We start from the raw sequence: 113,267 nt of genomic DNA, 5'->3' as shown, positions 1-113,267 counted from the left end.
CCGCGGCGGCACCTACCAGCCGACCGCCACACTCAAGTCCACGGCGAACGGCACGAGTTCGGTCCGCATCACGCTGCAGGCGTACGGCAGCGAGAAGGTGAGGATCGACGGCTCGAAGCTGCCCGACGGTTCCTGGCTGACCGGGATCTACGGTGACTACTGGACCGTGCAGAACCTCACCTTCGTCAACTCCCCGGCCCAGGGATTCGTCGTCACGTCGTCGGTGGGCGGTGTCTTCAGGAACCTCGTCACCGCGAACAACGGCGACTCCGGGTTCACGCTGCGCGGCGACGGCACCACGAACAATCTCGTGCAGAACCTCGACAGTTACGGCAACTACGACCCGTCCGGGCACGGTCAGAACGCCGACGGGATCGCCGTCAAGTTCGGCTCCGGAACCGGTAACAAGATCACCGGAGCACGCCTGTACAACAACTCCGACGACGGGCTCGACCTCTGGCAGTTCTCCTCGCCGGTCACCATCGAGCACACCTGGGCCTTCGGCAACGGCAAGAACCGCTGGAGCGACCCCGCCTTCGAGGGCAACGGCAACGGCTTCAAGCTGGGCGGCGGAGGGGCCTCCGTCGCGCACGTCGTCAACAACAACGCGGCCTGGGACAACACCCTGCACGGCTTCACGGAGAACTCCAACACCGGGGCCATCGTCCTCAACCGCAACACCGCCTACGCCAACACCGAGTCCGGCTTCTACTTCGCCACCGGCAAGGCACGCCTTGCCCGCAATCTCGCCGCGAGCAACAAGGGTGGACTGGCCAAGCTGGGGTCGCAGGCCGTCAGCGCGGCGAACAACTGGGACAGCGGTGTCGCGACCCCGTCCTTCAAGTCGAAGGACGCGACTACGGCGTACGGCGCCCGTGGCTCGAACGGCGCGCTGCCCGCGACGACCTACCTCACGACGGGCTCCACGACCATCGGCTCGACCATGAACTAGCCCTCGGCACAAGGGAGAACGCCCCGCCGGTCGTCACCGGCGGGGCGTTCTGTTCTGCTGACCGAGGGGGGCTCAGGTCAGCAGGTACTGGGGCGTGTCCGTCTTCCACTCCGTCTTCCACGCACTACTAGGGACGTTGAACGTGAACGTGTGGTTGTTCCCCCGGCAGGAACCCGTGGTGAGGGAAAGCGTCGAGGGTTGTGTGGGAGCTGTGGGGACGGCCGAGACCCAGTCGTTCACGGTGATGCGCGGCCGGCCGTTCGACGTTCACTCACTGGTATGCGATGTCGGAGGACGAGAACTTGCAGGAGGTCCCGTCCGGTCCGGTGCCGAGCTCCTTCGGCTCCTTGCCGCTGCTGTTGCCCTCGAAGCGGGTGCAGGTCTTGATCTTCTTGCCGCTGTCGCCGTGGATGCGGACCTTGCGCAGGGCGGCCGTGTCGCCGTAGTTGGAGTTGATGCCGACGACGGAGTTCATGGGCGCGGTGACGTCGACGTCGTTGATGATGATCGTGCGCTTGTACTGTGTGGAGCAGTTTCCGCAACTGCGCACCAGCTTGCCCGAGTTGGCGACCTGGAACTTGCTGACGACCAGCTTGCCCGCGCCGTTGAACTGGAGGACCTTGTCCGACCCGTTCTTCGCGCCGCCGCCGTAGACCGTGTACACGGCCGAGGAGGACTTGCCCTTGAAGGTCGCCGCGTCCTCCCCGACGTCGTTCCACCACACGTTCTGCAGCGTGCAGCTGCCCAGGCAGTGCACGCCGTCGGCGGCCGGGGTGCCGATGATCACGTTCTTGAGGACGGCGCCGTCCGCCAGCTGGAAGACCGGGTCCTGCCCCTCTTCCTGGCTGTCGCCCCCCAGGGCGCCGCTGCCGTATAACTCCTTGTAGCCACCGTCATAGGTACCGGAGACCTTGATCGTGCTGCTCACGGCCTGCTTGCCCTTGGCCGTCGGCCAGGGCGCGGCGGCGCCCGCGGTGGACAGCATGGTCGTCGTGACGAGCGCCGCACCCGTGATGCCCAGGGCGCAGGCTCCGGCGATCACCGCCCGTCGCTTGGTGACCTTGCGGCGGTGACTGACGTGCTGTTCGGCTCGTACTGTCATGACCCGATTCCTTGCGTGGGGGATCTTTGCGCCTGTTGGTCGCCCCCGGGTGAAGGAAGGGTTGCCGCGTGCTCGGGATTTTTTTACGAATCCCCTTCATCTGTAGGGGAGTTGGCATCGTGGCCTGCGAAGTCGCCCGCCACGGACAGTTGTTCGCCGCCCGCCGTGGCCGTCATCGCATAGCTGTCGTCCTTGGCGTCCCGGCCGCCGCGCTCATGGTCGTACTGTCCCGCGAACACCCACTCGCCCTCGCGGACCGTATGGCCCTCCTTGAGCACCCAGGTGTAGACGAGGAAGCCGTCCTTCTCCTCGACCGTCAGCGTGAAGTCGTCCTCGGGCAGCGAGCGCCAGGCGCCGGTCGAGGTGACCCCGCCGGTCTGCGCGACCTCCAACTGGACGGTGAGCGCGGTGAGTTGCTCGCTGGTCTTGAGCGTCAGATTGCTCTGCGCCCAGAAGTCGTTGCTGTGCGGGTCCACCGAGCCGTCCGACCACAGCGGGCCGTCCTCCGCGCCCTTGGCGGCCGGCGGCCGGGCGGTCGCGGGCGGCTGCTGCGAGAGGGACCCGCTCGGCTCGCGCGTCTGATCCGGCTTCTGCGGCGTGGGGTTCACGGGCGGCACCGGCGCGCGGCTCGTCGCGTCCGGCGACGGGGTGGGCGTCGGCGACGTGGCCACCGTCTGCTGCGGGGTGTCCTCCTTCACGGCGGACGCCACCGCGTAACCGCCGACCGCGAGCACACCGGCCACCGCGGCCGTCGCGCTCACCACCCGGAACCAGCCGTACACCGGAGGACGGGTCGCACGGTGGACGGCGCGGGTCTGCCCGGCGGGATCCGCCATGCCGCGCTCGATCCGGGCCAGGATCCGCGCGCGGTCGGGCTGGTGCGTCTCGGCCGCCTCGTGCAGCCGGGCGCGCAGTTCGTCGTGCACGTCCCGCCGCATCATCGGTTCCTTCCTCCGGCGTTCCCGGTGCGCGCCATCGCCGCGGCGTGCACCTTGAGTGGAGCGCCCTGCGTCCCGAGCAGCCGTTGCAGCTCCGCCATCCCCTTCGAGGTCTGGCTCTTCACCGTACCGACCGAGATGCCCAGGGTGAGTGCGGTGTCCTTCTCGGAGAGGTCGAAGGCGTGCCGCAGCACCACACAGGCGCGTTTGCGGAACGGAAGTCTACGCAACGCCCCCTGGACGTCGACGACGCCCGCGATGTCCGGGTTCTCCGTCTTCTCCTCGCGCTGCGACCAGAACAGGGCGATCCGCCGCCGCTCCCGGACCGCGCTGCGGATTTTGGTGCGGGCCAGGTTGGCCACGACCCCGCGCGCGTACGCCACCGGATGGTCGGCCGCCCGTACCCGGTCCCAGCGGTGCCACAGCGCCAGCAACGCGTCCGCCGCCAGATCGTCGGCGGCGTCCGCCTCACCCGTCAACAGATGAGCCAGGCGCGAGAGTTCGGCATAGTGGCGCTCGAAGAAGGCATGGAACTCCACGGAGGCGGCGTCGTCGACGACTGTGCCCACGGGCGACCTCTCCCCCAGTGAGTGGCATGTGGATGACATGTGGTCGTCCGGCGATCATTTAGCGATCATCCGGCCGAGGTCCGGAAGCGTAGCAGTGATCGAATACTCAGTTCGTACGAGGCTTCGAACGCCGTGTGGTACGTCGCACGTGAGCGGCCCTGATTCCGTAACACGGAGAAAACCTGAAACGCGTTCAACGCGGGAACAATCCAGCCAGCATCCGCACACCGATCAGTCAGGCAGCAAGGAGCGAGAGTCATGTCCGAATCCCAGAAGGTGACCGACCGGCCAAGTGCCACGCCACCAGGCGTGAACAGCGTCGACCGGTTCTTCAAGATCTCCGAACGGGGATCCACCTTCGCCCGTGAGATACGCGGCGGCTTCGCCACGTTCTTCACGATGGCCTACATCCTTGTCCTGAATCCCATCATCCTCGGCAGCGCGAAGGACAAGTTCGGCCACCAGTTGGATGCGGTCCAACTCACCACCGCCACCGCCCTGGTGGCCGCCGTCATGACGATCATCATGGGCGTCGGCGGCAACCTCCCGCTCGCGCTCGCCGCGGGCCTCGGCCTCAACGCCGTCGTCGCCTTCCAGATCGCCCCGTTGATGGCCTGGGACGACGCGATGGGCCTGGTCGTCCTCGAAGGCCTGCTGATCTGCGTGCTCGTGCTCACCGGTCTGCGCGAGGCCGTCATGCACGCCATCCCGCAACCGCTCAAGCAGGCGATCAGCGTCGGCATCGGCCTGTTCATCGCCTTCATCGGCTTCGTCGACGCCGGGTTCGTCAGCCGCATCCCGGACGCCGCGAACACCACCGTCCCGGTTCAGCTGGGCGGCACCGGCACGCTCACCGGGTGGCCGATCCTCGTCTTCTGTCTCGGGGTTCTGCTGACGATCGCCCTGCTCGCCCGCAAGGTGAAGGGCGCCATCCTGATCAGCATCGTCACCATGACGGTCGTCGCGATGATCATCAACTCGATCGCCGACATCAAGGCCTGGGGCCTGACCACGCCGGCCTGGCCCGACAAGGTCGTCGACACCCCCGACTTCGGACTCATCGGCGACTTCAGCCTGTTCGGCGCGTTCGGCGAGACCACGGCCATCACCGTCGTGCTGCTGATCTTCACGCTGATCCTGTCGGACTTCTTCGACACCATGGGCACGGTCGTCGGCATCAGCGCGGAGGCGGGTCTGCTGGACGAGCAGGGCAAGGTGCCGGGCCTCGGCCGGGTGCTGCTGATCGACGGTGCGGCGGCGGCCGCCGGTGGTGCGGCCTCGTCGTCCTCCGCGACCTCCTACATCGAGTCGGCCGCGGGCGTCGGCGAGGGCGCGCGCACGGGCTTCTCCAACCTGATCACCGGCGGCATGTTCGCCCTGGCCCTCTTCCTGACCCCGCTGCTCACCATCGTCCCGCTCCAGGCGGCGGCCCCCGCCCTGGTCGCCGTCGGCTTCCTGATGATGACCCAGGTCAAGCACATCGACTGGGACAAGTACGAGATCGCCATCCCGGCGTTCCTGACCATCGCCGTGATGCCGTTCACGTACTCGATCACCAACGGGATCGGGGCGGGGTTCCTCGCCTACGTCGTGATCAAGGTGGTGCTCGGGAAGGCGAAGGAGATCCACTGGTTGCTGTGGGGGACCTCGGTGCTGTTCCTGGTGTACTTCGCCATCAACCCGATCGAGCAGATCCTGGGCGTCAAGTAGCCCCGAGCGGCTCTAGCCCTTGAGCGCCGCCTCCATCACCTTCCGGGCGACGGGGGCGGCCAGCCCGTTGCCGCTGACCTCCGAGCGTGCCGCGTTCGACTGCTCGACGACCACTGCCACGGCGACCTCCTTGCCGTCGGCCTTCCCGTAGGACGTGAACCAGGCGTACGGCGTCTTGCTGTTGTTCTCGCCGTGCTGGGCCGTGCCCGTCTTACCGCCCACCGTCGCGCCGGAGATCTGCGCGTTGGTGCCCGTGCCCTTCTCGACGACCGTCTGCATGGCCGACTGGAGTTGCTCGGCGGTGTCGGAGCTGACGATCTCCTTGGTGTCCGCGTTGTCGTCGTAGTTCTCCAGGACGTCGCCGCCGCCGTCGGTGATCTGCGACACCATGTGCGGCGAGACCAGCTTGCCGCCGTTGGCAATGGCAGCGGACACCATGGCCATCTGGAGCGGGGTCGCGGTGACGTCGAACTGGCCGATGCCGGACAGGGCCGTCTGCGCCCCGTCCATGTCGGAGGGGTACACGCTCTCGTACGCCCGCACCGGCACGTCCTGCTCCTCGTCGTTGAAGCCGAACTTCTCGGCCATCGCCCTGACCTTGTCCTGGCCCAGGTCGACGGCCAGGCTCCCGAAGACGTTGTTGCACGAGTACTGAAGAGCCACCCGGATCGAGGCGTTCTCGCACGGGGCGGAAGGGTTCTCGTTGGTCAGCTCGTCGCTCGACTGAGGCAGCGGATACGGGTCCGGGCTGTCCGTCTTCTCGTCCACCGACGAGTACAGCCCGTCCTCCAGCGCGGCCGCCGCCACCACCAGCTTGAACGTCGAACCCGGCGGCAGCGGCTGGCGCAGCGCGCGGTTCGTCATCGGTTTGTCGGCGCTCTTGGTCAGCTGCTCCCAGACTTCCTTGTCGCCCGTGGTGATCCGCCCCGGGTCGTACGACGGTGTGGAGACCACCGCGAGGATCTTCCCCGTGGTGGGGTCGATCGCGACGGCGGCGCCCTTGTTGTCGCCGAGCGCGTCGTACGCCGCCTTCTGCACATCCGGGTCGATCGTCGTGATCACATTGCCCGGATCGGCCCGCTTGTCGGTGACCGTGTCCATCACGCTCTTCAGGCGGTTGTCGCTGCCGTCGAGCAGGTCCTGGTAGATGCCCTCCAGCTGGGTGGCTCCGTACGCCTGCGAGCTGTAGCCGGTCACCGCCGAGTACAGCGCGCCGTCGGTGTACGTCCGCTTGTACGCGAGGTCACCGCTCTTCGTCCGCGCCGAGCCGGTGACGGCTTCGCCGCCCACGACGATGTTGCCGAGCGGCTCGCTGTACAGCGCGATGGTGTTCCGCCGGTTGTCCTTGTCGTCCGCGAGTGCCTGGCCTTCGTAGTACTGCACCCAGGTCGCCCTGACCAGCAGAGCGAACACCAGCAGCAGCACGAAGACGGACGCCCGCCTGATCGTTTTGTTCATCCCGCTCAAGAAGACGATCAGGATGGGGCGGAACGTTCCCTTCCGCCCTGTTTTCTCATCGAGCGTTCATGAAGCCCGCCTCGTACGCGGCGATCACGGCCTGCGTGCGGTCCCGGGTGCCGGTCTTCGCCAGCACCGCCGCGACGTGCGACTTCACGGTGGCCGGACCGACCTCCATGCGCCGCGCGATCTCCGCGTTGGTCAGGCCCTGTGCCATCAGCCGCAGCACCTCGCTCTCCCGGCCCGTGAGCTTCGCCACCCACGGCGGCGGGGCCGGGTACGCGCGCGCGTGCTCGGCGGCGAGGCTGCGTACGGCCGACGGGAACAGCAGGGTGTCGGTGTGCGCGACCAGCCGTACGGCCTGGATCAGCGCGTCCGCCTCCGCCCGCTTCAGCAGGAACCCGGCGGCTCCGGCGCGCAGGGCGTCGTACACGTAGGAGTCGTTCTCGAAGGTGGTGACGACGACAATGCGGGGCGGTTCGTCGAGCGTGGCCAGGATCTGCTCGGTGGCCCGGATGCCGTCGATCTCCGGCATACGGACGTCCATGAGGACCACGTCGGGCCGCCGCTCCCGCACGACGGACACGGCCTCGGCCCCGGTCGCCGCCTCACCGACCACCTCCAGGTCCGGCTCGGCGGAGAGGATGGCGCGCAGGGCGGTGCGGACCATGCGCTCGTCGTCGGCGAGGACGATGCGGATCGCTGCGCGGGGCGTCATGCGTGTTCCCTCAGGGTCGGCGGGCGGGTCATGCGGATCGTCTCGGGGTCGGTGGTCGTGGTGTTGTGCGGGCCGTCGCGGGTGCGGTGGCGGGGTCCTATGGGCGGCGTCTCCCGGTCGGCGGCCGTGATGTCATGCCGGGCCCTTCATCGGCAGCCGCACGCGCAGGCGCCAGATGCCCGCCACCGCGCCGGTCTTTACCGGCCCCGCCCCTGCTTCCGCCGTCCCCGCCTCCATGGTTCCGCCCAGCAGTCGTGCCCGGTCGGCTATGCCGCGCAGGCCGTGGCCGCCGCCGGGTCGGCACTCGGGGGCGCAGGCGACGGGATTCTCGACGGTGATCTCCAGGTGCCCGTCGGCCACTTCGATCCGCAGCCGCACGCTCACCCGGTCACCGGCGTGCTTGAGGGCGTTGCTCAACCCCTCCTGCACGATGCGGTAGGCCTCGCGGGACAGGACGGGCGGCAGGGCCTCGGGGTCGGCGGCGAGCGTGGCGGTCACCCGCAGCCCGCCCGCGCGGGTGCGGCGCACCAGGCCGTCGAGGTCGGCGGCGAGGGTGGGTGCAGGGGCCGTGCCGGGTGTGTCGCCGTCCCTCAACACGCCGAGCACGGCGTCGAGTTCGCCGACCGTACGCCGGGTCGTGTCCTCGATCGCGGCGAGGGCCTCGCGGACGAACTCCGGGTCGGTGCCGAGGAGCCGGCGGGCCGCGCTCGCCTGGAGGGTGACGGCGCTGAGGGCGTGGCCCACGGAGTCGTGCAGCTCGCGCGCGAGCCGGTTGCGCACGGCGAGGTCGGCCGCGCGTGCCTCGGCCGCCGCGAGCCGGTCCTCGGGCGTGGGCCCGAGCAGCGCGGGCGCCCAGCGCGCGAGGAGCGCGCCGCAGCCGGCCGCGCAGCCGGCGAGCGCGAGCAGTGTCGCCATGCCCGCGACCGGGGCGAGCGCCAACACCCAGGGCCGGCCGAGGGATTCGGGCAGCGCGACGGCCTCGGCGCCGCCCAGCCAGACGATCAGCGGCAGTGCGGCGAGGAAGCCGGCGAACGGCGGCACCGCCAGCGACATCCCCGAGATGATCCCCCCGAACCCGAGATGCAGCGTGAACCAGGCCGCCGCACGCCCCTTCGCGGCCCGCGTCCGGGCGGGCCCGTAGGCGAGCAGACCCGCGTCGACACCGCACAGCGACCGCACGGCACCCGCCTCCAGGGACCGGGTCAGCGGGAACAGCGCGGCGGTGAGGGCGGCGAGAGGCAGCCCGACGGCGAAGGAGAGCAGTTGCAGGAGCAGGTCGTTGAAGACGTACCTGGAGTCGGTGGCGGGACCGACGACGAGCTGGCCCACGAAGACGTACGGCATGGCGAGCGCGCCGCCGAGGATCAGATGGATCCAGCGCCGGCGCGCCCGCCGCCCGAACAGGAACCGGGTGAACTGGCTCACGCCGTACGACGTTTCCGGCTCGCGGAGCGCTCCGCGAGGAAGTGGACGCCGAGGCAGGCGACGAGGATGCCGACGATCATCTCGCCAGCGTAGGCGAGGTTCATCAGCGCTGTCGGACCGTCGGTGATGTCGGTGAGAGGGGCCAGCGACAACCAGCCCGCCCAGCAGACAAGGGCGGCGGAACCGACCCAGACGAGGGCGAGCGGAACCTTGACGGACAGGGCTCGGCCGCGCCGGAAAGCGAGGAGGGAAGCGCCGGTGACGGCCATGGCGAGGAAGACGGTGTACAGGACCTCCATGACGTAGAAGTCACTGGTCCGGTCGGCGATGCGGGTCCCGCCCAGTCCGGCGGTGCTGCCGCACGCCCACAGGACGTGGGCGGTCAGGGGCAGCAGGGCGAGTACGGCGGCCGCGACGGCGACCATCCGCTGGGCCGCTCCGATGACACCCACGGGGAGTTCCCAGATCCGCCCCTGCCACAGGTGGCCCCAGCGGTCCCGGGCGTAGAGCACGAACAGCGCGCCGAGGGTGAGTCCCTGCACGATGAACCCGGTGTAGACGACCCCGAAGACCCAGGTGTCGAGGAACGGCTTCCCGGCGCCGTCCGTGGTGTCCACCGTTCCGCCGAGCGCGCTGACGAGGAGCTGGATCGGGAACCCGGCCATGAGCGGCGCGAGCAGCCCGGTGGCCACCCACGCGGGGAGGGCCAGCAGCCAGGCGGGCACGCGCAGCCCCCACGGCCGGGTCAGCACCAGCGCGAGCACGATCACGGCCGCGTCCATGAGGACGGTGATGCCGTTGGCGACGGCGATACTCGCCCGGTGCTCCAGCAGCGGGCTGCCGTCCGGGATCCCGATGCGACTGCCGGCGAGCCAGGCCACCTTGAGGGCGAGATACGGCCCGCAGGAGACGATGGCGACGGCGCGCAGGAGCCGACGGGACCGGCCGAGACCCGTGGAGGGCTGCACCGGAGTGGGAGCGAGTGTCTGCGTCATGCGTCCACGCTCCCGTGCGCCGGGTGCCGGGCACGTCCTGCGCGCCGACGATCCGACTCCGCCGGACGGGGGAGGGGCCCTCACCCCTCACGTCACCCCTCCAGATGCAGCACGAACTCGTCGATCTCCTCGCCCCGCGCGTTCGCGAACCCCCTCGCCTGCGCGGTCACCCGGAACCCGCACTTGCGCAGCACCCGCAGCGAGCCCTCGTTGTCCGCCGCCGCACGCGCGTACAGCGGGCGTTCGGGGACCTCGGTGAGCAGCCCGCGCAGCGCGGCGGTGGCGATGCCCCGTCCCCAGTACGCCCGGTCCACCCAGTACGTCACCTCGCGCTCGCCCGGCTCCCCGTACACCGCCGTGCTGCCCACCACGTCACCGTCGGCCAGGATCGTGCGCAGGACGTCGCCCGAGGACCGGATCCGCTTCCAGTGCTCGTCGAAGGCGTCCCGGTCGGCCGGGTCCTTGGGGGTGAAGGCCGCCATGCGCAGGGCCTCCGGGTCGTTCATCTGCCGGTAGAAGACGGGCAGATCGCTGTCGTGTACCTCGCGGAGTTCCACATCCATGGAGTCACAGCCTACGAACCCATGGAGTCAGAGCCTACGAGTGGCCAGCGTCAGCCTGTCCCGCGCGTCGAACAGCGCGTCCTTCACCATCTGCTCGTGCGCGGGCGTCAGCCGGGCCACCGGCACCGAGCAGCTGATCGCGTCGCGGGCCGGGGTGCGGTACGGGATCGCCACGCCGAAGCAGCGCAGGCCGAGGGTGTTCTCCTCGCGGTCCACGGCGAAGCCCTGCTCGCGGACCTGCTGGAGCTCCTCGATGAGCTTCTCGCGGTCGGTGATCGTGTTCTCGGTCAGCGCGGGGAGCGTCTCCGGGAGCATCTTGCGGACCTGTTCGTCCGTGTAGGTGCTCAGCAGCGCCTTGCCGAGGGAGGTGGAGTGGGCCGGGAGGCGGCGGCCGACCCGGGTGAAGGGGCGCAGATAGTGCTGGGACTGGCGGGTGGCCAGATAGACGACGTTCGTGCCGTCCAGACGGGCCAGGTGGATCGTCTCGGTCGTGTCGTCCGACAGGCGGTCCAGCGTCGGGCGGGCCGCCGCGACCACCTCGTCGCCGTCGATGTAGGAGGTGCCGACCAGCAGCGCCCGTACGCCGATGCCGTACCGCGTGCCCGTCGCGTCCGTCTCCACCCAGCCCAGCTCGACGAGCGTGCGCAGCAACATGTAGAGACTGGACTTGGGGTATCCGACGGCCTCCTGGACCGACGCGAGGGAGTGCATGCCGGGGCGTCCGGCGAAGTATTCCAGCAGTTCAACCGTCCGTACCGCGGACTTGACCTGCGCCCCGCCGCCCGTCTCGCCAGCCGACATCGCCCTTGACCCCTTCGTTGGACGGGAAATAGTCTCCGACAGCATATTCATCATCAGAGACAGCGTTCAGTATATCGAACGAGCCTGGTGGATGACCCCGTACTGCGGCATTACATGTGTGGAGGGACCCGCGGTGGCAGCAGCACCAGTCTGGAGTGTCGACCCCCGAACCGGGAAGCAGCGTGAACAGGTTGCGGTGGAGGCCACAGCCCAGGAGGTGGACGCCGCCGTCCGCGCCGCGCACGACGCGCGCGGCGCCCTGGCGGACCGCACGGTCCGCGCGGCCTTCCTGCGTACCGCCGCCGACAAGCTCCAGGCAGCCAAGGACCAGCTCGTCGAGGCCGCCGACGCCGAGACCGCGCTCGGCCCGGTCCGCCTCACCGGCGAACTCGCCCGCACCTGCTACCAGCTGCGGGCCTTCGCGGACATCGTCGACGAGGGCGCGTTCCTCGACGTCGTGATCAACCACCCCGACGACACCGCGACGCCGCCGATCCCGGACCTGCGCCGCTACAAGGTGTCCCTCGGCGTCGTCGCCGTCTACTCGGCGTCCAACTTCCCCTTCGCCTTCTCCGTCGCCGGCGGCGACACCGCGAGCGCGCTCGGCGCGGGCTGCCCGGTCGTCGTCAAGGCCCACCCCGACCACCCGGCCCTGTCCGAGCTGGTCGCGGCCGTCCTGCGGCGGGCCGCCGCCGAGCACGGCATCCCCGAGGGCGTCATCGGCCTCGTGCACGGCTTCGAGGCCGGCATCGAGCTGATCAAGCACCCGCTGGTCACCGCGGCCGGCTTCACCGGTTCGATCCGGGGCGGCCGAGCCCTCTTCGACGCGGCGGCCGCGCGGCCGGTGCCGATTCCGTTCCACGGTGAGCTGGGCTCCCTGAACCCGGTCGTGATCACGGAGGCCGCGGCCGCCGAGCGCGCGGAGGCCATCGGTACGGGTCTTGCCGGGTCCATGACGCTGGGCGTCGGGCAGTTCTGTGTGAAGCCGGGCCTGGTGCTGGTGCCGTCCGGCGCCGCGGGTGACGGCCTGGTCAAGTCGCTCACGGACGCCGTCAGCGACACCGACGCCGGTGTCCTGCTCGACCACCGCATGCGGGACAACTTCCTCGCCGGGGTCGCCGAGCGCGCCGAACTCCCCGACGTGGAGACCCCGGTGACGCCGGGCGCCGGGGGCGAGCACACCGTGAGCGCCGGCTTCCTGACGGTCGCGGCCGAGAAGCTGACCAGCGAGGGGGCCTACGACCTGCTCCTGGAGGAGTGCTTCGGCCCGGTGACCGTCGTGGCCCGCTACGACGACGACACGCAGGCCCAGGCCGTGCTCTCCCGGCTGCCCGGCAACCTCACCGCGACGGTCCACCTCTCCGCCGAGGAAGCGGCGGGCGAGGGCCGGGGCGCGAAGATCCTCGCGGAGCTGACGCCGCTGGCCGGCCGTGTGCTGGTGAACGGGTGGCCGACCGGTGTCGCCGTCGCGGCGGCTCAGCACCACGGCGGTCCGTACCCGGCGACGACCTCGACGTCGACCTCCGTCGGCGGTACGGCGATCGAGCGCTGGATGAGGCCGGTCGCCTACCAGAGCGCCCCCGAGGCGCTGCTGCCGCCGGAGCTGCGGGACGACAACCCGCTCGGCCTGCCGCGCCGCTTCAACGGTCGCCTCGAACGCTGAACGATTAACGGCCACATGGCGGAGGGGAAACTGAAAGACTCTGGGGATGGACGTGGAACTTCCTGAACTGCCTTTTCCCCTCCGCACCTATGGCCCCGACGGCCACTGGTCCTACGAGGACGGCATGCTCTCCGGATGGGCCGGACCCCGCCAGGACCGGTTCGTGCCGCCCACCGGGGAGGCCCTCGACCCCGCCTCCGACGCGCCGCGGCTCCTCGGCGCACCCGAGGGCGACTTCCAGCTGATCGCCCGCGTCACCGTCGGGTTCGCCGCCGCCTTCGACGCCGGGGTGCTCTACGTCCACGTCGGGGAGCGGGCCTGGGCCAAGCTCTGCCTGGAATACTCCCCGGACGTGCCCACCGTCTGCACGGTGGTCACCCGGGGTCACTCCGACGACGCCAACTCCTTCACCGTGGAGGGGAGTTCGGTCTGGCTGCGAGTGAGCAGGACCGAGCGGGCCTTCGCCTTCCACGCCTCCCGCGACGGTGAGCGCTGGACCTTCATCCGGCTCTTCACCCTGGGGGACGAGAAGGAGACGGACGCCGCCCTGGTCGGCTTCATGACGCAGTCGCCGATGGGGGAGGGGTGTGTCGTGACGTACGACCACCTCGAATTCAGGCCGAACTGGCCGAAGGACCTGCGAGACGGAAGCTGAGCAGGCCCGTCACCGCCAGCAGGGCCGCGCTGATCACCAGGCTCAGCCGCATCCCCGCCACGAAGCCGTCGGAGATCAACGCCCCGAAGGCGGCGATGCCCAGCGCCCCGGCCATCTGCCGCGCCGAGTTGAGGACGCCGGCCGCCAGACCCGCCCGTTCGGCGGGTACGGCGTCCAGCATCGCCGCCGTCAGCGGCGGCACCGTCAGCGCGCAGCCCAACGCCATGGGGACGAGGAGCAGGGCCACCAGGACCGGAGACGTCCCGGAGTCGACGTACAGCATCACGAGCAGTCCTGCGACGGCCAGGCCCTGTCCCACCACCATGGGCAGCCGGGCGCCGTAGCGGCCCGCGAGCTTGCCCGCCGCCACGTTCGTCACCGCGATCAGGCCCGTCATCGGCAGGAACATCAGCCCGGCCTGGAGTGCGGAACGGCCCTGCACCTGCTGGAAGAAGAGCGAGAAGACGAACACCATGCTGTAGAAGGCCACGCTGACCGCCGCTCCCGCGGCGACCGTCACCGCCACGGTCCGGTTGCGGAAGAGGGCGAGGGGGACGACCGGGTGCGGTTGGCGCGCCTCGATCCCGAGGAACGCGGCCGCGGCCACCACGGCCACCGCCAGCGCAGCCCACCCCGCCGTGCCGCCCTCGATCACCGCGAACGTCAGCGCCGTCAGGGCCACCACCGCCGTCACCTGCCCCGGCAGGTCCAGCGGTGCCGGGCGGCGCTCCGAGCGCGGGGCGCGGACCAGCAGCACGAGGATCAGCGCCCCGACGGGAAGGTTGACGAAGAAGATCCCGCGCCAGTCCCAGGCCGTCGTCAGCACACCGCCCGCCACCGGACCCAGCGCCACCGCCACCGAACCGCCCGCCGCCCACGCGGCCACCGCACGGGCCCGCCGCGCCGGATCGGCGTACGCCTGCCGCACCAGCGCCAGCGAGGCCGGCAGCACCACGGCCGCCGCCATGCCCTGCACCACCCGCGCCCCGATCAGGGCGGGCAGGTTCGGCGCCAGGCCGCAGGCCGCCGAGGCGAGCGTGAACACGGCGGTGCCGAGCACGTACGCCCGGCTCGCCCCCACCCGGTCCGAGAACGCCCCCGTGGACAGCATGAGCGCGGCGAAGGCCAGGGTGTAGGCGTCCACCACCCACTGCAGACCGGACAACCCGCCCCCGAGGGAGGAACCGATCGCGGGCAGGGCCACGTTCACGATGGACGCGTCGAGGCAGACCAGCGCGAAGCCGAGGAGTCCGGCGGTGAGGGTGAGGGCGGAGGACGACCTCCTGGGCTCCAACCCGCCCTTCGAGGAGGCGAGTTCGTCGCCCTTGAGGGTCTGCTTCGTTGACATGCCCTCCATGCTGCGGATCTCCGCCGTCGTAGAGTAGTGGCCGCAATGCCATGCACCCGGAGGTTCTGGCCATGCCCCAGCCGCACGCCCCGCACCGCATCGCCGTCGTCGCGCCCTCGCCCGTCTCGATGTTCAACCTCGCCATCCCGGAGATGCTGTTCGGCAAGGTGGAGGTGGCCGGGCGGCCCGGTTACGAGGTGGTCATCTGCGCGGCCGAGCCGGGACCGGTGCCCACCACCGGCGGCCTCGACCTGTATGTGCGCCGCGGCCTCGACGCCGTGCGGGAGGCGGACACGGTGCTCGTCGCGGGGACCGGGGAACCCTTCGAGCCGGAGCCGCGGATCGTCACCGCCGTGCGCGAGGCGGCCGACGGCGGCAAGCGGATCGCCTCCCTGTGCACGGGCACCTTCCAGCTCGCCGAGGCCGGCCTGCTGCACGGGCGCCGGGCCACCACGTACTGGGCGCACGCCGAGGAGCTGCGCCGCCGGTACCCGCACGTCGACCTGTGCGGCGACGTGCTGTACGTGCAGGACGGACCGTACGTGACCTCCTCCGGCTACGCCGCCGGCATCGACCTGTGCCTGCACATCATCCGCACCGACTACGGCGCCGCCGTCGCCAACGAGGTCGCCCGGCGCGCCCTCGTCGCGCCCGTACGACCCGGCGGCCAGACCCAGTTCACGCAGACCCCGCTGCCGCCCGAGCGCGGCACCGCCTGCGCCGACACCCGCGGCTGGGCCATGCGCAACCTCGACAAGCCGCTCACCCTCACCGACCTGGCCCGCCACGCCGGCGTCAGCGTCCGCACCCTCACCCGCCGCTTCCACGCCGAGAGCGGGGTGAGCCCGCTGCAGTGGCTGCTCCACCAGCGCATCGAGCGCGCCAAGGAGCTGCTGGAGACCACCGCCCTGCCCATGGACCAGGTGGCCCACGGCTGCGGTCTGGGCACGGCCGACTCGCTGCGGGGGCATCTCGTGCGGCGCACCGGCCTGACGCCCAGCGCCTATCGGGCGCAGTTCAGCCGCCTCGGAACCGGAGCGCCGGCGGTCACGTCCTCCGTTGCATGATCAGCGACCGAGTCAAGCCGGGCAGGGTCATCCGCACCGCCGTGCCCGCCGAGGTGGAGTCCATCGTCACGCTGCACGCCCGGGCGCGGGCGACGTACTACCCCGACGGCGCCCCGGACGACGGCACCGACTGGCACGGCGCCTGGCGCAGCGCCGTCGAGCGGCCCGACGGACACGTCCTGTGCGTGGTCGAGCAGGGCCGGATCATCGCGCTCGCCTCCTTTCGCACCCCGGAGGGCGGCGCCGCGGACGCGGTCAAGCTCTTCCAGTTCCACGTCGACCCCGACCACTGGCGCGGCGGCGTCGGTACGGCCCTGCACACGGCCTGCGTCGAGGAGTGGCGGGCCGACGGCAAACGCACTGCCGTCCTCGACGTGCATGTCGACAACCGGCGCGCCCAGGCCTTCTACGCCCGCCAGGGCTGGCTCCCGGACCCGGAGAACCCGCCCGCCGACGGCGACCACCACCTGTTCCTGCGCTTCTGCGTGGCCGGGGAATGAACGCGGCTATTTGAACGTTCACGTACAGGGGCGGAGAGAGCCTCCGTATCCGTACGAGCTGGAGAGAGCCACAGACATGCGCGTCGAGATCTGGAGCGACATCGCCTGCCCCTGGTGCTACGTGGGCAAGGCCCGCTTCGAGAAGGCGCTCGAGGCCTTCCCGCACCGCGACCAGGTCGAGGTGGTGCACCGCTCGTTCGAGCTGGACCCCGGGCGCGCCAAGGGCGACATCCAGCCCGTGATCACCATGCTCACCAGGAAGTACGGCATGAGCGCGGCGCAGGCCCAGGCCGGCGAGGAGAACCTCGGCGCGCAGGCCGCCGCGGAGGGGCTCGACTACCGCACCGAGGGCCGTGACCACGGCAACACCTTCGACATGCACCGGCTGCTGCACCTCGCCAAGGAGCACGGCAAGCAGGACGAGCTGATCCAGCTCCTCTACCGGGCGAACTTCGCCGAGGAGCGGTCCGTCTTCTCCGAGGGCGACGAGCGGCTCGTGGAGCTGGCCGTCGCGGCCGGGCTCGACGCCGACGACGTCCGCAAGGTCCTCGCCGACCCGAACGCCTACGCCGACGACGTGCGCGCCGACGAGCGCGAGGCCGCCCAGCTCGGCGCGAGCGGCGTGCCGTTCTTCGTCCTCGACCGCAAGTTCGGCGTCTCCGGCGCCCAGCCCGCCGAGGTCTTCCAGCAGGCGCTGACGCAGGCGTGGGGCGAGCGGCCGCCGCTGACGCTGATCGAGCAGGGTGACGCGGACGCGTGCGGTCCGGATGGCTGCGCGGTGCCGCAGCACTGAACAAGTGCGCAGGTCGGGGCCGATCTATAAGCGTTGCTTAGCGAAACCACGTAAAGAGTCGTAATGGACTGAGAGGTCTTCAGGGCCCACAGTGGACCCATGGAGACCTTCGAGAGCCTCGTCCGTGCCGAGTTCGCCCCGAAGAACGTCTATTTGAACACCGCGAGCACCGGGCTGCTCCCGGCCCGCACCGTGGCCGCTGTCACCGAGGCGGCACGCATGCGGGCCGAGGGCAGGCCACTGGGCCCGCTGCACGCGGACGTGGAGGCCGCCCGGGCCGCCTTCGCCCGGCTGGCCGGCGTCCCCGTCGAGCGGGTGGCGGCGGGTTCGTCCGTCGCCGCCTACACCGGGCTGGTCGCCGCCTCGCTGCCCGCGGGCGCCGAAGTCCTCACCGCCGAGGACGACTTCACCTCCGTCGTGAACCCCTTCCACACCCGCGGCGACCTCAAGGTGCGCATCGTGCCCCTGGAGCGGCTCGCCGAGTCCGTGCGGCCCGGCACCGCGCTCGTCGCGGTCAGCGCCGCGCAGTCCGCCGACGGCCGGATCGCCGACCTGCCCGCCCTGCGCGAGGCGGCCCGCGAACACGGCGCCCGTACGTACATCGACGTCTCCCAAGCAGGCGCCTGGCTGCCGATGGAGGCCGACGCGAACGACTTCACCGTGACCGTCTGTTACAAGTGGCTGATGGGCCCGCACGGCGCGGGCTTCCTCGTCGTGCCGGAGGACTTCGGCGGGCTGCTGCCGATCCTGGCCGGCTGGGTCGCCGGGGAGAGCCCCTGGGACAGCTGCTACGGCCCGGTCACCGAACTCGCCCACTCCGCCCGGCGGTTCGACCTGCCCCCGGCCCTGTTCAGCTTCGCGGGACTGCGCCGCTCCCTCGAACTCCTGGAGGAACTCGGCGTGGACGCCGTACGCGCCCATGACCTCGCCCTCGCCGACCGCTTCCGGGCCGGTCTCGCCGGCCTCGGCCAGGCACCGGTGCCCGCGCCCGGCTCGGCCATCGTGTCCGTGCCCGGACTCGGCCACCGCCAGCCCGAGCTGAGCGCGGCCGGGATCGAGGTCTCCGACCGCGCGGGCAACCTGCGCGCCTCCTTCCACCTCTACAACACACCCGAGGATGTCGACCGGCTGCTGGACGCCCTGTCCGCCTGAACCACTGGCGCGGGCCCGTCGGGGACGCTAGGAAAGGCACCAGGGGTGGTGGTGCCGGTGGAGTCCACGGGCGATACGTCCGTACAGCCGCCTGCCGACGCGGAGGTGCACCGGCGGCTGGTGTACGGCGACGAGTCCGCGCTGGCCGAGGTGTACACGGCGTACGGCGGGCTGGTGCGGCGGGTCGCCGTGCGCGTCACCCGCTCTCCGGCCGCCGCCGAGGACGTGGCGCAGGAGGTCTTCGCCCAGCTGTGGAGCAGGCCGTACGCCTTCGACGCGCGCCGCGGCTCGCTGCGTGGCTGGCTGTCCATGCTCGCCCACCGGCGGGCTGTGGACTGGGTGCGCGGCGAGGCCAGGCACCGCAAGGACGCCGGAGCCGACGACTCGGCGCTCCAGGCCATCCCCGACGCCGGTCCCGGCCCCGACGAGACGGTCGTCGACCGGGAGCGCTCCCTGCTGCTGCACACCGCCCTCGCCGAACTCCCGCAGCCCCAACGCGAGGTCGTCCACCTCGCCTACTTCGCGGGCCGCACCTACCGGCAGGCCGCCGTGGAGCTGGGCATCCCCGAGGGCACGGCCAAGACCCGGCTGCGCACCGCCCTGCGTACCCTGGCCGAGACTTTGGCCGACCCACCGGACCCGGCGCTCGAAAGGGGCGCATGATGGCGAGAGGGGTGCGCGCCGGGCAGGAGAACGGGCAGGGGGCACAGGGAGGAGGAGGCGTGCGATGACCGACGATCACGAGGTCGTACGTGACCTGCTGGCCGCCTGGGCCTTCGACGCCCTCGCCCCGGCCGACGAGGAGACGGTCCTGCCGCACCTCGCCGAGTGCGAGACCTGCGCGGCTCAGGCGGCACGGCTGCGGGAGACGGTACGACTGCTGGAGGGGCCGGCGCCGAAGGTCCCGGCGGGGTCGGCCGACGGCGCACTGTCCCTCGCCCTCCGCACCCGCCCCGCCGCCGCCCGCGTCGCCGCGCACGCCGCCCCCTACGCCGCCGCCGTCGCCGGGCTGAGGGCGTTGCTGCCCGCGCTGGAGGGGCGCTGGGCCACGCCGGTCGTGCACGACTGGGACGTGCATGCCACCGTCGCCCACCTCCTCGCCGCCGACGAGCATCTGGCAGGACGGCTCGGTGTCGGCTCCCGCGTGCCGGGCTCGCGGATCGACGAGGGCACGGGCTGGGAGGACGCCTGGGAACGCCGTACCGCCGAGGTCATCGCGCACGAGCACGGCCGTACGCCCGGGGAGACCGTGGCCGACTGGGCCGCGCAGGCGGGCGAGTTGCTCGCGACGCCCGAGGCTCGGGACGCCGAACTCGCAGCGCGCGCCGTGACGTTGATGGGGCTGCGGCTGCCCGTCGCAGACCACTTCCTGGTGCGCGGCTTCGAGACGTGGATCCACACCGACGACATCGGCCGCGCACTCGGCATCGCCGTCCCACCCCCGCCCCAGGAGCACCTTCACCAGCTGATCCGCCTCGCCGTACGCGTCCTCGGCCTGGCCCTGGGCACCACCGCGCCCCCGGTGCTCTTCTCGGTCACCGGGGGCGAGGAGTGGGTGCTGGGGTCCGAGGACGAGCCGGTGGCCGCCGAACTCGCCCTGGATCCCGTCGACTTCTGCCTCCTGGTCGGCGGACGATACGCCCCGGAGGCGGTGCCGAGGGGTGCCACGGGCGACGCGGCCGCCGTACGGAACGTACTGGAGACGGCCGCGTCGCTGGCGTGGCTGTGAGGATCACTTCACCGGCGTGAAGTCCCTCGCGCCGATGAACTCCGGCCGCCGTACGGGAGCCGCGAAGGGCTCGACGGCCGCGTTCTCCACGCTGTTGAACACGATGAACACGTTGCTGCGCGGGAACGGCGTGATGTTGTCGCCGGAGCCGTGCATGCAGTTGCAGTCGAACCAGGTCGCCGAACCGGCCCTGCCCGTGAAGAGCTTGATGCCGTACTCGGAGGCCATCTTGGTCAGCGCCTCGTCGGACGGCGTGCCCGCGTCCTGCATCTGCAGGGACTTCTTGTAGTTGTCCTTCGGCGTGGCACCCGCGCAGCCCAGGAACGTGCGGTGCGAGCCGGGCATGATCATGAGCCCGCCGTTGGTGTCGTAGTTCTCGGTCAGCGCGATCGAGACGGACACCGTCCGCATGTTCGGCAGACCGTCCTCGGCGTGCCAGGTCTCGAAGTCGGAGTGCCAGTAGAAGCCGCTGGCCCCGAAGCCCGGCTTGACGTTGATCCGCGACTGGTGGACGTACACGTCCGAGCCGAGGATCTGCCGCGCCCGGCCGACCACCCGCTCGTCGCGCACCAGAGAGGCGAACACCTCACTGATCCTGTGCACTTCGAAGACGGACCGGATCTCCTTGGACTGCGGCTCGATGATCGAGCGCTCGTCCGCACGGATCCCGGGGTCGGTGACCAGCCGCTCCAGCTCCTGCGCGTAGACCGCGACCTCGTCCTCGGTGATGAGCTGGTCGATGGCGAGGAAGCCGTCGCGCTCGAAGGACTGCAGCTCGGTGGTCGCGATCGGGCCGGGGGTTTCGGGGGAGCCCCACACGACGGGGTCCTGTCGCGGGGTCGACACCTCGGTGGCGCCGCGGCTGGGGTAGAGATCGGTGACGTTTGCGGTCATGCCGGTGGTCATGGGTTTCTCACACCTCCTCGGGCTCGGTGAGCAGCGGGTACACGCCGTTCTCGTCGTGGTCCTCCCGGCCGGTCACGGGCGGGTTGAAGACGCAGAGGCAGCGGAAGTCCTCCTTGATCCGCAGCGTGTGCCTCTCGTGCCCGTCCAGGAGGTACATGGTCCCGGGCGTGATCGCGTGCGTCCGCCCGGTCTCGTGGTCGGTCAGCTCGGCCTCGCCCTCGACGCAGACGACGGCCTCGATGTGGTTCGCGTACCACATCGACGTCTCCGTACCCGCGTACAGGATCGTCTCGTGCAGGGAGAAGCCGACCTTCTCCTTGGCGAGGACGATGCGCTTGCTCTCCCAGGTGCCGGACGCCGATTTCACATGGCGGTCGGTTCCTTCGATGTCCTTGAACGAACGGACGATCACGGTGCTGCGATGCCTCCTAGGTGGTGTTTCAGATGGTTTCCCGGATGGCGCGGGCGAGGACACTGAGTCCCTCGTCCAGCTCCTCCGGGGTGATCGTGAGTGCCGGAAGCAGCTTCACGACCTCGCTCTCGGGGCCCGACGTCTCGATGAGCAGCCCGAGTTCGAAGGCTCGGTGCGCCACCCGTCCGGCGCGCTCCTTGTCGCGGAACTCCAGGCCCCACACGAGCCCGCGCCCGCGGTACTCCTTCACGTCGGCGAGGTTCTCCTCGGTGATGGAGATGAGCGCCTGCTCGACCTGCTCGCCGCGCGCCCGGGTCTGCTTCTCCATCGCGGACCCGTCCGCCCAGTACTGCTCCAGGGCGGCGGTGGCCGTGACGAAGGCGGGGTTGTTGCCGCGGAAGGTGCCGTTGTGCTCACCCGGCTCCCAGATGTCCAGCTCGGGCTTGAACAGGCACAGCGACATGGGAAGGCCGTAGCCGCTGATGGACTTGGACACGGTGACGATGTCCGGGGTGATGCCCGCCTCCTCGAAGGAGAAGAAGGCACCGGTCCGTCCGCACCCCATCTGGATGTCGTCGACGATGAGCAGCATGTCCTGCCGCTCGCACAGCTCGGCGAGCGCGCGCAGCCACTCCTTGCGGGCGACGTTGATGCCGCCCTCGCCCTGCACGGTCTCCACGATCACGGCGGCCGGCTTGTTGAGGCCCGAGCCCTGGTCGTCCAGGAGCCGCTCGAACCACAGGAAGTCCTCGACCGTGCCGTCGAAGTAGTTGTCGAACGGCATGGGCGTGCCGTGCACGAGCGGGATCCCGGCGCCGGCCCGCTTGAAGGCGTTGCCGGTGACGGCGAGCGAGCCCAGCGACATCCCGTGGAAGGCGTTGGTGAACGAGACGATGGCCTCGCGCCCCTTCACCTTCCGCGCCAGCTTCAGCGCCGACTCGACGGCGTTCGTACCCGTCGGACCCGGGAACATGACCTTGTAGGGCAGGTCACGCGGGCGCAGCACGATGTTCTGGAAGGACTCAAGGAAGGCGCGCTTGGCGCTGGTGGACATGTCGAGCCCGTGCGTGACGCCGTCCCGCTCCAGGTAGTCGATCAACGCCCGTTTCAGGACGGGGTTGTTGTGCCCGTAGTTCAGGGAGCCGGCCCCGGCGAAGAAGTCCAGATACTCGTGGCCGTCCTCGTCGTACATGCGGCTGCCGCGCGCGCGGTCGAAGACGGTGGGCCAGCCGCGGCAGTAGCTGCGTACCTCGGACTCCAGGGTCTCGAAGACGCTGAGGTCGGGCTGGGTGATGGTCACGACGAATCGCTCCTCGTTGCGTGGGGGGAGGTCAGAGGGAGAGGGGACCGATGCGGTAGAGGACTTCGGGGTCGTGCGGCCCGTCGGGGAACAGGCCGGCGTCGAACAGCACCTCGCGCTCCAGGGCGGCACCGTGCCGCTCCGCGAAGGAGCCGAACAGCCGCTCGGAGGCGGTGTTGCCCGGGGTGATGGTGGTCTCGACGCTCGTGACGCCGTACTCGCCGCCGACTCGTGCGACGAGCCCGTCGAGCAGCGCGGCGGCGAGCCCGCGGCCGCGGTGCGCGTCGTCCACGGCCACCTGCCAGACGAGCAGGGTGTGCGGACGATCCGGCCGTACGTACCCGGTGACGAAGCCGACCGGCTCCCCGCTCTCGTCGCGGGCGACGGCCGAGGTGTCGGCGAAGTCGCGGCACCACAGCAGATAGCTGTACGACGAGTTGAGGTCGAGGGCCTTGGAGTCTCTGGCAATCCGCCACAGCGCGGCCCCGTCAGCCACCGCCGGACGGTCGATTTGCAGGTCTGCTTGTGCGGCAGTCATGCGAATTGAATTTACCGAGGGAAATTCGAAATTGCATGGCCGTGAGGGGTTACGTGTGAGGTCGGGATGTGTTATCACGCGGGCGTGAGGCGCGGCGCGATATGGGGGTGAATCACACCGTTCTGTCCGGATAATACCGCACGAAAAGGGGCACGATGTGGAACGCGTCACAGCCATGTAACTTCCACGAGACCTGCCCGAATTCCTCCGGTTGGTGTTCGCGGAATCTTTGCGTTTAGGTCTGGAAAAAGCGGGCAGAAGAGAATGGGAAGCTGCCCTTGAAGGGAATTCAAGAATTACGTCGAATTCAGGCTCCGGTAACTCCGTCGATGCGCTCCCGCAGAATGTCGGCGTGGCCGTTGTGCCGTGCGTACTCCTCGATCATGTGAATGAGCACCCACCGCAGACTGACCTCGACCCCGGCCATCGGCCCGTCCCCGATCCGCCCCACGCTCTCCAGCGCCCGCCCGGCACACACCTCCCGCCCCCGCGCGATCTCCCGCCGCCACACCGAGAGCGCCTCGCCGATCCCGCGCCCGGCATCGAGGGCGTACCCGCTCTCGTTCCCCTCCCCGTACACCGGCGGCACGTCGAGCCCACCCACCACCCGCTGGAACCAGTTCCGCTCACACTCGGCGAGGTGCTGCACGAGCCCGAGCAACGTCAGCTCCGACGGCTCGGCGGAAGCGAGCCGTAACTGCGCGTCGCCCAGCTCCGCGCACTTGAGCTCCAGGGTGGCGCGATGGAAGGCGAGCCAGCTTTCGAGCATCGGGAGCTCGTCGCCGGTCAGGAGGGGGATGGGGCGGCCGTCGGGGAGGAGTGCCGGGGTGTTGGTGGTCATGCCGCGAGCGTGGCACGGCGGACGGGCGGCGGTACGGCTTTCAGCGCGGGGCGAATCTCGGGGGTGCTGCCTGGGGCTCCGCTTCTCGACGCCGGCCCCGGCATTCCAGCCCGTCCGGCGCTTGAGGACGAGGCCCGTTCAGGGCCGATGGGGGTCCAGGGGGCTCCGCTGGCGGGGTTGAAGGGGCGGAGCCCCTTCAAGGACGGGAAGGGTAGGGGCGGCGGGGGCGAAGGAGCCAGGCCCCAGCCCCCGACTACCGCCAGGCTTCATCCACCACCCGCGACGCCCCCTCCACATCCACACCCAGCCCCTTCTCCGCCAGTGCGGTACCCAACGCCGCCAGACACCCCCGCACCACACCCGACGTCGCATCCACCCCGTAGTGATTGACCCGAATCATCTCCTTGGCCAACGCCCCACCCCCCGCGGCCAGCGGCAACGCAGGATCGGCCGCCAGCGCCCGAGCCACCACCTCCGACGCCACCACCCCCGCCGGCGCCCGAAGCGTCGTAGCGACAGGAGCGGCCTCCCCGGCGTCGTACACGTACGGCTCCAAGCCCCCGCCCAGCGCGAGCGCCCCGGCCCGAGTGGACAGCGCGGCGGCCCGGTGCCGGGACATCACCGCCTCCAGCCCGTCCCCCTCGATCCGCTCCACACACGCCTCGAGCGCCAGCATCTCCAGCTGAGCAGGCGCATGCAGCAGCGCCTTGCGCCCGCCGTCGATCCACCGCTCCTTCCAGTCCAGCAGCGACAGATACGACCGCCGCGGCGCTCCCGGGTTCGCCGCCATCCGCGCCCAGGCCCGTTCGCTCACCGACACCGCCGACACCCCGGCCGGCCCGCCCATCGCCTTCTGCGCCCCGATGACGCACAGGTCCACGCCCCAGGCGTCCGGCAGCACCGGCTCGGCCCCGATCGAGGCCACCGCGTCCAGGTAGAACAGCGCCCCGTGCGCCCGCACGACCTCGCCGATCTCGGCGACCGGGTTGGTGTTGCCGGTGGCCGCCTCCGCGTGCACCAGGGACGCGAAGTCGATCTCCGGGTGCTCGGCGAAGGCCTCCCGGATCTGGTCCGCCGTGACCGCCGTATGGAAGGGCACCGCCAGATCGATCACGGTCGCGCCGCAGTCACGCAGCCAGTTCCCGAAGGTCTGCCCGTACGGACCGGTGATCACGTTCAGCGCGGTGGTGCCGGGCCCGGCCGTCCCCCGGATCGCCCCCTCCAGCGGCAGCAGCGCCTCGCCCTGCATGATCACGACGTCCTGCTCGGTCCCGAGCAGCCGCGCCACCCGGTCCTCGATGGCGGCGAATCGGGCGGCGCTCAGCGGGGCCAGGTCCAGGAAGGGATGGGTCACGGCGGGGCTCACTTCGCTCTCTTCGCTCCGGGATCGACGGAGACGAGCGTAAACCGGGCGGTGGCGGGGCATTGACCGGGCGCCCGACACCCTCTCCACACCCCTTCCCCACCCCTCCCGCACCCGACTTCTTAGGTCGAACGGCCCCTTAACCATCGGTTTGGTTTGAGGATCTCAAACTTCTCCTTATAATCGGAACCCACAGTTCCCTGACAGGAGGCTCCCCGTGAAGACGACCCTCGGGCGCCGGACCCGCATGCTGGCCGCCACCACCGCGACGGCCGGGCTGGTGCTCGTGGCCGGCTGCTCCTCCGACGACGACGGCGGCAGCGGTACGAAGACGGCGGCCGGCGGTGTCGAAGTCGTCAAGGCGGGCCTGCTCACCACCTGCACCCACCTTCCGTACCCGCCCTTCCAGTCGGAGATCGACGGCAAGGTGCAGGGCTTCGACGTCTCCCTCATTGACCTGGTCGCGGACGACCTGGGCGTGAAGCAGACGATCGTCGACCAGCCCTTCGAGAACTTCAAGACCGGTGGGTCCCTCAATGCCGGACAGTGCGACCTCGCCGCCGCCGGCATGACCATCACCGAGGAGCGCAAGAAGAACGTCGACTTCTCGGACCCGTACTTCGAGGCCACCCAGGCCGTCCTGGTCGACAAGAAGAGCGGCATCTCCTCCTTCGCGGACCTCAAGGGCAAGAAGGTCGGCGCCCAGGCGCAGACCACCGGTGAGGACTACGCCAAGAGCAAGGGCCTGGACCCCGTCTCCTTCGAGTCCTCCGACGCCGTCATCAACGGTCTGCGCACCGGCCAGGTCGAGGCGGTCGTCATCGACTACCCGGTCGTGCAGGGCTGGCTGAAGGACAAGGCCAACGCGGACGCCTTCGAGGTCGCCGAGCAGATCAACACCGGTGAGCAGTACGGTTTCACGGTGAAGAAGGGCAACACCAAGCTCCGCGAGGCCATCAACAAGGCGATCAAGGAAGCGAAGGCCGACGGCACGTACAAGAAGCTGTACGAGCAGTGGATCGGCCCGTACGACGAGTCCGCCGCCTCCGCCTCGCCCGCCGCGTCCTGACCCCATGACCGACACCACCGGCAACGACGTACGACTCCAGCCGAAGCAGCCCAGGAAAAAGGGCCTGACCGGGCGTCAGAAGCGCGGCCTGTCGCGCGGCATCCAGTACGTCGTCTTCGTCGCGGCCGTGATCGCCTTCGCGGTCGCGGCCGACTGGGACCGCCTGGCGAACCAGTTCGCGCAAGAGGACATCGCCCAGCAGATGTTCCCGGACGTCATCACGCTGGCGCTGAAGAACACCGTGCTGTACACGGTGTCCGGCTTCGCCGTCGGACTGGTCCTCGGCATGGTGATCGCGCTGATGCGGCTGTCGTCCGTGGGGCCGTACCGCTGGCTCGCCGGCGTCTACATCGAGATCTTCCGCGGCCTGCCCGCCCTGCTGATCTTCATCTTCATCGGGGTCGCCGTGCCGCTGGCCTTCCCGGGGACGGAGATTCCCGGCGGCACCTACGGCAAGGTGGCCCTCGCGCTCGGCCTGGTGGCCGCCGCGTACATGGCGGAGACGATCCGCGCGGGCATCCAGGCGGTGCCCAAGGGGCAGATGGAGGCGGCGCGTTCGCTCGGCTTCTCGCCCGCCCGCGCCATGATCTCGATCATCATCCCGCAGGCCTTCCGGATCATCCTCCCGCCGCTGACCAACGAACTCGTCCTGCTCTTCAAGGACTCCTCGCTGGTGCTGTTCCTCGGCGTCACGCTGGAGGAGCGCGAACTGTCCAAGTTCGGCCGTGACCTGGCCAGCCAGACCGCCAACTCCACGCCGATCCTGGTCGCGGGCCTGTGCTATCTGCTGGTCACGATCCCGCTCGGCTTCGTCGTACGCCGTATGGAGGCCAAGGCCCAGGAGGCCGTGAAGTGACAGAGAAGACCCTTGGCTCCGGACCGGAGATCGAAGTCCGCGGCCTGCACAAGTCCTTCGGCGACAACGAGGTGCTGCGCGGCATCGACCTGGAGATCGGCCAGGGCGAGGTCGTGTGCGTCATCGGCCCGTCCGGCTCCGGCAAGTCGACGCTGCTGCGCTGCGTGAACCTGCTCGAAGAGCCCACCAAGGGGCAGGTCTTCGTCGGCGGCACCGAGCTCACCGACCCGGACGTCGACATCGACGCCGTACGCCGCCGTATCGGCATGGTCTTCCAGCAGTTCAACCTGTTCCCGCACCTCACGGTGACCGAGAACCTCAGCCTGCCGCAGCGCCGGGTCCTCAGGCGCGACAAGGCGACGGCCGCGAAGGTCGCCGCCGAGAACCTGGAGCGGGTCGGCCTGTCGGAGAAGGCGACGGCGTACCCGTCCTCCCTCTCCGGCGGCCAGCAGCAGCGCGTCGCCATCGCCCGCGCCCTCGCCATGGGCCCCGAGGTGATGCTCTTCGACGAGCCGACCTCCGCGCTGGACCCCGAGCTGGTCGGTGACGTCCTCGCCGTCATGCGCATGCTCGCCGACGAGGGCATGACGATGATGGTCGTCACCCACGAGATGACCTTCGCGCGTGAGGTCGCCGACCGGGTCGTCTTCATGGACGGCGGCGTGATCGTCGAGGACGGCACCCCCGACCAGGTCATCGGCAACCCGCAGCACGAACGCACCCGCCACTTCCTCTCCCGCCTCCTCGACCCGGCGATGGCCGAGGTGGAGGAGGAGACCTCGGACCAGGTGGGCAAGGGCGACTAGCCGGGCATCAGGGTCCGGTCATTAAGGTGCAGTACATGAGCGATCGCGCGGGTGTGCTGCACGTGAAGGGCCGGGTCCTGGTCGGGGCCGAAGACGTCCGGGACGAGCTGTGGGTCGTCGACGGCCGGATCTCGTACGACCGTCCCGTCGGCGCCCGCGACGTCCGCACCGTCGAGGGCTGGGCCCTGCCCGGCCTCGTCGACGCGCACTGCCATGTGGGCCTCGGCCCGCACGGCCCGGTCGACGACAACATCGCGGAGAAGCAGGCGCTGACCGACCGCGACACGGGCACCCTGCTGATCCGCGACGCCGGCTCGCCCTCGGACACGCGCTGGGTCGACGACCGCGAGGACCTGCCGAAGATCATCAGGGCCGGCCGGCACATCGCCCGCACCCGCCGCTACATCCGCGGCTACGCGCACGAGATCGAGCCGGAGGACCTGGTCGCCTACGTCGCCCAGGAGGCCCGGCGCGGCGACGGCTGGGTCAAGCTGGTCGGCGACTGGATCGACCGCGACCTCGGGGACCTCGCACCGACCTGGCCGCGGGACGTGGTCGAGGCGGGCATCGCGCAGGCCCACCGCCTGGGCGCCCGGGTCACCGCGCACTGCTTCTCGGAGGATTCGCTGCAGGACCTGGTCGAGTCGGGCATCGACTGCATCGAACACGCCACGGGCCTCACCGAGGACCTGATCCCGCTCTTCGCCTCGCGGGGTGTGGCGATCGTGCCGACCCTGGTCAACATCGCGACCTTCCCGAAGCTGGCCGACGGTGGCGAGTCCAAGTTCCCCCGCTGGTCGGCCCATATGCGCCGGCTCCACGAACGCCGCTACGACACGGTCCGCTCCGCCTACGACGCCGGTATCCCCGTCTTCGTGGGCACGGACGCGGGCGGCACCCTGCCCCACGGCCTCGTGGCGGCCGAGGTCGCGGAACTGGTCACCGCCGGTATCCCCACCGTCGAGGCCCTCGCGGCGACGACCTGGTCGGCCAGGGCGTGGCTCGGCCGTCCCGGCCTGGAGGAGGGGGCGGCGGCGGACCTGGTGGTGTACGAGTCCGACCCGCGGGCCGACGTACGGGTGCTGGCGGTGCCTCGACGGATCGTCCTGAACGGGAAGATCGTGGGCTGAGTCGGCCGTTGCGCCTGTGACTGTGGAGAACGTGCGTGCCCTGAGGTTCGAAAACCTGCACGGGAAACACACGTAGGGGTGAACTCCCGGCAGGATGCTGACCGGGCATCCCGTATGCGCGATTCTTGGCAGGTCCCGAGCAAGTCTCCTCCGAGGGGTCCCCACCTTGAACGGCAAGAACTTCCGCATGCCCGCACGCCGTCTCGCCACCGTCGCGACGGCCACCGCCCTGGCCGCCGGGCCCGCGGTCCTGGCCGGCGCGGGGCCCGCGTACGCGACCGGTGACGAGGGTCGCGCGAGCGCCGTCGTGCTGCGCACCGGGCTCGACGTCTCCCTGCTCAACAAGACCGTGAACGTCCCGCTCGCGGTCTCCCTGAACGAGGTGCAGGCGCCGCAGAGCGCCGAAAAGTCCACCCTGACCGCCCAGTTGAACGGCGTGGACGGCGGAAAGCCGTTCAGCGTGCTGAGCGCGGAGGTCGCCTCGTCGAAGGCGACGGTCGCCGGTGGCAAGGCCGAGGGGTACACCAACCTCGCCCACGCCAAGGTCCACGTCCCCGGCCTGCCGCTGCTCTCCCTCATCGAGGTCGGCCAGGTCACCTCCAAGGCGACCTGCGAGGCCGGGAAGACGCCGACCGCCTCGTCCAACCTGCTGGGTGACGTCACCGTGCTGGGCAAGAAGGTCACGCTGACCGCGGGCGGGACCACGAAGGTCGAGGTGCCGGGCGTGGGCGACGTGCGCCTGGACTACTCCAAGACGGAGACCGCATCACGTACGGCCGCCGCCACCGCCCTCGAACTCAAGGTCTCCGTCAACCCGTTGAAGCTGAACGTGGCCGACGTCCAGGGCACCCTGACCCTGGCCGAGGCGACCTGCGAAACGCCGGACGCGCCCGCGCAGGCAGCCGACCCGAGCACCGACCCCAGCGCCGCCCCGGGCGCCGGTTCGGCCGGCGACGTCAAGCCCCAGGGCGAGTCCGCCGAGGACGGCCTCGCCGAGACCGGCGGCAACTCCATGACGCCGTACATCGCGGGCGGCGCGGTCGCTCTGCTCCTCGCGGGCGGGGGAGCGGTCGCGCTGGCGCGGCGCGGCAGGAGCTGACACCGGAGCATCCCCATCCAGTCAACAGCCCTTCTTGTCAGGGCTGTTGACTGGCGTCTGAAAACGTTTTAGCTTCCCCTCACTCCGACTCCGAGAGATGAGGGGATCAGTGGAGCGTAAACGCTTACAGTCCCGCGCCCTCCTCCTGCTCATGCTCCCCGGCCTCGCCTACTTCCTGCTCTTCCACTACGGCGCCCTGGTCGGCAACGTCATCGCCTTCAAGGAGTACGTCCCCTTCGACGGCCTCTGGGGCAGCCCCTGGGTGGGCCTCGGCAACTTCCGGCGGATGTTCGAGGACGGCGCGTTCTGGGACGCCGTCCTCAACACCGTCTGGATCGCCGTCCTCCAGCTCGTCTGCTACTTCCCGGTGCCGCTCGCCCTCGCCCTGCTCCTGCACAGCCTCACCTGGAGCACGGTCCGCCGCCTCGTGCAGTCGGTGGCGTATCTGCCGCACTTCATCTCGTGGGTGATCGTCGTCGCCCTCTTCCAGCAGGTCCTCGGCGACACGGGACTGCTCAACTCCGGCCTGGACGGCATGGGCCTGCGCACCGTCGACATCATCGGCGACCCCGACGCCTTCCGCCCGCTCGTCGTCGCCCAGGTCATCTGGAAGGACGCCGGCTGGGGCACGATCATCTTCCTCGCCGCCCTCGCGCAGGTCGACGAGCAGCAGTACGAGGCCGCCGCGATCGACGGCGCCGGCCCCTGGCGCCGCTTCTGGCACGTCACCCTGCCCGCCATCCGCCCGGTGATCGTGCTGCTGCTGATCATGCGGCTCGGCGACATCCTCTCCGTCGGCTTCGAGCAGATGCTGCTCCAGCGCGACGCGGTCGGCCCCGAGGCCGCCGAGATCATCGACACCTTCGTCTACTACCAGGGCATCGTCGGCGGCGACTACGGATTCGCGGCCGCCGCGGGCCTGTTCAAGGGCGTCATCGGCGCGCTCCTCGTCTACGCCGCCAACAAGGTCGCCCACCGCCTCGGCGAACAGGGGGTCTACAAGTGAGCAGCCGGGTCCGTCCGGGCTGGATGGAGAAGCCGAAGCCGGTGACGCAGGCCGGCAAGGCACTCGCCCTCGCCGCAGTCGTCCTCCTGGTCTGTGTGCCGTTCCTCGTCATCGTCTCGACCTCGCTGGCCTCCACCGACGAGGTCGTCGCGAACGGCGGCTGGGTGCTGTGGCCGACCGAGCCGAGCCTCGACGCCTACCGCGACATCCTCGACGGCGGCATCGTCACCCACGCCCTCGGCGTCAGCGCGGGCGTCACGATCGCCGGCACCCTGCTCAGCCTCGCCTGCACCGTCACCCTCGCCTACGCCCTCTCCCGGCCCGGCGCCTTCGGCGGCAGGCCGGTCCTGCTGCTCGTCCTGTTCACGTTCCTCTTCCCGCCCGGCATGATCCCGAGCTTCCTGCTGGTCAAGGAGCTGGGGCTGCTGGACAGTTACGCCTCGCTGGTCCTGCCGGTGCTCGTGAACGTCTTCAACCTGGTCGTCCTGCGCGGCTTCTTCCAGGGCATCCCCGAGGAGCTGTACGAGGCCGCCCGCCTCGACGGGGCGGGGGACTGGCGGGTGCTCCTCTCCGTCGTACTGCCGCTGTCCAAGGCCGCGTTGGCCGTCGTAGGGCTCTTCTACGCGGTGGCGTACTGGAACTCCTGGTTCTACGCCTCGCTCTACCTGGAGAGCGACCACTGGCCCCTCCAGCAGGTCCTGCGCACCTATGTGATCGCGGGGTCCGGACTCACCGACGCCACCACCGGCGAGGGGACGATCACCGCTCCGCAGACCGTGCAGATGGCGGTGCTCGTGATCGCCACCGTGCCGATCCTGCTCGTCTACCCCTTCCTGCAGAAGTACTTCACCAAGGGCGTGCTCACCGGCGCCATCAAGAGCTGAAGCAAGCTCCAACAAGCTGACACGAGGTGATTCACCCATGCCCCGCATGTCCCGACGCACCCTGCTGGGTTCCCTGGCCGCCGCCTCCGTCCCGGGTGTGCTGACCGCCTGCTCCACCGGCTCCGGCGACAGCGACGTCTCCAACGCGGGCAAGAAGCTCGCGCCCTGGCCCGCGTACACGCCCGCCGCGGGCCCCAAGCCGGACCTCGCCCCCACCGAGGCCGGTGTGCAGGCGGGATACACCGCCTACCCCGCCGAGCTGGTGCAGTCCGTCTCCCGGCCGCCGGGCGACGGCTCCACCGTCAAGGTCATGTCGGTGTCGTTCGGCACCCCGCCCAAGCCCGCCTCCGCCAACCGGTTCTGGGCCGCCGTCGAGAACGCCCTCGGCGTGAAGATCGAGTACACGATCGTCTCCCAGGCCGACTACCAGAAGAAGATGGCCACGGTCATGGCCGGTGACGCCGACACCCTGCCGGACATCATCAACCTCTTCTCCGGGTTCGTCCTGCCCCGCGAAGCCGAGTTCGTGCAGCGGCGCGCCGAGGACCTCACGCCGTACCTGTCCGGCGACGCGATCGCCGACTACCCCAACCTCGCGAACATCCCCACCCACGCCTGGCGCGACATGGGCCGCATCGGCGGCCGCGTCTACGGCATCCCGCTGGAGCGCCCGTTGCCCGGCTCCACGCTCTGGCTCAACCAGGGCATGTTCACCGACGCCGGCATGAAGGAGGGCTGGACGTCCGAGGACTTCGCCGCCGTGGCGAAGCGGGCGACCGGCGGGAGGACGTACGCACTCGGCGCCGCCAACGGCTCCTTGTTCGGCAACGCAGTGCACTCCGCCGCCCACAACGCGCCGCAGAACTGGGCGGTCACCAAGGACGGGACGTTCCAGCCGGGCTGCGCCGACGAACGCTACAAGGCCGCCATCGCCTTCCAGGCGCAGCTCCGCAAGAACGGCTCGTACCACCCGGACGCCACGTCCCTCTCCCAGATCGACCTGACCACCCTCTTCTACAACGGCACCGTCGGCTCCATGCAGGACGGCTTCGGCGCCTACCTGCCCAAGTACCGCGAATCGCGCGGCAAGCTGACCCCGGCGGCGGCGCTGCCGTACAGCGTCGACGGCACCCCCGGCGGGATCGTCGCCGCCCGCCGGTCCTTCGGCTACACCGTCCTGAAGGCGGCGAAGAAGGAGCGGATCGAGATGCTGCTCCGCGTCCTCGACTTCCTCGCCGCCCCCTTCGGCAGCAAGGAGTGGGAGCTCGTCCACTACGGCGTCGAGGGCACCCACTTCACCCGCGCCAAGGACGGTTCCCCCGAGCCCACCGAGCTCGGCGAGGTCGAGAACAACACCAACCTGCCGCTGAAGTACCTCGCCGAGGGCCCGCAGGTGCTGTTCGTGCCGGGCATGCCCGATGCCGTACGGGCCCTGCACGCCTGGCAGCGCGAGGTCGTGCCGCACGCCGTCCGCGACGCCTCCTTCGGCCTGCAGTCCCGCACCAAGAACGCCCAGGGCACCACCCTCAAGGCCCTCCTCGACGACACCGTCACCGGGATCGTCGCCGGGCGCATCCCGCTGTCGGAGTGGGACGCGACGGTGAAGAAGTGGCGGGCCCGGGGCGGCGACAGAATGGCCGGAGAGTTCGCGAAGGACTACGCGGCCAACGCCTGAACGGCCGCTCGTGGAACAGGAGACGCGGGGGATGGGGAACGACATGGCGGACACCGGGTCCAAGCGGCGGGTCACGATCCGCGAGGTCGCCGAGCGGGCGGGCGTGTCGATCGCCACGGCGTCGCGCGCGCTCAGCGGCAACCATCCCGTGCCCGCCTCGACCAGGGCCCGCGTGCTGCGCGCCGCGCGTGACCTCGACTACGTCGCCAACGCGCATGCGCGTGCGCTGGTGGGGGGCGGCCGCAAGATGGCCGCCGTCGTCGTCCGCCAGGTCACCAGCCCCTTCTACGCCCAGGTCGCCGAGGGCGTGGAGGCCGAGGCCGCCGACCGGGGCTGGCTGTGCGTGGTCGGCGCGACCGGCGGGGATCCGCAGCGCGAGATGGAGTTCGTGCAGCTGATGCGGGAGGAGGGGGCGCGGCTGGTGATCCTGGTCGGCGGGGTCGTCGAGGACGACGCCTACCGGGAGCGCGTCGCCCACTACGCCCAGGCGCTCGACTCCTCGGGCGCCCGGCTCGTGCTGTGCGGACGCCCGGCGCCCGACCCCGAGATCCCCGCGCTGGTCGTGGAGTTCGACAACGAGGCGGGCGCCCGGGCGATCACCGGGCACCTGCTCTCCGCCGGCCACCGCCGGATCGTCTTCCTCGGCGGGCTGCCCGGCAACACCGCGCTGGAGGCCCGTGTCGCCGGCTACCGGGCTGCGCTCGCCGAACACGGGCTGCCGCCCGAGGCCGCACACGTCGTCGACTGCGGTCTGGGCCGTGCGGCGGGCCTGCGCGCGATGACCGAACTCCTGAAGGAGACACGGGAGTTCACCGCCGTCTTCGCCGGGGACGACATGGTGGCGGCCGGCGCCCTGCGGGCCATCGCGGACACGGGCCTCAGCGTCCCCGACGACATCTCCGTCGTCGGCTACAACGACATCCCCCTCGCCGAGGACTTCAACCCGCCCCTCACCACCGTGCGCACCCCGGCCGAGGAGCTCGGCCGCGCCGCCGTCCGCATCGCCCTGCGCGACCCCGAGCACGCCGGCGGCAGCCACCACCTGCTCGGCACCCACATCGTCGTGCGCCGAAGTGTCGCCCCACCCCGGCCACGACCGACCGACGGAGGACCCACCCCCGTATGACCGCGCCGCATGTGTCGCCCCCCGACGACCCGACGCACCTGCCGAATCTGCCGAATCTTCCCGACCTGCCCCCGGCCGACCCGGTGCTCTCACCCCTCACCGGCTGGACCCGCGCCCACTGGGAGTCGATCGCCGACCGACTCCTCGACGGGCTGCTGCCGTACGCCACACCAGGTTTCGCCCAGTACCGCCTGCCCGGCCCGCCCAGCCACTCCGGCCCCTGGTCCGACGGCCTGGAAGGCTTCGCGCGCTCCTTCCTCCTCGCCGCCTTCCGTATCGCGGGCTCGGGCGGCCGGGTCAGCCCGGCTCTCATCGAGCGATACGCCACCGGACTCGCCGCCGGCACCGACCCGCACCACCCCGAACACTGGCCCCCCATCACCGGCCGCGCCCAGCCGATGGTCGAGGCGGCCTCCGTCGCCATCGCGCTGCACGAGACCCGCCCCTGGCTGTGGGACCACCTCGACGACGAGGTACGGCAGCGGGTGTGCGCCTGGCTCGGCGCCTTCGTCGGTGCGGACGTCAACGACTCCAACTGGCGGCTGTTCCAGGTCATCACCGAGGAGTTCCTCGCCTCCGTCGGCGCCCCGCACAGCCGGGCCGAGATCGACGCCGGGCTCGCCCGCCTGGACGACTGGTACCGGGGCGGGGGCTGGTACACCGACGGTGACGGGCGGAAGTTCGACTACTACAACGCCTGGGCGCTGCACCTGTATCCGGTGCTGTGGGCGCGGCTCGCGGGCTCGCGGGCGGACGCGGCGACCGTCGCCCGGCACGGTGCCCGGCTGCGCGAGTTCCTCGCCGTCCACCAGCACTTCTTCGGCTCCGACGGCGCCCCCGTCCACCAGGGCCGCTCCCTCACCTACCGCTTCGCGACCACCGCCCCGCTGTGGGCGGGCGCCCTCGCCGACGCCACCCCGCTCCCGCCGGGCCGCACCCGCCGCCTCGCCTGCGGTGCGCTGAAGCACTTCGCCGAGCGGGGTGTGCCCGACGAGCGTGGTCTGCTCACGCTCGGCTGGTACGGGCCCTTCCTCCCCGTCGCCCAGCGCTACTCGGGGCCCGCCTCCCCGTACTGGGCGAGCAAGGCCTTCCTGGGGCTGCTGCTGCCTGCCGACCACCCCGTCTGGACGGCACCGGAGGAACCCGCCCCCGTGGACACCGAAGACGTGACCCTGGCCGTGCCCGCCCCCGGCTGGCTGCTGCACGCCACCACGGCCGACGGGATCGTCCGGCTGGTCAACCACGGCAGCGACCGCCTCCCGCCCCCGCCCGCCGCGGCCGACGACAGCCCGCACTACGCCCGGTTCGCCTACTCCAGCGCGACCGCCCCCGAAACACCGGGCGTCGACAACCACATCGCGCTGCTGGGCCCCGACGGCACACCCTCCCGGCGCGGACGCATCCATCCCCTGGGCGCCGAGGGCCACAGGGCCGGGTCCTGGCAGGACGGCCGTATCGAGACCGTCAGCGTGGTGCGCGGCGCATGGGAAGTACGGGTGCACCGCCTCGACGTACCGCCTGCCACGCCCGTGCGGGAAGGCGGTTGGGCGGTGGCCGACGACACGGCACCCCCGGTCGCGCACACCGGCCCCGGCTGGGCGCTGGCCCGCCGCTCGGACGGGCTGACCAGCGCGGTCGTCGGCCTGTACGGCTGGGACGAGGCCGAGGCGGTGGTCGTGCCTGCCGTCGGCACGAACGCCGTGGGCCACCACTCGGCGACTCCGGTGCTCCAACTGCCCGAAGCCGCACGGCTGTTGGTGACCCTCGTCGTGCTGAGCGCCGACCCGCACACACCGCTCACGGGAGCGAGCGCGACCGTCACCGGCGAGGGCACCGTGGAGGTCCGCTTCCCGGACGGCACCCTGGAGCGGGTGCCCGCCGGGCTCAGCGGCGCGCCAGAGCCATCGCCTGGTCCAGCGCCCGCAGGAACCGGTTGATCGTCCCCCGGTCCCGCACCGCCAGCCGCAGCCACTCCTCTCCCAGCCCGGGGAACGTGTCCCCGCGCCGCACCGCGAACCCGAGCGCGCGCAGGTGCTCCCGTACCGCTGCCGCCCTCGGCAGGCGGACGAGGACGAAGGGCCCCTCGGCGGGCTCGACGACCCGGAGTCCGGCCGGGGCGAACTCGCCGAGCCCCGCGAGGAGATGGGCCCGGTCGGCGGCGATGCGGTGGGCCGCGTGGGCCGCCTCCGCCAGGGCCGGGGACGACACGCAGGCCTCGGCGGCGGCGAGCGCGGGTGTGGAGACCGGCCACAGGGGCTGGGCGCGCTCCAGATCGGCGATGGTCTCCGGGGCGGCGAGGACGTAGCCGATCCGCAGGCCGGCCAGGCCCCAGGTCTTCGTCAGACTGCGCAGCACCACCAGACCCGGTATGTCCGTGCGGCTCGCCAGCGCCTCCCGCTCACCCGGCACCGCATCCATGAACGCCTCGTCCACCACCAACGTCCGCCCGGGGCGGGCGAGTTCGGCCAGGGACGCGGCCGGGTGGAGCACCGAGGTCGGGTTGGTGGGGTTGCCGACGACCACCAGGTCGGCGTCCTCGGGGACGGCCGCCGGGTCGAGGCGGAAGCCGTCCTCCTCCCGCAGCAGCACCCGGTCGACCGTGTGCCCCGCGTCCCGCAGGGCCGCCTCCGGCTCCGTGAACTGCGGATGCACGACGACCGGCCGGCGCACCTTCAGGGCGCGGGCGAGGAGGACGAATGCCTCCGCCGCCCCCGCCGTGAGCAGCACGCGTTGCGCCGGGAGTCCGTGCCGCGCCGCCACCGCCGCCCGCGCGGCCCGCCCGTCCGGGTAGGCGGCGAGGGAGCCCAGCGACCCCGCGATCCGCTCGCGCAGCCATGCGGGCGGTGTGTCCGCGCGGACGTTCACGGCGAGGTCGACGAGCGCCGAGCCGTCGTCGCGGACCTCGGCGTCGCCGTGGTGGCGGAGGTCGTGCGCCTCGGTCGGCGTGTGATCAGTGGGCATGGGAGTGGGTGCCATGGTGGTGGCCGTGGTCGTGATGACCGTGCCCGTGGTGGTGGCCGTCGTCGTCCGGGTGGAAGTGCGGCTGCTGGGGCATGCCGACCTTGTCCTCGAAGCCGGGCAGCGCGATGCGGTACACGCACGAGTCGCAGTTCATCCGCAGGTCGCCCTTCAGCGCCTCCTCGTACCGCTCCATCACCAGGTCGAGGAGCTCCGGCTCCGGACCGATGACATCCGCCGAGCGCACCTCGACCTCCGGGTGCGCGGCCGCCCAGCCCTCCGTCTGCTGCCGCACGCGGTCCGGCAGGATGCCGGTGAAGAGGAAGTAGGGGAGAACGACGATCTTCCGCGCACCGAGCTTCACGCAGCGGTCCAGGCCGCTCGGCACGTCCGGCGCCGCGAGCGACACGAACGCCGTCTCCACGCCCGCGTATCCGCGCCCCTCCCACAGCAGCCGCGCCGCCTTGTGCACCTCGGCGTTGGCGTCCGGGTCGGTCGACCCGCGCCCGACCAGCAGCACGGTCACATCGGCCCGGTCCCCGGGCGTGCGGCCCCCGGCGCCGAGCGCCTCGTCCAGGCGCCGCTCCAGGACGGACAGCAGCGACGGGTGCGGGCCGAGCGGGCGGCCGTAGGTGTACGAGATCCCGGGGTGCCGCTCCTTCTCGCGGGCCAGCGCCGCCGGGATGTCACCCTTGGCGTGCCCGGCGGACACCAGCATCAGCGGCACGGCGGCGAACCGCCGTACGCCCCGCTCGACCAGCTCGGTCACGGCGTCGCCCAGCGGCGGCGGGGACAGTTCGATGAAGCCGCCCGCGACGGGCAGTTCGGGGTGGCGGGCCCCCAGCTCCCGGACGAAGTCGCGGAACGCCTCGGCTCCGGCATCGTCCCGGGTGCCATGACCGGCGATGAGCAGGGCGGGCGGCGGGGTGGTCACGATTTCTCCTCGTTCTTCTGAGACTCGTTCTTCTGCGTAAGGGGGTGGTACAGCAGGGCGTTGAGTGCGGCGGAGGCGACCGCCGAACCGCCCTTCTCGGACACGTTGCTCACGGCGGGCAGCCCGCTCTCGCGCAACGCGGCCTTGGACTCGACCGCGCCGACGAAGCCGACGGGCAGGCCGATGACGAGGGCCGGGGCGGCGTCCAGGGTCAGCAGCTCCTCCAGCGCGGTCGGCGCGTTGCCGATCACCCAGAGGGCACCCGGGCCGACCTGCTCGTAGGCGAGCCGGATCGCGTGCGCCGAACGGGTCAGGCCCGGCCCGGACTCGGCGTCCCTGAGGCGGCAGACGGTCTCGCGCCGGGTGATCCCGGCCGCGACCATCTCCACGTCCGTGACGACGGGCGCGCCGGAGTGCAGTGCGCGGTGCGCCTTCTCCAGGTCGCCCTCGTCCATGACGAGATCGGTGGCGTAGTCGAGATCCGCGGCGGAGTGGATGACCCTCTCCACCACCGCCCGGGTCAGCGGCGGGAAGCGCGAGGTGTCCAGGCGGGCGCGCAGCCGCCGGTAGGACTCCACTTCGATCGGGTGGACCACACGAGCCGCACTGTTCACTTGGCGCCCTCCTGCGGTGCCTGCCAGCGGTAGCCGCGCGGCGTCACCATGCGCCCCGCGATGTCCCGGGTCGCCGTGTTGCCCACCGTCACGACCGTCATCATGTCGACCGTCGCCGGGTCGAGGGCGCCCAGTGTCGTGAGCCGACTGGACTCGTCCGGCCGCGACGCGTTCCGTACGACACCGACCGGCGTCGTCGGCTTGCGGTGCTCGGCGAGGATCGCGAGGGCCTTGGGCAGCTGCCAGTCGCGGCCCCGGGAGCGGGGGTTGTAGAAGGTGACCACGATGTCCGCCTCGGCCGCGGCCCGCACCCGCCGTTCGATGACCTCCCACGGTGTGTGCAGGTCGGAGAGGCTGATCGAGACGTGGTCGTGCCCGAGCGGCGCACCGAGGATCGCGGCGGCCGCGAGCGCTGCGGTGACGCCCGGCACTCCGATCACCTCGATGTCGTCGGAGGCCTCCGCGAGCGCGGGGGAGGCCATGGCGTACACGCCCGCGTCCCCGCTGCCGATCAGCGCGACCGCCTGCCCCTTGCGGGCCTCCTCGACCGCCGTCCGGGCCCGCTCCTCCTCGGCGCCGAGCCCCGACTCCAGGACCCGCGTGCCGGGCCGCAGCAGGTCGCGGATCTGGTCGACGTACTGGTCGAGCCCGACGAGCACGGAAGCGCGCCGCAGCTCCGCCTTCGCGCGCGGCGTCAGCAGATCACGGGCACCGGGTCCGAGCCCGACGACCGCGAGCCGCCCGCGCCCGGGCCGCCGTACGACGGCACAGGTCGCCATCGCCGGCTGCCCGTCGGCGCGCTGCGACTTGCGCTTGGGTACGAGGAGTTCGCCGCCCCGCACGAGAGCGGCGGCCTCGGCGACGGAGGGGGTGCCCACGGCGGCGAGGGGCGCGTCGGAGGGGTTGGGGACCTCGACGGCGGCCAGTTCCTCGGCGGAGTGGGTGACGAGGGGGACGCCGAGACGCTCGGCGGCCTCGACGATGCCGGGTTCGTCGGCCTTGGCGTCGACGGTGGCGAGTTCGGCGAGGGACCTGGGGGAGAGGCCGGCGTCGCCGAGCGCGCTCTCGATCAGCCCGAGCACCTCGTCGGCAGAGGCTCCCTTGGAGGCACCGACGCCGACGACGAGGGACGGCGGGCGCAGGACGACCTCGCGCTCGGCGGCGCGCTCGACGAGCCGATCCGTCACACGGATGGTGCGGGAACCCTCGGCGGCGACCGGCAGCGGGGGCAGCGGCCACGCCAACTCGGCCCGCAGCGCCACCGGTTCACCGTCGAGCAGGGCCCGGGAAACCCCGGCGACATCGCCCTCCACCGGGAACCCGAGCATGTCAAGACCGGGCACCCCCACGGCATCGGTCGCCGTCGTCACCACGGGCTCGGACCCCAGCAACTCCCCGACCTCCCGGGCGAGTTCATTGGCGCCGCCGCCGTGCCCGCCGACCAGCGACACGGCGAACCGCCCGCCCTCGTCGACGCACACCACACCCGGGTCGGACGCCTTGTCACCCAGCAGCGGGGCGATCAGCCGTACGACCGCTCCCGTCGCGAGAAAGCACACGAGCTGCTCGCACTCCGCGAACGCCCGTCGTACGGCGTCCCCGACGGGCCCTTCGTACACGCGCACACGCTCCGGCCACGCGGCGACCAGCCGGTCCCGCGCCGCCGCCCCCGCCGCGGTGGCGGAAATGAGGCCGATCACTGGGCAACTCCTTCTTCAGTACGAACCGGAGGCCGGACGCCCCACAGCAGGAACACGGGATTGGTCGCCGCCAGCCGGGTCACGTCCCCCGGCAGCGGCGCGAGCCGGGACGACTGCAACAGCACCCCGTCGCAGTCGAACCCGGCACTCTTCAGCGCCTCGCGGGCCGCCGGCACGCGGTCCAGCGCCGCCATGGCGACCACGACCGCACGCCGCGCCCGCCGCGCACACGCCGTGACGATGGCCGGCAGCTCACGCCCCCCGCCCCCGATGAACACGGCGTCCGGATCGTCGAGGTCGGACAGGACGGTGGGCGCCGCCCCGTGCACGACGTGGACGTCGACGCCGTGCGCGGCGGCGTTGGCGCGGATCCGCGCGATGCCGTCCGGGGTCTTCTCGACCGCGGTGACGGCGGCACCGAACCGCGCGCACTCCACGGCCACGGAACCGGAGCCCGCGCCGATGTCCCAGACGAGGTCGCCGCGGCGCGGCCCGAGCCGGGCCAGGGCGAGCGCCCGCACCTCGAACTTGGTGATCATGGAGTCGCGGTGCGCGAACTCGCCCTCGTCCAGGGCCCATTCGGCGGGCGCGGCGGCCGCCCCGGCGACCGTACGCACGCCGCCCGGCGCCCGCGTCTCGTCCAGGCAGAGCACGACACTCACCGCCGTACCCCAGTCCCGCCGCGCGGCCTCGCCGGGCAAGACCCGTTCCACACGCTCGCGGGCGGGGTCACCCAGCGCGGACGCCACGACCAGGACCCGCCCGGGGGCGGTACGGGCGAGCGCCGCGCCCAACTCGGCGGGCCCGGCGCCCGGCCCGGTCAGCACGGCCACCTTCGGATGCGCCCGGCAGACGTTGACGGCCGTGTGCGGCTCCCGCCCGTGCGCGCTGACGACGACCGCGTCGTCCCAGGTCAGCCCGAGCCGCGCGAAGGCGGCGGCGACGGAGGACACACCGGCCCGCACATCGAGCCGCTCCGCCCCGAACCGCTCGGCCAGCACCCGCACGATCCCGAAGAACCCGGGGTCACCGGAGGCCAGCACGACCACCCGCCGGTCCTTCGCGACGTACTCCGCGATGGTGTCCAGGGCAGGAGCCAGCGCCCCGAGCACGACCCGCTCCACGCCGTCGGCCAGTCGTACGGCGTCCAGATGCCGCCGCCCGCCGACCACCAGCTCGGCCCCGGCGAGGACGTCCTTTGGCAGCGGAGCCCCCGTCCCCGTGCCGACGACCGTGACCGGCCGCTCGGTCATCACGTGCTCGCCCCGCGCTCGCGCAGCGCCCGGCGCGCCTGAGGGTCGGCCTTCCGGTATCCGTGGAAGTGACCGGGGTGGTAGAGGTGCGAGCGCGTGCCCTGCGCGTCCAGGGCCGGGCCGACCAGGAACAGGGTGTGCTTCCAGAGCTTGTGCTCCTTGACGGTCTCCTCCAGCGTCCCGATCGTGCACTTCACGACGAGTTCCTCCGGCCAGGTCGCCTGGTAGGCGACGACGACCGGCGTGGACGTCGGATACCCGCCCTCCAACAGCTCCCGCACGAGCTGCCCGCTACGGGCGGCCGACAGGAAGATCGCCATGGTGGTCCCGTGCTTGGCGAACTCCCGCACCTCCTCGCCGGGCGGCATCGGCGTCTTGCCGCCACCGAGCCGGGTGAGGACGACGGACTGCGCGACCTCGGGGATGGTCAGCTCCCGCTGGGCGAGCGCGGCCACGGCGGAGAAGGCGGAGACCCCGGGCACGACCTCGGTCTCGACGCCGATCCCGGCACACCGGTCGAGCTGCTCCTGCGTACCGCCCCAGAGGGCGGGGTCACCGGAGTGAATACGGGCGACCTTGAGCCCGGCCTCATGGGCCCGCTCGTACACGGCGACGACGTCCTCCAGGGACATGGTGGCCGAGTCGAGGATCTCGGCGTCCTCGCGCGCGTGCTGGAGGACCTCCGCCTGCACCAGGCTGGCCGCCCAGATCACGACGTCGGCCTCGGCGATGGCACGCGCGGCACGGAACGTCAGCAGATCGGCGGCGCCGGGGCCGGCACCGACGAAGGTCACCTTGCCGGTGAGGGCATCGGCCATGGGAATCGGTCCTCCTACAAGGGGTCGGCCACAGGGGGGGGCGGCGGGGGGTTGGGGGGGGTGAGGGGGTGAGGTTGGCAGGGTCCAGGGTGTCGACAGGAGTCAGAGCTTGCCGCCCCGGCCGCCCTCCCGCCGAGCGGGTGCGATGAGCGTCGAGAGGTAGGGGAGGGGGGTGCCGTCGAGCTCGGCGGCCGGCCGGATCGACTCGTCCGTCAGCCCCAGCGCCGACCCCCACACCGCGTCCTGGAGCCGCCCGGTCTCCCGCAGGGCCTCGGCGACCTCGCCCGCCTGGCGCCCGAACTTGTAGGCGACGACGGTCCCGGGCCCGCCGAGGGCCTCCTTGAGCACCGTCGCCCCCGCCGTGACGGGCACGAGCGTGAGCGGCTCGGTCCCCTCGGTGAGCACGGCTCCCGAACGGGCGGCGAGGTCCTGCATGGCGGTGATGCCGGGGACGGTCTCGACGACGGTGCCGGGCACCAGCTCGCCGATGGTCTGGGCGAGATAGGTGAAGGTGGAGTACACGTTGGGGTCACCGATGGTCGCGAAGGCGACGGTGCCATGCCCGCGCAACAACTCGGCCACCCGCTCGCCCGCCGCGTCCCAGGCGGCCTCGCGCCGCGCCCGGTCGGTGCGCTCATTGAGGGCGAACACGACCCGAACGACCTTCTCCTCGGGCACGTAATGCAGCACGGTCGCCTCGGCGCGCCCACGCTCACCCGTGTCCATCACGGGTACGACGACGACATCGGCGGCCCGCAGAGCGTTGACGCCCTTGACGGTCACCAGCTCCGGATCACCGGGACCGACCCCGACTCCGATCAACCTGCTGCTGCTCATGACGTCCGGCACCTCTCCACGAACCGATGGGCGACACCGGGCTGCGAGGCCCAGTGCGTGTGCAGATAACTCGCGTGCACGCCCTGCTGTACGAAACCTTCGACCCGCCGTCGAGCGGTGAGCACACCCCAGGCGGGCGCCGCCCCCGAGCCGGGCTCGACGACGGTCCGATGAAACTCGTGCCCCCGCATCCGCGTTCCCGCGCCGGCGAGCACACTGTCGCTCACGGCGACCGCGTCCCGATACCCGAGCGTGAGCCGCTCGCTCATCCGGGCACCGGCGTCGAGCACCCCGCACATGGGCTGCCCGTCCAGCTCCCGACAGAGATAGAGCAGCCCGGCACACTCGGCGGCGACGGGAGCGCCGCTCAACGCGAAGTCACCGATGGCCTTGCGCAGGGGTTCGTTGGCGGACAGCTCGGAGGCGTACACCTCGGGAAAGCCGCCCCCGATGACCAGGCCACGGGTGCCCTCGGGGAGCTGTTCGTCCCGCAGGGGGTCGAAGGGGACGACTTCGGCACCGGCGGCGGTGAGAAGTTCCGCGTGTTCCGCGTAGGAGAACGTGAACGCGGACCCTCCGGCAACGGCGATGACCAGCCCGTCTGGGGGTCCCCCCTCTGGGGGAGTTTGAGGACGAGGCCCTTCGGGCCGAAGCGGGGGTCCGGGGGCGGCAGCCCCCAGGGACGGGACGGGAAGGGGCGGCGGGGGCGAGGAAACCAAGGCCTCAGCCGCGTCCCAAGCCGCACACGCCAACGCACCCGCACTCCGCGCCAGCCCCAGCAACGCCTCCAGATCACACCCGTCGGAGACCTGCGCGGCCATCGCCGCCACCGCCTCCACGGCCTCCACCCGCCGCTCCGCGACCGGCACCAGCCCCAGATGCCGAGACGGCGTATCCACCTGGGCAACCCGCCGCAGCACCCCCAGCACAGGCACCCCAGCCGCGTCCAACGCCTCCCGCAGCAGCTCCTCATGCCGATCCGACGCGACCTTGTTCAGAATCACGCCCCCGACCCGCACCTGCGGATCCCACGACGCGAACCCGTGCACCAGCGCCGCAACGGACCGCGACTGCGACGACGCGTCGACGACGAGCACCACCGGCGCCCGCAGCAGCTTCGCCACATGCGCGGTGGACGCCAGCTCCCCCTCCCCGGCGGCCCCGTCGTACATCCCCATGACGCCCTCGACGACGGCGATGTCGCACCCACGCGCCCCATGCAGGAACAACGGCCCGATCAGCTCCGGCCCGCACAGATACGCGTCGAGGTTCCGCCCCACCCGCCCGGTGGCGAGCGCGTGATACCCGGGATCGATGTAATCCGGCCCCACCTTGTGCGGAGACACGGCAAGCCCCCGCGCGGCGAGCGCGGCCATCAACCCCGTGGCGACGGTGGTCTTGCCACTGCCGGAGGCCGGCGCGGCGATGACCAACCGAGGGACGGACGAGGACGAGGAGGAGGACGAGGAGGACATCACGCGGTCACCACTCGATGCCTCTCTGGCCCTTCTGACCCGCGTCCATGGGGTGCTTCACCTTGGACATGTCGGTCACGAGGTCGGCGAACTCGACGAGCTTGTCGGGTGCGTTCCGCCCGGTGATGACCACGTGCTGGTTCCCGGGCCGATTCCGCAGCACATCGACGACCTCGTCGGTGTCCACCCACCCCCAGTGCATCGGGTAGGCGAACTCGTCGAGCACGTACAGCTTGTACGTCTCGGCAGCCAGGTCCCGCTTGACCTGCTCCCAGCCCTCCCGGGCCTTGTCCTCGTTGTCCATCTGATCGTCACGCTGCACCCACGACCAGCCCTCACCCATCTTGTGCCAGTCGACGGACCCGCCCTCACCACTGGCACCGAGCACCCGCAGCGCGTTCTCCTCGCCGACCTTCCACTTGGCCGACTTGACGAACTGGAACACCCCGATGGGCCACCCCTGGTTCCAGGCACGCAGGGCAAGCCCGAACGCTGCGGTCGACTTGCCCTTCCCGATGCCCGTGTGCACGACGACCAGCGGCCGATTACGACGCTGACGGGTCGTCAGGCCATCGTCCGGCACCACACTCGGCTGTCCCTGCGGCATTACGCGGCCCTCCTCTTCGACCCACCCTGTACATCCCTGACCAGCCCGGCGATCGACTCCGCCCGCAACTCGTCCAGCGTCACGGCCGTACCGCACAGCTCACCCGCGAGCTGCCCCGCGAGCCCCAGCCGCACAGGCCCCGACTCGCAGTCGACCACCACGGACGCGACACCCTCCGCCGCGAACAACCGGGCCGCCCGCCCCGCGAGCGCGACCGGCTCGGGGCCACCCGTGGCCCGCCCGTCGGTCACGACCACGACGAGCGCCCGCCGAGCCGGATCCCTGAGCCGTTCCACCCGCAGCACCTCATGGGCCTTGAGCAGCCCGGCCGCGAGCGGAGTACGCCCACCGGTCGGCAGCGTCTCCAGCCGAGCCGCGGCGGCATCCACCGACGACGTGGGCGGCAGCGCGACATCGGCGGCCGACCCGCGAAACGTCACCAGCCCCACCTTGTCCCGTCGCTGGTACGCATCCAGCAGCAGCGACAGCACGGCCCCCTTCACCGCACTCATCCGCTGCCGCGCCGCCATCGACCCCGAGGCGTCGACGACGAACAGCACGAGATTGCCCTCGCGCCCTTCCCGAACCGCCTGCCGCAGATCGTCCCGGCGCACCACGAGCCCCGGCCCGGACCGGCCCCGAGCCCGCTGATGCGGCGCGGCCGCCTGCACGGTGGCCGCCAAGTGCAGCTTGGTCAGGGCCCCTCGGGGACGCCGGGCCCCCGTGGTCCGCCCGTGCTCCGTCCGCGCCCGCGAACGCCGCCCGGCGGCACCCTCGCCGATGCCGGGCACGCTGAGCACCTTGGTGCGGAAGGGCGCGGAGGCCCGTACGGCGGACTGCTCGCCCGAACCGGCCCCGGAAGGCTGCGGCTCCCCGCCCTCGCCGGCCTCGGGCCGCGCGCCGGAACCACCGTCGGCCTGCGGTCCCTCGGACGGCGGCTGCCCGCCACCCCCGCCGGGCCCGTCGGGGTCGGGATCCTCGTCGCCCTCGCCCTCACCGGAGAACTCCTCCAGCGTCTCGTCGAGCTTGTCCTCGTCCAGTCCCGGCGCGTCAAAGGGATTACGGCGCCTGCGGTGCGGCAGCGCGAGCAGCGCCGCCTGTCGCACATCCTCGGCGAGCACATCGGTCCGCCCGGCCCACGCGGCCAGCGCGGTGGCCGTACGGGCCATCACGATGTCGGCCCGCATCCCGTCCACCTCGAAGGCGGCACAGGTGGCCGCGATCTGCCGCAGCGCCCCGTCGCCCAGCCGCACCGACGGCAGCAGCTCCCGCGCCGCCACGATCCGCGCCCGTACGGCGGCCTCCTCGTCCGCCCACCGCGCGGCGAAGCCGGCCGGATCGTCGTCGTACGCGAGCCGCCGCCGTACGACCTCCACCCGCTGATCGGGCTCCCGTGAGGCCGCGACCTCGACGGTCAGCCCGAACCGGTCGAGCAGCTGCGGGCGCAGCTCGCCCTCTTCGGGGTTCATGGTGCCGACGAGCAGGAAACGGGCGGCGTGCCGGACGGAGACACCCTCGCGCTCGACGTACGACGCGCCCATCGCTGCCGCGTCCAGCAGCAGGTCGACGAGGTGGTCGTGGAGGAGGTTGACCTCGTCGACGTACAGGATTCCGCGGTGCGCGTCCGCGAGCAGGCCCGGCTCGAAGGCCTTCACGCCCTCGGCGAGGGCCCGCTCGATGTCCAGCGCGCCCACCAGCCGGTCCTCGGAGGCGCCGACGGGGAGCTCGACCATACGGGCGGGGCGCTCGCTGCCCGCCCCGGCCTCGTGCGGCCCGTCCGGGCACGCGGGGTCGGGAGTGGCCGGGTCGCACGAGAAACGGCACCCGGCGACCACCGCAACCTCGGGCATCAGCGCCGAAAGCGCCCGCACCGCCGTCGACTTGGCCGTGCCCTTCTCGCCGCGCACCAGCACACCGCCGACCGCCGGTGACACGGCGTTCAGCAGCAGCGCGAGCCGCAGGTCGTCCTGGCCGACAACGGCCGTAAAGGGGAAGGGGGTGGTCACTTCTCGTCGCCCTCCAAGTCGCCTTCCAGCTCCAGGTACGTGGCGCGCAGCCGCTCCAGCGTGTCGGCGTCCGGCTCGGCCCACAGCCCGCGGTCGGCGGCCTCCAGCAGTCGCTCGGTGATGCCGCGCAGCGCCCACGGGTTGGACTTCTTCATGAAGTCCTGGTTCTCGGCGTCGAAGACGTACTCGGCCGACAGCTTCTCGTACATCCAGTCGTCGACGACCCCGGCCGTGGCGTCGTACCCGAAGAGGTAGTCCACGGTCGCCGCCATCTCGAAGGCGCCCTTGTAGCCGTGCCGGCGCATGGCCGCCATCCAGCGCGGGTTGACGACGCGGGCGCGGAAGACACGGTGGGTCTCCTCGCCGAGGGTGCGCGTCTTCACCTGGTCGGGTACGGCGGAGTCACCGACGTACGCCTCGGGGTTGGCGCCCGTCAGGTGCCGCACCATGGCGACCATGCCGCCGTGGTACTGGAAGTAGTCGTCGGCGTCGACGAGGTCGTGCTCGCGCGTGTCGACGTTCTTCGCGGCGACGTTGATCCGCTTGAACGCGGTCTCCATGTCCCCGCGCGCCGCCCGCCCGTCGAGCCCGCGCCCGTAGGCGTAGCCGCCCCAGACCGCGTAGACCTCGGCCAGGTCGGCGTCGGAACGCCAGTTCCGGGCGTCGATCAGCGGCAGCAGACCGGCCCCGTACGCGCCCGGCTTGGAGCCGAAGACACGGGCCGTCGCGCGCCGCCGGTCGCCGTGCTCGGCGGTGTCCTCGTCGGCGTGCGCCCGGACGTAGTTGCTGTCGGCCGGCTCGTCCAGTTCGGCCACCGTCCGCACCGCGTCGTCGATCAGCCCGACCACGTGCGGGAAGGCGTCCCGGAAGAAGCCGGAGATGCGCACCGTGACGTCGATGCGCGGCCGCCCGAGCTCCGCCAGGCCGATGACCTCGAAGCCGGTCACCCGGCGCGAGGCGTCGTCCCACACCGGACGGCAGCCCAGCAGTGCGAGGATCTCGGCGATGTCGTCGCCCTGGGTGCGCATCGCGGACGTGCCCCAGACCGTCAGGCCGACGGACTTCGGGTATTCGCCGGTGTCCTGGAGGTAGCGGGCGACCAGCGAGTCGGCGAGCGACTGGCCGACCTCCCAACTCAGCCTGGACGGGATGGCCTTGGGGTCGACGGAGTAGAAGTTCCGGCCGGTCGGCAGCACGTTCACGAGCCCGCGCGTCGGCGAACCGGAGGGACCCGCGGGGACGTAACCGCCGTCGAGGGCCCTGAGGATGTGGCCGATCTCGTCGGTGGTCCTCGCCAGGCGGGGCACGACCTCGTTGCAGGCGAACTCCACCACGGCGACGGCGTCGGGGAGTTCGGTGCCGACGACGGCACGCACCAGCGGACGGCTCTGCGCGACCGCCCAGTCGCGCTCCTCCATCCCCTGCGCGATCCGCCGGCACAGCTGCTCCAGCAGGTCGATCGCGTCGGCGGCCGTACGCGACGGGCCCTCGACGAGGTCGGACAGCTCCACCGGCACCTTCACCGGCGCACCCGGCTCGGACAGCAACTCCTTCTCGTCGAGCCCGAAATGAGCGGCCAGGGAAGCCCGCAGCCCCGGCAGGGCATTGGCCTGCCCGCCCCACACCTGCGAGGCGCGCAGCACGGCGAGTACGAGGTTGACGCGCGGTTCACCGACCGGCCCGCCGCCGAGGATGTGCAGCCCGTCGCGGATCTGCACGTCCTTGATCTCGCACAGATAGCCGTCGATGTGCATGACGAACTCGTCGAAGGTCTCGTCGTCCGGCTGCTCGTCGACATGCAGGTCGTGGTGGAGTTCGGCCGCCTTGACCAGCGTCCAGATCTGCGCCCGGACCGCGGGCGCCTTCGTCGGGTCCAGGTCGGAGACGAGCGCGTACTCGTCGAGGAGCTGCTCCAGCTTGGCCAGGTCGCCGTAGGTGTCGGCGCGCGCCATCGGCGGCACGAGGTGGTCGACGACCGTGGCGTGACCGCGGCGCTTGGCCTGGGTGCCCTCGCCGGGGTCGTTGACGATGAACGGGTAGATCAGGGGCAGATCACCGAGCACGGCGTCCGGCGCGCAACCGCCGCTGAGCCCGAGTCCCTTGCCCGGCAGCCACTCCATCGTGCCGTGCTTGCCCATGTGCACGATCGCGTCGGCGCCGAAGGAGTTCTCCAGCCAGCGGTAGGCCGCCATGTAGTGGTGGGACGGCGGCATGTCCGGGTCGTGGTAGATCGCGATCGGGTTCTCGCCGAAGCCGCGCGGCGGCTGGATCATCACGACGACGTTCCCGAACTGGAGCGAGGCGAGGACGATGTCGTCCCCGTCGACGTACAGCGAACCCGGCGGCTCGCCCCACGCCTGAAGCATGGCGTCGCGCAGCTCGGGGTCGAGCTTGTCGAACCAGGCCCGGTAGTCGGCCAGCGGCACGCGCGCGGGCGCGGAGGCCAACTGGTCCTCGGTGAGCCATTCGACGTCGTGCCCGCCCGCCTCGATGAGGCGGTGGATCAACTCGTCGCCATTGTCGGGGTACTCGGTGAGGCCGTACCCGGCCTCCTTGAGGGCGTCCAGCACGCGCACGGCCGAGGCGGGCGTGTCGAGGCCGACCGCGTTGCCGACGCGCGAATGCTTGGTCGGGTAGGCGGTGAACACGAGCGCGAGCTTCTTGTCGGCGTTCGGCTTGTGCCTCAACTGCGCGTGCCGTACGGCGATCCCGGCGACGCGCGCGGCCCGCTCCGGGTCGGCGACGTACACGGGTACGTCGTCCGGGCCCTGCTCCTTGAAGGAGAAGGGGACGGTGATGAGGCGCCCGTCGAACTCGGGGATCGCGACCTGCATCGCCGCGTCCATGGGGGAGAGGGCGGCGTCGGACTCGTCCCAGGCGGCCCGGGACGAGGTGAGGCAGAGACCTTGCAGCACGGGGACGTCGAGCTCGGCCAGCCTGCCGATGTCCCACGCCTCCTCGTCACCGCCCGCCGACGCCTGCGAGGCGTGCGTGCCGCCCGCCGCGAGGACGGTGGCGACCAGGGCGTCGGCCTTGCCGAGGATCTCGTACAGTTCCGCGTCCGCACCGCGCAGCGAACCGCAGTACACGGGAAGGGCGTTGGCGCCCCGCGCCTCGACGGCCTCGCACAGGGTGTCCACGAAGGCGGTGTTGCCGCTCAGCTCGTGGGCCCGGTAGAAGAGCACGCCGACCGTCGGACGGCCGTCGACGAGGGGACGCTCGCCGTGGACGCCGTACTCCGGCATCTTCTGCGGCTCGACGAACCCCTCGCCCGTCAGCAGCACGGTGTCGGAGAGGAACCGCGCGAGCTCGGTGAGGTTGGCGGGCCCGCCCTCGACGAGATACTTCAGCGCCTCGGCCACCACACCGGCCGGCACCGACGACTCGGCCATCAACTCGGCGTCCGGAACGGCCTCGCCGCCCAGCAGCACGGTCGGGACACCGGACGCCTTCAGCCTGGCGAGCCCGTCCTCCCAGGCCCGCTTGCCGCCCAGCAGCCGTACGACGGCGATGTCCGCGCCGTCGAGCAGCGCGGGCAGCTCGCTCTCGACGTCCACGCGGGTCGGGTTGCCGATCCGGTAGTCGGCACCGGAGGCGGCCCGGGCCGCCAGCAGATCCGTGTCGGCGGTCGACAACAACAACACAGTGCTCATGCGGGCGCTCCCGGTGGAATGAAAGGCAGTCCTTGCGGCGCGCCCGACTCGATGAGCCGCCAGAGCGCGTCCGTGTCCGCGTGCTGTTCGATCAGATCGCCGAGCCGGTCGAGCTGCTCCTCGCGCAGCGCGGCGAACGAGGTGTCGGCGGCCGGCACGAAGCGACGGCCCGCGGCGGCCGCCACCTCACGCAGAAAGGCCCGCCGGAAACCGTCCGACTCCAGCGAGCCGTGCCAGTGCGTGCCCCAGGTCTGACCGACCCGGCAGCCGTCCAGGAAGGGGGCCCCGTCGCTGATCTCGGCGACCCCGTGATGGATCTCGTACCCCTCGACCTGCTCGCCGAGGGCTTCCCCGGTCGGCCGGGTGAGGGTCTTCTCGCGGGCGAACCGCACCCGCACGGGCAGGATCCCGAGCCCGTCGACGTGGCCCCTGCGGCTCTCGACCTCGTCCTCGATGTGCTCGCCGAGCACCTGGAAGCCGCCGCAGATGCCGAGGAGGGGCTTTTGTTCGGCGGCCCTGCGCTGCAGGGCCTGGGCCAGCCCCCGCTCCCGGAGCCACTCAAGGGCCTTGACCGTTCCCCTCGTACCCGGAACGACGACGAGATCGGCGTCCGCGAGCTCCTCGGGCCGGTCCACGAACCGCACGACCACACCGGGTTCGGCGGCGAGGGCGTCCACGTCCGTGAAGTTGGACATGAGGGGGATGGCGCAGACGGCGACGCGCAGGACGTCCTCGCCGACGGGCGAGGAGACCTGGGATTCCCGCACCGCCCCGCGCAGCGACACCCGCAGCCCGTCCTCCTCGTCGATGCCCAGGCCGTGCTGGAAGGGCAGGACGCCGTAGGTGTGGCGCCCGGTGAGCCCGTGCAGCATGTCGAGCCCGGGCTCCAGGAGGCTGACGTCCCCCCGGAACTTGTTGACGAGGAACCCCGCGACGAGAGCCTGATCCTCGGGCGACAGCAGGGCGAGGGTCCCGAAGAAGGAGGCGAAGACGCCACCACGGTCGATGTCCCCGACCACGACCACAGGAAGCCCGGCATTCCGGGCGATCCCCATGTTCACGATGTCGGTCCGCCTGAGATTGATCTCGGCCGGGCTCCCGGCCCCCTCACAGATCACCGCGTCATACGTGCCCCGCAACTCGGCGAGACAGTCGAGCACCGTCCCGAGGAGTTTCTGCTGCCGCCCGCCGTGATACCCACGGGCACTCATCTCCCCGACCGGCTTGCCCATGAGCACGACCTGGCTGCTCTGCTCGCCACCGGGCTTGAGCAGCACGGGATTCATCAGCGCGGTGGGCTCGACCCGACAGGCCTGTGCCTGCATGGCCTGCGCCCGCCCGATCTCGGCCCCCTCCCGCGTCACGAACGAATTGAGGGACATGTTCTGCGCCTTGAAGGGCGCGACCTTGACCCCCTGCCGTACCAGCCACCGGCAGATCCCGGCGGTGACGACGCTCTTGCCGGCGTCGGAAGTGGTACCGGCGACGAGAAGCCCACCGCCCGTCATGACGTACGCCCCTTCACGATGCGGCGCACGGCGACACTGACGCCGAGCGCAAGCCAACTGACGCGCTGGGAGAGCCGTACGGCACGCTCGATGTCGTGCGTGGCGACGGCGCGCCCGGCGGCACCGTTGAGCACGGGCCGGTGCTCGACCCGCCCCCCGTACGACAGGGTCCCGCCCAGCCGCACCCCGAGGGCCCCGGCGAACGACGCCTCGACCGGCCCGGCGTTGGGACTCGGATGCTTGGCGGCGTCGGCACGCCAGGCTCCCACGGCCCCCCGCGGATCGCCCCCGGCGACAGCGGCGAGCACGGCGGTCAGCCGCGCCCCCGGCCACCCGGCGACGTCGTCGAGCCGGGCCGAAGCCCACCCGTACCGCCGATACCGGGCCGACTTGTGCCCCACCATGGCGTCAAGGGTGTTGACGGCCCGAAACCCGACGAGCCCCGGCACACCACCGACGGCTCCCCACACGAGAGCCCCCACGACGGCATCGGAGGTGTTCTCGGCAACGGACTCGACGACGGCCCGGGCGATCCCGTCCGAGTCGAGCGCCTGCGGATCCCGACCGCACAGATGCGGCAGCCGCTCCCGGGCCCCTTCGACGTCCCCCGCGTCCAAGGCCCGCCCGATGCCCCGCGCCTCGCGCGCGAGCGAGGTCCCGCCGACAACGGCCCAGGTGGCGGCGGCGGTCAGCGCGACGGAGGCGGCAGGGGAGGTACGTACGACACGAGCGGCGAGCGCCCCGACCGCAGCGGCGCCTCCGGCGCACACGGCGGTGTGCACCGCACCCCACGCGCGGTGGTCGCGCCACAACACCCGTTCCACCGCAGCGGCAGCCCGCCCGAACGCGGCGACCGGATGCCCCCGGCGCGGGTCGCCGAGCAGCAGATCACCGAGAAGTCCGGCGGCGGCGCCGTACGCGAAGACGCGATCGGCACGCATCGGGGTCAGCCGACCGCTGGGTCAGACGCGGGTCTGATACTGCATGTCGATCGGCAGGCGAGCATCGCGTTATGTCCTCACTCAGGGTGTCCACGCCCTGGTTCGACGAGACCGGCGGCGAGAGTTCCTGGCTCCCGGGGCTTTCTACCCCGGTGACAGTGGCGGGACCGCGCCGGACTTCCACCGGCTTCCTCTTCTGCCGCCGTACATGGCTCCGGAAGTCCACCACGGGGTTGGAAGGGGCGTCAACTTGCCGTTGACCTGCGAGGGGAGAGTGTGCAGAACCCCACACGAGTGACACCGGCTAGCACGTCGCCAGGGCCCAGAGGACCGACTCGGAGTCAATTCCCCGTGGCGGGTGGCGTTGCGTGAAGCCGGTTGCGGCGGGGGGCGGCGGGACCTCCAATACGTCGTACGAAGCACTACGAGCCGGGGGGAACTCCACCAAACCGTATGACTATTGATGACACCGGTGTACCGGGAGAATCCGCTCGATTCCTGGAAGAGTTCGGCGCGACGGTGGTACGGGTGTGCGGCGGCGACGGGCGGCCCGTCGGGACCGGGTTCCTGCTGGCACCGGGCACGGTGGCCACCTGCGCCCATGTCGTCGCCGACGCGCTGGGCACCGACGCGGGGTCGTCGACGCCGCCCGCGGCGCCGGTGACCGTGGAGTTCCCGCTGCGGCCGGGCGCGGTGAGGTACGAGGCGTCGGTGTCGGCCTGGCGGCCGGTGGCGGGGGACGGCACCGGGGACATCGCACTGCTGAGGCTGCCGGAAGGGGCGCCCGCCGGTGCGGTCCCTCTCGCGGACGCCGGCGACGTCTGGCACCACCGCTTCCGCGTCCTCGGCTTCCCCGCCAGCGCCGAGCACGGCGCCTGGATCGGCGGCCGGCTGCTCGGCGCGGTCAGCCAGGGCTGGATCTCGATGGAGACGGACGGCACGGCCCACCGCATCGCCCCCGGATGCAGCGGAGCACCGGTCTGGGACGAGGACATCGGCGCGGTCATCGGCATGACGGTCGCGACCGACCGCGGTGCCTCCGCCGTGACGTCGTATCTGATCCCGGCCGCCGCCCTCCTGGACCTCCAGCCGGGCCTGCGCCGCTGCCCCTACCAAGGGCTCGACGCCTTCCGCGAGGAGGACGCGGAGTACTTCTTCGGCCGTGAGGAGGAGACCCGTCGGCTCCTCGACGCGGTCGAACGGCACTTGGTGGTGCCGGTCGTCGGCCCGTCCGGCAGCGGGAAGACCTCCCTGGTACGGGCGGGAGTCCTGCCCCGTCTGAGGGCCGAGGGGTTCACCGTCTGCGAGCTCCGCCCCCTGCCGGGTACCCGGGCGTCGGTGACGGTGGCCCGGGCGGTGGTGGGGGTGCTGGAGGCGGGGACCTCCGCAGCCGCAGCCGCATCCGCAGGGCCGGGCGGCGACGCTTCTGCTGCGGCTGGCTCCGCTTCCGGACCCTGGGCAGTGCCGTGCCCTCGTCCAGAGCCGGGCTCGACGTCTGCGTCCGGTTCTGCACGCCCGTCCGGTCCTGGCACGGTCCCGGCCCACCCCGCGCCCGCCGCACCCGGCCCCGCCCTGGCCGTCGTCGAGCACGAGCGCGCCGCACTCGTCCTGGCCGACCTGCTGGACTCCGCCGACGGCACGACCCCCGCCGAACTCGGACGACGTCTGCTCGACCACTGCGGCCCTCGCGGCCACGTCTTCTTCCTGAACCAACTGGAGGAGACCGTCGCCGCCGAACCGGCCACCGCCCGCGCCCTGCTTGCCCTGATGGTCGGTATGGTCTCGGTCCCGGCCGAAGGGCGGCGGCTGCGCGTGGTGGCCACCCTGCGTTCGTCCTGCCTGGACGAGCTCGCCGACCCCGGCACCGCCCGCTTCCTCAGCGACTGTGCCCAAGTGGTCGCGCCACTCGGCCGATCGGGCCTGCTGCGTGCCGTCGAGGGACCCGCCGCCCGGGTCCCCGGCCTCACCCTCGACACCGGCCTGGCCGAACGCATCGTCGACGACGCCGAGGACGAACCGGGCCATCTGCCTCTGGTGGAGTTCGCCCTCACGGAACTCTGGGCGCACGAGAAGGGCATCCGCCTCACCCACTCCGGCTACGAGGCCCTGGGCGGTGTCGCCGGCGCCCTGTCCGCCCACGCCGAGCAGCGGGTCGGCGAGGTCATCGTCGCGCACGGCGAGGCCCCGGTCCGCCGCCTGTTCACCCAGCTCGCCCGCCCCGACGACGCGGGCGGCTTCACCCGCAAGCCGGTACGCCTAGCGCCCCTGCCGCCCGAACTCCGGGCAGCCGCCGAGGCCCTGGCGACCCGAACCCGCTTCATCCGCATCACCCACGGCCCCGACGACGACCCCATCGTCGACCTCGCCCACGAGGAACTGGTCCGCGCCTGGGGCCCCCTGAAAAAGTGGCTGGACGATTCCCGCGACTTCCGAGCCTGGCAGGAACGGCTGTTGCAGGCACTCGCCCACTGGAAGGAGACGGGGGAGGAACCGGGCGCGCTGCTGCGGGGGACGATGCTGGCCACGTCGCTGGAGTGGCTGGGGGATCCGGATCACCGCGAGGACATCACACCGGCGGAGCGTGACTATGTGCAGCTCAGCCGCAGGCATCAGCAACGGGGCCTGCGGTGGTGGCGGCTGGCGGCAGCGGTGATGGTCGTGCTGGCGCTGGTGGCGGGCTGTCTGGCGGTCGAGACATGGCGTGGGGGACTGGCCCTGGAGGAACGTGTGCGGACCATGGCGTCCCGGCGGCTGACGGAGGAGGCCGCCCGGCTGGCGACGACCGATCCGGGCATGGCCGCGCGGCTGTCCGTGGCCGCGTGGCACAACGCACCCGCCAAGGAGGCTCGGCAGGCGCTGCTTCAGGCCTACCTCGGCGGCATGTCGGTGATCTCCGGGCACGCGGGGCAAGGATCCGAGCCCATCCGGAGCATCGACGTCACCCCGGACGGCTCCACGGTCGTGACCACGTCCGCCAGCCGGGACGGCGTCGCGCACGCCCGGGTGTGGACGGGGCTCGCCGACGGGCGGGCGAGCTGGTGGCAGGTGCCGGGTCTGACCGGTGGAGGAGCTCCCGAACGCGCCGAGCTCAGCGATGACGGCGGGCTGCTGGCCATCGTGTCCGCCGACGGGTCGGTCCACTGTTACGACGTACGCGCCCACCGACACGTGTGGACCGGTCACCAGCCTGTACTGGGGACCGGGCGCATGGGCCACACGGCGGCGCTCGACTTCTCGGACAGCGGTCGGCTGCTGCTGCGCCTCGTTGCTGACCATCTCGCCGAGCGAGGGGCGGCGCGCAGCTCCCGTGTCCAGGTCTGGCAGAGCCGGACAGGAAAGCCTCGGAAGGCGTCGCAGCAGGGGCTGCCGAGCGGTCCGGAGGCGAACGACGCCGCGCTGGTCGCGGAGGGCCGGGAGGTGGTCTATCTCAGTTGGTACGAGCGCGGCGGGGAAGCCCGGGTGCAGAACCTGGTGACGGGCGGGAACTCGCGCACGGTCGCGGACGCCGAATGGCTCTCCCACCGGGGCACCGGGGTCGTCAGGGACCGGGGGCACGGGTGGCATCAGCTGAAGCGGTTGACGGGCTCCCGTGGTGTCACAGGACGGCGGTTCCTGGCCGTCGAGCCGGAGGGTTCGGACCTCACCGGTCGCTATGCGCAGGTGAGGAACGGCACCCAGGTGAGCCCGTACGAGGTGGTCGACGTGGAGACCGGCAGCCGGTACCGCGTGCCGGGCTTCGCCCGGCGCGCGACCGGCGAGGAGGAGCCCGTCGGTGTCCTCCCAGGCGAGAAGGCCGGGGCCACCCCGCGCATCCTGGTGGCCTCCGGGTCAGATCTGCTGGTGCTGAGGACGCGGGAGGAGCACAGCATGCCGCTGCCGGACCCCGAGCCTGGTGTCGAGAGCGGGGAGGGCTCCTCGTACATGAGAAGCCTGGGAGGCGAGTACCGCGCGCACATCCAGAACGCCGGCAGCAACGGCACGACGCCTGTGACACTGGTCGTGGCCCGCCGGGGCGAGGAAAGCCGAGCGGAGCCGGTGACGCTCGAGGGATTCAAAGGGGAGACGCCCCAGGGGTTCTTCACCACGGACGGCGACCACTTGGTCGTCTGGGCCCATGACAAGGTCGCCGTCGTAGATCCGGACAGCCCGCAGGACATGCGGGTGCGGTCCTTTCCGGGCACCGTCGCGGTCGTTCCCCTCCAGGACAGCGAGGTGGCGATCCTGGCGGACCGTGGCCTGGTCCGGTACGACGTCGCGTCGGGCGTGGACACGGTCCTGGACGAAGATCCCTGCGGCAAGCCGGGACAACTGTGCCGTGGGCTCGCCGTCCGTCCCGGACCCCGTGACGAGGTGGCGGTCGGTCACAGCAGCGGCGAACTGGTCAGCTGGAACACCGAGACCGGGCAGGCACGCAGAGAAACCGGCATCACGGTGGCGGACACAGGGAGGTATCCGAGAAGTCTGGCATTCGATCCGCGGGGCCGGACGGTCGCCACCCCGCTGGACGCCGGAACCATCCAGCGATGGGACGTGGAGACCGGCGAGCGCGTGGGACCGGCCGTCGAGACGGACGACCTCTTGTCCGCGGTGACGCTGGCCGACGACGGAACTCTCCTCCTGGCCAACATTGACGGCGGCCTGTCCTTGTGGCGACCTGGGGACCGCGAACCGTATGTCACGTTCCCGTTCGGTGGCCCCCCGGACGGCACCCACCTGACGGCCGACCATGTCACCTACCACCACGGCAACTCCGAGCTGACCATCCCCCTGGACCCCGAGGCCTGGCACAAGGCCCTGTGCCGTCAGTGGACCCCGTACACCCCGGAGGAGCGGCTCATCCTCGACCGCGCCGGATCGGTGACGGACTCGCCGTGCCCGTAGCGGCCCAGAAAAGCCGACCGGGCGGGCGCGAGGACAGTCGTCCCCGCACCCGCCCGGTGCGTGCCGTATGTCAGACGAAGCCGACTCAGGCCACGATCAGATAGATCCCGTACCCCACGGCCGCCGCACACGCCGCGAAGCACGCGTACGCACCGGTGACCGCCAGGGCGGCCGAGCCGCCCTGGGCCGAGGCCTTCTCCTGGCGGGACAGGCCCGCGATGCCGAGGGTGAACAGGCCCACCAGGGCCACCGTGACCACGAGGCTGACGCCGAAGACGGAGCCGAGGGCCGCCCAGTCGATCTTCATGATTCTTCTTCCTGGGTAACTGGGGTGAGTAACCGGGTGGGGGTCAGACGGTGGCCTGCGAAGGCGCCGACTCGGAGGACGGAGCCGGGATCGTGGCCGCCAGCTCCTCGGTCGCCGTGCTGCCCGCGGGCGGCGGGGTCACGGCGGCCATCGCCGTGGTGACGACGCCGGCCGGCTCGTCGGTCTCGTTGACGTTCGTGTGGTCGATGACCTCGCGGCGGGAGAGCTTCCAGATGGCGGCGCTGGAGCCGATCAGGAAGATCGCGACGAGGGCCGTACCCCAGGCGCCGAAGCCCGTCACGTACTCCGCGAGTGCGCCGACCAGGGCGGCGGCCGGGAGCGTGAGGCCCCAGGCGACGAACATCCGGGTGGCCGTCGACCAGCGCACCACGCCGCCCTTGCGGCCGAGGCCCGCGCCCATCACCGAGCCGGAGACGGAGTGCGTGGTGGAGAGGGAGAAGCCGAGGTGGGAGGAGGCCAGGATGACCGTCGCGGCGCTGGTCTGGGCGGCGAAGCCCTGCTGCGGCTGGAGGTCGGTCAGGCCCTTGCCCATGGTGCGGATGATGCGCCAGCCGCCGAGGTAGGTGCCCAGCGCGATGGCCAGGCCCGCGGAGAGGATGACCCACAGCGGCGGGTCCGAGTCGGGGGCGAGGGTGCCGCCGGCGACCAGGGCCAGGGTGATGATGCCCATCGTCTTCTGCGCGTCGTTCGTGCCGTGGGCCAGGGAGACCAGGCCGGCGGAGGCGATCTGGCCGGCGCGGTAGCCCTTCTTGGAGGCGTTGCCGTCGGCCTTCTTGCCGAGGGTGTAGGTCAGGCGCGTGGCGAGCAGCGCGGCGATGCCCGCGACCAGCGGGGCGGCGATCGCCGGGATCAGCACCTTGGTGACGAGCACGTCGCCGTGGACCGCGCCGATGCCGGCCGAGGCGACGGTGGCGCCGATCAGGCCGCCCATGAGGGCGTGCGAGGAGCTGGAGGGCAGGCCGACCAGCCACGTCGCCAGGTTCCAGAGGATCGCGCCGACCAGCGCGGCGAATATGACCTCGGGACGGATGCCGGTCTCGTCGACGAGACCTTTGGAGATCGTGTTGGCGACCTCCACGGAGAGGAAGGCGCCGACAAGGTTCAGCACGGCGGACATGGCCACCGCGACCTTGGGCTTGAGCGCACCGGTCGAGATGGTCGTGGCCATCGCGTTGGCGGTGTCGTGGAAACCGTTCGTGAAATCGAACGCAAGTGCGGTTACCACCACAATCGCGAGGATCAGCGAGAAGTTTTCCATTTACCCAGGCAATCGTTCGAGGTCATTGGCTGGACGAACGTAGGTAACCTGAGTGAACGGAAGATGAACTGAGGCAGGCCGCACGGTGTCCGTAGGAGGGGGTTGTTCCGCCGGAAGCGGAGGTTCCTGCTCCGTCGGCCCCGTTGGTCAACGCGCGGCCCAGGCGCCCCAAGGGTTAGTAGCCTCGGGCGAACTTCCTCAGCTGGGTCAGGGACCCGTTGAAGAGATTCTGGTCACCCGGCAGGCTGCCGCTGCCGTTGTCGTACTGCCAGATGGTCCAGTACTGCCATCCGGCCGGCAGCGCCCCCGCGGTCGCGGAGTCGTAGCGGGCTATCCACAGCGCGTGATTCGAGGCGAAGGCGCGACTGGCGCCGGTGCAGGTGTTCCACCAGTGCGTGGTGGTGTAGATCACCGGGCGGCGGCCGGTCAGCCGCTTCACCTCGTTGCTGAAGGACTGGATCCAGGTGGCCATCTTCGCCTTGCTCAGCCCGTAGCACTTGTGCTTGCTGTACGGGTTGTACTCGATGTCGAGCGCGGGCGGCAGAGTCCAGCCGTCCGACTTCCAGCCGCCGCCGTTGCGCACGAAGTGTGCCGCCTGCGCCTGGCCCGACGATTTGTTCGGCAGCGCGAAATGGTACGCGCCGCGCACCAGACCCGCGCTGCGGGAGCCGTTGTACTGCTGGTTGAAGTACGGGTTGCGGTAGGTGTGGGACTCGGTCGCCTTGACGTAGACGAACTGGGCGCCCTTCGCCTTCGAACTCTGCCAGTCGACGTTCTTCTGGTGGGACGAGACGTCATGTCCCTTGGGCTTGCCGGCCGCCGCGGCCGGAATCTCGGCGAGTGCGGTCCCCCCAAGGGTGAGCGCTGCCACGGATGCCGCTATGAGGCGGGAGCGGTGACGGAAAGGTTTGCGATCACGGGCCATATTTCCCCCCGGAATGGCGACGTGCACGACAAATCCCCCAGAGATTACTGGAAGGTCATTGAATCCCGATCGATCTCCGGCCAAGCAGGTGAAGAGGGTGATGTATCCGTATATGCACCCTTCCGGACGTCGGTCTTCCGCCCTAAAGTGCCCCGGCTCGGTTGCGACTTGAGGCCGCGTCGCGGTCCCGGCTGGCAGGATCGCCGTATGGCTGAGGAGCGGCGGGATCAGCGGGACCAGCGGGGTGCGCGGGCTGCGCGGGCTGCGCGGGAGGGCGCACAGGAAGTGGGGGAGCCGTGGGGCAGGCGTGTGCGCCCCGAGGAGGCGGATGCCTGGGAGTCCCTCGTGGCGACGGCCCGCCGGACCGTGTCCGAGGGGCTGGTCGTGGGCACGTCCGGCAATGTCTCGGTGCGCGTCGGCGACACGGTGCTGGTCACGCCGTCGGGAGTGCCGTACGACCGCCTGACGCCGCAGGACGTGACGGGGGTCGACCTCGACGGCGGTCAGGTACTGGGCTCGCTGGTGCCGACGAGCGAGCTGCCCATGCACCTCGCGGTCTACCGCGCCACGGACGCCGGCGCGATCGTCCACACCCACGCGGTCCACGCGACGGCCGTCTCGACCTTGGTGCCGGAGCTCCCGCTGATCCACTACATGGCGGGCGCCCTCGGCGGCGCCGTCCGGGTTGCCCCGTATGCGACGTACGGCACCCAGGAGTTGGCCGAGAACATGCTCCGGGCCCTCACCGACCGCACCGCCTGCCTCCTCCAGAACCACGGCACGATCACCCACGGCACGACCCTGGACCAGGCCTACGACCGCACGGCCCAACTCGAGTGGATGTCCCGCCTGTGGCTCACGGCGTCCTCGGTACCCGGCCTGTCCCCGATGCTGCTGTCGGAGGGGCAGGTGGCGGAGGCGGGGGAGCGGTTGCGGGGGTATGGGCAGCGGGGGTGAGGGGAGGCGGGGGTGAGGGCAGTGGGGTGAGGGAGGCGGGCCGTTCCTGAACCCTCCGTTCCCGGCCCGGACGTCACCCCGACCCGCCCTCCCACTGGCCGGTCCCCGTCCGCGCCCGGACACTGGATCCGTGCGCACTGTCAAAACGACGGCCGCTGCCGTCACCGTGGCTCTCGCCGCCGGCGCCGCGAGCGTCGCCGCCGGGCGGTTCGCCAGTGGCGCCGCGCTGAAGGCGCCCCCTGGCAGGCCCCTGCCCACCGAACCCAGGCTCACCGTGCACGCCACGGCAGCCGGCCAGATCGCGCTCACCCGCGACCTGGCCTCCCTGCGCCCCGGCACCTACGGCCTCTCCGGCGACGGCTCGCATGCGGTCGTCGGCCCCGTCCTCGCCGCGGCGAACCACTCCGCCGACACCGTCGTACGCCGCCTGGAACGCGTCACGCACGGCACCCTCCAGCCCGGCGACAGCGTCTGGCTCACCCCGAACGTCTACGTCGGCAACCCCAGCGCCGCCCTCGGCCTCGACCACGCCGACATCGACATCCCCGGCGAACTCGGCGCCCTGCCCGCATGGTTCGTCCCCGGCGCCCGCGACACCTGGGTCATCGCGGTGCACGGCCTCGGCACCACCCGCGAACACGCCATGAACGTCATGGAGTTCCTCAACGGCCGCCATTTCCCGGTCCTCGCCCTCTCCTACCGCGGCGACCTCGGCGCACCCCGCCCGCCGGACGGCCTGAACCACCTCGGCGAGGCCGAGTGGCGCGACCTCGACGCGGCGATGCGCTACGCCGTGCGGTACGGCGCCAAGCAGCTCGTCCTGCTCGGCTGGTCCACCGGCGCGACGATGGCGCTGCGCGCCGCCGCGCACTCGGGGCTGCGTGACCATGTCTCGGGCCTCGTCCTGGACTCCCCGGTGCTCAGCTGGGAGGCCACGCTGCGCGCCCTCGCCACGGCCCGCCACACGCCGAGTGCGCTGCTGCCGCTCGCGGTCCGCGCGGCACAGGGCCGCACCGGCCTGAACACCGACCGCGTCACCGGCACCGGCGCCCCCGACCGCCTCACGGTGCCGACCCTGATCTTCCACGGCCCCGACGACAGGGTGGCCCCCTGGACCCTCTCCCGCCGCCTGGCCGATGCCCACCCCAACCTGGTAGCCCTCAACACCGTCAAGAACGCTCCGCACGCCGCCATGTGGAACGCCGACCCCGAGTCCTACGAAGAGTCCCTGCGCCGCTTCATCACGCCGCTGATGTGACACTCATGCGCCCTGCCGGCGCGCGTCCCCGCCCAGGCCACTGCGCCGCATCCCCTCCGCCTCTTCGCCCTCCGCCTTCCCCGCCCCGCCGCGCCGGCGCTCAACCCCGACCGTGCGTGCTCGGCGGTGCCGAACCCGGCCGCGCAGCACCCCTCGCCCCCGACGCGCCCTCCGCCCCCGGCGCCCCCTCCCACGGCCACTCCCAGCCTTGTTCCCACCCTCGCCGCTCCCCTCCGCCCCCACCCCTCCCGCACCGGTCCCACAGATTCCGTTTAACCCCGTACCACTGGCCTGTTATCGGTCCCTCGCCACCCGCAGGGCCCCGTGCGTTGGCCATCCCCGTCGCCCCTCGTGACATTCCGTTTGGGTTTTCGGACCGTCAACCGGAAGACTGCACCCGTGACGTCCCGTATCCCGCGCGACTCCAGGCTTCGACTCGTCCGCCCGCGACCCCTGGCCGCCGCCCCCAGAGCTGTGAACCAGCGGCGCCCACGCCGCCCCGCACCCCGCCCTCCGGAGGGCACACCGGCCCGGGCCGAGCTGGCCAGAATGGCTCGCTCCGGTCTGGCCACCGCGGCCCGCGTCGCCCACTGGGCCGACGCCGCGCTGCGCCCCGGCCGTGACGGTGCGAACCCCGACGGCAAGGGCACCCTCTCCGACGCGACCGCCGAACGCGCGGCCCAGGACCTCGGCCTGACCTCCGCTCAGGTCCGTGCCGACTGGGACACCGCCCGCCTCGCGGGCCTCATCGAGGTGCACGGCGACAGCGCCCGCTCCGGCTGGCGGCTGCGCGCCTGGGACCGTGACGACAGCGCCGTACTGCGCGGTTGGGTCGCCCTCTTCGACGCCTGGTCGCTTGCGCACCCGGAACCTGAGCAGCATGAGCATGCCGCTGCCGTGTCCGACGTCGTCTCGGCCATGCCCCAGGTGCTCTCCTTCCTGCAGTTGTCCGCCGGACCGGTCCCGGTGGAGCAGCTTCTGGACCTGCTGGAGCAGCGGGTCACCGAACTGCGCACCGAGCGCTGCGAGATCCCCTACGGCCCGCAGCCGGAGCCGGTCGCCGACGCGGCCGCCGTCGAGGACACGCCCCTCGCCCCCCTCCTCGACTGGGCCCTGCACGCCCTCGCCTCCGTCGGCGCCCTCACCTACGGCGACGGCCAGGCCACACTCACCCCGCTCGGCAACTGGGCGGTCTGGGTCAAGCTGGAGCAGATCTGCGTCGCCGCCCAGAGCCCCGCCGGGAACATCGAGCAGGCGGCCGAGGACATGCTCCGCGGCTGCGCCCAGCTCCGCCCGAACGCCGCCCGCGACGAATACCGCGCCTGGCTCGCCGCCCGTCCCGTCGGCAGCGCAGTCACCGAACTCCTTGACGCCGCCCGCGGCGAGGACGCCCTGCTGCGCGGCCTCGCCTTCGAGGCACTGCGCGTCGTCGGCGCCCCCGCCGAGCCCGACGTACGCGCCGTCCACGACGAGCCGACCCTGCGGCCGTACGCCCTGCTGTGGCTCGCCGAGCACGACGGCATCGACCCCGAGGACGCCCACGAGGTGCTCACCCGGGAAGAGGCCACCTGGCTGTGGGTCGACACCGCCGCCGCCGTCGCCGACCACGGCGAGGCCCCGATGCTCGTACGCCACCTGGAGTCAGCGGTGCAGCCGACGGTGCCGATGCTCCTGGACGAGGTACGCGCCGTCGGTCACCCCCGCACCGTGCAGGTCCTGGTCGCGCTCGCCGCCGCGCACCCCGACCCCGCGCTCGCGAAGGCCGTACGCCGCGCCGCCTTCCAGGTGCACACCGGGGGGAGCTGAGCCGGACCGGCGCTCAGCCCGGTGTCTCAGGGGCGTAGGTACCGAAGCTCCACACATTGCCCTCGACGTCCCGGGCCATGTAGTCCCGCGAGCCGTAGTCCTGGTCCGTCGGGGGCATCAGGATCTCCGCGCCGTGCTCCACGGCCCGTCGGTGGTGTGCGTCGACGTCGTCCACGACGACGTACACCCCGGTCGTGCCCGCGTCCTTCATCGCCTTGTCGAAGGCGCTGCCGGTGCCCTTCGAGCCGAGCATCACCGCGCCGTTGCCCTGCACCAGCTCGGCGTGTGCCACCGAGCCGTCCTCGCCCTCGTACACCGCCAGCTCCGTGAACCCGAAGGCCTCCGTGAGCTGCTTGATCGCCGCCTTCGCGTCCGCGTACAGCAGCGTCGGGTAGATGCTCGGACGCCCGCCGCTCGTGCCCGCCATGCCGATCACCCCTTCGTGATCAATCGCCGTGATCCTTGCCTGCGACTGCCGGAATTCCGACCCGCAGCCAGTCTTGCAGCGACCACTGACAACGGCCCGCGAGCCGAGGCCGCGGGCCTGCCCCGAGGGCCGAACGGGCGAGAGCCCCCGACAACTCGCCGTGTCCCGACGGCACGCCCCCGCCACCCGCCTCGGACATGACTACGCTCTGCGCCTGATCCGCCGGAAGCGGACGCCGGGACGGGTGCCAAGGGGGCGTTGGTGGCCCTCCTGCCGACCGAGGCGACAAAGGCCGAATGGTGGTGGTTGGGGTGGACTCGAGGGTTATCGGGCTCACCTCACCCGGCACCCCCACCTCACCCGCCATTCCCACCTCACCCCCCACCTCGCGCCGCCCTCCCCGCATCCCCCGCCCCCTCCGCGCAGCCGCCCTGCTCCTCCTCCTCGCACCCCCGCTCCTCACCGCCGCCCACCACGCCCGCCCCACCCCCTACGGCGACCACCTCACGGTCCACGCGACCGTCCACGCGCGCGTGCGCCAAGCCACCGCCGCCACGACCCCACCGCAGCCGACGGCGACGCACTTCCGCACGCTCGGTGCGGGCATCGAGGCCTACGACGCCCGCACCGGCGAGACCCACTGGCGCTACACCCGCGAGGACCGGCGCCCGCGCATGTCACTCCCGGTACGCATGCCCCTCCACGCGCGCGTGGACGTGATCACGCTCTGGGACGACGGCATGGTCACCGACACCGACGGCCGTTCCGTGCGCTGGCACCGCGCCCTGCCCGCAGCCGACGAGTGGCTGCCGGCCCAGGGCGGCACCGGCGTCCTGCGCCCCCTGGGACGCGGCGTGCTCGCCGTGGTGACTCCGCGCCGCGTCTCCGCGTACCGCATCGCCGACGGCGATCTGCGCTGGGTGCTGCCCGCCCGTGAGGGCTGTGCGTTCGAGCCCGCACGTGCCGAACATCACGGTCGGGCGCTTCTCATCGCCCAGCCCTGCGCCCATGCGGCCTGGACCGCCCAGCTCATCGCCGTGGACGACCTGGGACGGATCGCCCCGCACCGCAGACCACTCGGCAATGAAGTCGTCCAAGACGGCGGCAGGCCCCGGCCCGAACACCTGAACCCAGAAAAAGTGGTTGCACGGCACCGTTAGACTTGGCCCATGGCCATTCTCCTCGCGCATTAGACGGCGGGAACGTCCTCAGCCGCCCATCCCGCCACCTATCCCCGCCCTGGAGTCTGTCCGTGATCTCCGCCTCCGGTATCGAGCTGCGCGCCGGTGCGCGCGTCCTCATCGAGTCCGCGACCTTCCGTGTCGCCAAGGGTGACCGCATCGGCCTCGTCGGCCGCAACGGCGCCGGCAAGACCACCCTCACCAAGTGCCTCGCCGGCGAAGGCATCCCCGCCGGTGGCAACATCACCCGCTCCGGCGAGGTCGGCTACCTCCCGCAGGACCCCCGCACCGGCGACCTCGACGTCCTCGCCCGCGACCGCGTCCTGTCCGCGCGCGGCCTGGACGTACTGATCCGCAAGATGCGCGAGAACGAACAGCGCATCGCCAACGGCCAGGGCGCGACCCGCGAGAAGGCGCTGAAGCAGTACGAGCGCCAGGAGACGGAGTTCCTCACCAAGGGCGGGTACGCCGCCGAGGCCGAGGCCGCCACCATCGCCGCCGCGCTCAACCTGCCCGACCGGGTGCTCGGCCAGCCCCTGCACACGCTCTCCGGCGGTCAGCGCCGCCGTATCGAGCTCGCTCGCATCCTGTTCTCGGACGCCGACACCCTGCTGCTCGACGAGCCGACCAACCACCTCGACGCGGACTCGATCGTCTGGCTGCGCGACTATCTGAAGACCTACCGCGGCGGCTTCATCGTCATCTCCCACGACGTCGACCTGGTCGAGACGGTCGTCAACAAGGTGTTCTACCTGGACGCCAACCGCGCCCAGATCGACATCTACAACATGGGCTGGAAGCTCTACCAGCAGCAGCGCGAGGCCGACGAGAAGCGCCGCAAGCGCGAGCGGCAGAACGCCGAGAAGAAGGCCGCCGCGCTGCACTCGCAGGCGGACAAGATGCGGGCGAAGGCCACCAAGACCGTCGCCGCGCAGAACATGGCGAAGCGGGCCGACCGGCTGCTCGCCGGGCTCGACGCGGTGCGGGTCTCCGACAAGGTCGCCAAGCTCCGCTTCCCGGAGCCCGCGCCCTGCGGCAAGACCCCGCTGACTGCCGAGGGCCTGTCGAAGTCGTACGGCTCGCTGGAGATCTTCACCGACGTCGACCTGGCCATCGACAAGGGCTCCCGGGTCGTCATCCTCGGCCTCAACGGCGCCGGCAAGACCACCCTGCTGCGCCTCCTCGGCGGCGCCGAGGAGCCCGACACCGGCAAGGTGATCGAGGGCCACGGCCTCAAACTCGGCTACTACGCCCAGGAGCACGAGACCCTCGACCCCGAGCGCACCGTCCTGGAGAACATGCGCTCCGCCGCCCCTGACATGGACCTCGTCGAGGTCCGCAAGGTGCTCGGCTCGTTCCTGTTCTCCGGCGACGACGTCGACAAGCCGGCCGGTGTCCTCTCCGGCGGCGAGAAGACCCGCCTCGCCCTCGCCACCCTCGTGGTGTCGTCGGCGAACGTCCTGCTCCTGGACGAGCCCACCAACAACCTCGACCCGGCCAGCCGCGAGGAGATCCTCGGCGCGCTGCGCACGTACAAGGGCGCGGTCGTGCTCGTCACCCACGACGAGGGCGCCGTGGAGGCGCTCCAGCCGGAGCGGATCATTCTGCTGCCGGACGGCGTCGAGGACCTGTGGGGCGCCGACTACGCGGATCTCGTCGCCCTGGCTTGATCGAATACGTGATCAACAGCGTATGGATCATTCGGCCTATCGGTGATCCATCATCTGTGTGAGATCTCCTCGTACCGAGGTGTGTACTACATCGATTTCACGGCCGAGTCCTTTATCGACAAGGGCTCGGCCGTCGCGCGTCCCTGACCTGGTACTTCGCGAAAGAACCCGTTCGGCCGTACGGACAACTCGCTGCGGAATTACAGATTCCGCATGTGGGGACGCGCTCCTGTCGTCAAAACCATGTCTCACGGACCTTGCCGAATGGGTGGCCATGAAGGCCCGGAGGGGTGATCATGAGGAGACCAGAGCGCACTTCCCATGAGGAGGCACGGGTGGCCGAGACTCTGAAGAAGGGCAGCCGGGTAACCGGCGCCGCGCGCGACAAGCTCGCGGCAGACCTGAAGAAGAAGTACGACTCCGGTGCGAGCATTCGGGCACTGGCCGAGGAAACCGGCCGCTCGTATGGCTTCGTGCACCGGATGCTCAGCGAGTCGGGCGTCACGCTTCGTGGGCGTGGCGGTGCGACACGAGGCAAGAAGGCCGCCGGCTGAGACCGGGCGGCCCATCGGCTTCGATGGTGACCACCCGGTCGGTCGGCTGATCGGTCGGGTGGTTACTGTGCAGTCACTTAGGGGGTGCCCTCCGGGCATCCCGTGATGACCGCACTCATCGGAGGCACCCCATGGCTTCGTCCGACCAGGAACTCGCTCCCCTGCTCGACAAGAACGGCGTACAGCTCACCGTGGACGGCGCGATCGCCACGGTGACGCTGAACAACCCGGCCAAGCGCAATGCGCAGAGCCCCGCCATGTGGCGGACGCTCGCCGAGGCCGGGCAGTTGCTGCCGGGCAGCGTGCGTGTCGTCGTGCTGCGCGGTGAGGGCAAGTCCTTCTCCGCCGGGCTCGACCGGCAGATGTTCACGCCCGAGGGGATCGAGGGCGAGCCTTCGTTCATCGAGCTCGCGCGCAGCAGCGACGCCCAACTGGACGCTGCCATCGCCGAGTTCCAGGAGGGCTTCACCTGGTGGCGGCGCAACGACCTCGTGTCGATCGCCGCCGTACAGGGTCATGCCATCGGGGCGGGCTTCCAGCTCGCGCTCGCCTGTGACGTGCGCGTCGTCGCCGACGACGTGCAGTTCGCCATGCGTGAGACCAGCCTCGGGCTGGTGCCGGACCTGACGGGTACGCATCCGCTGGTCGGGCTGGTCGGATACGGCCGTGCGCTGGAGATCTGTGCCACGGGGCGCTTCGTGCTGGCCGAGGAGGCCGTGAGCAGCGGGCTGGCCAACCTCGCGGTGCCCGCCGAGCAGCTCGACGACGCCGTACGGGATCTGGCGGGGGCGATCGTCGCCGCGCCGCGGGATGCCGTGATCGAGACCAAGGCGCTGATTCGTGGTGCCGTGGACCGGACGTACGACGAGCAGCGCGGCGCCGAGCGCGCAGCGCAGGCGCGGCGGTTGCGGGACCTGGCCGGCCTCGGCGAATGAGCCATGCGCTGATCAGCCGACGGCCGTGATCAGCACCGCGACCGTCGGGCGATCGGCCAGCGCCTCTCCTACCCACTCGCGGACCTCCCGGGCCACCTCCACGGACCGGCGGTCCGCGCTCACCGCGATCTCCACGCGCACGTGACGGCGCGGCAGGGCGGCCTCGTCCTGCCGTTCCTCGATGTGCACGGCACGGCCCAACCCGCCCAGAGCGCCTGTCAGCTCGGTCACGCCCGGTACCGCCAGGGCCGCGGCGGCGACGCGCTTCTCGTCGGGGCTCCCGGGCTCGGCGGCCCGCGTCGGCTCGGGCTGCCGTACGGGAGCGGGTTCCGCGTCCTCGTCGAGCAGGGCCGTCACCCGTAGGTCGACCTCGGTCACCGTCAGGCCAAGACCTTCCGTGGCCGCTGTGGCCAGCAGGCCACGCAGCCGATCCGCCGTCGTGGGCAGCGCCTCGGCCGCCGTCGCCGCGAAGTCCGCCGTCACCCGAAGGGGCCCCGGCGGCAATGCGCTCGGCGGCGGCGGTACGGCTGCCTCGTCGGCGTCGTCCGGGTCGACGAGCGCGATCCGGAGCGCGTCCAGCCGTACCCCGCGCATGTCCTCGGCCGCGCGCCGCAGCACCGCCTCGGCCGCTCCCTCGGTGATCCACGCGCCGTCGTGCGGGCCGCCCAGGGGCAGGAGCCTGCCGAGGCCGAGCTGTCGTTTCACTGCCTGCGTCCACCGGTCCGCCGTCGTCATTCCTCCAGCGTGCCGCATCCCTGGCGCGCGATGGCGTAACCGTGATTAACGTGGTCAAGAGAGACAACCGAAAAGGACGTACGGCCATGACTGAGACGACGGAGCAGAGCCGGGGGACGGAGGGCGAGGCCCTCAGCACACGAAAGACCCAGGCGTCCAGGCGCGGGGGCGACCCCGGCGCCCGGGGGCGGACGACCATCGCGGACGGCGTCGTGGAGAAGATCGCCGGGATGGCCGCACGCGATGTGGACGGCGTGCACGCCATGGGCAGCGGACTGTCGCGGACCTTCGGGGCCGTGCGCGACCGGGTGCCCGGCGGCGGGACGAAGTCGGTGGCACGGGGCGTGAAGGTCGAGGTCGGCGAGGTGCAGGCCGCGCTCGACCTGGAGATCGTCGTCGAGTACGGCGTGTCGATCACCGACGTGGCCCGGGACGTGCGCGAGAACGTGATCACCGCCGTCGAGCGAATGACCGGCCTCGAAGTCGTCGAGGTCAACATCGCGGTGAGTGATGTGAAGCTTCCGGAGGAAGAGGAAGAGGAACCGGAGCGCCGGATCCAGTGAGGCGCCGGCGACCGACAACTCAGCGGCGGGGCGCTGTTGAGGAACTGAGGAGCGCACCATGAGCATGGCCGTGGTCGGCATGATCGCCGGCATGGCATTGGGCTTCGCCGGATACTTCGGCGGATTCGGCGCCTTCCTGCTGGTGGCGGCCCTGGGCGCCGTCGGTTTCGTCGTCGGGCGGTTCCTGGAAGGGGAGTACGAGCTCGGTGACTTCTTCCGGCGTCGTGACGAACGGCGGCGGTGAGACCGGTGAGCACGGGTGCCGGTGAGCCCGGCACACCCCCTCCCGTCGTCCCACCGCGCGAGCGCGGGGCGACCCGGATCGCCGACCGGGTCGTCGTGAAGATCGCCTCGCAGGCCGCACGCGAGGCGGTGGGGACGCCGGCCAAGGCCGCCGCCCGGCCGTACGCCGACGTCGTCCTCGCCCACGACACCGCCCGCGTCCGCGTCCACCTCGAACTCGACTACCCCACCGACATCGGTGCCCGATGCGCGGCCGTGCGTCGGCATGTCGTGGAACGGGTAGGCGCGTTGGTGGGCATGGAGGTGCCGGAGGTCGCCGTGCACGTGGAGCGGCTGCACCCGGCGCCCGGGCAGGGCGCGGCACGCGGGAGGACGCGATGAGCGAGTCCCAGGGCTCCGAGGGCACCACACAACGACTGCCGGTCATCGAGAAGGAGACCGGACCCGACCCGCTCGACCAGTCGGCTTCGGCGGCGGCCTACGAGCCGCCGCCCCCGGTCGACGACAAGGGCGGCGGCGAGCGCCGCTTCTGGTCCGCACGCCGGATCCCGGCCGCGATCACAGCGCTCCTGCTCTTCCTCGTCGCCGGCATCTTCCTGTACGACATCGCAGCCGTGCGCGCCGACCGGCCGGCCATGCGCTGGCGCCGGGAACTCGCCCACCAGCTCGCCGAACGCCCCCTCGACGACATCTGGGTGCTGGTCGGCGCGGGCGTCGCCGCGGTCCTCGGGCTGTGGCTGCTGGTCCTGGCCGTCACGCCCGGCCTGCGCTCGGTCCTGCCGATGCGGCGCACCCACGCCGACGTCCGCGCCGGACTCCACCGCGACCTGGCCGCCCTCGTCCTGCGCGACCGGGCCATGGAGGTCTCCGGCGTCCAGTCCGTACGGGTACGGATGCGCCGGGCCAAGGCCGATGTCCGCGCGGTTTCGCACTTCCGCGAACTGGACGACGTACGCGCCGACCTGGACGCCGCGCTGGCCGACGCGATCAGGGGCCTGGGGCTGGCCAGGCCGCCCTCGCTGTCGGTGCATGTACGGCGGCTCGGACGGAAGGGGTGAGGGCCGTGCTCAGGGTGGTCAACCGGGTGCTGATCGGGCTCGTCGGGCTGGTGCTGCTCGTGGTCGGCGGCTCCGTACTGGCCGTGGGACTCGGGCTGGAACCCCCGTCCTGGTGGATCCACGACAGCCGGCACGACGTACTGCTCAGCGACGCCGAGCGGACGCGCTGGCGGGACGACGGCTGGTGGTGGCCGACCGTGATCGCCGTGCTGGCCGTCCTGGTCCTGCTCGCCCTGTGGTGGCTGGTCTCGGTCCTGCGCCGGCACCGCCTCGCCGAGGTCCTGGTCGACACCGGCGACGGCGAAGGCGCCCTGCTGCGGGGACGGGCCCTGGAGGGCGTACTGGCAGGCGAGGCGGCGGGGTTGGAGGGCGTCCAACGCGCCCACGTCCACCTGACGGGCAGGCGCAGCACCCCCGAGACCCGGGTGCGCCTCCTGCTGGAACCGCACGTGGACCCGGGCACCGCCCTGAACGACCTCACCGCACAGGCCCTGACCCACGCCCGCACTTCAGCGGGCCTCGCGGCCTTGCCGACAGAGGTCCGCTTGAAGGGCGTCAAACACCGTGCGGAAAGGGTCAGTTAGCACCCGGGCTGCTGAGGAACCCGGGCTGCCGAGAACCTGTGCTGCTAGAACCCGTGCCGCATCCCGCCGTCCACCGGCAACATGATCCCCGTCAGATAGGACGCGGCCGGGGACAACAGGAACGCCGCCGCACGCCCGAACTCCTCCGGCGCCCCGTACCGCCGCAACGGAATCCGCGACTCGTTGGCAGCCCGAGTGGCCTCGGGATCCGCCGACATGCCGTCCAGCTCGCGCACGCGATCCGTGTCGATCCGAGACGGCAGCAACCCCACGACCCGAATGCCCCGCGGCCCCAATTCGTCCGCGAGGGACTTGGCGAACCCGGCCAGCCCGGGCCGCAGCCCATTCGAAATGGTCAGCCCCGGAATCGGCTCATGCACCGAGCCCGACAGCACGAACCCGATGACCCCGCCCGCGTCCAGCTCCGCCGCTGCCGCCCGCGCCAGCCGAACCGCCCCCAGAAACACCGACTCGAACGCGGCCTGCCACTGCTCGTCCGTGTTGTCGGAGACAAACCCGGCCGGCGGGCCACCGACACTCACGAGGATGCCGTCAAAGGCCCCGAACGTATCCCGCGCGGCAGTGATCAACCGTGCTGCCGCCTCCGGATCGGCGTTGTCGACGGCCAGCCCGAGGGCGTTCGGCCCCAGCTCGGCCGCAGCGGCGGCGACCCGCTCCTCGTCCCTGCCGGTCAGGACGACCTTCGCCCCGTCGGCCACGAGCTCACGCGCCGCCGCGTTGCCCAGTCCACGGGTGGCCCCCGTGACGACGTACACCCGGTCCTTCAGTCCAAGATCCATGGTTCCTATCCTGCCCCGTCGCCCCCGAACAGGGCGAGGGCGGTGTTCACCAGGCCGATGTGGCTGAAGGCCTGCGGGAAGTTGCCGAGCTGGCGGTCGGTCACCGGGTCGTACTCCTCGGACAGCAGGCCCACGTCGTTGGCGAGCCCCACCAGCCGGTCGAACAACTCGCGTGCCTCCTGCGTACGACCCGTCATGTGCAGGGCCTGCGCGAGCCAGAACGAGCAGGCCAGGAACGTGCCCTCGCTGCCCGGCAGCCCGTCGACGGTGGTCCCGTCGGTGCTGTAGCGGCGTAGGAAGCCGTGATGGCTGAGCTCGGCGCGGATCGCGTCGATGGTGCCGGTGACACGCGGGTCGTCCGGCGGCAGGAAGCCCACGCGCGGGATGAGCAGCAGCGCGGCGTCGAGTTCGCGGGAGCCGTAGGACTGCGTGAAGGTGTTCCGCTCGGCGTCGTAGCCCTTCTCGCACACCTCGCGGTGCACCTCGTCCCGCAGCTCGCGCCAGCCGTCGAGGTCGCCCTTCAGCTTCGGGTTCTTCTCCAGGGTGCGCACGGCCCGGTCAGCGGCCACCCACACCATCACCTTCGAGTGCACGAAGTGGCGGCGGCCGCCGCGCACCTCCCACAGCCCCTCGTCCGGCTGCCGCCACTCCGTGCGCAGCCAGTCGACGAGGGCGGCCTGGATCGCCCACATGTGCGGCTTGGTGGGCAGTCCGGCGTCCCGGGCCAGTGCCAGCGAGTCCATGACCTCGCCGTACACGTCCAACTGCAGCTGTTCCACGGCCTGGTTGCCGACGCGTACGGGGGTGGAGCCGGCGAAGCCGGACAGCCACGGCACCTCGAACTCGGGCAGCCGCCGCTCGCCCGCCAGGCCGTACATGATCTGCAGGTCGGCCGGGTCGCCGGCGACCGCGCGCAGCAGCCAGTCGCGCCAGGCCTCGGCTTCCCCCCGATAGCCCGCCGACAGGCCCACGTTGAGGGTGAGGGTGGAGTCGCGCAGCCAGCAGTAGCGGTAGTCCCAGTTGCGCACGCCCCCCATCTCCTCGGGGAGCGAGGTGGTGGGGGCGGCGACGATGCCGCCGGTCGGCCGGTAGGTGAGGGCCTTGAGGGTGATCAGGGAGCGGACGACGGCGTCGCGGTACGGGCCGTCGTAGCGGCAGTGCCCCACCCACTTCCGCCAGTCCCGGACGCTTGCGTGCAACGCCTTGTACGGGTCGACGAGCGGCGGGCGAGGCTCGTGCGAGGGGTGCCAGGTGAGGACGAACGCGACCTTCTGGCCCTTGTCGACCGTGAACTCCGCGTGCGTGCCGAAGTCCTTGCCCCAGGTGTGCACGTGGGGTTCGCTGCGCAGCCAGACCGAGTCGGGGCCGGCGACGGCCACCCGGTGCCCGTCGGACTTGCGCACCCAGGGGACGATCGAGCCGTAGTCGAAGCGGATCCGCAGGGTGCTGCGCACGGTGACGCGGCCTTCGAGGCCCTCCACGATGCGCACGAGGTCGGGGGCGCGGTCGCGTTGGGGCATCAGGTCGGTGACGCGGATCGCGCCCTCGTCGGTCTCCCACTCGGTGTCGAGCACCAGGGTGTCGCGGCGGTAGGCGCGGCGGGTGCAGGGGCCCTTCACGTGTGCGGGGGCGATGCGCCAGTGGCCGTTGTCGCTGTCGCCGAGGAGTCTGGCGAAGCAGGCTCCCGAGTCGAAGCGGGGCAGACAGAGCCAGTCGACGGAGCCGTCCCTGCCGATCAGAGCGGCCGTCTGCTCGTCGCCGATGAGGGCGTAGTCCTCGATGCGCGGGTGCACGCGATTGCGGGTTCCCCAAGGGCCGGTGGGCCAATCAGGGGTGAGGCCGGGGGAGTGACCCGCCCGTCGGGACCTCGGTGAGTGGTACGCCCGCCGGTGACCAGGTGACTGATGCGCCCGCCGGGGACCCCGTGCCGGAGAAGATCACGCCGGGATCCGCGGGGGCCTGGTTGAGGACCCACAGTCCGATCAGCGTGGCCAGCGCGAACACGACCGCGACGAGGACGGTGAGGACGAGCCGGCGCCGGCGTTCCCGGCGCAGCCACTCGCCGCGCGCCGTGCGGTAGGCGTCGGGCGCGGCCTGCACCCCGCCCGCGAGCGCGGAGAGCGCCTCGCGCAGCTCCCGCTCCGTGCGGTCCGCACTGGTGCCACGCGACGGAGTCGCGTCTCGATGCGTCATCGCCGGGCCTCCATCGCCTGGGTCAGGGCGGCGAGGCCGCGCGCCGTATGGGTCTTGACGGATCCGCAGGAGATCCCCATCGCCGCGGCGATCTCACCCTCCTTCAGCCCGAGCCAGTGCCGCAGCACCAGCGCCTCACGCTGCCGGGCCGGCAACTGCTGGAGCGCGTCGATCAGCACGCGCTGGTCGTCACGGAGGAGCGCGGCGCTCTCGGCGGAGGCGACGAGCTCGTCCGTAGGCTTCTCGACGTGTTTGCGGGCCACTTGGAGGTGCCGTATCCGCATCCGCGTCAGATTGCACACGGTGGAGCGCAGATACGCCTCCGCCGCCTCGGTGTCCCTCAGCCGCCGCCACTTCCGGTAGATCTGGTAGTAGGCCTCCGCGACCACGTTCTCCGGATCGTCGGCCCCGAGCAGGACGGCGAGGCGCAGCATCGAGGAGTAGTGCAGCTCGAACAGGCGGGCCAGGCCGGCCTCGCGCTCCAGGTCCGCCGGGTCGCTCACCGCGGGGGTGAGGGGCACGGCCGGTACGGGGGTGCCGCCGAGCGGCGGAGCCGCATGTCGACGCAGCGCGTCTCGGTGCTGTCTCACGGGTTGTTCGCTCCCGTCTCGGGGCGCCGCCTGACGCTCAGGCGTGACGGCAGATCGGTGAGGTCGGCGCCGCGCGGGACGCCGAGACGTTCGAGTACCGCGGTCCCGGCCACGGCGACGGTCAGGTTGAGGAGCAGGGCGGCGAGCCCGGCGTAGATCTCCGGCCCGGACCCGAGCGGCACGATCGACGAGAACCCTTCCCGTACGACCATGTAGGTCCCCGCCACCATGCCCACGCCCCACCCGGCGAGCAGCGCCCGCGGATGCAGCCGCCCGGTGAACAGCCCCACCGCGACGGCCGGGAAGATCTGCAGGATCCAGACCCCGCCGAGGAGCTGGAGGTTGATGGCGTCCTGGTCGCGCAGCCCGAACACGAACGCCACCGCGCCCACCTTCGCGGTGAGCGACACGGCCTTGGCGATGCGCACCTGCCGCTTGGGCGTGGCCGTCGGATGGACGTACTCGACGTACACATTGCGTACGAAGCTGGTGGCGGCCGCGATCGACATCACCGCCGCCGGGACCAGCGCCCCGACGGTGATCGCGCCGAACACCAGCCCGGCCAGCGGGCCCGGCATCAGCCGGTCGACCAGCATCGGTACGGCGGCCTCGGCGCCGCCCGCCGGGGCGCGGACGCCCGTCGCCAGGGCCGCGATGCCGAGGAAGCCGAAGAGGGCGAGCAGTCCGGTCCAGGCGGGCAGGGCCACGGCGACCTTGCGCAGCGTCTGCGGGCCGTCGGCGGCGAAACCGGCGGTGAGCACGTGCGGGTACATCAGCAGGGCGAGCGCGGAGCCGAGGGCGAGGGTGGCGTAGGCGGGCTGCTGCTCGGGGGTGAGGAGCAGCGCCGGGCCGCCGATGCGTTCGGCCGCACCGTCGAAGACGGCCCCCGGGCCGCCCAGCCGGTCGAGGACCAGCCAGGTCACCGCGGTCAGCGAGACGAAGACGGCCACGGCCTTGAGCGCGGAGATGACGGTGGGGGCGCGCAGCCCGTGCCGGTAGGTGGCGACGGCCAGCCCCGCGAACAGGGCCACCATCACCAGATCACCGGCCGCACCGCGCGGATACACGCCCCCGGCCGTCAGCACCGCCCGTATGCCGAGCAGTTGCAGCGCGAGATACGGCATCGTCGCGAGGATCCCGGTCAGCGCGACCACCAGGGCCAGCGGCGGCGAGCCGTACCGGCCGCGCACGAAGTCGGCCGCGGTGACGTAGCCGTGCCGGCGGGCCACCGACCACAGGCGGCTCAGCAGCACGAAGGCGAGCGGGCAGACGATCACCGTGTACGGCACCGCGAAGAAGGCGGGCGCGCCGTTGCCGTACGCCAGGCCCGGTACGGCGGCGAAGGTGTACGCGGTGAAGATCGTGCCGCCGAGCAGCAGCCAGGTCCACACCGGGCCGAGGCTGCGGTCGGCCAGCGCCCAGCCCTCCAGGGAGGGCAGCCGGTCGCTCGGGTGCAGGCGCCGCGCGGTCACGGCGAGCAGCGACGCCCCGCCGATCACGGCGAGGAACGTCGCGGTCATGGCGCCATCGGCCATGGGTCACCGTCCTTGGTGTGCCTGTGCCCTCGGGCGAGAGTTGCGCGAGCGGCCCGAACGGAGGACAGGGAACCGGCGGGAAATTTCCTGGACATTCGCTGTCAACCGGTCCGAGGGGGTGGGCAACTCTTGCACAGACCGACAGCGATCGGGAGGGAGCTTCTGTCCCGAGCTCCTGTCCCGAGCTCCTGTCCCAGCCGCCTGTTGATCTGCTGAGTCACATCTGACTCGTCTTTCAAGGAGCCGCCATGCCCGCATCAGCCCTGCCCGAAAACGGCCGTCAGGCGCCGGAAAAATCACGCATGTCACCTAGGTCGATCCTGCTCTGGAGCACCGTCTCCCTCCTTGGCGCGATCGCCTGGGGCGTCCTCGCGCTGGCCCGGGGTGAGGAGATCTCCGCGGTCTGGCTGGTGATCGCCGCGCTCGGCTCGTACGCCATCGCCTACCGCTTCTACTCCCGCTTCGTCGCCCGCCGCGTACTGAAGCCGGACGACCGCCGGGCGACCCCCGCCGAGCGCCTGGAGGACGGCGTCGACTTCCAGCCCACCGACCGCCGGGTGCTCCTCGGCCACCACTTCGCCGCCATCGCGGGCGCCGGGCCGCTGGTCGGTCCCGTGCTCGCGGCCCAGATGGGCTATCTGCCCGGCACGCTCTGGATCGTCGCCGGGGTGATCTTCGCCGGGGCGGTGCAGGACATGGTCGTGCTGTTCCTGTCCATGCGGCGGGACGGCAAGTCGCTGGGGCAGATGGCCCGCGAGGAGATCGGCCGGGTGGGCGGCGCGGCCGCGCTGATCGCGGTCTTCGCCATCATGATCATCCTGCTGGGGGTGCTGGCCCTGGTCGTGGTCAACGCCCTCGCCCACTCGCCGTGGGGCACCTTCTCGGTGGCCATGACCATCCCCATCGCCCTGTTCATGGGTTTCTGGCTGCACCGCATCCGCCCGGGCCGGGTCGTCGAGACCAGCCTCATCGGCGTGGCGCTGCTGCTGCTCGCGATCGTCGGCGGCAGCTGGATCCAGGAGTCCTCGCTGGCCGGCGCCTTCACCCTCAGCCCGACCACCCTCGTCCTGTGCCTCGTCGGCTACGGCTTCGTCGCCTCCGTACTCCCGGTGTGGATGCTGCTCGCCCCGCGCGACTACCTCTCCACCTTCATGAAGATCGGCACCATCGCCCTGCTCGCGGTGGGTGTCGTGGTCGCCGCCCCCGTGCTGCGCGCCGACGCGGTGAGCGACTTCGCCTCGAACGGCGCGGGCCCGGTCTTCGCCGGATCCCTCTTCCCCTTCCTGTTCATCACCATCGCGTGCGGCGCGCTCTCCGGCTTCCACGCGCTGGTCGCCTCGGGGACGACTCCGAAGCTGATCCAGAAGGAGTCCCAGGTCCGGCTGATCGGATACGGCGCGATGCTGATGGAGTCGTTCGTCGCGATCATGGCGCTGATCGCGGCGGCGACCCTGGAGCCGGGCCTGTACTACGCGATGAACGCCCCCGCAGGGCTTCTCGGTACGACGGCCGAGTCGGCGTCCCAGGCCGTGGCGGGCCTCGGCTTCACCGTCACCCCCGACCAGCTGACCCAGGCGGCCAAGGCCGTCGAGGAGCAGACGCTGATCGCTCGCTCCGGTGGCGCCCCGACCCTGGCGGTCGGCATGTCGGAGATCTTCTCCGGCGTCTTCGGCGGCACCGCGATGAAGGCATTCTGGTACCACTTCGCGATCATGTTCGAGGCGCTGTTCATCCTGACCACGGTCGACGCCGGCACCCGCGTCGGGCGCTTCATGCTCCAGGACATGCTCGGCAATGTCTGGAAGCCGATCGGCCGGGTCAACTGGAAGCCGGGCATCTGGCTGTGCAGCGGCCTCGTCGTGGCGGCCTGGGGCTACTTCCTCTACACCGGCGCCACCGACCCGCTCGGCGGAATCAACCAGCTCTTCCCGCTCTTCGGCATCGCCAACCAGCTCCTGGCGGCCGTGGCGCTGACCGTCTGCACCACGGTCCTGATCAAGTCCGGCCGGCTGCGCTGGGCCTGGGTCACCGGCGTCCCGCTCGCCTGGGTGGTCGCGATCACGTTCACCGCGGGCTGGCAGAAGATCTTCTCCGACGACCCCAAGATCGGCTTCTTCGCCCAGCGCGCCAAGTACGCCGACGGCATCGACGACGGTCAGGTCCTGCCGCCCGCCAAGACCCTCGACGACATGCACACCGTGGTCACCAACTCCACGGTCGACGGCGCTTTGATCGCGCTGTTCCTGCTGCTGGTCGCGGTCGTGATCGTCAACGCGGCGGTGGTGTGCGTCCGGTCGATACGCCGCCCCGGCTCACTGCCGACCACCGAGGCAGCGTACGTCGAGTCCCGCATCGACGTGCCCGAGCAGGCGGGCGAGCCGCTGGTGGGGGTGCGGTCGTGAGGGCGGTGCGCTGGGCGCGGGCGGTGCGGTGGTACGTACGGGAACTGACGGAGGTGCTGAGCCTGCTGCACCGGGAGGAGCACCGGCAGGGGCGTTGCTGCTGAGTTCCGGGCCGGTGGCCTGGCAGCCGGCCTCCCAGCGCCGGTACTACACGGCCACCGGCTCCGCCTCCGCCGGCTTCTCCTGGCTCGCCGCCCGGTCACGGGCCTCGCGGCGGGCCAGGATCACCCACCCGACGGGAACACCCGCGGCGAACAGCCACCACTGAAGGGCGTACGCATAGTTCAGCGGGGCGTTCTCCTCGCCCGGCTTCCCGATCAGCTCCGGCGTGTCACCCTTCGGCTCGGGCGCCGTCTGCACCACGTACCCGCCGAGCACCCGCGCATCGAGGCGCCGCGCCTCCTGCTCGCTGCTGATCAGCATGACCTGCCGGTCGGGAAGTCCCTTGAGGTCCTTGATCCCGCTCGCCTCGGTCGTCTCGTCGGGCATCAGCCGCCCGGTGACGGTGACACGCCCGCTCGGCGGCGCCGGGATCTTGGGGAACGCCGTCTGGCTGGGCCCGTCCGCGGGGATCCAGCCGCGGTTGACCATCAGCACCTTGCCGTCCGTCAGGACGAAGGGGGTGAGCACATGGAAGCCGACCTCTTCGTCGGCGTTGACGCGCCGCCTGACGACGACTTCCCGGTCGGTGTCGAAGCGGCCCGCGGCGGTCACGGTGCGGTACCGCTCCTTGGTGGTGACCGTGTGCCCCGGGGAGGTCAGCTTCTCCACGGGCACCGGCTTCGCGCCCAGGGCGTCGGCGACCAGCTGGTTCCGGGCGGAGCGCTCCTCGTAACGGTGCATCTGCCAGATGCCCAGCCTGATCATCGTGGGGATGAGGACGAGGGCGACCAGCGTGAGGATCACCCACTGCCGGGACAACAGGAAGCGGTACACCCCACGACCGTACAACTCGGTCGTGGGGTGCTTTCAGGCGGGTACCGGGTCACACCTTGTCGATGATCCCCACCTTTCCCTCCTCGCGGGCGCAGTGGGCACCGCAGTACCAGTGGCCCTCGACCTCGACGCCCTGCCCGATGATCTGGACGCGGCAGTGCTCGCAGACCGGGGCCATGCGGTGGATCGCACAGGAGAAGCAGTCGAAGACGTGCACCGCGCCCTGCGCGTGCACCTCGAAGGTCATGCCGTAGTCGTTTCCGCATACTTCACATGTCGCCATGCGCCACAGGGTGAGCCGTCACCGCGGCCCGGGCGAGAGGACTCCGGGCGAGTCGCGCGGCAATCACCCGTCCGTACGGTCACTGCTCCGACGCCGGTTCCACGTCCCGCAGGAGTTGCCCGAACGCCGCCTCGTCGATCACCGGCGTCCCGTACTGGCGGGCCTTGACCACCTTCGACGTGTTCGCGTCCGGGTCGTTGGTGACGAGCAGGCTGGTCAGCCGGGACAGGCTCGTCGACACATGCAGCCCGGCCTCGATCGCGCGGTCCTCCAGCAGGTCGCGCTCGATCGACGTGTCGCCGGAGAAGGCGACCCGCATGCCTTGTTTGAGCCGTTTGCCCTCTTCGTAGCGCCCCGGGTTGGGGTAGGGGCAGGCAGGCCTCTTGCGGGACGGCCGCCAACTGGTCGGCCGGTAGCCGCTGGAGCCGCCGTAGCTGCTGGAGCCGCCGTAGCCGCCCGCCTGCTGTCCGACCCGGGGCGTGGCGGTGTCCCGCCACTCGGTCAGCGGCCGGCACTCCTGCAGCGGCAGCCGCACGCTGCCCGCCGCCGCGGCCCGCAGGCTCGGCCGGAACGCCTCCGCCAGCACGCGCGCGTCGTCCAGCGCGTGGTGCGCGCGCTGCTGTACGACGCCGAAGTGGGCGGCGAGCGACTCCAGCTTGTGGTTGGGCAGGGGCAGGGCCAGCTCCTTGGACAGCGCGATGGTGCACAGGCGCTGACGTACCGGGGCCTCGCGCTCCGCGCGCGCGTACTCGCGCGCGATCATCTGCCAGTCGAAGACGGCGTTGTGTGCGACGAGCACCCGGCCGTCGAGCCGGGTCGAGAACTCCTCGGCGATGTCCTGGAAAAGGGGCGCCGTGTCGAGCATCTCGCTCGTCAGACCGTGGATCCAGACCGGGCCCGGGTCCCGCTCCGGGTTGACCAGGGTGTACCAGTGGTCCTCGACCTCGCCGCGCGCGTCCAGCCGGTAGACGGCCGCGGAGATTATCCGGTCGTCCCGGGCCAGGCCCGTGGTCTCCACGTCAACGACCGCGTATCCCTGGGGATACGCGGCCGGCCACGCTGTGGGGGAGGACGCCGCGGTCGTAAGGTCTTCGAGCATGGTCACTGAGGATACGGGCCGGGACTGACACTCCTGGCCGTCAGGTGCCGTGCTCCGCCCACCCGTTCGAGCGCCGCGAACGTCAGCACGTCAACGGGTCGGCCCGTACCCGGTGTTGTCGTACCCCCGTGAGCCCGATACCCCGATACCTGAACGTGATCCCGATACCTGACGGGGAGCGTCGGTACATCCCTGATGACCGCGGTGGTGCAATCCTCCGCATGTGACCGAACCGACGCATGACGAGGCCCACGGCGGCGCGCTGGGCGAGCGGCTGAACTGGCTGCGGGCGGCCGTTCTCGGGGCGAACGACGGCATCGTGTCGACCGCGGGACTCGTCGTCGGCGTGGCCGGCGCGACGGACGACCGCTCCGCCCTGCTCACGGCCGGGCTGGCCGGGCTGCTCGCCGGGTCGATGTCGATGGCGGCGGGGGAGTACGTCTCGGTGTCCACCCAGCGCGACTCGGAGAAGGCCGCGTTGGCCCTGGAGAAGCGGGAGTTGCGGGAGCGGCCGGAGGCGGAACTGGAGGAGCTGGCGGAACTGCTCCGGCGACGCGGGCTGTCCCGGGACGTGGCCATGGAGGCGGCCGTCCAGCTGACGGAACGGGACGCACTGAAGGCACACGCGCGCGTGGAGCTCGGCATCGACCCGGACGAGCTGACCAACCCGTGGCACGCGGCGTGGGCGAGCTTCCTGGCGTTCACGGCCGGGGCGCTGCTGCCGCTGCTCGCGATGGTGCTGCCACCGGCGGACCGGCGCCTGGCGGTCACCGTCGCCTCGGTACTGGCCGCCCTCGCCCTGACCGGCTGGAGCAGCGCCCGCCTGGGCGCCGCCGCCCCGCCCCGCGCGGTACTGCGCACTGTGGCGGGCGGCGCGCTGGCCATGGGCGTCACCTACGCGGCCGGGGCGCTGCTGGGGGCGTCGGGGGTGTAGCCCACGGTTTCCGCGCGCGCCGGGAGCCGACGGCGACGTACGGTGAGGTGCGCTCGACCACCCGCCGTGCGCAGGTACCCCGGACACGAGAAGGACCCTCGTCATGCGCGCCACCACCATTCACGCCCCGTTCGACATGCGTGTGGAGGACGTGCCCGATCCCGTGGTGCAGCAGCCCACCGACGCCGTGGTCCGGGTGCTGCGCGCCTGCATCTGCGGCAGCGACCTGTGGGCATACCGGGGGGAGTCGGCACGGCAGCCCGGCCAGCGCATCGGCCACGAGTTCCTCGGAGTCGTCGAGGAGACCGGCTCCGAGGTGACCGGTGTCGAGCGGGGTGACCTCGTCGTCGCGCCCTTCATGTGGTCCGACGGCGTCTGCGACTACTGCCGCGAGGGCCTCAACACCTCCTGCGAGCACGGCGGCTTCTGGGGCACCGTCGGCTCCGACGGCGGCCAGGGCGAGGCCGTGCGCGTCCCCTACGCCGACGGCACCCTCGTCCGGCTCCCCAAGGACGCCGCCTCCGACGACCACCTGCTCTCCGCCCTGCTGACCCTGTCCGACGTCATGGGCACCGGCCACCACGCCGCCCTCGGCGCCGGAGCCCGCCCGGGCGCCACGGTCGCCGTGGTGGGTGACGGCGCCGTAGGACTGTGCGCGGTGCTCGCCGCCAAGCGACTCGGTGCCGAGCGGATCATCGCGCTGGGCCGTCACCAGGTCCGCACGGACATCGCACGCCGCTTCGGCGCCACCGAGGTCGTCGCCGAGCGCGGGGACGCGGCCGTCGAGGCCGTACGCGAACTCACCCGCGGTCAGGGCGCACACGCCGTCGTCGAGGCCGTCGGCACCGAGCAGTCCATGCGTACGGCGGTCAACATCACCCGGGACGGCGGCGCCATCGGCTTCGTCGGTGTGCCGCACGGCAGCGGCACCGGCCTCGACCTCGGCGTCATGTTCGACCGCAACATCGCGCTCCGCGGCGGCGTCGCGCCGGTCCGCGCCTACATCCCGCACCTGCTGCCCGATGTCCTCGACGGCACGATCGACCCGTCGCCCGTCTTCGACCTGACGGTCGGACTGGAGGAGGTCCCCGCCGGCTACAAGGCGATGGACGAGCGCACGGCGCTCAAGGTGCAGGTCACCCTCTGAGTCACCAGCGGATCGGCACCGGCAGCGCCGTCAGCAGTCCCGACAGGGCCACCACCAGGCCGAGGGCGACGACCTCCGCCCGTGCGGGCGAGCAGGCCGTCAGCGGGTCGGCCGCCCGGTGCAGCTTGATCCGTGCCCACAGGGCGAGTGCGGCCACGGCCGCCACCAGGATCACCTTGGCCAGCAGGGCACGCCCGTACGCCGTCTCGGTCAGCTGCTCCAGGATCGTGTCCGACGGCATCCGGCGCAGCGAGCTCCACACCCCCGTCGCCGTGATGGCGGCGAGCAGTACGGCCGCCACGCGCGCGTAGAGCCCCAGCAGGGCCGCGCCCGCCTCCGCGCCGCCCCAGCCGCGCAGGGTCCGCAGCGCGTGCAGCAGCCCGCCGGCCCAGAGCGACGCGCAGGCCAGGTGCACCAGCGTCAGCCCGGAGCCGAGCAGCGGGCTGTGCTCGGTCGTGGGGTGGGCGCGCAGGGCCTCGGCGACCACGACGGCGGCCAGTGGCCAGACCTGGGTGGCGGGCCGGCGCGAGAGGGCGCACAGCCCGGCCACGGCGAAGGCGTTGACCTCCAGCAGCGCGAGCTTGCCGTCGCGCGACGCGTAGAGGCCGCCGACGTCGAGGTCGGAAGGGCTGTGCGGCACGAGGTTGCCCGTGGAGACCACCGAAGCGAGGCCGAGGGCGGCGACGAAACCGGCGCCGGCCGCGTACGGCGCCCAACTGCGGGGCGTGTGCGGGGGAGCGCCCGGCACATTTCGGGCCAGCCGGTTCACGAACAGCTCGCCCAGCGGGACGCACAGCGCCGCGATCAGCACCGTACGCAGCAGCGCGATCCCACCGGCGCCGGGCGCGGCGGCCTCACCGGTACCGTCCAGCGTGGCCGACGGCCCGAGCAGTGGGATCAACGCCGCCAGTGCCACCAGGACGAGAACGGCGACGGCTCGGCCCACGCCGGGGCGCGGTCTGGGCGCGCTCCCGTCGGACACGCCAAGGGAAGGTCTCGTCAACGTCACCTCATGATCTTCACAAAGCATCACAGAGTCGGGCAAGTGCCGGAAAACAAGTGGTGGTACGGCATTCCGCCCCTGGGTACGTTTCCGGCGACCCCGGCGCTCAGTCCCACCGCGCGGAATCCAGCCCCCGGCCGCTCAGGCCCAACGCGCCGGATCCGCACCCCAAACCCCTGGCGGCCGCGCCCAGTCGACCGGACCGCCCGCGAACGACACCGGCGACAGGGCGTACCGCAGCCGTCCGAGCGCGCTGTCCCTCTCGGTGAGCCAGGCATCGGGCCCGTCGTACGCCAGGCTCCCCGCCGGGCCCGGCTCGATCCGGTGCGTCAGCCATGCCGCCGTGCGCGCCAGTGACAGCCGTACGCACCGGCCGTACCCCTGCTCCGCCCGCTCGGTCAACGCCCGCAGTACGGCCGCCGCCAGCAGATACCCCGTCCCGTGGTCGAGGGCCTGCGCGGGCAGCGCGCCGGGCCGCTCGGCCGATCCCTCGATCGCGGCGATTCCGGTGGCGGCCTGCACGAGGCTGTCGAACCCGCGCCGCCCGCCCCACGGCCCATGCGACCCCCATGCCGACAACTGCGCCACGACCAGCCCGGGCCGTCGCTCGGCCAGTTCCTGAGCCGACAGCCCGAAGCGGTCCAGGGTGCCGGGCCGGTACCCGGTGACGACGACGTCCGCCGCCGCGAGCAGGTCCTCGAAGGCGCGCCGGTCGGCCACCAGGTCCAGCGTCGCCGAGCGCTTCCCGAAGCCCGTGTCGGCGTGCTGGTCGGCCAGTTCGGGCAGGTGGGGCGCGTCCACGCGCAGGACGTCCGCGCCGAGCAGCGCGAGCGTGCGCGTGGCGACGGGGCCGGCGATGACCCGCGTCAGATCCAGTACGCGCACTCCGGCGGCGGGCAGCAGGGGCGCACCGTCGAGCGGCGGGAGCGCACGCGCGCGTGCCGTGTTCAGCCGTTCGCGCTCGACGAGCGGGCGGCGGGCCACCGCGGCCGCCTGCTCGTGCACCGCCCACTCCTCGGGCGAACGCAGCGCCACGGCCAGCCCCCCGGCCGCGTACACGGACTCCTCCACCTCGCGCGAGGACCGCTCGGCGAGCGCCGCCCCCAAGGCGTCCGGATCCTCCTGCGTCATCCCCAGCGCGGTCAGCAGCCGGGCCCGGTGATGCGGATAGTTGGCATGCGTGCGCACCCAACCGTCCGCCGTTCGCCAGAACCGCGACAGCGGCGCGAAGGTGACCGGCGCGCGCCCGTCGACCAGCAGATGCCGCTCACTCACGAACGCCGTGGCGATCGCGCCGTCGTCCAGCCGCACCCCGGGCACCTCGGCGAGCCCGGCCCGCCGCGCCCCCAGCTCGGCCGCGGCCAACGCGCACGCACCCACACAGGCGCGTGCCAACTCCCGTACGGGGAGGCGCGCAGGGAGCGCGCCCTCCCGCAGTACGGTCGACACCCGCGGAAGAAGGGCGGGGTCGCCGCCCACCGCGGACCAGGCGTACTTGATTCCAGTCATGACTGCACTATGCAGTGTTGAGTCAATCAATACATTGACCGGAGTGCCGCCCGCCGTACATCCGGCCTACCCGATCAATCAACCGCATCCAGTGCGTTGACGATGCCGACCCCGTAGAACCCGTTGAACCGCTTGCCGCCCTCGCACACCGCGTCCTGCGTGCCGTCGCCGTTCTGGTCGTAGGACTCCGGGCAGCCCGGGTTGTCCGCCTGGACCTTCAGCAGCGCCTTCAGCTGGGCCGGAGTCGCGTACGGGTACCGGGACTTCAGCAGCGCGGCGACGCCCGCGGCATGCGGGGAGGCCATCGACGTGCCCTGCAGGAAGCCGTACTTGCCGCCCGGGACGGTGGACAGGATGCGACCGTTCTTCGACGGCGTGTCCGGGATCTGGTAGAGCCGGTCGCCGCCCGGCGCCGCGATGTCGATGACGCCGTAACCGTACGAGGAGTAGTACGACTTGAGGTTCTGTACGCCCGTGGCGCTGACCGTGACGACGCCCGGCAGCTGCGTCGGTACGTCGAAGCACTCGTGCGGGTCGACCGTGCGCTTGACCGCGGTCGAGTCGTCGGGGCTGCTCTCGTCGACGATCGCGTCGGAGTCCAGGTCGTGGTTGGAGTTGCCGGCCGACGCGAAGTTGAGGGTGCCCTTGTTCTGGGCGTACAGCTGGGCCCTGTTGACCGCATCGACGATGGCCCGCTGGTCGGGGTCGTCCATGCAGTTGTACAGCCATGGATCAACGTAGTAGCTGTTGTTCGTGATCTCGACGCCGTGGTCGGCGGCGAACACGAAGGCGCACACGACGCTCTCGGGGTAGTAGAGACCGTTGACCGGATCGCTCACCTTGATCCCGGAGACCTTGACGCCGGGGGCGACGCCGGCGATGCCGATGCCGTTGCGGGGCGCGGCTATCTCGCCCGCCACATGCGTGCCGTGCGCGTCGGCGCTCGTGTACGGCCGCCAGGCGCCCTCACTGGTGTCCGCCTTGCCGCCGGCGCAGTTCGCCGACTGGGCGGCGGAGAAGTTCGGCGCGAGGTCGGGGTGGGTGTCGTCGACGCCGTTGTCGATCACGGCGACGGTCACCCTGCCGCTGCCCGGGTTGATCTTCGCGGCCCGGTCGGCGCCGATCGCTCGCAGGTTCCACTGGTCGGCCTCGAGGGGCTCGCTGTCGGCCGCCGCCGCGGCCGCGCTCGACGTCCTTGCGGCCTGTCCCTCCGTCATGAGCTGAATGGGGCCCTCGTCCGTCGCCCCGGCGGCGGTCAGGGGCGTCGTACGCGTCGCACCCGCCGACTGGACCCCGCGCACCGTGCGTATCGCCTTGGCGAAGTCGGGGTTCGCCGAGTGGACGACGATCACGCCGATCCGCTCGTACGTGATCACCACCGTCCCGTCGGCCGCGGCGATCGCCTTCTTCACTGCCTCGATCGTGCCGCGGTCAGGCCTGGTGTTGACGACATACGCCAGCGAGGACGCGTCCGTGGCCCGCACGGTGGGCTCCGCGGGCGGTGCCGCAGCGGCCCCTGTCGGCAGGAAGCCGAGCGAGGCGGTCAGTGACAGAACGAGGGGTACGGCGAGGCCGAGTCGGCGTCTGGACCGCAGATGAGCCATGGGTTCTCCACATCATCCGGAACGAGACCGCCCGAGACGCGGGTGGGCGCTCGGGCAGGTACATGACGAGTGGTGCAGAGGTGAAGCTATCCCCGAACTTACTGGCCAGCAATCTGACCCGGGGCGACTTCGGAAAGACGGCCGGGGAGTTGAACCGGTCCTCGTGTGGCGCCGTGACGTTGAACAGGAGGCGCGAGCACGAGCGAGCCCCCTGTCGGATCACGTGCCGGAGCCCTAACATCGCCACCCGGCTCAAGTGATCCATGTCACTGCGAGGAACAGAGCCGTCCATGTCCGTACCCGAACCGTCCCCGACTCCCGATCCGCCCCCCACCCCCGATCCGTCCCCGTCCACTGTCGCAACAGCGCCCGCAACGCGAGGAGACTCCGTGGCCACCGACGCACCGCCCCCCTCGAAAGAGACACACAAACTCCCCTCCACCGAGGAGTTCACCGAGGTGCAGGAGAGCGCGGAGTTCGGTGAACTGCGCCGCTCCTACCGCTCCTTCGCCTTTCCGCTGACCGTCGCCTTCATCGCCTGGTACCTGCTGTACGTCCTGCTCTCCAACTACGCGGGCGACTTCATGGGCACCAAGCTGTTCGGCAATATCAACGTCGCGTTCGTCTTCGGTATCGCCCAGTTCCTCACCACGTTCCTCATTGCCTGGTGGTACTCGCGCCACGCCGGCGCCAAGCTCGACCCCAAGGCTGAGGCCATCAAGACTCGTATGGAGGGCGGCGCATGAGCCCCGCGATGACCCATGTGCAGCTCGCCGCCAACGAGGCCAGCGAGCACCGGCCACTGATCATCACCCTGTTCGCGTGCTTCGTGGTCGCGACCCTGTTCATCACCGTCTGGGCGGGCCGCCAGACCAAGGACGCCGCCGACTTCTACGCGGGCGGCCGGTCGTTCAGCGCCTTCCAGAACGGCCTCGCCGTCTCCGGCGACTACATGTCCGCCGCGTCCTTCCTCGGCATCGCGGGCGCCATCGCCCTGTTCGGATACGACGGCTTCCTGTACTCCATCGGATTCCTGGTCGCCTGGCTGGTCGCCCTGCTCCTGGTGGCCGAGCCGCTTCGGAACTCCGGCCGCTACACGATGGGTGACGTCCTCGCGTACCGCATGCGCCAGCGCCCGGTGCGTACGGCGGCCGGCACCTCCACGATCGTCGTGTCGATCTTCTACCTGCTGGCCCAGATGGCCGGCGCGGGCGTCCTGGTCTCGCTGCTGCTCGGCATCACCACCGACGCCGGCAAGATCCTCATCGTCGCCCTGGTCGGCGTCCTGATGATCGTGTACGTCTCCATCGGCGGCATGAAGGGCACGACCTGGGTCCAGATGGTCAAGGCTGTGCTGCTCATCGGCGGCACCATCCTGATCACCTTCCTGGTGCTGCTGAAGTTCAACTTCAACATCTCCGACCTGCTCGGCAAGGCCGCCGAGAACAGCGGCAAGGGCGCCGCCTTCCTGGAGCCGGGCCTCCAGTACGGCGCCACCGGCACCTCGAAGCTCGACTTCATCTCCCTCGGCATCGCCCTGGTCCTCGGCACCGCCGGTCTGCCGCACATCCTGATCCGCTTCTACACGGTGCCCAACGCCAAGGCCGCCCGGAAGTCCGTGAACTGGGCGATCGGCATCATCGGCGGCTTCTACCTGATGACCATCGCCCTCGGCTTCGGCGCCGCCGCGCTGATCTCGCCGGAGGAGATCATCGCCTCCAACCCGGCCGGCAACACGGCGGCACCCCTGCTCGCCCTGCACATCGGCGGCGTCGACTCGGCCTGGGGCGCGATCCTGCTCGCCACCATCTCGGCGGTGGCCTTCGCGACGATCCTCGCCGTGGTCGCCGGCCTGACCCTGGCCTCGTCCTCGTCGTTCGCCCACGACATCTACGCGAACGTCATCAGGAAGGGCGAGGCCACCGAGAAGGAGGAGGTCCGGGCGGCTCGCCTGGCCACCATCGGCATCGGCGCCGTCTCCATCCTCCTCGGCGCCCTCGCCCGCGACCTGAACGTCGCCGGCCTGGTCGCCCTGGCCTTCGCGGTCGCCGCCTCCGCCAACCTGCCGACGATCCTCTACAGCCTGTTCTGGAAGCGGTTCACCACCCAGGGCGCGCTGTGGTCGATCTACGGCGGCCTGATCGTCGCCGTCGGCCTGGTGCTGTTCTCGCCGGTCGTGTCCGGCGACCCGAAGGCGATGTTCCCGGACGTCGACTTCGCCTGGTTCCCGCTGAAGAACCCGGGCATCATCTCCATCCCGTTCGGCTTCTTCATGGGCTGGCTCGGCACGGTCCTGTCCAAGGAAGAGCCCGACGCCGGCAAGTACGCGGAGCTGGAGGTCCGGTCCCTGACCGGCACCGGCGCCCACTGAGCCTGCCCCCTGAAGCGGCCGCGTCGTAGATCCCTACGACGCGGCCGCGTCGTACGTCGTGGGATCGGGTCGGTGTCGCTGTCAGTGCGGTCACGTAGGCTCGCAGGTGACAGAAATTGAATCTGGTCGTGACGAGGGAGGGGGCCCAGTGCTCATCGACACCTACGGCCGTGTGGCCACCGACCTGAGGGTCTCGCTGACGGACCGCTGCAATCTGCGGTGCACGTACTGCATGCCCGAGGAGGGGCTGCAGTGGCTCGCCAAGCCCGACCTGCTCACGGACGACGAGATCGTCCGCCTGATCGACATCGCGGTCACCTCCCTCGGTATCGAGGAGGTCCGCTTCACCGGTGGTGAGCCCCTGCTGCGTCCCGGACTGGTCGGGATAGTGGAGCGGGTCGCGGCCCTGTCGCCCCGCCCGCAGATGTCCTTGACGACGAACGGCATCGGTCTCAAGCGCACCGCGGCCGCCCTGAAGGCGGCGGGTCTGGACCGGGTCAACGTCTCCCTGGACACCCTGCGCCCGGACGTTTTCAAGACCTTGACCCGCCGCGACCGCCACAAGGACGTCATCGAAGGCCTGCACGCTGCCCGCGACGCCGGCCTGACTCCGGTCAAGGTCAACTCGGTCCTGATGCCGGGCCTGAACGACGACGAGGCCCCGGACCTGCTGGCCTGGGCCGTGGAGCACGACTACGAACTGCGCTTCATCGAGCAGATGCCCCTGGACGCCCAGCACGGCTGGAAGCGCGACGGCATGATCACCGCCGGGGACATCCTGACCTCCCTGCGCACCCGCTTCGAGCTGACCGAGGAGGGTGCGGAGAAGCGCGGCTCGGCCCCGGCGGAGCGCTGGCTGGTCGACGGCGGCCCGCACGTGGTCGGCGTGATCGCCTCCGTCACCCGCCCGTTCTGCTCGGCCTGCGACCGCACCCGCCTGACGGCCGACGGCCAGGTCCGCACCTGCCTGTTCGCCCAGGAGGAGACGGACCTGCGCGCGGCCCTGCGCTCGGGTGCCCCGGACGAGGAGATCGCCCGTATCTGGCGGTTGGCGATGTGGGGCAAGAAGGCGGGCGCGGGCCTGGACGATCCGAGCTTCATTCAGCCGGACCGTCCGATGTCAGCCATCGGTGGCTGAAGGGGCCTCTTCCCACTCCTTCAGCAGGACCACGTCCTTCAAAAACCCCCGCACCCCGAGGAACTGCGACAAATGCTCGCGGTGCTCCTCGCAAGCGAGCCACGTCTTGCGCCGCTCCGGCGTATGAATCTTCGGGTTGTTCCACGCCAGCACCCACACGGCATCGGCGCGGCACCCCTTGGCAGAACAGATCGGCGTCTCGTCACTCACAGGCTCGTCTCACAAGTTCGCGCACAAAAAGGCGACGCCGAGCAGCCACGGGGGGAGCTGCCCGGCGTCGGTCCGTCGCTCCGACGGGGGATGCGGAGCGCCTACGAAGTATGTCACGGGTAACCCGTCGCCCGGCACCTGAACAACACTATTGATCTGAGCTTTTCCTGAGCTTGGCGCGGACTCGACTTCCGGAGGGAAGCGGTCCGCAAGGTCACGCCTCGGGGTGCGGTTTCCTTTGTGCGCCCGGCGCGGAGTCCCCCGCGACATCTTCCGGGACCGATTCCGCGAAACCGTCATTCGTCCGCGGCGGCGTGATCATCGGCCGCATCGGCGCGGCCACGAACGTCGAGGGCAGTGACGGCGCATTCTCTCGCCCCGCGTTGGCGATCACGACCGCGATGTACGGCAGGATCGCCCCGAGCACCAACGCCACGATCGCGACGTGCCGTTCGACGTTCCACAGCGTGGCCGCGAGGATCACCGACACCGTACGGACCGACATCGAGATGATGTACCGGCGCTGCCGCGCACGCACGTCGTCATGGAGGCCCGCCCGGGCCCCGGTGATCCGGAACACCTCGGTGTTGCCGCCCGCGTGCAGCTTCCGCATCACATTCCACCATCCGCCCGCATCGGACTCTCCCCCTGCCCGTACCCGTCCGCCCCCGGTCGGGGACCCGGGCCAGGACACCTCCCACGGTACGCCCCGGCTCCGCCGTCTACGAGACCGGGGCCTCTGCCACCTGGGCGAACGCCCTCAGCTGTAACGCGTACGGCCGTACCCGGCATGCGACGTACCACGTCCGGACCAACACTGGGCGTAATGCTCACCCCGAGCCGTACGAGGAGGCAGCCATGGGCTGGTTGTGGGCGATCATCGTGGGATTCGTGCTCGGCCTGATCGCGAAGTTGCTCATCCCGGGCAAGCAGCACAGCCCCCTCTGGCTGACCACCATCTTCGGCATCCTCGGTGCTGTCGTCGGCAACTCCATCGCCCGCGCGTTCGGCGTCGATTCGACCCGCGGCATCGACTGGAGCCGGCACGTCTTCCAGATCGTCGCCGCGGTGATCATCGTGTACGTGGGCGACATGCTGTACATGGCGACGCTGGGCAAGCGTAAGCAGCAGACGCGCTGAGACCGGACACGACGAACCGGACACGACCGAAGGGACGGCCCCCCGTCGGGGAAGCCGCCCCTTCGCCGTGCGTGCGTCGCCGTGCCTCCGTCAGGCGCCCGTGACCTCGACCGCCGCCAGGTTCTTCTTCCCGCGCCGCAGCACCAGCCACCGCCCGTGCAGCAGGTCCTCCTTCGCGGGCACCGCGTCCTCGCCGGCGACCTTGACGTTGTTCACGTAGGCCCCGCCCTCCTTCACGGTGCGCCGCGCCGCGGACTTGCTGGCGACCAGGCCGACCTCGGCGAAGAGGTCGACGACCTGGCCGAGCTGCTCGACCCGGATGTGCGGCACCTCGGAGAGGGCCGCCGCCAGTGTCCGGTCGTCCAGTTCCGTCAGCTCGCCCTGGCCGAACAGGGCCTTGGACGCGGCGATCACGGCGGCCGTCTGGTCGGCGCCGTGCACCAGCGTCGTCAGCTCCTCGGCCAGCGCACGCTGCGCCGCACGGGCCTGCGGACGCTCCTCGGTCTGCTGCTCCAGCTCCTCCAGTTCCGCACGGGACTTGAAGGACAGGATGCGCATGTAGGTCGAGATGTCCCGGTCATCCGCGTTCAGCCAGAACTGGTAGAACGCGTACGGCGTCGTCATCTCCGGGTCGAGCCAGATGGCGCCGCCCTCGGTCTTGCCGAACTTGGTGCCGTCCGCCTTGGTCATCAGCGGGGTCGCCAGAGCGTGCACGCTCGCGTGCGGCTCCAGCCTGTGGATCAGGTCCAGACCCGCGGTGAGGTTGCCCCACTGGTCGCTGCCGCCCTGCTGGAGCGTGCAGCCGTGCCGCCGGTACAGCTCCAGGAAGTCCATGCCCTGGAGCAGCTGGTAGCTGAACTCGGTGTAGCTGATGCCCTCTTCGGACTGCAGACGGCGGGCGACCGAGTCCTTGGTCAGCATCTTGTTGACGCGGAAGTGCTTGCCGATGTCCCGCAGGAACTCGATGGCCGACATGCCGGCCGTCCAGTCCAGGTTGTTCACCATCGTCGCGGCGTTGTCGCCCTCGAAGGACAGGAACGGCTCGATCTGCCCGCGCAGGCGGTTCACCCAGTTCGCGACCGTCTCCGGGTCGTTCAGCGTGCGCTCGGCCGTCGGGCGCGGGTCGCCGATCTGGCCCGTCGCGCCGCCCACCAGCGCCAGCGGGCGCAGGCCCGCCTGCTGGAGGCGGCGCATGGTGAGGACCTGGACCAGGTGGCCGACGTGCAGGCTGGCCGCGGTCGGGTCGAAACCGCAATAGAACGTGACGGGACCGTCCGCGAGCGCCTTGCGCAATGCGTCCTCGTCAGTGGACAGGGCGATCACGCCGCGCCACTTCAGCTCGTCGACGATGTCCGTCACGGTTCTCGTGTCTCCTTGATGATCCTCGGGCAGTCGGGTGACAGCCGACTACGAGGTTATACGCCCTGACTGACAGAGCTCATGTTGAAATCGGGGACGCGCAGCGCCGGCATCGCCGCCCTGGTGAACCAGTCGCTCCATTCCCGGGGCAAGGTCTTCTCCGTACGGCCCGCCTCCGTGGCCCGCCCCAGCAGGCCCACCGGCGACTCGTTGAACCGGAAGTTGTTGACCTCGCCGGTCACCTCACCGTTCTCGACGAGGTACACCCCGTCCCGGGTCAGACCGGTGAGCAGCAGCGTCGCCGGGTCTACCTCGCGGATGTACCAGAGGCAGGTCAGCAGCAGCCCGCGCTCGGTGTTCGCGACCATCTCCTCGAGCGAGCGGTCCTCGCCGCCGTCCAGGATCAGGTTGTCGATGCCGGGCGCCACGGGCAGACCGGTCAGCCCCGCACTGTGGCGGCTGGTCATGAGGTGCTTCAGCTCGCCCTCGCGCATCCACTCGGTGGCCGCGAGCGGCAGACCGTTGTCGAACACCGACTGGTCGCCGCCGGAGGAGTGCGCGATCATGAAGGGCGCGGACTCCAGACCCGGCTCGTTCGGGTCACTGCGCAGCGTCAGCGGCAGCTCGCTCAGCTTCTCGCCGACGCGCGTCTTGCCGCCAGGCTTGGAGAACACCGTCCGGCCCTCGACCGCGTCCCGCCCCGAGCCCGACCACATCTGGTAGATCAGCAGGTCGGCCACGGCGGTCGGCGGCAGCAGCGTCTCGTACCGGCCCGCCGGCAGCTCCAGGCGCCGCTCGGCCCAGCCGAGACGCACGGCCAGCTCGGCGTCCAGCGCCGTCGGGTCGACGTCCTTGAAGTCCCGCGTGGAGCGCCCCGCCCAGGCCGAACGCGTACGGTCCGGGGACTTGGCGTTCAGCTCCAGCGTCCCGTTGGGCTGGTCGTGCCGAAGCCGCAGCCCCGTGGACGTGCCGACGTACGTCGACACCAGCTCATGGTTGGCGAAGCCGTACAGCTCCCGCCCGCCGGCACGCGCGCGTGCGAACGCCTCGCCGAGCGCCGGGGCGAAGTCGGCGAACACGGTGGACGACGTCTCGGCCGGGCCGTCCGTGAAGTCCGGCGACGCCGGTACGTCCGCCACCAGCGGCTGTGCGTCCTCGGCGGGCCCGGCACCGCGCGCGGCGGCCTCGGCGGCCCGCACCAGCGGCTCCAGCTCATCCGCGGTCACGGCCGACCGGGACACGACACCGGAGGCCGTGCCCTCCTTGCCGTCGACGGTCGCGACGACCGTGAGCGTCCGCCCGCGCGTGACGCCGTTCGTGGTCAGCGCGTTGCCCGCCCAGCGCAGATTGGCGGTCGACTGCTCGTCGGCGATGACGACGCACCCGTCGGCCCGGGACAGCTCCAGGGCGCGCTCGACGATCTCGTGCGGCTTGTTCGCCTTGGGGGAGTGAGCGCTCATCGACCGGCCTCCTGCGTGGTGTTCAGAATGTTGACTCCCTTGAAGAGGGCCGACGGGCAGCCGTGCGAGACCGCCGCGACCTGCCCCGGCTGGGCCTTGCCGCAGTTGAACGCGCCGCCGAGTACGTAGGTCTGCGGACCACCCACGGCCGCCATCGAGCCCCAGAAGTCCGTGGTCGTCGCCTGATAGGCGACATCGCGCAACTGACCGGTGATCCGCCCGTTCTCGATCCTGAAGAAGCGCTGCCCGGTGAACTGGAAGTTCTCCGTAGGGTCAGGGGGCATACCTCTCTGATCGGCGTTTGTGCAGGTCAGGCGGTGTCTCACGGTCTACCCTCAATCCCTGTTCATACCGGTTGAAACCGGACTGTGCGGGGTCTGGTGATGACTTGGTGTCGACCTCCGGGTCCGCCTCGGAGTGTTCGAAGCGCGTGCCAGGAGCCGGGCTGTGGATCAGTGCAGAGCCTACCCAGCGGGCGACGCAGGCAGGGAGCTCATTTCCTTGCCGCGAAGCGGAAGCTGTTTCCTGCCTGACCAGCCGGTTCAGGACGGCGCTGACTCTTAAGGCTTTATGGAACTTGTCTGCGGGGAACCGACTCCGCGGTGATGTAAGTGCGGTAACTTTGTCTCGTCGGGTGCGAGCTGGCTCGCACCCCTTAACAACACTGAAGGGTCCGAGTCGGGTGGCACCCCGAGTCAGACCCTCCAGCGCAGTTCACGAGCCCGGTCGCCTAGCAGTCGACCGGGCTTGCTGCGTGATGCAGCTCCCGTGCGACCGGCTCGTGCGTGGGGGCACTCACTGCATGAATTGCCCCAACGTGGCGATGATCGCCACGAGCAGTCCCGCCGCCGCTAGACAGATCTGCCACTTTTCGGCGTCAGACCACTTTCGGCGGCGAGGCTTCGCACCGTGTTGATCAATCACTGCTCCTCCTTGCTCCTCCAGCAGTCCCGCTGACGGACTGTCAGCGGACCTGCCGTGAGGAGCGCGGCGAGCCAGGTAAGTGTGTCATGGGCAACCCTCTGACCGGCACCGGAACAACACTATTGATCTGAGCTTTTCTTGAGCTTGGCGCGGAGCAGCGCAGCTCGTCGGTGGTCGCGAGGGCTCGCTTTGCATGGCCACCATGGGGCTGGCAATGAAGTCTTCTTCGGGGACGGATTCCGCAGAACCGTCATTTCGTCCGGGGCGGCGCGATCATCGGTCGCATCGGCGCGTTCACGAACGTCGACGGCAGGGATGGCGCGTTCTCCCGCCCCGCGTTGGCGATCACCATCGCGATGTACGGCAGAACCGTCCCGAGCAGCAACGCTGCGATCGCGACGTGCCGTTCGACGTTCCACAGCGAGGCGGCGAGGATCACCGACAGCGTACGGATCGACATCGACATGACGTACCGACGCTGCCGGGCGCGCACATCATCCCGGAGGCCCGCCCAGGCCACGGTGATCCGGAACACCTGGGCGTTTCCACTGCCGTGCTTCCGCATCACACTCCACCATGTGCTGGCATCGCACTTTCCTTGGCTCGCCCCCGATCGCGGCCCGGGAATCTTCCCGCGTTACGCCCCGTCTCCGCCGCCTACGAGACCGGGGAACCGCTAGTACGGGCGAACGATGTGCGCCGTAGCACGTACGGCCCTACTCGACATACGCCGTACGGCGGAGGGGTCGACACAGGGGTACGCGGAGAAAGGGTCTGGGGCTGGTTGTGGGCGATCATCCGGCCTCCGCCAACTTGCCGCCGATCCTCTACAGACTGTTCTGGAAGCGGTTCACCACCCAGGGCGCGCTTCATCGTGCTGTCCTGCCGTCCACTGAGAGGGCATGGGGCCCCGCCCGCCCGAGCAGGTCTACCGGCGATTCGTGGAACCGGAAGTTCTTGACTTGGCCGGGCTTGCGGGGGTTACGAACGAGGCAACTCGCGCGAAGGAGTCCCGGGGGGGCCGTACGCTCGAATCATGAGTGCCGAGATTGGCAAGCGGCTTCAGGAAGTTCGCAAGCGACGTGGCATGACGCAGCGTCAGCTAGCGGGTGAATCCGGCGTGTCCCTGTCCTTGATCCGGAAGCTGGAGCAAGGGGAGCGGGCAGACACGCGGCTGGAGACTGCGCGCCAACTGGCACACGCCCTACGGGTGCCGACAACCAACCTCATGGCTGAACACGTGGATGAGCCTGAGGTGGCGCCTGGGGATGAGCGCTGGGAGGCTGTCCGGCGGGCGCTCGTGGCTCCGGTGCGGGCGGATGGGGTGGTGGAAGAGCCGACTGTCGACGGCGTGCGGGAGGCCATGGAATCGGCCCTGCCGCTCTTCTCCGGTGATCGCTTCGCGGAGCTGAGTGTGATCCTGCCGCCCTTGCTGCGGGACGCGGATCTCGTCGCCGAGAGTGGCCCGGAAGGGCGGGCCGTGCGTGTCCGGCTCTCCCAGCTGACAGGCTGGTTGCTCACCCAGACCAGGCAATTCGAAGCGGCTGATACTGCGCTGTCCCGGTCGCTGGAGGAGTCCTCGGATCGGCTTCAGGCAGCGGCGACCGTGAGCACGCAGTGTTGGCTATTGCTCCGGCGCGGTCGGCTGGCTGAGGCGCGAGAGCTGGCGACCCGATGGGCTGATGAGGTGGAGCCGCGAATCTCGCGTGCGACTCCTGCCGAGCTAAGTGCATGGGGCTGGCTGCTCCTGCGGGCGTCGGCTGCTGCGATCCGTGACAACCGGCCCGGAGAGGCCGAAGACGCCTTGCGTTACGCCAACTCGGCGGCGGTCGCGATGGGCCGTGAGTTCGCGCCGCGTGACGACTTCTTGCAGGCGTTCGGGCCGGTCACGGTGGCTTTGAAGCGTGCCGAGAATGCCATGATCGTTGACAAGCCCGACCTGGTGCTCAAGCTCTCGGCGCGCATCCCGACCAGCGGGATGCGGCCCACGTCCAACAACCGCAACCGCCACCTCCTCGACGTGGCGGAGGCGCATGCCCGCTCGCGCGACTACGTGAAGACGGTTGAGGTCTTGCAGGGCATTCGCGCGGACGCTCCGCAGTGGCTCCCGAATCAGCGCTACGCGCGGGACATCTTCGGCAGGGTGATCGCACGTCGGCGGACGCTCACGCCTGAGATGCGGGAGCTTGCCGACGCCATCGGGGTACCCGTGTGACCCTGTGTGGCACTTCGGGCTGCACCCTCGGCAAAGTGCCATTGAGGTGTGTTCCTGCCGTTACGTAGCGTCACTGGCATGGTGACCCAAGGCAAAGCGGCAGAGAGAGCCGTCCGTGAGCGCGTGACCTTGCCCAGGACCTACCCCGGTCCTCCCGTAGAACTGCCTCTGAGGCTTGATGGTGACCCGGAGCCTGTAGCGGATTGCGACGTGTGCCAAGCGTTGGACAAGCAGCGTTCGGAAGCGCGCGCCCAGTGCGAGATGTCCAAGGTCTCAGACTTGAACGTCGAGATCCGGAACCACCCGCACAGGGGCAGGGGGCGGCAGCACTCATGATTCCGATGGAGACCTACAGAAGCAGCAAGAAGGCCGCTTCCGATGCGCATGAGGCGTTGTGCCAGGCACTGCTGGCGATCGGGATTCCGAGGCGCGATCTTGTCCGGCTGGTTCCGCGTGTGGCGCCGGACGGCCGTCCGATGGTGGCCATGGGGACGTGGAACGCCGACGTGGTGCAGAAGGTTGCGGCGCATCTTATGGCGTCACCTGCGCACGTCCAGACGATGCCGGACGGCCGTGCCGTGGCCGAGCACGCCCGCCTGACTCGCGAGGAATAGACCCCGGGATGCCTCGTCTGTGTGGTGCCGTGATGCCGCGCTTTGGGCACGCCGCCGGCCGTAGAGGCTTTGGGCGGGAGCTGCCATGGGGCGAGTGAACAGGGGGCCTTACGCTGCCCTGCGGATCGGGCAGTCTTTGGGACCTGCCCGCAATAGCCCGATCGGCCCCCTGTTCTTCGAGGCTCGCCCCATGGTGGCTGCCTAAAGCCTCGTAGGCCGTCGGCCCCCAGCCCAAAGGGGTTGAACCGGCTGTGGTCCCTCGGGACGGATGCGGGCTGCATGGTGCTGTGAGAGGCGGACTCTTGGGCTGGCTGGTGCTGGTGCGTGGATGCCGGGTCGGTGGCTGAGCTGCTGGAGGTCGTGAGCTACGGGTCCAAGTCCATGGGATCGGAGTGGGCAAGGCGGGCCGTGCTGGATCTGGCGTACGTCTGGGCTCGCCTCGACCGCGCCGGGGCGGCGGCGCCCCGGACCGGACCGGCCGAAGGCCGCATGCCGGGCCGGGGTGCGGCAAGCCGCCCCGGCGGCGCGCCGAAGGCGCGCCCTGGAATAAGTAGAGCCAAATTCCGCCACGCCCCTGAACCGCTGCCCGCTCCCGTCTCCTGAGGGGCGCATGGCCCGGAGAGTAACCGGCCAGATAGGCGCAAGCATGGAACCACTGCTACCGGATTCGTCTCGCACCTATACGCCTGACAGGCAATCAAATGCAAGCAACTCAGAGGCAATTCGATTAGCGAGGCGCTGAGTCAGCGTTGGCTGACGGGGTTCTTGCTCCGGTCGAATTCGGCTCGGATTCCAATAGTTCCCGCCTGTCCGGTGGTGTTCATCACGGAAAAGTCACGGGCTACTGTCGGTGGCAACTCATAGAATGAAAAGGCAAGTTGGCTGCGCCTGACCAGGGCGTACGCAGGATGCGCGCCCTGTAAGCGCAAAGGAGAGAAGCCATGAATGCCCGTCATCTACTTCCTGACCTGAGGCTCTGGAGGCCGCGTCATGTCCGGCGAATCCGGCAACAGCACCACACGTCCTATTGGCCCGTCCGGCGCATCGTCCGCTCCGGCCGAACGTTCCGTCGTGCTGGCACGCGAACAACGTCTACAAGCTCTCTCAGAGGCGGACCGTGACCTCATACGGCTCCTGAAGGATCCGCTCTTTTCGCGCTGGAAGGAGCAGATCAAAGCCATCGGTGGCTGCGCCAACCCGATCTACCTGTCCGGCTCGACCCTCACTCGTGATGCGGTTACGGGTGAGGTGCTCTCGTCCTATTCGACGGACGGGGAGCCGGGTGAGCGGCTGGCGGTGCGCTGCCGTAACCGGCGGGCCTCGGTGTGTGAGCCGTGCGCTTACCTGCATGCCGGGGATACCTTCCAGCTCGTTCGCGCGGGCCTGTCCGGCGGCAAGGGTGTGCCCGATGCGGTGCGGGAGCGCCCCCGGCTGTTCGTCACCCTGACTGCTCCGTCCTTCGGGCCGGTGCACCGGGTGCGCGACGGGGAGTGGTGCCGTCCTCGCCGGGACGAACCGCGCTGCGAGCACGGGCGACGGCTCGGCTGCGGCCTGGTGCACACCGAGGAAGACCCGCCGGTCGGCATGCCGCTGTGCCCGGACTGCTACGACTACGTCGGCCATGTGCTGTGGCACGCGCATGCCGGGCGACTGTGGGATCGGTTCACCACCGCCGTACGGCGCTACCTGGCCTCGGCAGGCGGGGTGCCGCGTTCCAAGCTCGGTGACCACCTGGTGGTGTCCTTCGCCAAGGTCGCCGAGTTCCAGCGGCGCGCGGCCGTCCACTTCCATGCCGTCGTGCGGATGGACGGGCCGGACGGCCCTTCCTCTTCCGCCCCGGACTGGGCAACAGAAGACGTCCTGTTGGATGCGGTCGAGCACGCTGCCGCGTCCGGCTTCGTCACGGTCCCCGACTCCGAGGCGTACGGCATGGAACGCATCGGCTGGGGAGGACAGTTCGACGCCCACCCCATCCGCCCCAACCCGGAAACTGGCGGCCCGTCGGACTCGGCTGTCGCTGGGTACGTCGCCAAGTACGTCACGAAGGGAGCGGCCGACACCGGCGCCGGGCTGGACTACCGGGTGAAGAGCCTGGAGGACATCCGCTCGGCCGTGGTCAGTCGCCACGTACGGGCTCTGATGGGGACGTGCTGGCGCCTGGGCGGCCTGGCCGAGCTGGAACACCTCAGGCTGCGGTCGTGGGCTCACAGCCTCGGCTATCGGGGCCACGTCCTCACCAAATCCCGCCGCTACTCCACCACGTACGGCGCGCTGCGTGAGGAACGGGCCGACTACCGCCAAGGCGATACCAGGCCCACGGACGGCCTGGGCGCGGTCACGGAATCGGCGTGGCGCTACGTCGGCTCCGGCTACACCCCCGGTGAGTCGGACGTTGCCTTTGGCATCGCCGAAGACATCGTCATTAACCGCCAGCTGGCCAGAGAGGCATGGGAGGACGCAGAGCAGTGGGGTGAGTGGCTGTGAGAGGTGGCAGCAACCTACTCATGACGCCGGATGAGGCGGCCACAGAACTCGGTGTCACGAAGCGGGTCCTCATGGACTCGTACCGACGCTGGGGCATCCCGTTCCTCAAGGTCGGCAAGCACGTCCGTTTCCGAACTCGCGATCTACACAACTGGGTTGAGGCGCGCATGCAGCACAACTAGGCTGACGATCAGTCACTAACCAATCAACATGTGGAGGCTAAACAAGCGTGGCGACCATCAAGAAGGAAGACTGCACCTGCCCCCGGCGCAAGAAGCCCACGTGCCCTCACAAGCCGTACCGGGTGTCGTACCGGGAGCCCGGGGGCAGGGCAGGCAAGCCGAGGCAGGTGTCCTTCAAGAAGCTCGAAGACGCGGAAGCGTTCGCGATCAAGGTCGAGCGGGACAAGGACCTGGGGACGTACATCAACCCCAAGGCGGGACAGCGGACGTTCGCAGAGATCTGGAACGAGTGGGTCGAGGCGGGAACGCTCGAAGAGTCCTCGAAGAGGAACTACCAGAGCGTCTACGACAACCACTACGGCCCGTTCTTCGGGAGTAAGTCGATCGCCAGCATCACCCCGACGACCATCCAGGAATGGGAGGCGGACCAGAAGGAGCGGGGTTACAAGGAGACCGGCATCAACGGACGTAAGAACGTCCTCTCGTCCGTCTTCAACTACGCGGTGGCAGCCGAGATCATCGGCCGCAATCCGTGCAAGAAGGCGAACCCCCGGAGGCGCTCAGGACAGCAGCTCACGCCGGTCACCGACAACGACATCCCGACCATGGAAGAAGTGCTGGGGATCATCGCGGAAGCCCCCAAGCTGATCCGTGCTGGCTTCTGGGCCATGGCGGGCTGTGGGACACGTCCGGGGGAGTCCCTGGCGCTGGCTGACGAGTCAATGGACTGGGAGCGCAGCACCCTCGCCGTGGATCACCAGGTCTCGGCCTACGGCTGTCAGGAGATCTCCGGCTTCCGGCGCGGAGTGAAGCGAGGTACCAAGCATCGGACGTTCGATCAGGCGAGGCGCACGCCGGTGCCCGAATCGATCAATGAGATTTTCAACGATCACATCGACGCGTTCGGCACCTGGGGAGACCGGGGATGGTTCTTCGAGTCACCTCGGCTGAACGACCGCCACCCGTCCTATGACTGGTTCCTGGACCAGTTCAAGGCGGCGGCCAAGCTGGCGGGGACTCCGCAGTACACCCCGAAGAGCTTCCGGCACTTCTTCGTCTCCGAGGCGATCCACGCCGACATCCCGCTCTTCGAGATCGCGGCGTGGGTCGGGCACCGGACCACCAGGACGACAGAGCTGGTCTACGGCCACCTCGTCCGCCGTGCCATGGACCGAGGCGCCCGAACCATGCACAACCGACTGGGGCTGAAGCTGGAGCCCTTCAAGGGCCTCATCGTCCCGCCCTCGCTGACTCCCTCAGAGGATGACATCGAGGACTGGGACGACGTGGCGTAGGAGGCTCGCTGTGATCGCGTGTCGACCTGGTGCAGACTTCGGGCCGGATTGGGCTCGGCCTCAGGCGCCGCCCGCCTCGGTCGTGGTGTTCAGGATGTTCACACTCCGGAACATTGCTGAAGGGCACCCGTGGGACACGGCGGCGACCTGCCCAGGTTGGGCCTTTCCGCAGTTGAAAGCCCCTCCGAGTACGTAGGTCTGGGGGCCTCCAACAGCTTCCATGGCACCCCAGAACTGGGGGGTCACCCCCTGATATGCAAAGTCCCGGACCTGCCCCGCAAGGCGGCCGTTCCGGATCATGTATGCCCTCTGACCCGTAAACTGGAAGTTGTAGCGCTGCATGTCGATCGACCAGGACCGGTCGCCGACGACGTAGATCCCGCGGTCCACGCTCCCGATCAGATCCTCGGTCGACATCCCGGCCGGATCCGGCTGCAGCGACACGTTGGCCATGCGCTGCACCGGCACATGCCCGGGGGAGTCGGCGAACGCGCACCCGTTGGACCGCTCGAACCCGGTCAGCTTCGCGATCCGCCGGTCCAGCTGGTAGCCGACGAGGGTGCCGTTCTTCACCAGGTCCCAGGACTGGCCCGCGACGCCCTCGTCGTCGTATCCGATGGTCGCCAGGCCGTGCTCGGCGGTGCGGTCACCGGTGACGTTCATCAGGTCGGAGCCGTACCTGAGCTTGCCGAGCTGGTCGAAGGTGGCGAAGGAGGTGCCGGCGTAGGCGGCCTCGTAGCCGAGGGCGCGGTCCAGCTCGGTGGCGTGGCCGATGGACTCGTGGATGGTCAGCCACAGGTTGGAGGGGTCGACGACGAGGTCGTACGGCCCCGCCTCGACGCTCGGCGCCCGCATCTTCTCGGCGAGCAGCTCCGGGATCTGTGCCAGCTCGGACTCCCAGTCCCACCCCGTTCCCGTCAGGTACTCCCAGCCGCGTCCGACGGGCGGCGCGATGGTGCGCATGGAGTCGAACTCGCCGCTCGACTCGTCGACCGACACGGCGGTCAGCTGCGGGTGCAGCCGGACGCGCTGCTGGGTGGTCACGGTCCCGGCGGTGTCGGCGTAGAACTTGTTCTCGTGGACGGTGAGCAGCGAGGCGTCGACGTGATTGACCCCGTCCGCCGCCAGCAGCCGCGCGCTCCAGTCCGCGAGCAGCGCCGACTTCTCCTCGTCGGGCACCGTGAACGGATCGATCTCGTACGACGAGATCCACGTCTTCTCGGTGTGCACGGGCTCGTCGGCGAGCTCCACCCGCTCGTCCGACCCGGCGGCCTTGATCACCTGGGCGGACAGCTTCGCCATCGCCACCGCCTGCGACGCGACCTTGGCGGCGGCGTCCAGCGTCAGATCCACCCCGGACGCGAATCCCCAGGTCCCGCCGTGCACCACCCGCACCGCGTACCCGAGGTCGGTGGTGTCCGACGACCCGGCGAGCCTGGCGTCCCTCAGGCGCCAGGACGCGCTGCGCACCCGCTCGAACCGGAAGTCCGCGTGCTCGGCCCCCAGCGCACGCGCGCGTGCGAGCGCGGCGTCGGCCAGGGCGCGTAGCGGAAGCGCCGTAAAGGCTTCGTCGATCGTATGAGGCACGGAGGTCTCCCTGCTGTCGTGGCCTGTCGGCACCGATCATGTCGCGCGGGCGGGGTCGCGGACCACACGTTTCCGGCTGGAGTGCGCGTCTTTCTGTAGGGACCCGACAGTGACACCCGTACGCCACTGTCGGTGCCCGAATGTCCCCGGACGGGACCGGCCCGATAGGTTTTCGGTGAAGCCGCCTGCCATCCAGGTGTCCGGGCGGGTGTGTCAGACCCCTATCGAAAGGGTGATCCGTTGAGCCGCTCGGTTCTCGTCACCGGAGGCAACCGGGGCATCGGCCTCGCCATCGCCCGCGCTTTCGCCGACGCCGGCGACAAGGTCGCGATCACGTACCGCTCGGGTGAGCCGCCGGCCGGCTTCCTGGCCGTCAAGTGCGACATCACCGACACCGAGCAGGTGGAGCAGGCCTACAAGGAGATCGAGGCCGAGCACGGCCCGGTCGAGGTTCTGATCGCCAACGCCGGCATCACCAAGGACCAGCTCCTGATGCGCATGTCCGAGGAGGACTTCACCTCGGTCATCGACACCAACCTCACCGGCACCTTCCGCGTGGTCAAGCGCGCCAACCGCGGCATGCTGCGGGCCAAGAAGGGCCGCGTCGTCCTCATCTCGTCGGTCGTCGGCCTGTTCGGCGGCCCCGGCCAGGCCAACTACGCCGCCTCCAAGGCCGCCCTGGTCGGCTTCGCGCGCTCCCTCGCCCGTGAGCTGGGTTCGCGCAACATCACCTTCAACGTCGTCGCGCCCGGCTTCGTCGACACCGACATGACCAAGGTGCTCACCGACGAGCAGCGTGAGGGCATCGTGAAGCAGGTGCCGCTCGGTCGTTACGCGCAGCCGGAGGAGATCGCCGCGACGGTGCGGTTCCTCGCCTCGGACGACGCTTCGTACATCACTGGAGCCGTCATCCCCGTTGACGGCGGACTGGGAATGGGTCACTGATCACCATGAGCGGAATTCTCGAGGGCAAGCGCGTCCTGATCACCGGTGTGCTGATGGAGTCCTCCATCGCCTTCCACACCGCCAAGCTGGCCCAGGAGCAGGGTGCCGAGATCATCCTGACCGCGTTCCCGCGGCCCACGCTGACCGAGCGCATCGCCAAGAAGCTCCCCAAGCCCACCAAGGTCATCGAGCTCGACGTCACCAACGACGAGCACCTCGGGCGCCTTGCCGACATCGTCGGCGAGGAGCTCGGCGGCCTCGACGGCGTCGTGCACTCCATCGGCTTCGCCCCGCAGGACGCGCTCGGCGGCAACTTCCTGAACACGCCGTTCGAGTCGGTCGCCACGGCCATGCACGTCTCGGCGTACTCCCTGAAGTCGCTGACCATGGCCTGCCTGCCGCTGATGCAGAACGGCGGCTCCGTCGTCGGCCTCACCTTCGACGCGCAGTACGCCTGGCCGCAGTACGACTGGATGGGCCCGGCCAAGGCCGCCCTGGAGGCCACCAGCCGCTACATGGCCCGTGACCTGGGCAAGCAGAACATCCGCTGCAACCTCATCTCCGCCGGCCCGATCGGTTCCATGGCCGCCAAGTCCATCCCGGGCTTCGCCGACCTGGCCGCCGTGTGGGACAGCCGCTCCCCGCTGGAGTGGGACCTCAAGGACCCGGAGCCGGCCGGCCGCGGTGTCGTCGCCCTGCTGAGCGACTGGTTCCCGAAGACCACCGGCGAGATCATCCACGTGGACGGCGGCCTGCACGCCATCGGCGCCTGATCTCCCGTACGCCGTTCGACGCCCCGTTTCCCGCCCTCGCGCGGGGAGCGGGGCGTCACCCGTTCGGCCTATCCGGCCGGGCGGGCCAGACCCACAACTGCGCACTCTGGAGTACGCGTTCACTACGCGAGCCCCTCCCCAGTACGGCCGAGGAGGTCCCCTTGTGCGCTTTTCCCGCCGCCTGGCCTCAACGACCGTCGCCGTCGCTCTCGTACTGCTCGTGCCGTACGAGGCGATATCCCACGCGCGTGTGCATGCCGTGGAAGCCGAGCCTCAGGAGCCGTTCGGCGCCGCGTGCCGGATACGCGTCGCCGGTTCCCATGTGACCGCGTACTGCCACAACCCGTATCCGGAGACCGACCGGGTGAGCCTGCACGTCGAGTGCGCCCGCTGGTGGGACCTCGACAGCGACGGCTCCGAGGTGAACGCCGGGCCCGCACAGACCGTGCGGCTGGCCGGGCGCTGCTGGAAAGAGGTCGGCTCGGTGTGGATCAGCCACCGGCCGGAGAGCTGAAGCGCCCCGGACGGCACAGGAACGGATAGCTCGCCGCCTCCGCCGCGGCCGCCGCGGCGTCCCCCGCGCGGATCGCGTCGACCAGCCGAGCGTGGTCCATGTGCGTCTCCGGCGTCAGCTCCTCGCCGACGTCCTCGCGCAGCCAGTCCCGCAGCACCTCGCCCAGGTCCGCGTACATCGCGGTCATCACGTCGTTGTGGGAGGCCGCCACCACCGCCAGATGGAAGGTCGCGTCGGCCGCCACGAACGCCTCCGCGTCACCCGACTCCCACGCCTCCTCCCGCCGCACCAGCAGCGCGTCCAGCTGCTTGAGGTCCTTCTCGGTACGCCGCTCGGCGGCCAGCTTCGCGGCGGCGGACTCCAGCGTGGCGCGCAGCTCGGCGATGTGCCGGGGGTCGGCGTCGGCGAAACGGCGGTGCATGACGCCGGCCAGCTCGCTGGTCGCCACCACGTAGGTGCCGGAGCCCTGGCGGATGTCCAGCAGGCCGTTGTGCGCGAGCGCGCGGACGGCCTCGCGGACGGTGTTGCGGGCCACGCCGAGCTGCTCGACCAGCTCGGGCTCCGTCGGGATACGGGAGCCGACCGGCCATTCGCCCGAGGTGATCTGGTTCCGCAGCGCGGCGATGACCTGCTCGGACAGCGCCGAGCGGCGGGGGTGGCTCAGGGGCATGGCACACCTTCGCACGTCAGGGCCGGGACCGGGCGGCCCGGGGGTGGACAACCAATCATCCTATGATTCTATGATGGGTCTCATGGCGCGAGAGGAAACCCGGACCCGGCCAGTGACGCCCACGCGCATACGCACCCCTGAGACAAGCACGCCCGCGGGGACCGCCACGCGCGCGTGGACGATACGGCTGCTCGTGCTCGGCATCGTGCTGACCGCGCTGAACCTCCGCCCCGCCATCACCAGCCTCGGTGCCCTCCTCGAAGAGGTCCGCGACGGGCTCGGCATGAGCGGTAGCGTGGCCGGACTGCTCACCTCCGTGCCCCCGCTCTGCTTCGCCGTCTTCGGCGTCACCGCCCCGCGCCTGGCCCGCCGCTTCGGCCCGGGCGCGGTGGTGTGCGCGGGCATGGCCGCCATCACCGCGGGCCTGCTCATACGGCCGTACACGGGCAGTACGGCCGGCTTCCTGGCCGCCAGCGCGCTCGCCCTCATGGGCATCGCGGTCAGCAACGTCCTGATGCCGGTCATCGTCAAGCGCTGGTTCCCGGACCGCGTCGGCTCCATGACCGGCCTGTACTCGATGGCCCTCGCGCTCGGCACCGCGTCCGCGGCCGCGGTGACGGTGCCCATGACCGAGGTGCTGGGAGGGAGTTGGCAGACCGGCCTCGCGGTGTGGGCGGCGCTCGCGGCGACGGCCGTACTGCCGTGGATTCCCCTCGTACGGGACCGTGGGGCGGCGCCCGCGGACTCCGCGCAGGAGCAGCACGCGCGCGTGGACGCACCCCCGCTGCGCATCACCCGGAGCCGCACGTCCTGGGCCCTGGCCGTCTACTTCGGGCTCCAGGCCACCGGCGCCTACATCACGATGGGCTGGATGGCGCAGATCTTCCGGGACGCCGGAGTGCACGCCGGTACGGCCGGGCTGCTGCTCGCCGTCACGATGGTGATGGGCGTGCCGCTGGCCTTCGTCATCCCGCGCCTCGCCACCAGGCTGCCCCACCAGGGGCCGATCGTGCTCGCGCTGGGCGCCTGCGGCCTCGCCGGGTACGCCGGCCTGTACCTCGCACCGGCCGCCGGGTCCTGGGCCTGGGCCGTGCTGCTCGGCGTTTCCAACTGCTCGTTCCCGCTGGCTCTCACGATGGTCGGCATGCGTGCCCGTACCAGCGCGGGCGTGGCCCAGCTGTCGGGATTCGCGCAGAGCACCGGCTATCTGATCTCGATCCCCGGCCCGCTCCTGGTGGGCGTGCTCTACCAGCACAGCGGCGGCTGGGGGCTGCCGATCGCGCTCATGGCCGGGCTCATGATCCCGCAGATGGCGGTGGGTGTCCTGGCGGGACGCGACCGCACGGTGGAGGACGAGGCGGCCCGCTGAGCCTCACCCCGGCGGACCCGCGGTGGACGGCGGGTGCGAGACTTGCCGTATGCCAGTGCTCGACCCGAACCCCCAGAACGGCCAGAAGAAGATGCTGCTCGTCTTCGGCGCGTTCCTCGCCATCTTCGTGATCATCGCCGTCGTCGCGACGATCGCCTCTCCCTGACGCATGTCCTGCCGATGGTGGGGCTAGCACCACCATCCCCTAGGGGGTGAGTGTCAGGGTCAACTGGGTGGATCACCGGATGGGTTGAGGGCCGGGGAGTCCGTAACTTCGGAGTGTGACCGCGAGAGGCGGGGCACGGACCACTCGAAGACCCACGGAGGCATCATGCCGGCCCGCACGCACACCCCGCCCCACCCGGCGTCCACGGGCCGTGCCGACATCCGGCTGCCCTGGTGGGCCCTCGCCCTGCCGACGCTCGCCTTCGTCACGCTTCTGCTGCTGATCATCAACCCGTCCGACGCGCAGGCGGCGACCGCCGAGCCCGCGATCACCCAGCTCTTCGAGCGCATACAGCAGTTGATCACGCGCTGAGCACTACAGAAGCCGCCCGTCAACTCCCTGCGCCCCGTGGCCTGTTTCATGCGAAGCTGGATCTCATGAGCGTCGCAGAATCCCGCAGGATTGTCCTCTTCCGGCATGCGAAAGCCGACTGGCCACAGGTGACCGACCACGAGCGGCCGCTCGCTGATCGGGGCCGAATGGACGCGGCAGAGGCCGGCCGCAGGCTGGTCGACACCGACATCCCCTTCGATCTGGCCCTGTGCTCCACCGCGACCCGGACCCGGGAGACCTGGAAGCTCGCCGTCCACGAGTTTCCGCACCGGCCGAAAACGATCTACGAAGAGCGGGTCTACGAGGCGTCGCCGGGCGAGCTGATCGCCGTGCTCAACGAAACACCCGACGACGCGCAGAACGTCCTGCTGATCGGCCACAACCCGGGCGTGCAGGGACTCGCCGAGATCCTGTCCGGTGCGGCCGAGAGCGACGCGCGCGAGCGGATGAGACGCCGCGGCTTCCCGGCCGCCGCCTTCGCCGTCCTCTCCTTCAGCGGCCCCTGGAAGACACTGGAGCCCGGCGTGGGCACACTGCTGGACTACTGGGCGCCGTCCGAGTGACCGACCCACGCATCGGGGCCCGGCGCCGTCGCGGCGCCGGGCCCCTTCGCGTGCGGCCATCAGAGGCAGGCCATCAAGGTCATCGGACGAGGGTCACCAGATGACGGTCACCAGATCGGGGTCACCAGATGACGGTCATCGGATGGGGGCATCAGATGCGGACCATCGGATCCGGACCATCGGATCCGGACCATCAGGCCTCGTCGTGCATGTCCGCCGCCTCGACCTCTTCGCGGGTGACGCCCAGCAGATACAGGACCGTGTCCAGGAACGGCACGTTCACCGCCGTGTGCGCCGCCTCCCGCACCACCGGCTTGGCGTTGAAGGCGACGCCGAGGCCGGCCGCGTTGAGCATGTCCAGGTCGTTGGCGCCGTCGCCGATCGCCACCGTCTGCGACAGCGGCACCCCCGCCTCCGCGGCGAACCGGCGCAGCAGCCGCGCCTTGCCCGCCCGGTCCACGATCTCGCCGGTGACCCTGCCCGTCAGCTTCCCGTCGACGATCTCCAGCGTGTTGGCCTGGGCGAAGTCGAGCCCGAGCCGCTCCTTCAGATCATCGGTGACCTGGGTGAACCCACCCGAGACGACCCCGACTTGATAGCCGAGCCGCTTCAGCGTACGGATCAGCGTGCGCGCACCCGGCGTCAGTCGCACTTCGCTGCGCACCTTCTCCACCACCGAGGCGTCCAGCCCCTCCAGCAGCGCCACGCGCGCGTGCAGCGACTGCTCGAAGTCCAGCTCCCCGCGCATCGCGGCCGCCGTCACCTCGGCCACCTTGTCCTCGCAACCGGCGTGCGCGGCGAAGAGCTCGATCACCTCGTCCTGGATGAGGGTCGAGTCCACGTCCATGACGACCAGGCGCTGCGCACGCCGGTGCAGACCGGCCGCGACGACGGCGATGTCGACACCCAGTGCCGCCGCGTCGGTCACCAGGGCGGTGCGCAGCGGCTCGGTCTCCACGCCGGACACCGCGAACTCCACTGCCGTCACGGGGTACTTGGCGAGCCGGAAGATACGGTCGATGTTGCCGCCGGACTTGGTGATCC

104 protein-coding genes, 3 pseudogenes and 1 riboswitch (2 of these 108 cut by a window edge) are annotated in these 113,267 nt (G+C 70.9%); of the genes and pseudogenes, 52 read left to right on the top strand and 55 right to left on the bottom strand.

The window, feature by feature from the left end; genetic code table 11:
- Positions 1-952, top strand: the 3' portion of a protein-coding gene (locus PBV52_RS10415) for a right-handed parallel beta-helix repeat-containing protein (protein WP_274238024.1). 203 nt of this gene lie to the left of the window's left edge; the window shows 952 of its 1,155 coding nt (coding positions 204-1,155); its start codon lies beyond the left edge, outside the window; it ends in the stop codon at positions 950-952.
- Between the two features lie 108 nt (positions 953-1,060).
- On the opposite strand, the pseudogene PBV52_RS10410 reads toward PBV52_RS10415, so the two are convergent.
- From PBV52_RS10410 to PBV52_RS10395, 4 genes and pseudogenes are all read right to left on the bottom strand, one after another.
- Positions 1,061-1,216 (bottom strand): annotated as a pseudogene (locus tag PBV52_RS10410) (polysaccharide lyase family protein); the annotation flags it as partial.
- Between the two features lie 7 nt (positions 1,217-1,223).
- A complete protein-coding gene (locus tag PBV52_RS10405) occupies positions 1,224-2,054 on the bottom strand; it encodes a pectate lyase (protein WP_274238023.1) in 831 nt (276 codons plus the stop codon).
- An 83-nt stretch (positions 2,055-2,137) separates the two neighbouring features.
- Complete coding sequence (locus tag PBV52_RS10400; protein ID WP_274238022.1) at positions 2,138-2,995, bottom strand: anti-sigma factor; 858 nt, start codon at positions 2,993-2,995, stop codon at positions 2,138-2,140.
- Complete coding sequence (locus PBV52_RS10395) at positions 2,992-3,561, bottom strand: SigE family RNA polymerase sigma factor (protein WP_274238021.1); 570 nt, start codon at positions 3,559-3,561, stop codon at positions 2,992-2,994. Before PBV52_RS10395 ends, PBV52_RS10400 begins: the two co-directional genes overlap by 4 nt.
- Positions 3,562-3,819: 258 nt before the next feature.
- Between PBV52_RS10395 and PBV52_RS10390 the strand changes: the two genes are divergently transcribed.
- Positions 3,820-5,271, top strand: a complete 1,452-nt coding sequence (locus PBV52_RS10390; protein WP_274238020.1) for an NCS2 family permease — start codon at positions 3,820-3,822, stop codon at positions 5,269-5,271.
- 12 nt (positions 5,272-5,283) lie between these two features.
- Here the strand turns inward: PBV52_RS10390 and PBV52_RS10385 are convergent, their stop codons facing one another.
- From PBV52_RS10385 to PBV52_RS10360, 6 genes are all read right to left on the bottom strand, one after another.
- Complete coding sequence (locus tag PBV52_RS10385; RefSeq protein WP_274238019.1) at positions 5,284-6,729, bottom strand: penicillin-binding transpeptidase domain-containing protein; 1,446 nt, start codon at positions 6,727-6,729, stop codon at positions 5,284-5,286.
- Positions 6,730-6,784: 55 nt separating this feature from the next.
- Entirely contained in the window at positions 6,785-7,447 is a 663-nt protein-coding gene (locus tag PBV52_RS10380; RefSeq protein WP_274238018.1) for a response regulator transcription factor, read from the bottom strand.
- A gap of 132 nt (positions 7,448-7,579) precedes the next feature.
- On the bottom strand, positions 7,580-8,872 hold the full coding sequence (locus PBV52_RS10375) for a sensor histidine kinase (RefSeq protein WP_274238017.1): 1,293 nt from the start codon (positions 8,870-8,872) through the stop codon (positions 7,580-7,582).
- Positions 8,869-9,867, bottom strand: coding sequence for a hypothetical protein (locus PBV52_RS10370; RefSeq protein ID WP_274238016.1), 999 nt, complete (start codon positions 9,865-9,867; stop codon positions 8,869-8,871). Before PBV52_RS10370 ends, PBV52_RS10375 begins: the two co-directional genes overlap by 4 nt.
- Before the next feature lie 92 nt (positions 9,868-9,959).
- The gene (locus PBV52_RS10365; protein WP_274238015.1) at positions 9,960-10,430 is read right to left on the bottom strand and encodes a GNAT family N-acetyltransferase; all 471 of its coding nucleotides are present in this window, start codon (positions 10,428-10,430) and stop codon (positions 9,960-9,962) included.
- 27 nt (positions 10,431-10,457) lie between these two features.
- Positions 10,458-11,231, bottom strand: coding sequence for an IclR family transcriptional regulator (locus tag PBV52_RS10360; RefSeq protein WP_274238014.1), 774 nt, complete (start codon positions 11,229-11,231; stop codon positions 10,458-10,460).
- Between the two features lie 133 nt (positions 11,232-11,364).
- On the opposite strand from PBV52_RS10360, the gene PBV52_RS10355 reads away from it, so the two are divergent.
- Both PBV52_RS10355 and PBV52_RS10350 read left to right on the top strand, forming a co-directional pair.
- Positions 11,365-12,894: an aldehyde dehydrogenase (NADP(+)) gene (locus tag PBV52_RS10355; RefSeq protein WP_274238013.1), complete on the top strand. Its 1,530-nt coding sequence runs from the start codon at positions 11,365-11,367 to the stop codon at positions 12,892-12,894.
- Between the two features lie 46 nt (positions 12,895-12,940).
- Entirely contained in the window at positions 12,941-13,549 is a 609-nt protein-coding gene (locus tag PBV52_RS10350; RefSeq protein ID WP_274238012.1) for a DUF1349 domain-containing protein, read from the top strand.
- Here PBV52_RS10350 and PBV52_RS10345 read toward each other — a convergent pair.
- Positions 13,509-14,897, bottom strand: coding sequence for an MFS transporter (locus PBV52_RS10345; protein WP_274238010.1), 1,389 nt, complete (start codon positions 14,895-14,897; stop codon positions 13,509-13,511). The genes PBV52_RS10350 and PBV52_RS10345 overlap by 41 nt on opposite strands.
- A 71-nt stretch (positions 14,898-14,968) precedes the next feature.
- Between PBV52_RS10345 and PBV52_RS10340 the strand changes: the two genes are divergently transcribed.
- The 6 genes from PBV52_RS10340 (at position 14,969) to PBV52_RS10315 (ending at position 20,138) form a co-directional block, all read left to right on the top strand.
- Positions 14,969-15,964, top strand: coding sequence for a GlxA family transcriptional regulator (locus PBV52_RS10340; RefSeq protein ID WP_274238009.1), 996 nt, complete (start codon positions 14,969-14,971; stop codon positions 15,962-15,964).
- Positions 15,961-16,464, top strand: a complete 504-nt coding sequence (locus tag PBV52_RS10335) for a GNAT family N-acetyltransferase (RefSeq protein ID WP_274238008.1) — start codon at positions 15,961-15,963, stop codon at positions 16,462-16,464. Before PBV52_RS10340 ends, PBV52_RS10335 begins: the two co-directional genes overlap by 4 nt.
- A gap of 76 nt (positions 16,465-16,540) precedes the next feature.
- Entirely contained in the window at positions 16,541-17,257 is a 717-nt protein-coding gene (locus PBV52_RS10330; RefSeq protein WP_274238007.1) for a DsbA family oxidoreductase, read from the top strand.
- Positions 17,258-17,356: 99 nt separating this feature from the next.
- Entirely contained in the window at positions 17,357-18,409 is a 1,053-nt protein-coding gene (locus PBV52_RS10325) for an aminotransferase class V-fold PLP-dependent enzyme (protein ID WP_274238006.1), read from the top strand.
- Between the two features lie 45 nt (positions 18,410-18,454).
- Positions 18,455-19,072: an RNA polymerase sigma factor gene (locus PBV52_RS10320; protein WP_274238005.1), complete on the top strand. Its 618-nt coding sequence runs from the start codon at positions 18,455-18,457 to the stop codon at positions 19,070-19,072.
- A 64-nt stretch (positions 19,073-19,136) separates the two neighbouring features.
- Complete coding sequence (locus PBV52_RS10315) at positions 19,137-20,138, top strand: maleylpyruvate isomerase family mycothiol-dependent enzyme (RefSeq protein ID WP_274238004.1); 1,002 nt, start codon at positions 19,137-19,139, stop codon at positions 20,136-20,138.
- A gap of 3 nt (positions 20,139-20,141) precedes the next feature.
- Here PBV52_RS10315 and thpD read toward each other — a convergent pair whose 3' ends face one another.
- From thpD to PBV52_RS10285, 6 genes are all read right to left on the bottom strand, one after another.
- Complete coding sequence (thpD, locus tag PBV52_RS10310) at positions 20,142-21,044, bottom strand: ectoine hydroxylase (protein WP_274238003.1); 903 nt, start codon at positions 21,042-21,044, stop codon at positions 20,142-20,144.
- A gap of 7 nt (positions 21,045-21,051) precedes the next feature.
- The gene (locus tag PBV52_RS10305) at positions 21,052-21,456 is read right to left on the bottom strand and encodes an ectoine synthase (protein WP_030051576.1); all 405 of its coding nucleotides are present in this window, start codon (positions 21,454-21,456) and stop codon (positions 21,052-21,054) included.
- Between the two features lie 28 nt (positions 21,457-21,484).
- Positions 21,485-22,756: a diaminobutyrate--2-oxoglutarate transaminase gene (gene ectB / locus PBV52_RS10300; protein WP_274238002.1), complete on the bottom strand. Its 1,272-nt coding sequence runs from the start codon at positions 22,754-22,756 to the stop codon at positions 21,485-21,487.
- Positions 22,757-22,787: 31 nt separating this feature from the next.
- The gene (ectA, locus tag PBV52_RS10295) at positions 22,788-23,294 is read right to left on the bottom strand and encodes a diaminobutyrate acetyltransferase (protein ID WP_274238001.1); all 507 of its coding nucleotides are present in this window, start codon (positions 23,292-23,294) and stop codon (positions 22,788-22,790) included.
- A 307-nt stretch (positions 23,295-23,601) separates the two neighbouring features.
- The gene (locus tag PBV52_RS10290; RefSeq protein ID WP_274238000.1) at positions 23,602-24,135 is read right to left on the bottom strand and encodes a DinB family protein; all 534 of its coding nucleotides are present in this window, start codon (positions 24,133-24,135) and stop codon (positions 23,602-23,604) included.
- A 253-nt stretch (positions 24,136-24,388) separates the two neighbouring features.
- The gene (locus PBV52_RS10285; RefSeq protein ID WP_274237999.1) at positions 24,389-25,489 is read right to left on the bottom strand and encodes an alanine--glyoxylate aminotransferase family protein; all 1,101 of its coding nucleotides are present in this window, start codon (positions 25,487-25,489) and stop codon (positions 24,389-24,391) included.
- 226 nt (positions 25,490-25,715) lie between these two features.
- Between PBV52_RS10285 and PBV52_RS10280 the strand changes: the two genes are divergently transcribed.
- The 10 genes from PBV52_RS10280 to PBV52_RS10235 all read left to right on the top strand — a co-directional run bounded on the left by PBV52_RS10280 (position 25,716) and on the right by PBV52_RS10235 (position 37,086).
- The gene (locus PBV52_RS10280) at positions 25,716-26,567 is read left to right on the top strand and encodes a basic amino acid ABC transporter substrate-binding protein (protein ID WP_274237998.1); all 852 of its coding nucleotides are present in this window, start codon (positions 25,716-25,718) and stop codon (positions 26,565-26,567) included.
- Between the two features lie 4 nt (positions 26,568-26,571).
- Positions 26,572-27,423: an amino acid ABC transporter permease gene (locus tag PBV52_RS10275; RefSeq protein ID WP_274237997.1), complete on the top strand. Its 852-nt coding sequence runs from the start codon at positions 26,572-26,574 to the stop codon at positions 27,421-27,423.
- Complete coding sequence (locus PBV52_RS10270) at positions 27,420-28,229, top strand: amino acid ABC transporter ATP-binding protein (protein WP_274237996.1); 810 nt, start codon at positions 27,420-27,422, stop codon at positions 28,227-28,229. The genes PBV52_RS10275 and PBV52_RS10270 overlap by 4 nt, the downstream gene beginning before the upstream one ends.
- 35 nt (positions 28,230-28,264) lie before the next feature.
- A complete protein-coding gene (locus tag PBV52_RS10265; RefSeq protein ID WP_274237995.1) occupies positions 28,265-29,359 on the top strand; it encodes an amidohydrolase family protein in 1,095 nt (364 codons plus the stop codon).
- 166 nt (positions 29,360-29,525) lie between these two features.
- Positions 29,526-30,458 (top strand): SCO1860 family LAETG-anchored protein, encoded by a 933-nt coding sequence (locus PBV52_RS10260; RefSeq protein WP_274237994.1) that lies wholly within the window; start codon positions 29,526-29,528, stop codon positions 30,456-30,458.
- Positions 30,459-30,609: 151 nt separating this feature from the next.
- Entirely contained in the window at positions 30,610-31,464 is an 855-nt protein-coding gene (locus PBV52_RS10255) for a sugar ABC transporter permease (RefSeq protein ID WP_274237993.1), read from the top strand.
- Positions 31,461-32,348, top strand: a complete 888-nt coding sequence (locus PBV52_RS10250; RefSeq protein WP_274237992.1) for a carbohydrate ABC transporter permease — start codon at positions 31,461-31,463, stop codon at positions 32,346-32,348. The genes PBV52_RS10255 and PBV52_RS10250 overlap by 4 nt, the downstream gene beginning before the upstream one ends.
- Positions 32,349-32,385: 37 nt before the next feature.
- A complete protein-coding gene (locus PBV52_RS10245; RefSeq protein WP_274237991.1) occupies positions 32,386-34,023 on the top strand; it encodes an extracellular solute-binding protein in 1,638 nt (545 codons plus the stop codon).
- Between the two features lie 31 nt (positions 34,024-34,054).
- On the top strand, positions 34,055-35,149 hold the full coding sequence (locus tag PBV52_RS10240) for a LacI family DNA-binding transcriptional regulator (RefSeq protein ID WP_274237990.1): 1,095 nt from the start codon (positions 34,055-34,057) through the stop codon (positions 35,147-35,149).
- The gene (locus tag PBV52_RS10235) at positions 35,146-37,086 is read left to right on the top strand and encodes a DUF2264 domain-containing protein (RefSeq protein WP_274237989.1); all 1,941 of its coding nucleotides are present in this window, start codon (positions 35,146-35,148) and stop codon (positions 37,084-37,086) included. Before PBV52_RS10240 ends, PBV52_RS10235 begins: the two co-directional genes overlap by 4 nt.
- Here PBV52_RS10235 and cobC read toward each other — a convergent pair.
- The 13 genes from cobC to PBV52_RS10170 form a co-directional block, all read right to left on the bottom strand.
- Entirely contained in the window at positions 37,034-38,110 is a 1,077-nt protein-coding gene (cobC, locus tag PBV52_RS10230) for an Rv2231c family pyridoxal phosphate-dependent protein CobC (RefSeq protein ID WP_274237988.1), read from the bottom strand. The two genes, PBV52_RS10235 and cobC, sit on opposite strands and share 53 nt — an antisense overlap.
- Positions 38,100-39,041 carry a sirohydrochlorin chelatase gene (locus PBV52_RS10225; RefSeq protein ID WP_274237987.1) on the bottom strand — a complete coding sequence of 314 codons (942 nt, stop codon included), beginning with the start codon at positions 39,039-39,041 and terminating at the stop codon, positions 38,100-38,102. The genes cobC and PBV52_RS10225 overlap by 11 nt, the downstream gene beginning before the upstream one ends.
- A complete protein-coding gene (locus PBV52_RS10220) occupies positions 39,038-39,655 on the bottom strand; it encodes a precorrin-8X methylmutase (protein ID WP_274237986.1) in 618 nt (205 codons plus the stop codon). Before PBV52_RS10220 ends, PBV52_RS10225 begins: the two co-directional genes overlap by 4 nt.
- On the bottom strand, positions 39,652-41,355 hold the full coding sequence (gene cobJ / locus PBV52_RS10215) for a precorrin-3B C(17)-methyltransferase (protein WP_274237985.1): 1,704 nt from the start codon (positions 41,353-41,355) through the stop codon (positions 39,652-39,654). Before cobJ ends, PBV52_RS10220 begins: the two co-directional genes overlap by 4 nt.
- Positions 41,352-42,608 carry a precorrin-6y C5,15-methyltransferase (decarboxylating) subunit CbiE gene (cbiE, locus tag PBV52_RS10210; protein ID WP_274237984.1) on the bottom strand — a complete coding sequence of 419 codons (1,257 nt, stop codon included), beginning with the start codon at positions 42,606-42,608 and terminating at the stop codon, positions 41,352-41,354. Before cbiE ends, cobJ begins: the two co-directional genes overlap by 4 nt.
- Positions 42,608-43,426 carry a precorrin-4 C(11)-methyltransferase gene (gene cobM, locus PBV52_RS10205; protein ID WP_274237983.1) on the bottom strand — a complete coding sequence of 273 codons (819 nt, stop codon included), beginning with the start codon at positions 43,424-43,426 and terminating at the stop codon, positions 42,608-42,610. The genes cbiE and cobM overlap by 1 nt, the downstream gene beginning before the upstream one ends.
- A gap of 102 nt (positions 43,427-43,528) precedes the next feature.
- Positions 43,529-44,275: a precorrin-2 C(20)-methyltransferase gene (gene cobI, locus PBV52_RS10200; RefSeq protein ID WP_274237982.1), complete on the bottom strand. Its 747-nt coding sequence runs from the start codon at positions 44,273-44,275 to the stop codon at positions 43,529-43,531.
- Positions 44,260-45,738 carry a cobyrinate a,c-diamide synthase gene (locus PBV52_RS10195; RefSeq protein WP_274237981.1) on the bottom strand — a complete coding sequence of 493 codons (1,479 nt, stop codon included), beginning with the start codon at positions 45,736-45,738 and terminating at the stop codon, positions 44,260-44,262. Before PBV52_RS10195 ends, cobI begins: the two co-directional genes overlap by 16 nt.
- Positions 45,739-45,745: 7 nt before the next feature.
- Positions 45,746-46,345: a cob(I)yrinic acid a,c-diamide adenosyltransferase gene (gene cobO, locus PBV52_RS10190; RefSeq protein WP_274237980.1), complete on the bottom strand. Its 600-nt coding sequence runs from the start codon at positions 46,343-46,345 to the stop codon at positions 45,746-45,748.
- Entirely contained in the window at positions 46,345-48,351 is a 2,007-nt protein-coding gene (locus PBV52_RS10185) for a putative cobaltochelatase (RefSeq protein ID WP_274237979.1), read from the bottom strand. Before PBV52_RS10185 ends, cobO begins: the two co-directional genes overlap by 1 nt.
- On the bottom strand, positions 48,348-52,004 hold the full coding sequence (gene cobN / locus PBV52_RS10180; protein ID WP_274237978.1) for a cobaltochelatase subunit CobN: 3,657 nt from the start codon (positions 52,002-52,004) through the stop codon (positions 48,348-48,350). Before cobN ends, PBV52_RS10185 begins: the two co-directional genes overlap by 4 nt.
- Positions 52,001-53,512 (bottom strand): cobyric acid synthase, encoded by a 1,512-nt coding sequence (locus PBV52_RS10175; RefSeq protein WP_274237977.1) that lies wholly within the window; start codon positions 53,510-53,512, stop codon positions 52,001-52,003. Before PBV52_RS10175 ends, cobN begins: the two co-directional genes overlap by 4 nt.
- The gene (locus tag PBV52_RS10170; RefSeq protein ID WP_274237976.1) at positions 53,509-54,453 is read right to left on the bottom strand and encodes a cobalamin biosynthesis protein; all 945 of its coding nucleotides are present in this window, start codon (positions 54,451-54,453) and stop codon (positions 53,509-53,511) included. The genes PBV52_RS10175 and PBV52_RS10170 overlap by 4 nt, the downstream gene beginning before the upstream one ends.
- 98 nt (positions 54,454-54,551) lie before the next feature.
- Positions 54,552-54,695, bottom strand: a riboswitch (cobalamin riboswitch).
- A 211-nt stretch (positions 54,696-54,906) separates the two neighbouring features.
- On the opposite strand from PBV52_RS10170, the gene PBV52_RS10165 reads away from it, so the two are divergent.
- Entirely contained in the window at positions 54,907-59,334 is a 4,428-nt protein-coding gene (locus tag PBV52_RS10165; RefSeq protein WP_274237974.1) for a trypsin-like peptidase domain-containing protein, read from the top strand.
- Positions 59,335-59,419: 85 nt separating this feature from the next.
- Here PBV52_RS10165 and PBV52_RS10160 read toward each other — a convergent pair whose 3' ends face one another.
- The 3 genes from PBV52_RS10160 to PBV52_RS10150 form a co-directional block, all read right to left on the bottom strand.
- The gene (locus PBV52_RS10160) at positions 59,420-59,641 is read right to left on the bottom strand and encodes a hypothetical protein (protein WP_062142391.1); all 222 of its coding nucleotides are present in this window, start codon (positions 59,639-59,641) and stop codon (positions 59,420-59,422) included.
- Between the two features lie 43 nt (positions 59,642-59,684).
- Positions 59,685-60,920 (bottom strand): inorganic phosphate transporter, encoded by a 1,236-nt coding sequence (locus tag PBV52_RS10155; protein ID WP_274237973.1) that lies wholly within the window; start codon positions 60,918-60,920, stop codon positions 59,685-59,687.
- A 175-nt stretch (positions 60,921-61,095) separates the two neighbouring features.
- Complete coding sequence (locus PBV52_RS10150) at positions 61,096-61,845, bottom strand: lysozyme (protein ID WP_274237972.1); 750 nt, start codon at positions 61,843-61,845, stop codon at positions 61,096-61,098.
- A 207-nt stretch (positions 61,846-62,052) separates the two neighbouring features.
- Here PBV52_RS10150 and PBV52_RS10145 point away from each other — a divergent pair, with 207 nt between their 5' ends.
- From PBV52_RS10145 to PBV52_RS10135, 3 genes are all read left to right on the top strand, one after another.
- On the top strand, positions 62,053-62,802 hold the full coding sequence (locus PBV52_RS10145) for a class II aldolase/adducin family protein (protein ID WP_274237971.1): 750 nt from the start codon (positions 62,053-62,055) through the stop codon (positions 62,800-62,802).
- Between the two features lie 130 nt (positions 62,803-62,932).
- On the top strand, positions 62,933-64,060 hold the full coding sequence (locus PBV52_RS10140) for an alpha/beta hydrolase (protein ID WP_274237970.1): 1,128 nt from the start codon (positions 62,933-62,935) through the stop codon (positions 64,058-64,060).
- Between the two features lie 399 nt (positions 64,061-64,459).
- Positions 64,460-65,866, top strand: coding sequence for a hypothetical protein (locus PBV52_RS10135; protein ID WP_274237969.1), 1,407 nt, complete (start codon positions 64,460-64,462; stop codon positions 65,864-65,866).
- A gap of 13 nt (positions 65,867-65,879) precedes the next feature.
- On the opposite strand, the gene PBV52_RS10130 is transcribed toward PBV52_RS10135, so the two are convergent.
- Positions 65,880-66,293 (bottom strand): VOC family protein, encoded by a 414-nt coding sequence (locus PBV52_RS10130; RefSeq protein WP_274237968.1) that lies wholly within the window; start codon positions 66,291-66,293, stop codon positions 65,880-65,882.
- 311 nt (positions 66,294-66,604) lie between these two features.
- Here PBV52_RS10130 and PBV52_RS10125 point away from each other — a divergent pair, with 311 nt between their 5' ends.
- The 4 genes from PBV52_RS10125 (at position 66,605) to PBV52_RS10110 (ending at position 70,633) form a co-directional block, all read left to right on the top strand.
- A complete protein-coding gene (locus PBV52_RS10125) occupies positions 66,605-67,453 on the top strand; it encodes a hypothetical protein (protein ID WP_274237967.1) in 849 nt (282 codons plus the stop codon).
- Positions 67,454-67,545: 92 nt separating this feature from the next.
- A complete protein-coding gene (locus tag PBV52_RS10120; RefSeq protein WP_274237966.1) occupies positions 67,546-69,144 on the top strand; it encodes an ABC-F family ATP-binding cassette domain-containing protein in 1,599 nt (532 codons plus the stop codon).
- Between the two features lie 335 nt (positions 69,145-69,479).
- Complete coding sequence (locus tag PBV52_RS10115; RefSeq protein ID WP_019758351.1) at positions 69,480-69,698, top strand: helix-turn-helix domain-containing protein; 219 nt, start codon at positions 69,480-69,482, stop codon at positions 69,696-69,698.
- A gap of 131 nt (positions 69,699-69,829) precedes the next feature.
- Positions 69,830-70,633, top strand: coding sequence for an enoyl-CoA hydratase/isomerase family protein (locus tag PBV52_RS10110; RefSeq protein ID WP_274237965.1), 804 nt, complete (start codon positions 69,830-69,832; stop codon positions 70,631-70,633).
- Positions 70,634-70,645: 12 nt separating this feature from the next.
- Here PBV52_RS10110 and PBV52_RS10105 read toward each other — a convergent pair whose 3' ends face one another.
- Positions 70,646-71,368: a nucleopolyhedrovirus P10 family protein gene (locus PBV52_RS10105; RefSeq protein ID WP_274237964.1), complete on the bottom strand. Its 723-nt coding sequence runs from the start codon at positions 71,366-71,368 to the stop codon at positions 70,646-70,648.
- An 86-nt stretch (positions 71,369-71,454) separates the two neighbouring features.
- Between PBV52_RS10105 and PBV52_RS10100 the strand changes: the two genes are divergently transcribed.
- From PBV52_RS10100 to amaP, 5 genes are read left to right on the top strand one after another with little or no spacing between them, the layout of a single operon-like run.
- Positions 71,455-71,931: an Asp23/Gls24 family envelope stress response protein gene (locus PBV52_RS10100; RefSeq protein WP_274237963.1), complete on the top strand. Its 477-nt coding sequence runs from the start codon at positions 71,455-71,457 to the stop codon at positions 71,929-71,931.
- Positions 71,932-71,989: 58 nt separating this feature from the next.
- Entirely contained in the window at positions 71,990-72,175 is a 186-nt protein-coding gene (locus tag PBV52_RS10095) for a hypothetical protein (protein WP_062709653.1), read from the top strand.
- A 5-nt stretch (positions 72,176-72,180) separates the two neighbouring features.
- Complete coding sequence (locus PBV52_RS10090; protein ID WP_274237962.1) at positions 72,181-72,555, top strand: hypothetical protein; 375 nt, start codon at positions 72,181-72,183, stop codon at positions 72,553-72,555.
- Positions 72,552-73,232 carry a DUF6286 domain-containing protein gene (locus tag PBV52_RS10085; RefSeq protein WP_274237961.1) on the top strand — a complete coding sequence of 227 codons (681 nt, stop codon included), beginning with the start codon at positions 72,552-72,554 and terminating at the stop codon, positions 73,230-73,232. The genes PBV52_RS10090 and PBV52_RS10085 overlap by 4 nt, the downstream gene beginning before the upstream one ends.
- A 5-nt stretch (positions 73,233-73,237) precedes the next feature.
- Positions 73,238-73,816 (top strand): alkaline shock response membrane anchor protein AmaP, encoded by a 579-nt coding sequence (gene amaP / locus PBV52_RS10080; protein ID WP_373921841.1) that lies wholly within the window; start codon positions 73,238-73,240, stop codon positions 73,814-73,816.
- A 44-nt stretch (positions 73,817-73,860) separates the two neighbouring features.
- Here amaP and PBV52_RS10075 read toward each other — a convergent pair whose 3' ends face one another.
- Genes PBV52_RS10075 through PBV52_RS10055 form a run of 5 tightly spaced genes read right to left on the bottom strand, consistent with a single transcriptional unit; the run spans position 73,861 to position 78,934 of the window.
- Entirely contained in the window at positions 73,861-74,616 is a 756-nt protein-coding gene (locus tag PBV52_RS10075) for an SDR family oxidoreductase (RefSeq protein ID WP_274237959.1), read from the bottom strand.
- A gap of 5 nt (positions 74,617-74,621) precedes the next feature.
- Positions 74,622-76,409 carry a glycoside hydrolase family 15 protein gene (locus PBV52_RS10070; protein WP_274237958.1) on the bottom strand — a complete coding sequence of 596 codons (1,788 nt, stop codon included), beginning with the start codon at positions 76,407-76,409 and terminating at the stop codon, positions 74,622-74,624.
- Between the two features lie 34 nt (positions 76,410-76,443).
- Positions 76,444-76,809 carry a hypothetical protein gene (locus tag PBV52_RS10065; RefSeq protein WP_274237957.1) on the bottom strand — a complete coding sequence of 122 codons (366 nt, stop codon included), beginning with the start codon at positions 76,807-76,809 and terminating at the stop codon, positions 76,444-76,446.
- Positions 76,806-77,399, bottom strand: coding sequence for a sigma-70 family RNA polymerase sigma factor (locus PBV52_RS10060; protein ID WP_373921840.1), 594 nt, complete (start codon positions 77,397-77,399; stop codon positions 76,806-76,808). The genes PBV52_RS10065 and PBV52_RS10060 overlap by 4 nt, the downstream gene beginning before the upstream one ends.
- Positions 77,396-78,934: a sodium:solute symporter gene (locus tag PBV52_RS10055; protein WP_274237956.1), complete on the bottom strand. Its 1,539-nt coding sequence runs from the start codon at positions 78,932-78,934 to the stop codon at positions 77,396-77,398. The genes PBV52_RS10060 and PBV52_RS10055 overlap by 4 nt, the downstream gene beginning before the upstream one ends.
- 248 nt (positions 78,935-79,182) lie before the next feature.
- Between PBV52_RS10055 and PBV52_RS10050 the strand changes: the two genes are divergently transcribed.
- Positions 79,183-81,336, top strand: coding sequence for a carbon starvation CstA family protein (locus PBV52_RS10050; protein ID WP_274237955.1), 2,154 nt, complete (start codon positions 79,183-79,185; stop codon positions 81,334-81,336).
- Positions 81,337-81,483: 147 nt separating this feature from the next.
- Here PBV52_RS10050 and PBV52_RS10045 read toward each other — a convergent pair whose 3' ends face one another.
- The 3 genes from PBV52_RS10045 to PBV52_RS10035 all read right to left on the bottom strand — a co-directional run bounded on the left by PBV52_RS10045 (position 81,484) and on the right by PBV52_RS10035 (position 83,654).
- Positions 81,484-82,272 carry an SURF1 family protein gene (locus PBV52_RS10045; RefSeq protein ID WP_274237954.1) on the bottom strand — a complete coding sequence of 263 codons (789 nt, stop codon included), beginning with the start codon at positions 82,270-82,272 and terminating at the stop codon, positions 81,484-81,486.
- Between the two features lie 49 nt (positions 82,273-82,321).
- On the bottom strand, positions 82,322-82,555 hold the full coding sequence (locus tag PBV52_RS10040) for a hypothetical protein (protein WP_079052436.1): 234 nt from the start codon (positions 82,553-82,555) through the stop codon (positions 82,322-82,324).
- A gap of 79 nt (positions 82,556-82,634) precedes the next feature.
- Positions 82,635-83,654, bottom strand: a complete 1,020-nt coding sequence (locus PBV52_RS10035; protein ID WP_274237953.1) for a DEDDh family exonuclease — start codon at positions 83,652-83,654, stop codon at positions 82,635-82,637.
- A gap of 223 nt (positions 83,655-83,877) precedes the next feature.
- Here PBV52_RS10035 and PBV52_RS10030 point away from each other — a divergent pair, with 223 nt between their 5' ends.
- Positions 83,878-84,588: a VIT family protein gene (locus PBV52_RS10030; RefSeq protein WP_274237952.1), complete on the top strand. Its 711-nt coding sequence runs from the start codon at positions 83,878-83,880 to the stop codon at positions 84,586-84,588.
- A 103-nt stretch (positions 84,589-84,691) separates the two neighbouring features.
- On the top strand, positions 84,692-85,735 hold the full coding sequence (locus tag PBV52_RS10025; protein WP_274237951.1) for a zinc-dependent alcohol dehydrogenase family protein: 1,044 nt from the start codon (positions 84,692-84,694) through the stop codon (positions 85,733-85,735).
- Between the two features lies 1 nt (position 85,736).
- Here the strand turns inward: PBV52_RS10025 and PBV52_RS10020 are convergent, their stop codons facing one another.
- The 3 genes from PBV52_RS10020 to PBV52_RS10010 all read right to left on the bottom strand — a co-directional run bounded on the left by PBV52_RS10020 (position 85,737) and on the right by PBV52_RS10010 (position 89,851).
- Entirely contained in the window at positions 85,737-86,744 is a 1,008-nt protein-coding gene (locus PBV52_RS10020; protein WP_274237950.1) for a CopD family protein, read from the bottom strand.
- A 135-nt stretch (positions 86,745-86,879) separates the two neighbouring features.
- Complete coding sequence (locus PBV52_RS10015) at positions 86,880-88,247, bottom strand: CoA transferase (protein WP_274237949.1); 1,368 nt, start codon at positions 88,245-88,247, stop codon at positions 86,880-86,882.
- Positions 88,248-88,321: 74 nt separating this feature from the next.
- Entirely contained in the window at positions 88,322-89,851 is a 1,530-nt protein-coding gene (locus tag PBV52_RS10010) for a S8 family serine peptidase (protein ID WP_274237948.1), read from the bottom strand.
- Positions 89,852-90,240: 389 nt separating this feature from the next.
- Here PBV52_RS10010 and PBV52_RS10005 point away from each other — a divergent pair, with 389 nt between their 5' ends.
- From PBV52_RS10005 to moaA, 3 genes are all read left to right on the top strand, one after another.
- Complete coding sequence (locus PBV52_RS10005; RefSeq protein ID WP_128436598.1) at positions 90,241-90,597, top strand: DUF485 domain-containing protein; 357 nt, start codon at positions 90,241-90,243, stop codon at positions 90,595-90,597.
- Positions 90,594-92,222, top strand: coding sequence for a cation acetate symporter (locus PBV52_RS10000; protein ID WP_274237947.1), 1,629 nt, complete (start codon positions 90,594-90,596; stop codon positions 92,220-92,222). Before PBV52_RS10005 ends, PBV52_RS10000 begins: the two co-directional genes overlap by 4 nt.
- Before the next feature lie 148 nt (positions 92,223-92,370).
- A complete protein-coding gene (gene moaA, locus PBV52_RS09995) occupies positions 92,371-93,360 on the top strand; it encodes a GTP 3',8-cyclase MoaA (protein ID WP_274237946.1) in 990 nt (329 codons plus the stop codon).
- Here the strand turns inward: moaA and PBV52_RS09990 are convergent.
- A complete protein-coding gene (locus PBV52_RS09990) occupies positions 93,343-93,570 on the bottom strand; it encodes a hypothetical protein (protein ID WP_274237945.1) in 228 nt (75 codons plus the stop codon). The genes moaA and PBV52_RS09990 overlap by 18 nt on opposite strands.
- A 214-nt stretch (positions 93,571-93,784) precedes the next feature.
- Positions 93,785-94,183, bottom strand: coding sequence for a DUF3099 domain-containing protein (locus PBV52_RS09985; protein ID WP_274237944.1), 399 nt, complete (start codon positions 94,181-94,183; stop codon positions 93,785-93,787).
- Between the two features lie 245 nt (positions 94,184-94,428).
- Here PBV52_RS09985 and PBV52_RS09980 point away from each other — a divergent pair, with 245 nt between their 5' ends.
- A complete protein-coding gene (locus PBV52_RS09980) occupies positions 94,429-94,710 on the top strand; it encodes a GlsB/YeaQ/YmgE family stress response membrane protein (protein WP_274237943.1) in 282 nt (93 codons plus the stop codon).
- Positions 94,711-94,800: 90 nt separating this feature from the next.
- On the opposite strand, the gene tyrS is transcribed toward PBV52_RS09980, so the two are convergent.
- From tyrS to PBV52_RS09960, 4 genes and pseudogenes are all read right to left on the bottom strand, one after another.
- Positions 94,801-96,069 carry a tyrosine--tRNA ligase gene (tyrS, locus tag PBV52_RS09975; protein WP_274237942.1) on the bottom strand — a complete coding sequence of 423 codons (1,269 nt, stop codon included), beginning with the start codon at positions 96,067-96,069 and terminating at the stop codon, positions 94,801-94,803.
- 56 nt (positions 96,070-96,125) lie between these two features.
- On the bottom strand, positions 96,126-97,529 hold the full coding sequence (locus tag PBV52_RS09970; protein WP_274237941.1) for a metallopeptidase TldD-related protein: 1,404 nt from the start codon (positions 97,527-97,529) through the stop codon (positions 96,126-96,128).
- Positions 97,526-97,792: pseudogene (locus PBV52_RS09965) on the bottom strand (metallopeptidase TldD-related protein); the annotation flags it as partial. The pseudogene PBV52_RS09965 and the gene PBV52_RS09970, both read right to left, overlap by 4 nt.
- A gap of 841 nt (positions 97,793-98,633) precedes the next feature.
- A pseudogene (locus tag PBV52_RS09960) lies at positions 98,634-99,018 on the bottom strand (DUF3099 domain-containing protein); the annotation flags it as partial.
- 471 nt (positions 99,019-99,489) lie between these two features.
- On the opposite strand from PBV52_RS09960, the gene PBV52_RS09955 reads away from it, so the two are divergent.
- The 5 genes from PBV52_RS09955 to PBV52_RS09930 all read left to right on the top strand — a co-directional run bounded on the left by PBV52_RS09955 (position 99,490) and on the right by PBV52_RS09930 (position 105,243).
- Positions 99,490-100,668: an XRE family transcriptional regulator gene (locus PBV52_RS09955; RefSeq protein WP_274237940.1), complete on the top strand. Its 1,179-nt coding sequence runs from the start codon at positions 99,490-99,492 to the stop codon at positions 100,666-100,668.
- Positions 100,669-101,009: 341 nt separating this feature from the next.
- Positions 101,010-101,282, top strand: coding sequence for a hypothetical protein (locus PBV52_RS09945; RefSeq protein ID WP_274237939.1), 273 nt, complete (start codon positions 101,010-101,012; stop codon positions 101,280-101,282).
- Between the two features lie 990 nt (positions 101,283-102,272).
- The gene (locus PBV52_RS09940) at positions 102,273-103,766 is read left to right on the top strand and encodes a replication initiator (RefSeq protein ID WP_274237938.1); all 1,494 of its coding nucleotides are present in this window, start codon (positions 102,273-102,275) and stop codon (positions 103,764-103,766) included.
- Between the two features lie 20 nt (positions 103,767-103,786).
- On the top strand, positions 103,787-103,948 hold the full coding sequence (locus tag PBV52_RS09935; protein WP_274237937.1) for a helix-turn-helix domain-containing protein: 162 nt from the start codon (positions 103,787-103,789) through the stop codon (positions 103,946-103,948).
- Positions 103,949-103,995: 47 nt separating this feature from the next.
- On the top strand, positions 103,996-105,243 hold the full coding sequence (locus PBV52_RS09930) for a site-specific integrase (protein WP_274237936.1): 1,248 nt from the start codon (positions 103,996-103,998) through the stop codon (positions 105,241-105,243).
- A 60-nt stretch (positions 105,244-105,303) separates the two neighbouring features.
- Here PBV52_RS09930 and PBV52_RS09925 read toward each other — a convergent pair whose 3' ends face one another.
- Positions 105,304-106,830 (bottom strand): TldD/PmbA family protein, encoded by a 1,527-nt coding sequence (locus PBV52_RS09925; RefSeq protein WP_274237935.1) that lies wholly within the window; start codon positions 106,828-106,830, stop codon positions 105,304-105,306.
- Positions 106,831-107,070: 240 nt separating this feature from the next.
- Between PBV52_RS09925 and fabG the strand changes: the two genes are divergently transcribed.
- The 3 genes from fabG (at position 107,071) to PBV52_RS09910 (ending at position 109,062) form a co-directional block, all read left to right on the top strand.
- The gene (gene fabG / locus PBV52_RS09920; protein ID WP_274237934.1) at positions 107,071-107,775 is read left to right on the top strand and encodes a 3-oxoacyl-[acyl-carrier-protein] reductase; all 705 of its coding nucleotides are present in this window, start codon (positions 107,071-107,073) and stop codon (positions 107,773-107,775) included.
- A gap of 5 nt (positions 107,776-107,780) precedes the next feature.
- Positions 107,781-108,548 (top strand): enoyl-ACP reductase FabI, encoded by a 768-nt coding sequence (gene fabI, locus PBV52_RS09915; protein ID WP_189716129.1) that lies wholly within the window; start codon positions 107,781-107,783, stop codon positions 108,546-108,548.
- Between the two features lie 163 nt (positions 108,549-108,711).
- Positions 108,712-109,062 carry a hypothetical protein gene (locus PBV52_RS09910; RefSeq protein ID WP_274237933.1) on the top strand — a complete coding sequence of 117 codons (351 nt, stop codon included), beginning with the start codon at positions 108,712-108,714 and terminating at the stop codon, positions 109,060-109,062.
- Here the strand turns inward: PBV52_RS09910 and PBV52_RS09905 are convergent.
- On the bottom strand, positions 109,040-109,732 hold the full coding sequence (locus PBV52_RS09905; RefSeq protein WP_274237932.1) for a FadR/GntR family transcriptional regulator: 693 nt from the start codon (positions 109,730-109,732) through the stop codon (positions 109,040-109,042). The two genes, PBV52_RS09910 and PBV52_RS09905, sit on opposite strands and share 23 nt — an antisense overlap.
- Before the next feature lie 70 nt (positions 109,733-109,802).
- On the opposite strand from PBV52_RS09905, the gene PBV52_RS09900 reads away from it, so the two are divergent.
- The 4 genes from PBV52_RS09900 to PBV52_RS09885 all read left to right on the top strand — a co-directional run bounded on the left by PBV52_RS09900 (position 109,803) and on the right by PBV52_RS09885 (position 112,223).
- Entirely contained in the window at positions 109,803-111,101 is a 1,299-nt protein-coding gene (locus tag PBV52_RS09900) for a CynX/NimT family MFS transporter (protein WP_274237931.1), read from the top strand.
- Positions 111,102-111,150: 49 nt separating this feature from the next.
- On the top strand, positions 111,151-111,267 hold the full coding sequence (locus PBV52_RS09895) for an SGM_5486 family transporter-associated protein (RefSeq protein ID WP_268256499.1): 117 nt from the start codon (positions 111,151-111,153) through the stop codon (positions 111,265-111,267).
- Positions 111,268-111,432: 165 nt separating this feature from the next.
- A complete protein-coding gene (locus tag PBV52_RS09890; protein WP_274237930.1) occupies positions 111,433-111,639 on the top strand; it encodes a hypothetical protein in 207 nt (68 codons plus the stop codon).
- A 65-nt stretch (positions 111,640-111,704) separates the two neighbouring features.
- Entirely contained in the window at positions 111,705-112,223 is a 519-nt protein-coding gene (locus PBV52_RS09885) for a histidine phosphatase family protein (RefSeq protein ID WP_274237929.1), read from the top strand.
- 193 nt (positions 112,224-112,416) lie between these two features.
- Here PBV52_RS09885 and serB read toward each other — a convergent pair whose 3' ends face one another.
- A protein-coding gene (serB, locus tag PBV52_RS09880) for a phosphoserine phosphatase SerB (protein WP_274237927.1) crosses the window boundary here: on the bottom strand, positions 112,417-113,267 show its 3' portion. Its footprint extends 358 nt past the window's final position; the window shows 851 of its 1,209 coding nt (coding positions 359-1,209); its start codon lies off the right edge, out of view; it ends in the stop codon at positions 112,417-112,419.

The sequence above is a fragment of the Streptomyces sp. T12 genome (assembly GCF_028736035.1).
In the GTDB taxonomy this organism is placed as follows: Bacteria; Actinomycetota; Actinomycetes; order Streptomycetales; family Streptomycetaceae; genus Streptomyces.
The sequence above is the reverse complement of the archived record's forward strand: the minus strand, read 5'-3'. Positions and strand labels throughout refer to the sequence as shown.

What these genes read in the sequence shown, in the direction of transcription:
- PBV52_RS10095 (WP_062709653.1), top strand. Translation starts at nt 71,990, where the DNA reads ATGAGCATGGCCGTGGTCGGCATGATCGCCGGCATGGCATTGGGCTTC.
- PBV52_RS10170 (WP_274237976.1), bottom strand. Translation starts at nt 54,453, where the DNA reads ATGCGTGCCGATCGCGTCTTCGCGTACGGCGCCGCCGCCGGACTTCTC.
- PBV52_RS09900 (WP_274237931.1), top strand. Translation starts at nt 109,803, where the DNA reads ATGATGGGTCTCATGGCGCGAGAGGAAACCCGGACCCGGCCAGTGACG.
- PBV52_RS10240 (WP_274237990.1), top strand. Translation starts at nt 34,055, where the DNA reads ATGGGGAACGACATGGCGGACACCGGGTCCAAGCGGCGGGTCACGATC.
- PBV52_RS10100 (WP_274237963.1), top strand. Translation starts at nt 71,455, where the DNA reads ATGACTGAGACGACGGAGCAGAGCCGGGGGACGGAGGGCGAGGCCCTC.
- fabI (WP_189716129.1), top strand. Translation starts at nt 107,781, where the DNA reads ATGAGCGGAATTCTCGAGGGCAAGCGCGTCCTGATCACCGGTGTGCTG.
- PBV52_RS09955 (WP_274237940.1), top strand. Translation starts at nt 99,490, where the DNA reads ATGAGTGCCGAGATTGGCAAGCGGCTTCAGGAAGTTCGCAAGCGACGT.
- PBV52_RS10330 (WP_274238007.1), top strand. Translation starts at nt 16,541, where the DNA reads ATGCGCGTCGAGATCTGGAGCGACATCGCCTGCCCCTGGTGCTACGTG.
- PBV52_RS09935 (WP_274237937.1), top strand. Translation starts at nt 103,787, where the DNA reads ATGACGCCGGATGAGGCGGCCACAGAACTCGGTGTCACGAAGCGGGTC.
- PBV52_RS09940 (WP_274237938.1), top strand. Translation starts at nt 102,273, where the DNA reads ATGTCCGGCGAATCCGGCAACAGCACCACACGTCCTATTGGCCCGTCC.
- PBV52_RS10075 (WP_274237959.1), bottom strand. Translation starts at nt 74,616, where the DNA reads ATGGATCTTGGACTGAAGGACCGGGTGTACGTCGTCACGGGGGCCACC.
- PBV52_RS10290 (WP_274238000.1), bottom strand. Translation starts at nt 24,135, where the DNA reads ATGACCACCAACACCCCGGCACTCCTCCCCGACGGCCGCCCCATCCCC.
- PBV52_RS10340 (WP_274238009.1), top strand. Translation starts at nt 14,969, where the DNA reads ATGCCCCAGCCGCACGCCCCGCACCGCATCGCCGTCGTCGCGCCCTCG.
- cobN (WP_274237978.1), bottom strand. Translation starts at nt 52,004, where the DNA reads ATGAGCACTGTGTTGTTGTTGTCGACCGCCGACACGGATCTGCTGGCG.
- PBV52_RS10335 (WP_274238008.1), top strand. Translation starts at nt 15,961, where the DNA reads ATGATCAGCGACCGAGTCAAGCCGGGCAGGGTCATCCGCACCGCCGTG.
- PBV52_RS09980 (WP_274237943.1), top strand. Translation starts at nt 94,429, where the DNA reads ATGGGCTGGTTGTGGGCGATCATCGTGGGATTCGTGCTCGGCCTGATC.
- cobM (WP_274237983.1), bottom strand. Translation starts at nt 43,426, where the DNA reads ATGGCCGATGCCCTCACCGGCAAGGTGACCTTCGTCGGTGCCGGCCCC.
- cobO (WP_274237980.1), bottom strand. Translation starts at nt 46,345, where the DNA reads ATGCCGCAGGGACAGCCGAGTGTGGTGCCGGACGATGGCCTGACGACC.
- PBV52_RS10365 (WP_274238015.1), bottom strand. Translation starts at nt 10,430, where the DNA reads ATGGATGTGGAACTCCGCGAGGTACACGACAGCGATCTGCCCGTCTTC.
- PBV52_RS09945 (WP_274237939.1), top strand. Translation starts at nt 101,010, where the DNA reads ATGGAGACCTACAGAAGCAGCAAGAAGGCCGCTTCCGATGCGCATGAG.
- PBV52_RS10265 (WP_274237995.1), top strand. Translation starts at nt 28,265, where the DNA reads ATGAGCGATCGCGCGGGTGTGCTGCACGTGAAGGGCCGGGTCCTGGTC.
- PBV52_RS10000 (WP_274237947.1), top strand. Translation starts at nt 90,594, where the DNA reads ATGAGCCCCGCGATGACCCATGTGCAGCTCGCCGCCAACGAGGCCAGC.
- PBV52_RS10400 (WP_274238022.1), bottom strand. Translation starts at nt 2,995, where the DNA reads ATGATGCGGCGGGACGTGCACGACGAACTGCGCGCCCGGCTGCACGAG.
- PBV52_RS10150 (WP_274237972.1), bottom strand. Translation starts at nt 61,845, where the DNA reads ATGGCCCGTGATCGCAAACCTTTCCGTCACCGCTCCCGCCTCATAGCG.
- PBV52_RS09895 (WP_268256499.1), top strand. Translation starts at nt 111,151, where the DNA reads ATGCCAGTGCTCGACCCGAACCCCCAGAACGGCCAGAAGAAGATGCTG.
- PBV52_RS10380 (WP_274238018.1), bottom strand. Translation starts at nt 7,447, where the DNA reads ATGACGCCCCGCGCAGCGATCCGCATCGTCCTCGCCGACGACGAGCGC.
- PBV52_RS10065 (WP_274237957.1), bottom strand. Translation starts at nt 76,809, where the DNA reads ATGACGCATCGAGACGCGACTCCGTCGCGTGGCACCAGTGCGGACCGC.
- PBV52_RS10130 (WP_274237968.1), bottom strand. Translation starts at nt 66,293, where the DNA reads ATGGCGGGCACGAGCGGCGGGCGTCCGAGCATCTACCCGACGCTGCTG.
- PBV52_RS10175 (WP_274237977.1), bottom strand. Translation starts at nt 53,512, where the DNA reads ATGACGGGCGGTGGGCTTCTCGTCGCCGGTACCACTTCCGACGCCGGC.
- PBV52_RS10155 (WP_274237973.1), bottom strand. Translation starts at nt 60,920, where the DNA reads ATGGAAAACTTCTCGCTGATCCTCGCGATTGTGGTGGTAACCGCACTT.
- PBV52_RS10345 (WP_274238010.1), bottom strand. Translation starts at nt 14,897, where the DNA reads ATGTCAACGAAGCAGACCCTCAAGGGCGACGAACTCGCCTCCTCGAAG.
- PBV52_RS10145 (WP_274237971.1), top strand. Translation starts at nt 62,053, where the DNA reads ATGGCTGAGGAGCGGCGGGATCAGCGGGACCAGCGGGGTGCGCGGGCT.
- PBV52_RS10110 (WP_274237965.1), top strand. Translation starts at nt 69,830, where the DNA reads ATGGCTTCGTCCGACCAGGAACTCGCTCCCCTGCTCGACAAGAACGGC.
- PBV52_RS10160 (WP_062142391.1), bottom strand. Translation starts at nt 59,641, where the DNA reads ATGAAGATCGACTGGGCGGCCCTCGGCTCCGTCTTCGGCGTCAGCCTC.
- cbiE (WP_274237984.1), bottom strand. Translation starts at nt 42,608, where the DNA reads ATGACCGAGCGGCCGGTCACGGTCGTCGGCACGGGGACGGGGGCTCCG.
- PBV52_RS10360 (WP_274238014.1), bottom strand. Translation starts at nt 11,231, where the DNA reads ATGTCGGCTGGCGAGACGGGCGGCGGGGCGCAGGTCAAGTCCGCGGTA.
- PBV52_RS09890 (WP_274237930.1), top strand. Translation starts at nt 111,433, where the DNA reads ATGCCGGCCCGCACGCACACCCCGCCCCACCCGGCGTCCACGGGCCGT.
- thpD (WP_274238003.1), bottom strand. Translation starts at nt 21,044, where the DNA reads ATGACCACCGGCATGACCGCAAACGTCACCGATCTCTACCCCAGCCGC.
- PBV52_RS10010 (WP_274237948.1), bottom strand. Translation starts at nt 89,851, where the DNA reads ATGGCTCATCTGCGGTCCAGACGCCGACTCGGCCTCGCCGTACCCCTC.
- PBV52_RS10315 (WP_274238004.1), top strand. Translation starts at nt 19,137, where the DNA reads ATGACCGACGATCACGAGGTCGTACGTGACCTGCTGGCCGCCTGGGCC.
- PBV52_RS10370 (WP_274238016.1), bottom strand. Translation starts at nt 9,867, where the DNA reads ATGACGCAGACACTCGCTCCCACTCCGGTGCAGCCCTCCACGGGTCTC.
- PBV52_RS10275 (WP_274237997.1), top strand. Translation starts at nt 26,572, where the DNA reads ATGACCGACACCACCGGCAACGACGTACGACTCCAGCCGAAGCAGCCC.
- PBV52_RS10040 (WP_079052436.1), bottom strand. Translation starts at nt 82,555, where the DNA reads ATGGCGACATGTGAAGTATGCGGAAACGACTACGGCATGACCTTCGAG.
- ectA (WP_274238001.1), bottom strand. Translation starts at nt 23,294, where the DNA reads ATGACTGCCGCACAAGCAGACCTGCAAATCGACCGTCCGGCGGTGGCT.
- PBV52_RS10255 (WP_274237993.1), top strand. Translation starts at nt 30,610, where the DNA reads ATGCTCCCCGGCCTCGCCTACTTCCTGCTCTTCCACTACGGCGCCCTG.
- PBV52_RS10035 (WP_274237953.1), bottom strand. Translation starts at nt 83,654, where the DNA reads ATGCTCGAAGACCTTACGACCGCGGCGTCCTCCCCCACAGCGTGGCCG.
- PBV52_RS10405 (WP_274238023.1), bottom strand. Translation starts at nt 2,054, where the DNA reads ATGACAGTACGAGCCGAACAGCACGTCAGTCACCGCCGCAAGGTCACC.
- PBV52_RS10050 (WP_274237955.1), top strand. Translation starts at nt 79,183, where the DNA reads ATGCCCGCATCAGCCCTGCCCGAAAACGGCCGTCAGGCGCCGGAAAAA.
- PBV52_RS10350 (WP_274238012.1), top strand. Translation starts at nt 12,941, where the DNA reads ATGGACGTGGAACTTCCTGAACTGCCTTTTCCCCTCCGCACCTATGGC.
- PBV52_RS09970 (WP_274237941.1), bottom strand. Translation starts at nt 97,529, where the DNA reads ATGAGCGCTCACTCCCCCAAGGCGAACAAGCCGCACGAGATCGTCGAG.
- PBV52_RS09985 (WP_274237944.1), bottom strand. Translation starts at nt 94,183, where the DNA reads ATGCGGAAGCTGCACGCGGGCGGCAACACCGAGGTGTTCCGGATCACC.
- PBV52_RS10105 (WP_274237964.1), bottom strand. Translation starts at nt 71,368, where the DNA reads ATGACGACGGCGGACCGGTGGACGCAGGCAGTGAAACGACAGCTCGGC.
- PBV52_RS10085 (WP_274237961.1), top strand. Translation starts at nt 72,552, where the DNA reads ATGAGCGAGTCCCAGGGCTCCGAGGGCACCACACAACGACTGCCGGTC.
- PBV52_RS10385 (WP_274238019.1), bottom strand. Translation starts at nt 6,729, where the DNA reads ATGAACAAAACGATCAGGCGGGCGTCCGTCTTCGTGCTGCTGCTGGTG.
- PBV52_RS10015 (WP_274237949.1), bottom strand. Translation starts at nt 88,247, where the DNA reads ATGACTGGAATCAAGTACGCCTGGTCCGCGGTGGGCGGCGACCCCGCC.
- PBV52_RS10055 (WP_274237956.1), bottom strand. Translation starts at nt 78,934, where the DNA reads ATGGCCGATGGCGCCATGACCGCGACGTTCCTCGCCGTGATCGGCGGG.
- cobC (WP_274237988.1), bottom strand. Translation starts at nt 38,110, where the DNA reads ATGCCCACTGATCACACGCCGACCGAGGCGCACGACCTCCGCCACCAC.
- PBV52_RS10390 (WP_274238020.1), top strand. Translation starts at nt 3,820, where the DNA reads ATGTCCGAATCCCAGAAGGTGACCGACCGGCCAAGTGCCACGCCACCA.
- PBV52_RS09885 (WP_274237929.1), top strand. Translation starts at nt 111,705, where the DNA reads ATGAGCGTCGCAGAATCCCGCAGGATTGTCCTCTTCCGGCATGCGAAA.
- PBV52_RS10025 (WP_274237951.1), top strand. Translation starts at nt 84,692, where the DNA reads ATGCGCGCCACCACCATTCACGCCCCGTTCGACATGCGTGTGGAGGAC.
- PBV52_RS10235 (WP_274237989.1), top strand. Translation starts at nt 35,146, where the DNA reads ATGACCGCGCCGCATGTGTCGCCCCCCGACGACCCGACGCACCTGCCG.
- PBV52_RS10245 (WP_274237991.1), top strand. Translation starts at nt 32,386, where the DNA reads ATGCCCCGCATGTCCCGACGCACCCTGCTGGGTTCCCTGGCCGCCGCC.
- PBV52_RS10165 (WP_274237974.1), top strand. Translation starts at nt 54,907, where the DNA reads ATGACTATTGATGACACCGGTGTACCGGGAGAATCCGCTCGATTCCTG.
- PBV52_RS10195 (WP_274237981.1), bottom strand. Translation starts at nt 45,738, where the DNA reads ATGTCCTCCTCGTCCTCCTCCTCGTCCTCGTCCGTCCCTCGGTTGGTC.
- PBV52_RS10325 (WP_274238006.1), top strand. Translation starts at nt 17,357, where the DNA reads ATGGAGACCTTCGAGAGCCTCGTCCGTGCCGAGTTCGCCCCGAAGAAC.
- PBV52_RS09905 (WP_274237932.1), bottom strand. Translation starts at nt 109,732, where the DNA reads ATGCCCCTGAGCCACCCCCGCCGCTCGGCGCTGTCCGAGCAGGTCATC.